General features: G+C 48.2%; 112 protein-coding genes, 2 tRNA genes, 1 pseudogene and 1 riboswitch (2 of these 116 only partly in view). Of the genes and pseudogenes, 63 read left to right on the top strand and 52 right to left on the bottom strand.

Going from position 1 to position 115,343, the window contains the following annotated elements; all coding sequences use genetic code 11:
• The 5 genes and pseudogenes from AQULUS_RS10690 to AQULUS_RS13200 all read left to right on the top strand — a co-directional run.
• Positions 1-58: the final stretch of an MFS transporter gene (locus AQULUS_RS10690; RefSeq protein ID WP_232051886.1), read on the top strand. Its footprint begins 1,211 nt before the window's first position; 58 of the gene's 1,269 nt are visible here — the last part of the coding sequence; its start codon lies off the left edge, out of view; its stop codon occupies positions 56-58.
• Positions 55-825, top strand: a complete 771-nt coding sequence (locus tag AQULUS_RS10685; protein WP_148340129.1) for a glycosyltransferase family 2 protein — start codon at positions 55-57, stop codon at positions 823-825. Before AQULUS_RS10690 ends, AQULUS_RS10685 begins: the two co-directional genes overlap by 4 nt.
• A gap of 66 nt (positions 826-891) precedes the next feature.
• Positions 892-1,218, top strand: coding sequence for a thioredoxin (trxA, locus tag AQULUS_RS10680; protein ID WP_148340128.1), 327 nt, complete (start codon positions 892-894; stop codon positions 1,216-1,218).
• Between the two features lie 406 nt (positions 1,219-1,624).
• The gene (gene rho, locus AQULUS_RS10675) at positions 1,625-2,881 is read left to right on the top strand and encodes a transcription termination factor Rho (RefSeq protein WP_148340127.1); all 1,257 of its coding nucleotides are present in this window, start codon (positions 1,625-1,627) and stop codon (positions 2,879-2,881) included.
• 56 nt (positions 2,882-2,937) lie between these two features.
• Positions 2,938-3,404, top strand: a pseudogene (locus tag AQULUS_RS13200) (EVE domain-containing protein).
• 135 nt (positions 3,405-3,539) lie between these two features.
• Here AQULUS_RS13200 and AQULUS_RS10665 read toward each other — a convergent pair.
• A complete protein-coding gene (locus AQULUS_RS10665) occupies positions 3,540-5,201 on the bottom strand; it encodes a DEAD/DEAH box helicase (protein WP_197737317.1) in 1,662 nt (553 codons plus the stop codon).
• Between the two features lie 436 nt (positions 5,202-5,637).
• Between AQULUS_RS10665 and AQULUS_RS10660 the strand changes: the two genes are divergently transcribed.
• Both AQULUS_RS10660 and AQULUS_RS10655 read left to right on the top strand, forming a co-directional pair.
• Positions 5,638-6,558 carry an acyl-CoA desaturase gene (locus AQULUS_RS10660; RefSeq protein ID WP_148340126.1) on the top strand — a complete coding sequence of 307 codons (921 nt, stop codon included), beginning with the start codon at positions 5,638-5,640 and terminating at the stop codon, positions 6,556-6,558.
• 157 nt (positions 6,559-6,715) lie between these two features.
• Entirely contained in the window at positions 6,716-7,954 is a 1,239-nt protein-coding gene (locus AQULUS_RS10655) for an SAM-dependent methyltransferase (protein ID WP_148340125.1), read from the top strand.
• 9 nt (positions 7,955-7,963) lie between these two features.
• Here the strand turns inward: AQULUS_RS10655 and epmA are convergent, their stop codons facing one another.
• Genes epmA through AQULUS_RS10640 form a run of 3 tightly spaced genes read right to left on the bottom strand, consistent with a single transcriptional unit; the run spans position 7,964 to position 11,025 of the window.
• Entirely contained in the window at positions 7,964-8,959 is a 996-nt protein-coding gene (gene epmA / locus AQULUS_RS10650) for an elongation factor P--(R)-beta-lysine ligase (protein WP_148340124.1), read from the bottom strand.
• Between the two features lie 12 nt (positions 8,960-8,971).
• A complete protein-coding gene (efp, locus tag AQULUS_RS10645) occupies positions 8,972-9,541 on the bottom strand; it encodes an elongation factor P (protein ID WP_148340123.1) in 570 nt (189 codons plus the stop codon).
• A 56-nt stretch (positions 9,542-9,597) separates the two neighbouring features.
• Entirely contained in the window at positions 9,598-11,025 is a 1,428-nt protein-coding gene (locus tag AQULUS_RS10640; protein ID WP_148340122.1) for a peptide MFS transporter, read from the bottom strand.
• A gap of 166 nt (positions 11,026-11,191) precedes the next feature.
• On the opposite strand from AQULUS_RS10640, the gene AQULUS_RS10635 reads away from it, so the two are divergent.
• Entirely contained in the window at positions 11,192-12,190 is a 999-nt protein-coding gene (locus AQULUS_RS10635; protein ID WP_148340121.1) for a hypothetical protein, read from the top strand.
• A gap of 39 nt (positions 12,191-12,229) precedes the next feature.
• Here the strand turns inward: AQULUS_RS10635 and AQULUS_RS10630 are convergent, their stop codons facing one another.
• Complete coding sequence (locus AQULUS_RS10630) at positions 12,230-14,272, bottom strand: M3 family metallopeptidase (RefSeq protein ID WP_148340120.1); 2,043 nt, start codon at positions 14,270-14,272, stop codon at positions 12,230-12,232.
• 204 nt (positions 14,273-14,476) lie between these two features.
• Between AQULUS_RS10630 and glyQ the strand changes: the two genes are divergently transcribed.
• From glyQ to AQULUS_RS10615, 3 genes are all read left to right on the top strand, one after another.
• Entirely contained in the window at positions 14,477-15,412 is a 936-nt protein-coding gene (gene glyQ, locus AQULUS_RS10625) for a glycine--tRNA ligase subunit alpha (protein WP_148340119.1), read from the top strand.
• Positions 15,409-17,493, top strand: a complete 2,085-nt coding sequence (gene glyS, locus AQULUS_RS10620; protein ID WP_148340118.1) for a glycine--tRNA ligase subunit beta — start codon at positions 15,409-15,411, stop codon at positions 17,491-17,493. The genes glyQ and glyS overlap by 4 nt, the downstream gene beginning before the upstream one ends.
• A gap of 65 nt (positions 17,494-17,558) precedes the next feature.
• Entirely contained in the window at positions 17,559-18,161 is a 603-nt protein-coding gene (locus AQULUS_RS10615; protein ID WP_172622838.1) for an outer membrane beta-barrel protein, read from the top strand.
• Between the two features lie 62 nt (positions 18,162-18,223).
• Here AQULUS_RS10615 and AQULUS_RS10610 read toward each other — a convergent pair whose 3' ends face one another.
• On the bottom strand, positions 18,224-18,907 hold the full coding sequence (locus tag AQULUS_RS10610) for an alpha/beta hydrolase (protein ID WP_148340116.1): 684 nt from the start codon (positions 18,905-18,907) through the stop codon (positions 18,224-18,226).
• A 116-nt stretch (positions 18,908-19,023) separates the two neighbouring features.
• Between AQULUS_RS10610 and AQULUS_RS10605 the strand changes: the two genes are divergently transcribed.
• Both AQULUS_RS10605 and AQULUS_RS10600 read left to right on the top strand, forming a co-directional pair.
• On the top strand, positions 19,024-19,497 hold the full coding sequence (locus tag AQULUS_RS10605) for a hypothetical protein (RefSeq protein ID WP_148340115.1): 474 nt from the start codon (positions 19,024-19,026) through the stop codon (positions 19,495-19,497).
• 197 nt (positions 19,498-19,694) lie between these two features.
• Positions 19,695-20,249: a cytochrome b gene (locus AQULUS_RS10600; RefSeq protein ID WP_172622837.1), complete on the top strand. Its 555-nt coding sequence runs from the start codon at positions 19,695-19,697 to the stop codon at positions 20,247-20,249.
• On the opposite strand, the gene AQULUS_RS10595 is transcribed toward AQULUS_RS10600, so the two are convergent.
• The 5 genes from AQULUS_RS10595 to metK all read right to left on the bottom strand — a co-directional run bounded on the left by AQULUS_RS10595 (position 20,214) and on the right by metK (position 27,443).
• Positions 20,214-22,103, bottom strand: a complete 1,890-nt coding sequence (locus tag AQULUS_RS10595) for an AAA family ATPase (RefSeq protein WP_148340113.1) — start codon at positions 22,101-22,103, stop codon at positions 20,214-20,216. The two genes, AQULUS_RS10600 and AQULUS_RS10595, sit on opposite strands and share 36 nt — an antisense overlap.
• 170 nt (positions 22,104-22,273) lie before the next feature.
• Positions 22,274-24,133, bottom strand: coding sequence for a TonB-dependent receptor (locus AQULUS_RS10590; protein WP_172622836.1), 1,860 nt, complete (start codon positions 24,131-24,133; stop codon positions 22,274-22,276).
• 63 nt (positions 24,134-24,196) lie between these two features.
• Positions 24,197-24,396, bottom strand: a riboswitch (cobalamin riboswitch).
• Between the two features lie 89 nt (positions 24,397-24,485).
• Positions 24,486-24,908 carry a DUF3757 domain-containing protein gene (locus tag AQULUS_RS10585; RefSeq protein WP_172622835.1) on the bottom strand — a complete coding sequence of 141 codons (423 nt, stop codon included), beginning with the start codon at positions 24,906-24,908 and terminating at the stop codon, positions 24,486-24,488.
• Between the two features lie 41 nt (positions 24,909-24,949).
• A complete protein-coding gene (gene ahcY / locus AQULUS_RS10580) occupies positions 24,950-26,263 on the bottom strand; it encodes an adenosylhomocysteinase (protein WP_148340110.1) in 1,314 nt (437 codons plus the stop codon).
• A gap of 19 nt (positions 26,264-26,282) precedes the next feature.
• The gene (gene metK / locus AQULUS_RS10575) at positions 26,283-27,443 is read right to left on the bottom strand and encodes a methionine adenosyltransferase (protein WP_148340109.1); all 1,161 of its coding nucleotides are present in this window, start codon (positions 27,441-27,443) and stop codon (positions 26,283-26,285) included.
• A 174-nt stretch (positions 27,444-27,617) separates the two neighbouring features.
• Between metK and AQULUS_RS10570 the strand changes: the two genes are divergently transcribed.
• The 7 genes from AQULUS_RS10570 (at position 27,618) to AQULUS_RS10540 (ending at position 37,325) form a co-directional block, all read left to right on the top strand.
• The gene (locus AQULUS_RS10570; protein ID WP_148340108.1) at positions 27,618-29,807 is read left to right on the top strand and encodes a sulfatase-like hydrolase/transferase; all 2,190 of its coding nucleotides are present in this window, start codon (positions 27,618-27,620) and stop codon (positions 29,805-29,807) included.
• A gap of 44 nt (positions 29,808-29,851) precedes the next feature.
• Entirely contained in the window at positions 29,852-31,900 is a 2,049-nt protein-coding gene (gene tkt / locus AQULUS_RS10565) for a transketolase (protein WP_148340107.1), read from the top strand.
• A gap of 155 nt (positions 31,901-32,055) precedes the next feature.
• A complete protein-coding gene (gene gap, locus AQULUS_RS10560; protein WP_148340106.1) occupies positions 32,056-33,063 on the top strand; it encodes a type I glyceraldehyde-3-phosphate dehydrogenase in 1,008 nt (335 codons plus the stop codon).
• Between the two features lie 46 nt (positions 33,064-33,109).
• Positions 33,110-33,943 carry a purine-nucleoside phosphorylase gene (locus AQULUS_RS10555; protein WP_232051883.1) on the top strand — a complete coding sequence of 278 codons (834 nt, stop codon included), beginning with the start codon at positions 33,110-33,112 and terminating at the stop codon, positions 33,941-33,943.
• Positions 33,930-34,724, top strand: coding sequence for a deoxyribose-phosphate aldolase (deoC, locus tag AQULUS_RS10550; RefSeq protein ID WP_148340105.1), 795 nt, complete (start codon positions 33,930-33,932; stop codon positions 34,722-34,724). The genes AQULUS_RS10555 and deoC overlap by 14 nt, the downstream gene beginning before the upstream one ends.
• 94 nt (positions 34,725-34,818) lie before the next feature.
• Complete coding sequence (locus AQULUS_RS10545) at positions 34,819-36,111, top strand: MFS transporter (protein ID WP_148340104.1); 1,293 nt, start codon at positions 34,819-34,821, stop codon at positions 36,109-36,111.
• Positions 36,108-37,325 (top strand): phosphopentomutase, encoded by a 1,218-nt coding sequence (locus tag AQULUS_RS10540; RefSeq protein ID WP_408608953.1) that lies wholly within the window; start codon positions 36,108-36,110, stop codon positions 37,323-37,325. Before AQULUS_RS10545 ends, AQULUS_RS10540 begins: the two co-directional genes overlap by 4 nt.
• A 58-nt stretch (positions 37,326-37,383) precedes the next feature.
• Here AQULUS_RS10540 and folE read toward each other — a convergent pair whose 3' ends face one another.
• Positions 37,384-37,926, bottom strand: coding sequence for a GTP cyclohydrolase I FolE (folE, locus tag AQULUS_RS10535; protein ID WP_148340102.1), 543 nt, complete (start codon positions 37,924-37,926; stop codon positions 37,384-37,386).
• A gap of 35 nt (positions 37,927-37,961) precedes the next feature.
• Positions 37,962-38,306 carry a histidine triad nucleotide-binding protein gene (locus AQULUS_RS10530; protein ID WP_148340101.1) on the bottom strand — a complete coding sequence of 115 codons (345 nt, stop codon included), beginning with the start codon at positions 38,304-38,306 and terminating at the stop codon, positions 37,962-37,964.
• A gap of 152 nt (positions 38,307-38,458) precedes the next feature.
• Between AQULUS_RS10530 and ppa the strand changes: the two genes are divergently transcribed.
• Positions 38,459-39,001: an inorganic diphosphatase gene (gene ppa, locus AQULUS_RS10525; RefSeq protein ID WP_148340100.1), complete on the top strand. Its 543-nt coding sequence runs from the start codon at positions 38,459-38,461 to the stop codon at positions 38,999-39,001.
• Positions 39,002-39,348: 347 nt separating this feature from the next.
• Here the strand turns inward: ppa and AQULUS_RS10520 are convergent, their stop codons facing one another.
• The 6 genes from AQULUS_RS10520 to AQULUS_RS10495 form a co-directional block, all read right to left on the bottom strand.
• The gene (locus AQULUS_RS10520; protein WP_148340099.1) at positions 39,349-39,648 is read right to left on the bottom strand and encodes a hypothetical protein; all 300 of its coding nucleotides are present in this window, start codon (positions 39,646-39,648) and stop codon (positions 39,349-39,351) included.
• 106 nt (positions 39,649-39,754) lie between these two features.
• The gene (gene asd / locus AQULUS_RS10515; protein WP_148340098.1) at positions 39,755-40,600 is read right to left on the bottom strand and encodes an archaetidylserine decarboxylase; all 846 of its coding nucleotides are present in this window, start codon (positions 40,598-40,600) and stop codon (positions 39,755-39,757) included.
• A 31-nt stretch (positions 40,601-40,631) separates the two neighbouring features.
• A complete protein-coding gene (locus AQULUS_RS10510) occupies positions 40,632-41,279 on the bottom strand; it encodes an SCO family protein (RefSeq protein WP_148340097.1) in 648 nt (215 codons plus the stop codon).
• 4 nt (positions 41,280-41,283) lie between these two features.
• A complete protein-coding gene (gene cyoE, locus AQULUS_RS10505) occupies positions 41,284-42,156 on the bottom strand; it encodes a heme o synthase (RefSeq protein WP_148340096.1) in 873 nt (290 codons plus the stop codon).
• The gene (locus tag AQULUS_RS10500; RefSeq protein WP_148340095.1) at positions 42,137-43,135 is read right to left on the bottom strand and encodes a COX15/CtaA family protein; all 999 of its coding nucleotides are present in this window, start codon (positions 43,133-43,135) and stop codon (positions 42,137-42,139) included. Before AQULUS_RS10500 ends, cyoE begins: the two co-directional genes overlap by 20 nt.
• Before the next feature lie 225 nt (positions 43,136-43,360).
• A complete protein-coding gene (locus AQULUS_RS10495; RefSeq protein WP_172622834.1) occupies positions 43,361-44,089 on the bottom strand; it encodes an SURF1 family protein in 729 nt (242 codons plus the stop codon).
• 105 nt (positions 44,090-44,194) lie between these two features.
• On the opposite strand from AQULUS_RS10495, the gene AQULUS_RS10490 reads away from it, so the two are divergent.
• From AQULUS_RS10490 to AQULUS_RS10470, 5 genes are read left to right on the top strand one after another with little or no spacing between them, the layout of a single operon-like run.
• Positions 44,195-44,407, top strand: coding sequence for a twin transmembrane helix small protein (locus AQULUS_RS10490; RefSeq protein ID WP_148340093.1), 213 nt, complete (start codon positions 44,195-44,197; stop codon positions 44,405-44,407).
• 10 nt (positions 44,408-44,417) lie between these two features.
• Complete coding sequence (locus AQULUS_RS10485; RefSeq protein ID WP_148340092.1) at positions 44,418-44,585, top strand: twin-arginine translocase TatA/TatE family subunit; 168 nt, start codon at positions 44,418-44,420, stop codon at positions 44,583-44,585.
• A complete protein-coding gene (locus AQULUS_RS10480) occupies positions 44,582-44,782 on the top strand; it encodes a twin-arginine translocase TatA/TatE family subunit (protein WP_148340091.1) in 201 nt (66 codons plus the stop codon). The genes AQULUS_RS10485 and AQULUS_RS10480 overlap by 4 nt, the downstream gene beginning before the upstream one ends.
• Positions 44,772-45,509: a twin-arginine translocase subunit TatC gene (tatC, locus tag AQULUS_RS10475; RefSeq protein WP_232051882.1), complete on the top strand. Its 738-nt coding sequence runs from the start codon at positions 44,772-44,774 to the stop codon at positions 45,507-45,509. Before AQULUS_RS10480 ends, tatC begins: the two co-directional genes overlap by 11 nt.
• The gene (locus AQULUS_RS10470) at positions 45,493-46,479 is read left to right on the top strand and encodes a biotin--[acetyl-CoA-carboxylase] ligase (RefSeq protein ID WP_172622833.1); all 987 of its coding nucleotides are present in this window, start codon (positions 45,493-45,495) and stop codon (positions 46,477-46,479) included. Before tatC ends, AQULUS_RS10470 begins: the two co-directional genes overlap by 17 nt.
• A gap of 21 nt (positions 46,480-46,500) precedes the next feature.
• On the opposite strand, the gene bioD is transcribed toward AQULUS_RS10470, so the two are convergent.
• From bioD to bioB, 5 genes are read right to left on the bottom strand one after another with little or no spacing between them, the layout of a single operon-like run.
• Entirely contained in the window at positions 46,501-47,187 is a 687-nt protein-coding gene (bioD, locus tag AQULUS_RS10465) for a dethiobiotin synthase (protein WP_172622832.1), read from the bottom strand.
• The gene (locus AQULUS_RS10460) at positions 47,178-47,918 is read right to left on the bottom strand and encodes a methyltransferase domain-containing protein (protein WP_172622831.1); all 741 of its coding nucleotides are present in this window, start codon (positions 47,916-47,918) and stop codon (positions 47,178-47,180) included. Before AQULUS_RS10460 ends, bioD begins: the two co-directional genes overlap by 10 nt.
• A gap of 1 nt (position 47,919) precedes the next feature.
• On the bottom strand, positions 47,920-48,675 hold the full coding sequence (locus AQULUS_RS10455) for an alpha/beta fold hydrolase (RefSeq protein ID WP_148340086.1): 756 nt from the start codon (positions 48,673-48,675) through the stop codon (positions 47,920-47,922).
• On the bottom strand, positions 48,650-49,858 hold the full coding sequence (locus AQULUS_RS10450; protein ID WP_148340085.1) for an aminotransferase class I/II-fold pyridoxal phosphate-dependent enzyme: 1,209 nt from the start codon (positions 49,856-49,858) through the stop codon (positions 48,650-48,652). The genes AQULUS_RS10455 and AQULUS_RS10450 overlap by 26 nt, the downstream gene beginning before the upstream one ends.
• Positions 49,827-50,783 (bottom strand): biotin synthase BioB, encoded by a 957-nt coding sequence (gene bioB / locus AQULUS_RS10445; RefSeq protein ID WP_148340084.1) that lies wholly within the window; start codon positions 50,781-50,783, stop codon positions 49,827-49,829. The genes AQULUS_RS10450 and bioB overlap by 32 nt, the downstream gene beginning before the upstream one ends.
• Positions 50,784-50,889: 106 nt before the next feature.
• Between bioB and bioA the strand changes: the two genes are divergently transcribed.
• The 10 genes from bioA (at position 50,890) to AQULUS_RS10395 (ending at position 62,501) form a co-directional block, all read left to right on the top strand.
• Positions 50,890-52,194 carry an adenosylmethionine--8-amino-7-oxononanoate transaminase gene (bioA, locus tag AQULUS_RS10440; protein WP_408608952.1) on the top strand — a complete coding sequence of 435 codons (1,305 nt, stop codon included), beginning with the start codon at positions 50,890-50,892 and terminating at the stop codon, positions 52,192-52,194.
• A gap of 282 nt (positions 52,195-52,476) precedes the next feature.
• Positions 52,477-53,082 (top strand): ubiquinol-cytochrome c reductase iron-sulfur subunit, encoded by a 606-nt coding sequence (gene petA / locus AQULUS_RS10435; protein WP_148340082.1) that lies wholly within the window; start codon positions 52,477-52,479, stop codon positions 53,080-53,082.
• A 26-nt stretch (positions 53,083-53,108) separates the two neighbouring features.
• Positions 53,109-54,344, top strand: a complete 1,236-nt coding sequence (locus AQULUS_RS10430; RefSeq protein WP_232051881.1) for a cytochrome b — start codon at positions 53,109-53,111, stop codon at positions 54,342-54,344.
• On the top strand, positions 54,341-55,033 hold the full coding sequence (locus AQULUS_RS10425) for a cytochrome c1 (protein ID WP_197737316.1): 693 nt from the start codon (positions 54,341-54,343) through the stop codon (positions 55,031-55,033). Before AQULUS_RS10430 ends, AQULUS_RS10425 begins: the two co-directional genes overlap by 4 nt.
• Before the next feature lie 247 nt (positions 55,034-55,280).
• Positions 55,281-56,336, top strand: coding sequence for an aromatic acid exporter family protein (locus AQULUS_RS10420; RefSeq protein ID WP_172622830.1), 1,056 nt, complete (start codon positions 55,281-55,283; stop codon positions 56,334-56,336).
• Between the two features lie 52 nt (positions 56,337-56,388).
• The gene (locus AQULUS_RS10415) at positions 56,389-57,483 is read left to right on the top strand and encodes an FUSC family protein (protein ID WP_172622829.1); all 1,095 of its coding nucleotides are present in this window, start codon (positions 56,389-56,391) and stop codon (positions 57,481-57,483) included.
• Positions 57,484-57,572: 89 nt separating this feature from the next.
• Positions 57,573-58,670, top strand: a complete 1,098-nt coding sequence (locus tag AQULUS_RS10410) for a hypothetical protein (RefSeq protein ID WP_148340080.1) — start codon at positions 57,573-57,575, stop codon at positions 58,668-58,670.
• Positions 58,667-59,203, top strand: coding sequence for a hypothetical protein (locus AQULUS_RS10405; protein WP_148340079.1), 537 nt, complete (start codon positions 58,667-58,669; stop codon positions 59,201-59,203). Before AQULUS_RS10410 ends, AQULUS_RS10405 begins: the two co-directional genes overlap by 4 nt.
• 155 nt (positions 59,204-59,358) lie before the next feature.
• Entirely contained in the window at positions 59,359-60,957 is a 1,599-nt protein-coding gene (locus tag AQULUS_RS10400) for a tetratricopeptide repeat protein (RefSeq protein ID WP_148340078.1), read from the top strand.
• A 239-nt stretch (positions 60,958-61,196) separates the two neighbouring features.
• Positions 61,197-62,501: a GIN domain-containing protein gene (locus tag AQULUS_RS10395; protein ID WP_172622828.1), complete on the top strand. Its 1,305-nt coding sequence runs from the start codon at positions 61,197-61,199 to the stop codon at positions 62,499-62,501.
• Between the two features lie 208 nt (positions 62,502-62,709).
• Here the strand turns inward: AQULUS_RS10395 and AQULUS_RS10390 are convergent, their stop codons facing one another.
• Positions 62,710-63,660, bottom strand: a complete 951-nt coding sequence (locus AQULUS_RS10390) for a S49 family peptidase (protein ID WP_148340076.1) — start codon at positions 63,658-63,660, stop codon at positions 62,710-62,712.
• Between the two features lie 96 nt (positions 63,661-63,756).
• Between AQULUS_RS10390 and coxB the strand changes: the two genes are divergently transcribed.
• The 9 genes from coxB (at position 63,757) to AQULUS_RS10345 (ending at position 71,630) form a co-directional block, all read left to right on the top strand.
• A complete protein-coding gene (gene coxB, locus AQULUS_RS10385; protein ID WP_197737315.1) occupies positions 63,757-65,520 on the top strand; it encodes a cytochrome c oxidase subunit II in 1,764 nt (587 codons plus the stop codon).
• Between the two features lie 14 nt (positions 65,521-65,534).
• The gene (gene ctaD, locus AQULUS_RS10380; RefSeq protein WP_148340075.1) at positions 65,535-67,214 is read left to right on the top strand and encodes a cytochrome c oxidase subunit I; all 1,680 of its coding nucleotides are present in this window, start codon (positions 65,535-65,537) and stop codon (positions 67,212-67,214) included.
• Between the two features lie 4 nt (positions 67,215-67,218).
• Positions 67,219-67,779 (top strand): cytochrome c oxidase assembly protein, encoded by a 561-nt coding sequence (locus AQULUS_RS10375; protein ID WP_148340074.1) that lies wholly within the window; start codon positions 67,219-67,221, stop codon positions 67,777-67,779.
• Positions 67,776-68,702, top strand: coding sequence for a cytochrome c oxidase subunit 3 (locus AQULUS_RS10370; protein ID WP_232051880.1), 927 nt, complete (start codon positions 67,776-67,778; stop codon positions 68,700-68,702). The genes AQULUS_RS10375 and AQULUS_RS10370 overlap by 4 nt, the downstream gene beginning before the upstream one ends.
• Positions 68,703-68,803: 101 nt before the next feature.
• Positions 68,804-69,688 carry a sulfurtransferase gene (locus tag AQULUS_RS10365; protein WP_148340073.1) on the top strand — a complete coding sequence of 295 codons (885 nt, stop codon included), beginning with the start codon at positions 68,804-68,806 and terminating at the stop codon, positions 69,686-69,688.
• Between the two features lie 14 nt (positions 69,689-69,702).
• Positions 69,703-69,774 (top strand) — tRNA-Glu (locus AQULUS_RS10360).
• A gap of 167 nt (positions 69,775-69,941) precedes the next feature.
• Positions 69,942-70,688: a TIGR04255 family protein gene (locus AQULUS_RS10355; protein ID WP_148340072.1), complete on the top strand. Its 747-nt coding sequence runs from the start codon at positions 69,942-69,944 to the stop codon at positions 70,686-70,688.
• Positions 70,675-71,025, top strand: a complete 351-nt coding sequence (locus tag AQULUS_RS10350) for a hypothetical protein (RefSeq protein ID WP_148339232.1) — start codon at positions 70,675-70,677, stop codon at positions 71,023-71,025. Before AQULUS_RS10355 ends, AQULUS_RS10350 begins: the two co-directional genes overlap by 14 nt.
• A gap of 8 nt (positions 71,026-71,033) precedes the next feature.
• The gene (locus tag AQULUS_RS10345) at positions 71,034-71,630 is read left to right on the top strand and encodes a hypothetical protein (RefSeq protein ID WP_148340071.1); all 597 of its coding nucleotides are present in this window, start codon (positions 71,034-71,036) and stop codon (positions 71,628-71,630) included.
• A gap of 9 nt (positions 71,631-71,639) precedes the next feature.
• On the opposite strand, the gene AQULUS_RS10340 is transcribed toward AQULUS_RS10345, so the two are convergent.
• From AQULUS_RS10340 to AQULUS_RS10300, 9 genes are all read right to left on the bottom strand, one after another.
• On the bottom strand, positions 71,640-72,083 hold the full coding sequence (locus AQULUS_RS10340; RefSeq protein WP_148340070.1) for a hypothetical protein: 444 nt from the start codon (positions 72,081-72,083) through the stop codon (positions 71,640-71,642).
• A 2-nt stretch (positions 72,084-72,085) separates the two neighbouring features.
• Positions 72,086-72,442, bottom strand: a complete 357-nt coding sequence (locus AQULUS_RS10335) for a hypothetical protein (RefSeq protein ID WP_148340069.1) — start codon at positions 72,440-72,442, stop codon at positions 72,086-72,088.
• A gap of 717 nt (positions 72,443-73,159) precedes the next feature.
• Positions 73,160-74,707, bottom strand: coding sequence for a YfjI family protein (locus tag AQULUS_RS10330; protein ID WP_148340068.1), 1,548 nt, complete (start codon positions 74,705-74,707; stop codon positions 73,160-73,162).
• 325 nt (positions 74,708-75,032) lie between these two features.
• A complete protein-coding gene (locus AQULUS_RS10325) occupies positions 75,033-75,248 on the bottom strand; it encodes a hypothetical protein (protein ID WP_148340067.1) in 216 nt (71 codons plus the stop codon).
• Positions 75,249-75,494: 246 nt separating this feature from the next.
• Entirely contained in the window at positions 75,495-76,799 is a 1,305-nt protein-coding gene (locus AQULUS_RS10320) for a tyrosine-type recombinase/integrase (protein WP_148340066.1), read from the bottom strand.
• A 303-nt stretch (positions 76,800-77,102) separates the two neighbouring features.
• Positions 77,103-77,450, bottom strand: coding sequence for a GNAT family N-acetyltransferase (locus tag AQULUS_RS10315; RefSeq protein WP_148340065.1), 348 nt, complete (start codon positions 77,448-77,450; stop codon positions 77,103-77,105).
• 114 nt (positions 77,451-77,564) lie between these two features.
• Complete coding sequence (locus AQULUS_RS10310) at positions 77,565-78,254, bottom strand: cyclase family protein (RefSeq protein ID WP_148340064.1); 690 nt, start codon at positions 78,252-78,254, stop codon at positions 77,565-77,567.
• A 48-nt stretch (positions 78,255-78,302) separates the two neighbouring features.
• Positions 78,303-79,085 carry an SDR family oxidoreductase gene (locus AQULUS_RS10305; protein WP_148340063.1) on the bottom strand — a complete coding sequence of 261 codons (783 nt, stop codon included), beginning with the start codon at positions 79,083-79,085 and terminating at the stop codon, positions 78,303-78,305.
• A 2-nt stretch (positions 79,086-79,087) separates the two neighbouring features.
• Positions 79,088-79,435, bottom strand: a complete 348-nt coding sequence (locus tag AQULUS_RS10300) for an antibiotic biosynthesis monooxygenase family protein (protein WP_148340062.1) — start codon at positions 79,433-79,435, stop codon at positions 79,088-79,090.
• Positions 79,436-79,636: 201 nt separating this feature from the next.
• Here AQULUS_RS10300 and AQULUS_RS10295 point away from each other — a divergent pair, with 201 nt between their 5' ends.
• The gene (locus tag AQULUS_RS10295; protein ID WP_148340061.1) at positions 79,637-80,428 is read left to right on the top strand and encodes an SDR family oxidoreductase; all 792 of its coding nucleotides are present in this window, start codon (positions 79,637-79,639) and stop codon (positions 80,426-80,428) included.
• A gap of 269 nt (positions 80,429-80,697) precedes the next feature.
• Here the strand turns inward: AQULUS_RS10295 and AQULUS_RS10290 are convergent, their stop codons facing one another.
• Positions 80,698-81,132, bottom strand: a complete 435-nt coding sequence (locus tag AQULUS_RS10290; RefSeq protein WP_148340060.1) for a type II toxin-antitoxin system PemK/MazF family toxin — start codon at positions 81,130-81,132, stop codon at positions 80,698-80,700.
• Between the two features lie 260 nt (positions 81,133-81,392).
• On the opposite strand from AQULUS_RS10290, the gene AQULUS_RS10285 reads away from it, so the two are divergent.
• Both AQULUS_RS10285 and AQULUS_RS10280 read left to right on the top strand, forming a co-directional pair.
• Entirely contained in the window at positions 81,393-81,638 is a 246-nt protein-coding gene (locus AQULUS_RS10285; protein ID WP_148340059.1) for a hypothetical protein, read from the top strand.
• A 91-nt stretch (positions 81,639-81,729) separates the two neighbouring features.
• Positions 81,730-82,077: a DUF1622 domain-containing protein gene (locus AQULUS_RS10280; RefSeq protein ID WP_148340058.1), complete on the top strand. Its 348-nt coding sequence runs from the start codon at positions 81,730-81,732 to the stop codon at positions 82,075-82,077.
• Positions 82,078-82,088: 11 nt separating this feature from the next.
• Here AQULUS_RS10280 and AQULUS_RS10275 read toward each other — a convergent pair whose 3' ends face one another.
• From AQULUS_RS10275 to AQULUS_RS10265, 3 genes are all read right to left on the bottom strand, one after another.
• Positions 82,089-82,247, bottom strand: a complete 159-nt coding sequence (locus AQULUS_RS10275; protein ID WP_172622827.1) for a hypothetical protein — start codon at positions 82,245-82,247, stop codon at positions 82,089-82,091.
• Positions 82,248-82,297: 50 nt separating this feature from the next.
• On the bottom strand, positions 82,298-82,834 hold the full coding sequence (locus AQULUS_RS10270) for a 6-pyruvoyl trahydropterin synthase family protein (RefSeq protein ID WP_232051878.1): 537 nt from the start codon (positions 82,832-82,834) through the stop codon (positions 82,298-82,300).
• A 62-nt stretch (positions 82,835-82,896) separates the two neighbouring features.
• On the bottom strand, positions 82,897-84,087 hold the full coding sequence (locus AQULUS_RS10265; protein WP_148340057.1) for a class I SAM-dependent methyltransferase: 1,191 nt from the start codon (positions 84,085-84,087) through the stop codon (positions 82,897-82,899).
• Positions 84,088-84,141: 54 nt separating this feature from the next.
• Between AQULUS_RS10265 and AQULUS_RS10260 the strand changes: the two genes are divergently transcribed.
• The 3 genes from AQULUS_RS10260 to AQULUS_RS10250 are packed head-to-tail and all read left to right on the top strand — an operon-like array spanning position 84,142 to position 88,002.
• Entirely contained in the window at positions 84,142-84,897 is a 756-nt protein-coding gene (locus AQULUS_RS10260) for a pteridine reductase (RefSeq protein WP_148340056.1), read from the top strand.
• A gap of 49 nt (positions 84,898-84,946) precedes the next feature.
• Entirely contained in the window at positions 84,947-86,695 is a 1,749-nt protein-coding gene (locus tag AQULUS_RS10255; protein ID WP_172622826.1) for an ABC transporter permease, read from the top strand.
• A gap of 5 nt (positions 86,696-86,700) precedes the next feature.
• Positions 86,701-88,002, top strand: a complete 1,302-nt coding sequence (locus AQULUS_RS10250; RefSeq protein WP_148340055.1) for an ABC transporter ATP-binding protein — start codon at positions 86,701-86,703, stop codon at positions 88,000-88,002.
• Between the two features lie 147 nt (positions 88,003-88,149).
• On the opposite strand, the gene AQULUS_RS10245 is transcribed toward AQULUS_RS10250, so the two are convergent.
• On the bottom strand, positions 88,150-88,839 hold the full coding sequence (locus AQULUS_RS10245; RefSeq protein WP_148340054.1) for a DUF3421 domain-containing protein: 690 nt from the start codon (positions 88,837-88,839) through the stop codon (positions 88,150-88,152).
• A 176-nt stretch (positions 88,840-89,015) separates the two neighbouring features.
• Positions 89,016-90,086: an FUSC family protein gene (locus tag AQULUS_RS10240; RefSeq protein ID WP_148340053.1), complete on the bottom strand. Its 1,071-nt coding sequence runs from the start codon at positions 90,084-90,086 to the stop codon at positions 89,016-89,018.
• Between the two features lie 166 nt (positions 90,087-90,252).
• Between AQULUS_RS10240 and AQULUS_RS10235 the strand changes: the two genes are divergently transcribed.
• The 6 genes from AQULUS_RS10235 to truB all read left to right on the top strand — a co-directional run bounded on the left by AQULUS_RS10235 (position 90,253) and on the right by truB (position 96,632).
• Positions 90,253-90,329 (top strand) — tRNA-Met (locus tag AQULUS_RS10235).
• A 30-nt stretch (positions 90,330-90,359) separates the two neighbouring features.
• Positions 90,360-90,887, top strand: coding sequence for a ribosome maturation factor RimP (gene rimP, locus AQULUS_RS10230; RefSeq protein ID WP_232051876.1), 528 nt, complete (start codon positions 90,360-90,362; stop codon positions 90,885-90,887).
• Positions 90,888-91,026: 139 nt separating this feature from the next.
• On the top strand, positions 91,027-92,526 hold the full coding sequence (gene nusA, locus AQULUS_RS10225; RefSeq protein ID WP_148340052.1) for a transcription termination factor NusA: 1,500 nt from the start codon (positions 91,027-91,029) through the stop codon (positions 92,524-92,526).
• 86 nt (positions 92,527-92,612) lie between these two features.
• Positions 92,613-95,240, top strand: a complete 2,628-nt coding sequence (gene infB, locus AQULUS_RS10220; RefSeq protein WP_232051875.1) for a translation initiation factor IF-2 — start codon at positions 92,613-92,615, stop codon at positions 95,238-95,240.
• Between the two features lie 3 nt (positions 95,241-95,243).
• Entirely contained in the window at positions 95,244-95,609 is a 366-nt protein-coding gene (gene rbfA / locus AQULUS_RS10215; protein WP_148340051.1) for a 30S ribosome-binding factor RbfA, read from the top strand.
• Between the two features lie 93 nt (positions 95,610-95,702).
• Positions 95,703-96,632 carry a tRNA pseudouridine(55) synthase TruB gene (truB, locus tag AQULUS_RS10210; protein ID WP_148340050.1) on the top strand — a complete coding sequence of 310 codons (930 nt, stop codon included), beginning with the start codon at positions 95,703-95,705 and terminating at the stop codon, positions 96,630-96,632.
• 170 nt (positions 96,633-96,802) lie between these two features.
• Here the strand turns inward: truB and AQULUS_RS10205 are convergent, their stop codons facing one another.
• The 8 genes from AQULUS_RS10205 to AQULUS_RS10170 form a co-directional block, all read right to left on the bottom strand.
• Positions 96,803-97,645 carry an alpha/beta hydrolase gene (locus tag AQULUS_RS10205; RefSeq protein ID WP_172622825.1) on the bottom strand — a complete coding sequence of 281 codons (843 nt, stop codon included), beginning with the start codon at positions 97,643-97,645 and terminating at the stop codon, positions 96,803-96,805.
• Positions 97,646-97,653: 8 nt separating this feature from the next.
• Positions 97,654-97,968 (bottom strand): hypothetical protein, encoded by a 315-nt coding sequence (locus AQULUS_RS10200; RefSeq protein WP_148340048.1) that lies wholly within the window; start codon positions 97,966-97,968, stop codon positions 97,654-97,656.
• A gap of 45 nt (positions 97,969-98,013) precedes the next feature.
• On the bottom strand, positions 98,014-98,889 hold the full coding sequence (locus tag AQULUS_RS10195; RefSeq protein ID WP_148340047.1) for a Kdo hydroxylase family protein: 876 nt from the start codon (positions 98,887-98,889) through the stop codon (positions 98,014-98,016).
• 195 nt (positions 98,890-99,084) lie between these two features.
• Complete coding sequence (locus AQULUS_RS10190) at positions 99,085-100,338, bottom strand: M20/M25/M40 family metallo-hydrolase (RefSeq protein WP_172622824.1); 1,254 nt, start codon at positions 100,336-100,338, stop codon at positions 99,085-99,087.
• A 52-nt stretch (positions 100,339-100,390) separates the two neighbouring features.
• The gene (locus AQULUS_RS10185) at positions 100,391-101,626 is read right to left on the bottom strand and encodes a M20/M25/M40 family metallo-hydrolase (protein ID WP_148340045.1); all 1,236 of its coding nucleotides are present in this window, start codon (positions 101,624-101,626) and stop codon (positions 100,391-100,393) included.
• Positions 101,627-101,849: 223 nt separating this feature from the next.
• Entirely contained in the window at positions 101,850-102,458 is a 609-nt protein-coding gene (locus AQULUS_RS10180; RefSeq protein WP_148340044.1) for a DsbA family protein, read from the bottom strand.
• Between the two features lie 69 nt (positions 102,459-102,527).
• The gene (locus AQULUS_RS10175; protein WP_148340043.1) at positions 102,528-103,325 is read right to left on the bottom strand and encodes a DsbA family protein; all 798 of its coding nucleotides are present in this window, start codon (positions 103,323-103,325) and stop codon (positions 102,528-102,530) included.
• Between the two features lie 63 nt (positions 103,326-103,388).
• Positions 103,389-104,495 (bottom strand): multifunctional CCA tRNA nucleotidyl transferase/2'3'-cyclic phosphodiesterase/2'nucleotidase/phosphatase, encoded by a 1,107-nt coding sequence (locus AQULUS_RS10170; protein ID WP_148340042.1) that lies wholly within the window; start codon positions 104,493-104,495, stop codon positions 103,389-103,391.
• 41 nt (positions 104,496-104,536) lie between these two features.
• On the opposite strand from AQULUS_RS10170, the gene rsgA reads away from it, so the two are divergent.
• The 4 genes from rsgA to AQULUS_RS10150 all read left to right on the top strand — a co-directional run bounded on the left by rsgA (position 104,537) and on the right by AQULUS_RS10150 (position 107,865).
• Entirely contained in the window at positions 104,537-105,463 is a 927-nt protein-coding gene (gene rsgA, locus AQULUS_RS10165) for a small ribosomal subunit biogenesis GTPase RsgA (protein ID WP_172622823.1), read from the top strand.
• A gap of 3 nt (positions 105,464-105,466) precedes the next feature.
• Entirely contained in the window at positions 105,467-106,165 is a 699-nt protein-coding gene (gene trmB / locus AQULUS_RS10160) for a tRNA (guanosine(46)-N7)-methyltransferase TrmB (protein WP_148340040.1), read from the top strand.
• Positions 106,166-106,293: 128 nt separating this feature from the next.
• Entirely contained in the window at positions 106,294-106,704 is a 411-nt protein-coding gene (locus AQULUS_RS10155; protein ID WP_148340039.1) for a hypothetical protein, read from the top strand.
• Between the two features lie 480 nt (positions 106,705-107,184).
• The gene (locus AQULUS_RS10150) at positions 107,185-107,865 is read left to right on the top strand and encodes an outer membrane beta-barrel protein (protein WP_148340038.1); all 681 of its coding nucleotides are present in this window, start codon (positions 107,185-107,187) and stop codon (positions 107,863-107,865) included.
• A gap of 14 nt (positions 107,866-107,879) precedes the next feature.
• On the opposite strand, the gene hemW is transcribed toward AQULUS_RS10150, so the two are convergent.
• Positions 107,880-109,037 (bottom strand): radical SAM family heme chaperone HemW, encoded by a 1,158-nt coding sequence (gene hemW / locus AQULUS_RS10145; RefSeq protein ID WP_148340037.1) that lies wholly within the window; start codon positions 109,035-109,037, stop codon positions 107,880-107,882.
• Positions 109,038-109,112: 75 nt separating this feature from the next.
• On the opposite strand from hemW, the gene AQULUS_RS10140 reads away from it, so the two are divergent.
• On the top strand, positions 109,113-110,099 hold the full coding sequence (locus AQULUS_RS10140; protein ID WP_148340036.1) for a malate dehydrogenase: 987 nt from the start codon (positions 109,113-109,115) through the stop codon (positions 110,097-110,099).
• 65 nt (positions 110,100-110,164) lie between these two features.
• Here AQULUS_RS10140 and AQULUS_RS10135 read toward each other — a convergent pair whose 3' ends face one another.
• Entirely contained in the window at positions 110,165-110,926 is a 762-nt protein-coding gene (locus AQULUS_RS10135) for a ZIP family metal transporter (protein WP_172622822.1), read from the bottom strand.
• Positions 110,927-111,087: 161 nt separating this feature from the next.
• On the opposite strand from AQULUS_RS10135, the gene AQULUS_RS10130 reads away from it, so the two are divergent.
• The gene (locus AQULUS_RS10130; RefSeq protein WP_148340034.1) at positions 111,088-111,744 is read left to right on the top strand and encodes a site-2 protease family protein; all 657 of its coding nucleotides are present in this window, start codon (positions 111,088-111,090) and stop codon (positions 111,742-111,744) included.
• A gap of 14 nt (positions 111,745-111,758) precedes the next feature.
• Here AQULUS_RS10130 and AQULUS_RS10125 read toward each other — a convergent pair whose 3' ends face one another.
• Together AQULUS_RS10125 and AQULUS_RS10120 are read right to left on the bottom strand one after the other, a co-directional pair.
• Positions 111,759-112,526: a hypothetical protein gene (locus AQULUS_RS10125; protein WP_148340033.1), complete on the bottom strand. Its 768-nt coding sequence runs from the start codon at positions 112,524-112,526 to the stop codon at positions 111,759-111,761.
• Between the two features lie 172 nt (positions 112,527-112,698).
• Positions 112,699-115,343 carry the 3' portion of a RasGEF domain-containing protein gene (locus tag AQULUS_RS10120; RefSeq protein WP_172622821.1) on the bottom strand. 2,518 nt of this gene lie beyond the right edge of the window, so only the last 2,645 of its 5,163 coding nucleotides appear in the window; its start codon lies off the right edge, out of view — the gene reads right to left on this strand; its stop codon occupies positions 112,699-112,701.

The following is a 115,343-nucleotide window of genomic DNA, read 5'->3' as shown; positions in this document are numbered from 1 at the left end:
TGCGGTCGGGGCGTTGTTATTATTACCCATACAAGTAAATAAAAAGGGCCAGGCATGATTCTGAATAAAAAAATCGTCATTGTGCTGCCTGCTTATAATGCTGAATTTACCCTGGAAAAAACGTATAAGGAAATTCCGCTGGATATGGTTGATGAAGTCGTGCTGGTGGATGATGCGAGCAGCGACAGAACTATCATCGAGGCGCAGAGGCTGGGCATCGGGCATATCATTCGTCATGAGCGCAACAAGGGTTATGGAGCCAATCAGAAAACCTGTTATGACAAGGCGCTGTCATTGGGGGCGGACATCGTCATCATGCTGCATCCGGATTATCAATACACTCCCCGTTTGATACCTTCCATGGCCTATCTTGTAGCGCAAAACGTTTATCCTGTGGTGCTGGGTTCCCGCATTTTGGGAAAAGGCGCCCTCAAAGGGGGTATGCCTTTATATAAATATATTTTTAATCGTGGTCTGACCATGATGCAAAACCTGCTTTTGGGGCAAATGCTTTCGGAGTACCATACCGGGTATCGCGCATTTTCGCGGGAAGTGCTGGAGAATATTCCCTATTCCCGCTGTTCGGACGACTATCTGTTTGATAACCAAATGATTTCTCAAATTCTTTACGCGGGATATAATGTGGCCGAAATCACTTGTCCCACCCGATATTTTGCGGAAGCTTCCTCTATCACGCTTGTCAGAAGTCTGGTGTATGGCGTGGGAGTCATACGAACGTCTTTTGGATACGTCTTGAATAAGCTGGGATGGATAAATTCTCCCCTGTTCAGCATAGACAAGGGAATGGGTTCTAAACCGCCTTGATTTCTTTTAAAATGCCTCAATATATATTTTATATCTTAAAATATCTAACTTATAGAAGGTCTTACCATGAGCAGCCATATCCATGCAATCAGCGACGCATCTTTTGAAAACGAAGTGATTGAATCCAATATACCTGTGATTGTAGATTTCTGGGCCCAATGGTGTGGTCCATGCAAGGCGCTGGCGCCTATCATCGAAGATGTGGCTTCCCAGTACACAGATAAAGTAAAATTCGTCAAGCTGGATGTTGACCATAATCCCTCTACCCCGCCCAAATTTGGTGTTCGTGGCATTCCTACCTTGATCCTCTTCAAGGAAGGCCAGGTTGTTGCCACTCAGGTTGGCTTGATTAACAAAGCCGAATTGGCGAAGTTTATTGATAATCACATCTGATATTTGTCTCGATTGCCCCGCCTTGTGAATTAACGGCCGGCTTCGCGCGGTATCTATCCCGCGCGAACGGTTCGGATGCTAATAGTGTTTCAGGAAACTGGATATTCTCATAAATTAGTGATATTTTTAGTGGGTAGATAACCCTCTTACCTGTCGTAAACTCCATAGTTCTTGTTAGCGGTTATCAGGTGTCCAGGCCCTGAGTCTGGCATAACTTTAGGATAGAGATTCAATTGCCTGTCACGAGTGGTTTGCGCTTGTTGTGAAAGGGAATGCGAGTCGTCTTTCGGAAGATCCCTGCTGATACATGAATGAAACTTGCACGGCATATTGGGTAAATTAATTAGAGTGTCTCTTCTGTGTTTACAATCAATCAACGTTTTTTATTTTTAGGGTTTAAATCATTATGAATTTAACTGAGCTTAAGAAAAAAAGTGCAGCTGAATTGGTTACACTGGCTGAACAATATGGGCTGGAAAACATGGCCCGCTCAAGAAAGCAGGATATTATTTTTGCAATCCTGAAGGAGCATGCGAAACGCGGTGAAGATATTTATGGCGACGGCGTGCTGGAAATTCTTCAAGATGGTTTCGGTTTTTTACGCTCAGCTGAAGGTTCATATCTCGCCGGCCCTGATGATATTTATGTTTCTCCCAGCCAAATCCGCCGATTCAATTTACGCACGGGCGATACCATCTCTGGTAAAATTCGTCCTCCCAAAGAAGGCGAGCGTTATTTTGCCCTGTTAAAAGTGGATGAAATCAATTTCGAAGCGCCTGAAAATGCCAAGAACAAGGTTTTGTTTGAAAACCTGACGCCGCTATTTGCGGACAAGCATCTTAAAATGGAGTTGGGAAACGGCAGCACGGAAGATATTACGGCGAGAGTGATTGATCTCATTTCGCCTTTCGGAAAAGGCCAGCGCGGCTTGATTGTTTCTCCGCCTAAAGCGGGTAAGACCATGATGCTGCAAAATATAGCCCATTCCATTGCCCACAATCATCCTGAATGTTATCTGATCGTGCTTTTAATTGACGAGCGCCCTGAAGAAGTCACGGAAATGTCCCGTTCCGTCAAGGGTGAAGTGATAGCGAGCACCTTCGACGAACCGGCAAACCGTCATGTCCAAGTGGCGGAAATGGTGATTGAGAAAGCCAAGCGGCTGGTTGAACATAAGCGTGATGTTGTCATCCTGCTGGATTCCATCACCCGGCTTGCGCGAGCTTATAATACTGTTGTGCCGGCATCCGGCAAAGTGTTGACCGGCGGCGTTGATTCCAATGCATTGCAAAGGCCCAAGCGTTTCTTTGGCGCGGCACGAAATATTGAAGAAGGCGGCAGTCTGACGATTATCGCAACGGCACTGGTGGAAACAGGGTCGAAAATGGATGATGTGATCTACGAGGAATTCAAGGGAACGGGCAATATGGAAATCCATCTGGATCGCCGTATTGCAGAACGCCGCGTCTATCCTGCCATCAACGTAAACCGCAGCGGTACACGCCGTGACGAGAAATTTGTATCAAAAGAAGTTTTACAGCGCATCTGGATTCTGCGCAAACTCTTGCAGCCTATGGAAGAAGGTGCTGTTGAGTTTCTTATCGACAAGATGAAGGATACCAAAACAAACGACGAATTTTTTGATGCCATGAAAAAGTTCTAATATGGTTGCCTGGATATTGTGTCCAGGCCTTCCATTTTGATTTTACGGGAAACAGAATGAATTATTGGTTGTTGAAATCAGAGCCGGAGTGTTTCAGTATCGATGATTTAAGCTGTCGCCCGGGGCAGACAGCGTATTGGGATGGCGTGCGCAATTACCAGGCGCGCAATATGCTGCGTGATGACATGAAGACCGGCGACCTTGGTTTTTTTATCACTCAAGTTGTCATCCCCCTGGAGTGGCCGGGATTGTAGAAGTGGTCAGAAATGGTTATCCGGATTTTACAGCCTGGGACATAAACTCAGATCATTATGATTCTGGCAGCACGCCGGACCAGCCGCGCTGGTATATGGTGGATGTGAAACTGGTAGAGAAATTCCAGGCTTTGGTTACGCTGGAGGAAATGAAGCGGCATCCCAAGCTAAAAGACATGATGATACTGCGCAAAGGCAATCGTTTGTCTATCACCCCTGTCACATCTGAGGAATGGAAGGTAATAACAAGTCTTGCTGCGAAGCGTTAAGTGGTAAAAGACTGACATAGCTCAATGAGCATTTTCTGAAAAATCGCAGAGAAGCTTTCCCTGACCATCGAGGAATATTACCCTCTCCGCATTCAATGCGGAGAGGGTTTAAGGATGATATGTTTAAAACGCCGCTCAAGAGCGCTTCTGATTATTTCCTGCTGCTGAATAATTCGAAGTCCGCCGGGATTTCCCGTGGGGCTTTTTTTTAAATCGTGAGGACGTGTCGTTCTTGCCCTCACGGTTTTTTCTGGAATGAGGCATTTCAGAATTCAAAGGCTTGCGGGTGTCGGCATCATGGGCGTCTTTCTTTCCCGGCGAATACGGTTTTTTATGGCTGTAGCCTTTCCTGGGTTCATATTGTTCATACGGGTCTTTTTTGCTGCCGCCGGCCTTGCTGCGGTTTTTTTCATTTTTGCTGGCGAAAGGTCTGGCTGTTTTGTGGCTTTTACTCTGCTTGTCCTTTTTACTGGTTTTGTAAGTGACACCTGGTTTGTGTTTATGTCCGGAGTGGTATCCCTCATTCTGTCCGTCATCTTGCCGGGCCTGGAAATTCCTGTCCTGACGGTGCTGTTTGGCAGGTGCCATGTGCTTTTCAGCGCGAACCTTGTTATGAGGCAAGGTCAGGATTTCATGTGAATTCACACTATGTTTTTTCGGCGCGGAGGAATCACCGGCATCAATATTCTGCATCAGTTTGATGCGTTGTCCAAGGTAGCGCTCAATGGATTGCAGATGCCGGGCATCTGAAGGCAGTACAAAGGATATCGCGACGCCGGTTTTGCCTGCGCGGCCAGTACGGCCTATGCGGTGTACATAATCCTCGCAAAACCGCGGCAGGTCATAATTGAAAACGTGGGTGATATCACTGACATCAATACCGCGTGCCGCAACGTCAGTGGCGACCAGGAATTGGATTTTGCCGCGGCGCAATTGTTCCAGGGTGCGATTACGTACATTTTGCCGCAAGTCGCCATGAAGGGCGGCAGCCGCGAATCCTTCATCGCGTAATTGATTGGCCAGTTTGTCGGCGTTGATTTTTGTCGCTGAAAAGATGATTGCCTTGAAAATATTGGCGTCATTCAGAAAATGTTTCAAAAGCCGGTTTTTGTGCTGCGGATTATTCGCTTTATACATTTCCTGTCTGATTTGTGGCGCAGCCAGTTTTTCATGGGACAAATCGATGCGCTCAGGATTTTTCAACAAATGTTTCACTGCGTTCATCAGCTTATTATCCAGGGTGGCGCTAAACAGCAGTGTCTGGCGTTTTGCCGGGGTGAGTTTTGCAATATATTGAACGTCATCAATAAAACCCATATCCAGCATGCGGTCTGCTTCGTCGAGCACCAGCATTTCCACCTGAGACAAATCGACACGCTTTTGTTCCAGATGGTCAAGCAGCCGTCCTGGCGTGGCAACCAATATGTCCGCGCCGCGGGCCAGGTCTTTGATTTGATGATGGTAAGGCATGCCGCCGACCAGGCTGACGATATTAAAGCGCATGAACTTGCCATAGAGGCTTGCAGCCTTGGTGATCTGGCTGGCCAACTCGCGTGTCGGGGTCAGGATCAGAACCCGGGTTTTTTTTGACGGACCCTGCTGGCTTAGCCGTTGCAAGGCTGGCAGTACAAAAGAAGCGGTTTTGCCCGTTCCTGTTTGGGCGGAAACAACCACATCCTTGCCTTTCATGACAAAAGGAATGGATTGAGACTGCACCGGGGTGGGGCGGGTATAGCCGCAAATGGAGATGGCTTTGTAAATATCTGAATTAAAATTAAAATCTGAAAAGCTATTCACGTTTTATCCTCGTTATAACGAATAGGCGAGCCATGTAGAGTCGCGTATTTCCCAAGGAAAAAGACCTAGATAGCCGGCGGTTAATGTGTATCATCGCCAATCAGACTAACCAAAAATCATTTCAGGTGAACCCATGAGAGCAAATGCAGGAGGGATACAACTCATTGGTGATGATGTAAAAATCTCAAGAAGGCTATCTGACCATTAATTTTGCAAAAAAGCAAGCCATTTATCCACATGTTCATTGAACTACAGGGTAGAAATGTCAATAGACCCTAGTATAATCCGGCGTGATGACGCCTTCCCGCCGCTTGCTGCGGGGAACTTGGCGATAAGATGTTTCCAAAGGCGAAAAGCGTCACTTGCCCTTGGAACGTTTGCGTGGTTTTATGCCGCATTGGTGAGAGTGTCACGAATGCTCAAAGAGGAAAGCTGGATGAAGAAATTAGGGCAAATTCTATTTAACTGGATAGCAAGTCAGAATCATTATGATCCGAATATGAAGAATGGTGACGAGATTGACTGGTTGCGCACCATGCCGTTTATACTGCTGAACCTGGGCTGTCTGCTGGTTTTTTATTTCGGGTTCAGCTGGGTCGCATTTATTACCGCACTGGTCTTATATGTTGTTCGTGTTTTTTTCATAGGCGCGTTTTACCATCGTTATTTTTCACACAAGACTTATCAAACCAATCGCTTTTGGCAGTTTGTATTCGCCATGATGGCCGGCACCTGTATTCAAAGAGGTCCATTATGGTGGGCGGCGCATCACCGGCAGCATCACATGTGTTCTGACGAACCCTCAGATGCCCATTCTCCTGTTCAACACGGATTCTGGTGGAGCCACATGGGCTGGTTTATGTCCAAACGTCATTACCATTTTAATCCGGAACGTGTGCGTGACCTTGCTCGTTACCCCGAACTGGTATTTCTGGAGCGGTATGATGTGTTAATGCCGACCATCTTGTTTGTCGCTTTATTTTTTTCCGGTATGTTAATGCAGCGCTATGCGCCGCAGCTGGGGACTGGCGCGGGACAAATGGTGGTATGGGGTTTTTGTCTTTCCACCATCGCATTGTTTCATACAACAGTCACCATCAATTCGCTTTCTCATGTGCTGGGAAAAAAACGCTTCCACACCAAGGATAACAGCCGTAATAACGTGTTTCTTGCTTTGCTGACGCTGGGAGAGGGCTGGCATAATAATCATCATCATTATCCCGCGACTGCGAGGCAGGGTTTTGTGTGGTGGGAAGTGGATATTACCTATTATGTGCTCAAGCTAATGGAAAAAATTGGCATAATCTGGGATGTGCGCGGCGTTCCAAAATCTGTCTTGCAGAAAGATTTGGTATAAAGAGACGCACTGCTACCCTGGAATGCTTGTGAATTGGTCGCGGTTCAATCAATGGCATCCGCTGTTCAGCGGATAGTATGTTGTGAGGCTTTTAAATCGTCCTTAAACCGTGTACCTTTTTAGATATGCCCAGACGAAATAAAGGACTATTTTCGATATGGAAGATGAAGCAGGCACCGAAACAGGCACAGATACAGCAGCAAGCAAATCATATTGGCTGTCGCAAAAAATGGTCTTGCGATGGCTTTCGGGTATTCAAAAGGGCAGTCTTGTCATCACGGATCAATCTGGTGTTCATGCATTCGGAAGCCAGGAAGGTCAGGATGTCATCAGAGTCCAAATACAAGTCAAGGATATGCAATTCTATAAAAAAATCCTTTTACAAGGTGTTTTGGGCGCGGCTGAAAGTTACATGGACGGTGACTGGGAGACTGATGATTTAACCAGGTTGATTGAGCTCATGATTATCAACTCTCAAGTGCAGGACAAGATAGAAAATCCCTACATCAGATTCATGAACTGGCTGCAGCGCTTCAGACGAATTTTTCATAAAAATGACATCACCAGCGCAAAGCAGAATATTATCGCCCATTATGATTTGGGAAATGATTTTTTCAAATTATTTCTGGATCCCAACATGATGTATTCCAGTGCGCTCTATGAACCTGAGCGCATCAGTCTTGAGCATGCTTCCCTGAAAAAACTGGAAAACATTTGTCAGCAATTACAGTTAAAGCCCAGTGACCATGTCCTTGAGATAGGCACAGGGTGGGGTGGTTTCGCATTTTATGCCGCGCGCAAGCATGGCTGCAGGGTGACCACTACCACTATTTCAGACAAACAATATGCTTATGTCAAAAATGAAATCGCGCATCTGGGATTGCAAAACCGTATCGAATTATTGAACCAGGATTATCGGAATCTGACCGGGCGATATGACAAGCTGGTATCTATTGAAATGATAGAAGCGGTGGGTGACCAGTATTTTAATGTTTTTTTTCGCCAATGCAATCAACTGCTAAAACCCGGCGGCTTGTTTTTCCTGCAGGCGATCACCATCAATGATCAGAATTATGAAAGTGCAAAAGACCAGATGGATTTTATCAAGAAATATATATTTCCAGGCGGCTGCCTGCCTTCAGTCAATACCATTTCTCAGTGCATTGCTACCCAGACGCGGATGCAGTTATTGCAAATGCGTGACATTGGCAAGCATTACGCCGTCACCTTGCTGGACTGGCTGAAGCGGTTTAATAACCATGTTGATAAGGTCAGAGAGCAGGGATTTCCGGAGCGTTTCATACGCATGTGGCGTTTTTACCTTTGTTATTGTGCGGCAGGTTTCAGGCAGGCTTACATAGGTGATATACAAGGGTTGTGGCGCAAACGTGATTGAGTTTTGCATTCATGCGCGTGAAAAATCGAATGCCAGTACTTCGGAGAGGCTGTCTTTGCCGGCCGCCAGCATGATGAGACGGTCGATTCCCAGCGCTACGCCCGCGCAGTCTGGCAAGCCGTGCTCAAGCGCGGTCAGAAATAATTCATCAATTTCCATTTCGGGCAAGCCTAGCCGTGCGCGTTCCTGGAGGTTTTTTTTGAAGCGGTGCCGTTGTTCTGACGCGTCTTGTAATTCATGAAATCCGTTGGCCAGTTCAATACCCTGGTAATAAACTTCAAAACGTGAGGCTGTCGGAGGATCGCCGGGTTTTATCCGTGCCAGAGCGGCTTGCGAGGCGGGGAAGTCATAAATAAAACATGGCCGGTCCTGGCCTACACGCTTTTCAATGTATTCGGACATCAGCAGTTGCAGCCAGGTGTCTTTGTCATCAATTTCACCGGCGATTTGCAGGCTGTTTTTTACCGCGCATTGTTCAAGGTCCTGGAGCGAGGCATGATGAGGATCGAGGTTCAGATGCTGCAGAAAGACATCGCGATAAGAGCAGCGCTCAGCAGAAGATTTTCCCAGGGTAATCTGGAGTAATTCATCCATTTCATTCATCAGGTCATGATGATCAAATCCGGGTCTATACCACTCCAGCATGCTGAATTCGGGATTATGAAAGCGGCCGGTTTCACCTTGCCTGAATGCCTTGGTCAGTTGGAAAATTGCTCCGCTTCCCGCGGCAAGCAGTCGTTTCATGGCATATTCCGGGGATGTTTGCAGATAATAATATTCTTCCTTTGCTCCCGCGCGGGATTGAAATAATGCCGGAATGCTTTGAATGAAAGGATCGGTTACGGAAGCGCGGCACAACAAGGGAGTTTCCACTTCCATGACCCCGCGCGCGAAAAAAAAATCCCGAATGATTTTCAGGATATGTGCACGCTGCCTCAAGGTTGCGAGCGAGGAGGAGGGTTCCCAGTTTGCGGTGGAATGCAGCGTGTTAATACTTGCGGACATAATCAGGAACCGCTATTCCTTGACACGGGAGACATATTCACCGGTTCGGGTGTCTACCTTGATAATTTCGCCTTCCTGTACAAACAAGGGCACGCGCACCACGGCGCCAGACTCCAGCTTTGCAGGTTTGCCGCCGCTTCCTGCGGTGTCGCCTTTCAACCCGGGGTCTGTTTCCACCACTTTCAGGCTGACGAATGTGGGCGGGATAACGAGAATCGGTGTGCCATTCCACAGGGTGATCTTACATTCAGCCTGCTCCTTGAGCCATATCTTGGCTTCAGAAACTTCGGTTTCATGAACCGCATACTGTTCGAATGTTTCAGTCGCCATGAAGTGCCATTCTGTTCCGTCGCCATATAAAAACTGGGCGTCGACTTCAACGACATCGGCAGAAGGAATGCTGTCTCCGGATTTGTAAGTCCGCTCAATCACACGGCCGGTTTTGAGGTTGCGGTATCTTAAACGGTTAAAAGCCTGGCCTTTGCCTGGCTTGACAAACTCGTTATCCACAACGACGCAGGGATCTCCGTCGATGAGAAGTTTCATTCCGCTTCTTATTTCGTTCAAGCCGTATGAGCTCATAAATTCACTCCTAAAATATTGGGCATATCATAACCTCGCGTTATCCGCAGGGCAAATCATGTCCGCATGATTTTCTTCATGCCTATCTGTACGAAGAAAAGGGCGATTGCAATGAAGAATGCAAGATAAGCGTAATCGTAAAACGCAGCCTGGTAGATGGCCAGTTTCTGGGCGGTGGAGGCGGCGGCATCCGGAATACTGGACAATTTTGCAATCCATCCGGCAAATATACCGCCAAATCCGGTTGCAACAAACCAGATGCCCATCATCATGCCGATCAGGTTGGGCGGTGCAAGCAGCGTAACTGCTGACAAGCCGATGGGTGACAGCAGTAGTTCACCAATAGTAATTAATAGGTAAGCGAAAAAAATCCAGAGCGGATTGATCAAGCCGGCCGCATCTGAAAAATGGGTGCTTATCCCCATCACCAGAAACCCAAGGCCGGCGCAAAAAATACCCAACACGAATTTGGTAATGGGCGAGGGATTTTTATTATTATGGGCCAGCGTTTGCCACGACCAGGCGAAAAATGGACCCAGCAGGATGATGAATACACTTTCAGACGCATAAAATACGGTGGTAGTGAGTTGCAAGCCAAACAGGTTTTTATCAACAAGCCGGTCTATGTAAAGATTTGCGGAATTGAATAATTGCAGGAACAGCATCCAGAAAACGATGGATGAAATGATAAGTGTGTTTAACACAATCATGCGCTTGCGGTATTCCGCGTTTTGCTGGAGGGTGAGAACAATGAGAAAAACCAGCAGAATGATTCCGGTTGCTGGCAGCAGCCAGTTGGCAAGCACATTAATCTTGAATAACAGACTTACCCCGGCTATCGCGAGCAGGCAATAGAATAACAGTTGAAGTTTCAGCCTGAAACTGACGGGTTTTAAGGTTTGGGTGTTTTTGATGAATCGTATGCCATTAAGAAATGTTATCAGGCCGATGACCATGCCCAGGCTTGCCAGGGCGAATGTGATTTGCCAGCCGAACGCATTTTTTACATAGCCCGAGAGTCCGGAGAGTGCCGCGCCTATATTGATGCCAATATAAAAGATGGTGAATCCGGAGTCACGGCGCGGATCATCCGTGGCATATTGTGTTCCAAGCAGGCTGGAGATGTTGGGTTTCAAAAGCCCGTTTCCAATAATGATAGTCGCAAGAGCCGGATAGAACAGGGCTGCGTGAGAAGAAAGCGCCAGCAAGGCATACCCGAAAACAAGAAAAAGACCACCCCAGAGTATCGCAGTTTGATAACCCAGCATCCGGTCTGCGAGGAAGCCGCCTATGAAGGGTGAAATATAAACCAGCCCTGCAAAAATACCCGAAATGGTATAGCTCAGATCATCTGAAAAACCGTAAAAACGGGTCATGTACAAGACAAGCAAACCTTGCGCCACATAAAACCCGAAGCGTTCCCACATTTCGGTCAAAAATAGAAATGGCAGCACCTTCGGATGACGGGACTGAGCAGCATCCATATTGTTTCCTTCGCAATGATGATGAATAAGGGGTGTTATTATGTCGTTCAGAAAGACCAGGGGCAAGTATGGAGAGAGGCGTCAGACGGCGAGAGTGAACAATAATTGACCATCATTACATATGCGGATATAATCCGGCCATAAATAAAAGCAGCGAGGAGCAGGCATGATTGTACGCGGATATCAGGCGTTTCTTGAATTTGAGCAAGCAGTTTATGACGGGGCGGCTCAGGAAGGGATGGTTATCGAATTGTTTCCATCTGACAGGGAAGAGTTTGACCATGAAAACGACTGGGTAGATAACAATCTTAAAATTTATTATTCCGCCATGCGCCAGATCGCAAAACTGATAGAATGCGGCCGCCTGCCTGACAGAACCACTATAAAATTATACATCTCCAATTATGCCAATCAGGATTTTAAATATATAGCGGATGCGCTTAAGTCGGGTAAATGTCCCGCGGATTTTAAATTAATCATTTATTTTGATTTCTCAAGTCGTAAAGCGCGTGACCGCTATGCCAAGGAGGCATTTTTAAAATACTGGATTCCACAGTTGGCGGACGCGCTGGAAAGCGGACAATGTCCGGCGGGGTTAGATATCGAATTGCGTCACCCCGAATTAAGTCATCCTATGAATAACAAAATGCACGCGCGGCTCAATCAGGCGAAGGCGGTATATCACCAGTTGCTAGCGCAGCAACAAACTGTCGCACTGGTGCAGGGTGCGAACCAGCCGGACTCTGATCTGGGCCGATTACCAAAAGAAGTCATCAGCCTGATTTGCTGTTTTCTGATTCGCCCGGCATCCATGCCCTTGAATGTGGTCGCTCAATACCAGGATAAATTAATGGAAATTTCGGCAAGCTGTTTTTTAGATCATTACTGGTCATTTTACTCTTCCAGCCTTTCCCAATTATTCAAGACAGCTTTGCAGCAAATCCTGGGAGCAGACTTGTCTGTCAGGCAAAAGGCAGAAAAAATCCGTCGTTCAGCCGGATTATTTCTGGATTCCAGTTTGAGCGGGCTTGAGAACGCAGAATATAAAAAAACCGAAGCGGTGAAGCTCGCGTGTAAGTATCGTTTGTTCGAGCCGCAGCGTGTGCAGGAAAACCCGGAATCTTCCGGCGAATTCAGGTTGAATCCCGAATTCGGGAGAAGGTAATGCACGGAGCCGGCGCAAGCCAGGGTATTGATATCCGTTCTAAAATCGTGTCTCGGTCATGCCGCTCTGTCTTAACAAGGCGTCGATATGGGGTTTGCGTCCGCGAAATGCGATAAAGGAGTCCAGCGGATCGCGCACTCCGCCAATTTCAAGGATGTTTTCCATAAACGAGCGGCCGGTCTCACGGTCAAAAATGCCTTTTTCTTCGAACAGTGCGTAGGCGTCGGACGAAAGGACTTCTGCCCATTTATAACTGTAATATCCTGCCGCGTAACCGCCGGCGAAAATATGCGCGAAACTGTGCTGAAAGCGGTTGAATTCCGGAGCCCGGACAACGGCGGCCTTGTTTCTCACATCATTCAGGGTGGTTTGAATGAAATTGGCTTTGGCCGGGTCGTATTCAAGATGAATGCGGAAATCAAACAATGAGAATTCAATTTGCCGGACCATCTGTAACCCGGTCTGAAAATGTTTTGCCGCGATCATCTTTTGATACAATTCGTCTGGCAAGGGTGCGCCAGTCTGATAATGGGACGAAATCAGGTTCAGGGATTCTTTTTCCCAGCAATAATTTTCCATGAATTGACTGGGGAATTCTACGGCATCCCAAGGCACGCCGTTAATGCCGGAAACGGAAGGATAATCGACTTTGGTTAGCATGTGGTGCAGGCAATGCCCGAATTCATGAAACAATGTCAGGACATCATCATGCGTGAGCAGTGCAGGCTGGCTGTCCAGGGGCGGCATGAAATTACAGGTCAGATAGGCCACAGGATATTGAATGCCTTTGCCGTTCAAACGTCTGACCCGGCATTCATCCATCCAGGCGCCGTCACGTTTATGCGGCCGCGCATAAAGGTCGATGTAGAATCCGCCGCGCAGTGTCTGTTTGTCATCGTAAATTGAAAAAAATTGCGCTTGTGGATGCCATACATCGATGTTGTTTTCCTTTTTAATGGTGATGCCATAAAGTTTGTTGACCAGTATGAACATGCCGTGCATCACTGTGTCTATGGGAAAATAAACACGTAAGTCTTCCTGGGAATAGTCAAATGTCGACTTCCGCAGTTTTTCCGAATAATATGCCATGTCCCAGGTTTCCAGTGTGGACAAGCCATCTTTTTGCGCAAGCGCCAGAACAGTCTGGTATTCTGACTGGGCAATGGGTTTGCTGCGGTTAAGGAGATCGTGCAAGAAGCTGAGAACTTCATCGGGAGTTTTGGCCATTTTTGTGGCGAGGGAATATTCGGCGAAATTATTAAATCCCACAAGCTGTGCCATTTCATGGCGGATTTTCAGAATTTCATCCATGACCGCGCTATTGTCCCATTTTCCCGCATCCGGGCCCCGGTCTGATGCCCGCGTGACATAAGCTTCGTATAACGTTTTCCGCAGGTCGCGATTGTGCAGAAATTTTAACGCGGTGGAATAAGAGGGATAATCCAGAGTGAAAACGTAGCCCGATAATCCGCGCTGTTTTGCATTATCAGCGGCCAGCTGTAAGGCTTGCTCCGGCAGTCCTGCGAGCAAATCAGTGTCTGTGACGGGCAGGATCCAGCCATGTGTCGCATCTAACAAGTTTTCCGAAAACCGCGTTGTCAGCCGGCTAAGCTGCTGATGTAATTCGGCGACGCGGGATTTTTTATCTGCAGGCAAATGAATGCCGGCCAATTTGAAGTCACGGATATCATTTTCAATGATTTTCCGCTGGGCGGGATTCAGATTGTCAAATTCCGGGCCGGTTTTAATGGAAGCGATAGCGCGATAGAGCGCTTCATTTTGTGATAATTCCGTGTGATAGGCGGTAATCAGAGGCTGTGCTTCATTATACGCCTTGCGCAAATCCTCGGATTCCATGACTGCGTGCAGATGTGAAATCGCGGACCAGATTCGATTTAACTCATCGCTCATTTCTTCCATTGGCTGCATCAGGGTTTCCCAATGAAAAGGGCCTGGCTGAGTGAGTAATCCTGTCAGTTGCCGTCTGTTTGAATCTATGGCCTGCTGAACCAGCGTGATTATATTTTCAGGCCGGATTTCTGAAAATCGCGGCAGCATATCTTGTTTAATGGATTCGATCATTGCTAGATATTCTCTTGTTCGTGAATTTTCGTGATCAGAAATCAAAAAGGTCGCTCTGTGGCAAGGCTAACGACCTGGATAACACCTTGCCGCCTGCCTGTCCCGTTGCTCCAAATGTCCCTATATCCCTATATATAGAATACCATCTCCAAATATCGAACAAGAGTGCTATAATCAGCCGCTATTCAAGAGGGCGGTAAGTACATGGATCAATCTCAAAAAAATCATACATTTGATGTCAAAACGTTTCAGGGCTTGATTGCCGCGTTACAAGCGTATTGGGGCGGACAGGGTTGTGTGATCATGCAGCCGGTGGATATGGAAGTGGGAGCGGGCACTTTTCACACAGCGAGTTTTTTGGGCGCAATTGGCCCCGAACCCTGGCGTGCCGCTTATGTTCAACCCAGTCGCCGGCCTACTGACGGGCGATATGGCGAAAACCCGAACCGCGTCCAGCGCCATCACCAATTTCAGGTTATTTTGAAACCTTCACCTGCGGATATACAGGATTTGTACCTGGACTCATTGCGCATGCTGGGCGTGGATACACTGGTTGATGATATACGCTTTGTGGAAGATAACTGGGAATCTCCCACGCTGGGAGCCTGGGGTTTGGGCTGGGAAGTGTGGCTGAATGGCATGGAAGTGACCCAGTTCACTTATTTTCAGCAGGTTGGCGGCCTGGAGTGCAAACCGGTGACCGGGGAAATTACATATGGACTGGAACGGCTGGCGATGGCATTGCAGGGTATTGATAATATCTATGACTTGATCTGGAGCAGCGGGCCGCAAGGTATCGTGACTTATGGCGATGTATGCCTGCAGTCCGAAGTGGAATTCTCAAAATATAACTTTGAATTTGCCGATGTTGATGCCTTGTTCAAACATTTTCATTTCTATGAAAACGAAAGCCTGCGCTTGATTGAGGCAGGGTTGCCGCTGCCAGCATACGAAATGGTGTTAAAGGCTTCGCATACGTTTAATTTGCTTGACGCGCGCGGCGCGATTTCTGTGACCGAGCGTCAGCACCATATTTTAAAAATACGCCGTCTGGCTAAAGCAGTGGCGGAAAGCTACTACCTGGCGCGGGAAGCATTAGGGTTTCCGCTTTTGAAAGAAAACAAGAGTCCTGCCTCATGAAAAAACATGAAGATTTTCTCATTGAAATTCATACTGAAGAATTACCCTCAAAATCCATTTTGAAGCTGGGTGAGGGCTTTTGCCAGCAGATTTCTGAGCGCTTGCACAAAGCAGGCCTTGAATTCGACGACATTAAGTTTTTTGCGACACCGCGGCGGCTGGCGGTATTTGTGAAAGACTTGGCTGCGACGCAGCCTGACCAGGTGGTTGAGCGCAGAGGCCCCGCGGTCAGCGCGGCATTTACGGCGGATGGCAAGCCAACTCCGGCTTGCGCGGGGTTCGCGCGCTCATGCGGTGTGGCGCCGGAAGAATTGACAAAAACCGTTACTCCGCAGGGCGAGTGGGTTAGTTACACAAAAAAAATGCCAGGCAAATCGGTGGCTGAGCTCATGCCGGAAATTGCGGAGCAGGCTGCGCTGACACTGCCTATCCCCAGGCGCATGCGCTGGGGTGAAAAAGATGCGCAATTTGCCCGGCCTATACACTCAGTGATGATGTTGTACGGCGACAAGGTCATAGAAGGCACGATTTTGGGTTATCCAGCCGGCCGTATGACGCGCGGGCATCGTTTTCACGCGCCTGACTGGTTTACTCTGCTGCATGCGGCGGAATATGAGGCATTAATGCGTGATGAAGCCTATGTGATTGCCGATTTTGAATCCCGCCGCAGCGAAATCCTGAATGCGGCGCGCGCAAGCGTGGAATTGGCGTTTACATTTCATGCCTCGGCATTGATTGATCACGACTTGCTGGATGAAGTGACAGGGCTGGTGGAGTTTCCTGTGGCATTGATTGGAAGTTTCGACAAGGAATTTCTCGCTCTGCCCCCGGAAGTCTTGATTTCATCCATGCAAGACCATCAGCGTTACTTTCCAGTGGCGGGCAGCGACGAAAAATTACTGCCGCACTTTGTCGCCATCAGCAATATCAAAAGTCATGACCCCAAACGCGTTATCCATGGAAATGAACGCGTTTTGCGCGCGCGACTCGCTGATGCGGCGTTCTTTTATTCAACAGATAAAAAGGAGAGTCTGGAGTCACGTATAGAACGCCTTAAAGGCATCGTGTTTCAGGCGAAATTGGGTACGCTGTATGACAAGGCTGAACGCATAAGCAGGCTTGCGGCATTCATAGCGGAAAAAATGCATGCAGATGCTGCCATGGCGGCGCGAGCCGGACTGCTGGCCAAAACAGACCTGACGACAAGCATGGTGGGCGAGTTTCCCGAGCTTCAGGGTGTGATGGGGTATTACTATGCGCGTCACGACGGCTTGCCCGATGCCGTCGCAGAGGCAATGAAGGAACAATACATGCCAAGATTTTCCGGTGATGATTTGCCCGGGACGCCGGGCGGGCAAGCGCTCGCGCTGGCTGACCGCCTGGACAGTCTGGCGGGCGCGTTTGGCATCAATCAGATTCCTACCGGCGATAAGGATCCCTTTGGGTTGCGGCGCGCGGCACTAGGTGTGATCCGCATTCTGGTTGAAAAAAATATCAGACTGGATCTTAGGGAAGCGCTGGAAGTCGCAACGGCCGGATTCGCCATGCCTTTGCCAAACAAGGATACTGTTACTCAGGTGCTGGGTTTTATACAGGAAAGAATGCGTTCCTGGTATCAGGAGCAGGGGATCATGGCGGATGTTTTCGCTTCCGTGGCCGCGCTGGGGATCGCTGACCCGCTCGATATTCACGAGCGCATCAAGGCGGTCCAGGCGTTCAAAAAACTGAGTGAAGCAGAAACCTTGAGTATTGCCAACAAACGCGTGAGCAATATTCTCTCCAAATATGTTGATATGATTGATGCTCAGGCTATTGATCCGCAATATTTCGAGAATTCCGCCGAACAGGAACTGGCGCGGCAATTGGAAGCCAAGAGCAAAGTGGTTGCGCAGCTGTCACAATCAGGCAAATATGATGAAGTCTTGTTGCAGCTGGCCGAACTGCGTAAACCGGTGGATGATTTTTTTGATCAAGTCATGGTGATGACGGAAGACAAGCCTAGGCGTGAAAATCGAATTCTGTTATTGAGTAAACTGCGCGCGCTGTTTTTACAGGTAGCAGATATTGCGCTTTTGCAATAAACTGTTTCCATGAATTGGGGTGTATAGCTATACTAATTCCCATATATGACAAGGGAGGAATGTTCATGCAGGGCAAACGTTTGTTATTGTCACTTTTCAGCGGATTGGCGGCTGTTTCCATTGCCGCGCCGGCTGCAGCCACAGAAATGTCTGCGCCCAATGGCTGGTATCTTGAAGTCAATGGCGGATCTGCTCACTTATCGAATACCAATTATCCCGGTTCATCCAGTTCATCTGGCATAGGTGGAAATGGAAACCTGGGCTATAAATTCATGCCTTACGCCGCGGTTGAAATAGGTTATAGCCGTTATCCCAGCACTAAAATCACTGGTGAAAACAGTACGACGGCAGCTAATGTTGATCATTATTCTTATGACATCGCTGCGCGCGGAATACTGCCAATCGCCGATTCGGGTGTGGAAGCTTTCGCCAAGCTGGGCGCGCAGCGCATCGTTTCACACGTTAATATCTCGGATAACGCGACGGCGGATGCTCTGGGGATAGGCGGAGGATCGCATAGTTCTACTGGTGTTTACATGGGTGTGGGCGGCCAGATCTATTTTACACCCGAACTCGCTGTCGTTGCTCAATGGCAGCGTGCGCAGGGAAGCAGCAGCAGCGGAACTGAAGATTTATACAGCCTGGGTATCTCCTTCCTGTTTGTTTGATGCCGCATGGGCCTGGGATACGGATAGTATGTCGTGTCCCGGGGCGGTGCTTCTCCACTCTTTTAATAGTTAATCGTTTTTTGTAACCACAGGCTGATATCTTCAACTTCCTGTGCGCAGACAGAATGCTGCATGGGATAACTGTGCCACTCAACAATGTATCCCGCCTTGAGCAGCATATCGCGTGTTAATTCGCCCAGCGCATACGGAACAATAGGGTCTTTTGTGCCGTGAGCAAGAAAAATAGGTGTTTGCAGACTGGGTGCGCCGCTTCTTTGATGCAGCCCATCGGCGGAAGGCAGGTAGCCTGACAAGGCGATGATGCCGGCCAGGGGTTGTGCATGGGATAGACCGGTCATTAACGCAATTGCCGCTCCTTGTGAAAACCCTGCAAGATAAATGGCATTGACAGGGATCCCGCGATCCGTTTCTCTGGCGATCAGCTGCTCAATGGATACTATGGATTGCTTTATGCCAGGATGATCAATTTTTGCAGTAAGACTGATGCCGTAAATGTCATACCAGGCCCGCATTTCAAATCCATTATTCAGTGTGACTGGAATGACGGGTGCATGTGGAAAAATAAAGCGCATATTTGCATTGGATGGTAAATTTAATTCGGGAACAAGAGGAACAAAATCATTCCCATCTGCGCCAAGACCATGCAGCCAGATCACGCTTCGGGTTGCGGTTCCAGCCGGATTGATTTCAATACAAGGCAGGGTGTTTTCATTTTTAATAGGCATCTTTGATAAATCCGCTTGCTTAATGGATCTGAAAAATAACATAATAAACACTTAGTTTGAATTAAATTCATCTTCTGTGTATTTCAGGGCTTACATAAAAAGGGAAGGGAGTTATTATGAAAAGATTTTACAAATCGATGCTGGGTGTCACCTTGCTTGAAGTCATGCTGGTATTGGCGATTGCGGCAATGATTATCGTTATGTCAGTCCGGTACTATCAGTCTGCCAGTTCTTCTCAGCAGGCGAATGCCATACTTCAGCAAGTTCAAGGTATCGTTTCTGCCGCAGATAGTCTTGCGCAGGCAAAAGGTTCTTACACCGCTTCCATTATTTCAAACAGTGGTCTTACTCCCTTGCTTCCGGGCGGCGGCTTGACAACTCCGTGGGGTGAAGCCATCACGATCGGCGGTGTTACGGATACAACTTATACAATTGATATCGGCAACGTTCCATCAGGTGTCTGCCCACTCTTGTATTCCAAGCTGGCAACCAACAATCACTTCTCCAATGGAGGAACAACGCCATTTTCTCCGACAGATTGCGGCTCAACTGCAACTGCAACGGTTATTACGTATACTTCTAATCCGTAATCTGGCACAGGTACCATATGCAGAGGCAGGACATACGTCCTGCCTTTTTGCCATATGCGGGAGTCTTTCAGGTATTGATTCAAATCGTGATACCACAGCTTTGCTGATCTTGTGATAAATCACTAGACGTGTGTTTCATGATTGTTTTGGCGCAAGCTCAGGTTGACCGATATCTAAAGTACAAGGATTGGTTTGGTATGGGTGTTAAAAATACAACAACTTACTACGGCAGTATTTCTCAGCTTTTGCACTGGATCATTTTCCTGCTCGTTGCCGGGATGCTCATATTAGGTTTTGTAATGGGTGATGTATCCGATAAGACTCTTCGTGGGGAAATGATTAACATACATAAATTGACAGGCGTACTCATACTGGTTTTGATGCTGTTGAGAGTTCTTTGGGCTTTATATAACGTCAAGCCGGTATTACCGTTTCAGACGCCGGCCTGGCAGCGTCTGGCTGAGCGCAGCATGCATGTATTGTTATATCTGGGATTGATTATTATGCCATTGTCCGGGCTTGTGGGTTCGGTTGCGGGAGGAAAGCCGCCCGTGCTGGATGGGATCAGCATAAGACTTCCTATCGGGTTGAATAAACCATTGGCAAAGATGGCATTTGAATATGTTCATGAGCCGCTGGCGGTGGTACTGATAGTGTTAATCAGCATACATATTATCGCAGCACTCTATCATCACTTTATCAAAAGAGATGATATCTTACGTCGCATGCTGCCTAGCAGGGGCCGTCGATAACCAGTCGCACCGCATGATTTCACCCGTCTCATTCAATTGTAAAAATAATTGATTGGGGCGGTTTTTGTTGTCAGCCTGACTGAGAACGGCTTGCTCAACGGCGAAATATAATTGTTTTAATACGGCATCGATATCCGCGGGCTGGTTATCGGCGGACACTTTTTTCTGTAACTCATTGACGAGATAACGGGTGATTTCTGGCGCATAACCTAATTCAACTCCGTAGCGAATATCCAGTGTTTTGCCTAATTCTTTCAGCTTCAAGCGCATGATTTGTTCTATCGAGGCATCACTCAGGGGAAGGAAGGGAATCACATGCAAGTATTGACACAATGAAGCGGGCAGGTAACTGGCAATGGAGCAGCGGACAGTGTCAGCAATTTCCTGCGGTGAATAATGATGAGATGTCAGGGTTTCATGTTTTTGCTCCCTCATGACCAGCTGCAATAAATCCATGTCGTTGGATTCCGGCTCAGGGGCGAATGTCTTGGCAATTTCATTCAAGAGATTTGTGCCCAGGACAGTGGTTAGAATGATGATGGTCTGGCTAAAGTTATAAGTTTGTCCATTTGTATCCTGAAAACGGCCTGTGCCAAGAATTTCCTGCAATCCGTCAAGTGTTACCGGTGAAGCAGCGTCTATGTTTTCATATAAAACGATGGCGTATGGCGTTTGCCGTACCAGATCTTTCAATTTTAAACTGGTTTTATCCGTGTACTTCTGTAATTTTAATTCCATGATTGACGAGAGACCGCTGGCGCAAGGCTGTGCGATATATAACACATTGGGCTGTCTGAATAACTGGTTGGCGAGTGCGACGGCGGCAGTGTGTTTGCCTGAATGTTCTGATCCTGCGAAAAGAAGGCTGCAAAAGGGTCCGCTGTGTTGCTGCAAGCGAGCCAGTGATTGCTGCAATTCATGGCCTAACAGCGCGATGGCTGCGTCCTGGCCGAATACATTTTGCTGCATTCCCTGGATGAAGTCACTGTATTTGAATTTATGCAGTTGTAAATGACCGGCAGGGATTCGGGTCCATCCTGACAATACCTGAGTCAGGGTAAGCATGGTCATGACGGGTTTTAATGGAGGATTAGAATCAGGCCGTTCCGTGATCGCGGCTCTAGCCGCGCTGCTGTCCAATAATAATAAGGTTTTTTCTAGCGTGTGAGTGGTGCTCAGATAGCGTTCAGCCAGAGAGTAGGCGTAACCAGGCAGTTCTTCGGGTATGACAACATGATGGTAATTTTCAAGTTCCGCGCGTTCCATCTTGAGAATGGCGGTGATATCTGCCGCTGAAGGGCCTTCTACACGAACATAATCGAATGAGGGATCAACATCCGCGCTGATATGTTCATTTTGGGAGTCCAGAAACGCCATGACCCGGCACTTCGGGTGTGCTAACAGAATATCCAGAGCCGGGAGCAACTTAAGTTCAGACCCCTGTTGGTTAGTCTGGAGTAACCGCAGATCGGATAAAACAAGCAATGTGCATTTTTCACAAGTGTCCAGTGTCTGACTGAAACTTTGAAAATCCTGCTCAACGGCTTTTGAATTGTTCTTCATTAACAAAAGGTTTTTGACATCCAGATAAATCAAGTCTGCGCCGCGAAGCGTATGAGGGATAATATCCTGGTTAAGATGAAGGCCCAGCGCGGTAAGAAAATAAACATGCAGATGGGCGGGAAAGTCGGCAGATAAAATCGCATGGTGTGAAGCTTTACGGCTTAAAATATCGACAATCAAGTGAAATTTATCATGTTCCCTGAAAGGAATGGGGGTGTTTTTTTTGATCTTGTTATATGAAATATTATATCCATATTGAGAAAAAATGAGATCCTTGTTAGCCGTAGCCATGCGTGGCGTCCTTTTATTTTGGCTTGATGAAAGAAAATCTACTATACAACCATTGAATAAGCCAGTGGTTATGAAGCTTGAATATCTCTGCAAACATCTTCCAAACGTCGAGTATGATTAATCCATAGTCTGGGTTGAGGGAAATGAATGCCTTCAAGATGAGGCTGTTGTTATTTAAATGTATAACTCATGGTCAAGATCAGGTTCCTGTCAGGCGCGGGATAAAAAAATTCAGTTTGCATCGTGGTCTGATAAATTGTGTACAGATAATAATTTTTGTTGAAAATATTATTGGCATGCAATGCCGCGGCAAATTGCGCGTATTCAAAACGCAGATTGGCGTTTAATAGCGTATATCCGCCAGTTGCGCCAGCCGTGTTGGCATTGTCACTGTCGGCATATTGATTCCCGGTATAAACTGTTTCCAGATAAACACTCCAGTGCGGTGACAGGACTTCATGAACGCCTGTCCGAAAAAAATTTTCAGATACGAGGGGAATCCGTTTGCCTTTATAGAGACCGCTTTGAAAGCGTGCGTTGACATAATGATATTGGGCATCCAGCGTGAGACGGTTATTGAAATGATACTCGCCCGACAGCCTCATCCCGCGTCTCGTGGTGGGATCCAGGTTTGTGTTTGTTCCAAAAGGCTGCTGCGGTGTTTGAAAGGGATCAAACATGATTTCATCTTTTAGCGTCAACAGATAAAATTCCATCTTGCCGGTGTATTTTTCTCTCGTCATTTCCACGCCTGTTTCATATGCTGTGCCGCGTTGCGTTTTCAGGCCTGTGACACCGGGCGGCGTCGATGCGATTTCGTCCGCATTGGGAAATCGAAAACTTTCCGCTCGCCGCAAGTAAAACGCAAGATCACTGGCGGGTTGATAGGTTCCGCCCAGGGTAGTGGCCGCGGCACGGTTGCGAGTGTCCTGATCTGGCAGCGATGAGAGACGGCTTGATTGCATGGCGGCGCGGGCGCCGGCGGAAAAGGCGAACTGCGGGCGCGGAGTGAAATTGACAAGTGAAAACAAGCCATATTTTTGCAAGCGGTCATTTGTTGTTCCGAATTGTGTGTTCAGTTGATAACGGTCTTTCTGCAAGTCCGCTCCAGAGGTGAACGTCACGTTTCCGCGCGTGACCATTGTCTGGGGCTTCAGAAAAAAGAGATCGCGAAATTGTGTGAAAGGCGAAGTCAGGGTGCCGTTTCCATTCATTTGTCTTATTGCGAGATCCGTGGTAAAGAGCCAGTCCGGGGTCAGTGCATATTGCTGCGCGGCATGAACCAGAACATTAGAGTTATTGAAAAAGTCAGTGTCGTTGACGGCTTGTCTGCGGTTTTGTCTGACTTGGGCGGCACTCAGGGCTCCGGGATATTGCATATTGTTCCTGGCCAGATGGAAATTCATATCCAGGCGGCCGCGGGAGTAATCTTCATGAATGCTGCCGCTGAGAATGCGCTGATCGGCGCGGTTGCGCTGCCGGTAGTTATCCGTGTGCATGGATCCCAGGTTCAAACGAAAGGCCTGATAACGAACTGATGCCAAACAGTCGCGCTGGTCATAACTGCCGGCGTTGCACGAAAGCATCATGGCTTGTTCGGCTTGGCCGCGTGTGGCGACGTCGATCACGCCTCCTACCGCCTGGTCGCCATATAGCACGCTCTCGCTGCCAAAAATAATCCTGATGAATTCAATTTCGCTTATTGGGATGAGGTTAAGATCCGGCGGCGCCATGTCAGGATTGTTAATGGGAATTCCATTAATAAGTAACAAGGTATTGTTTCCGGCGTTGGCCCCGAATCCGCGCATGCTCAGCAAAACCTGATTATTGGTCCCGGTAGTGTCATGTAATTGTAATCCACCCAAGCTTTTCAATGCCTGGGAAAGCGTTGTCATACCGGCTGCGGACAGCATCGATCTGGAGATGATTTGCTGCGGCCCTGATGTGGACGTTCCAGATGGTTTTTTTGCCAGTGTGATTCTGGCGTCGGGTATCACAGCCTTTTCGCTGTCAGCATGGACAGCATTCATGGTCAAAACACATAAAAATAAAAAACAGGCGCGCATGCTCAGGTCAGCCCTCCGCTTCGATGAGTATTTGAATTGCAGCAGGCCGGTCTCCGGGCTTACATCTTTGCGCGCGTACGTCGCTCGCCGGTCAGCGCCTTCCCATGCATGGCTTGCACAGTGGCGAATGCTGACCGGTAGTGAAAGAGATGATTACCGTTGCGGGGGCAGCGTCGGATTTGCTGATTGCTCACCGACTTCCCGTCACCTGACAGATTGCAACAGCAATGTATCGAATGTGCGGAAGCCGGTCAATTTGTATATGAAAAGATTATTGAATTCCATCCGCGGGGACGGATGGAATTGACTGGGCATCTTATTTCTTTGCCAGCTGGTGATTGCCAAGCATTTTTGTCTCGAACTCACAGTTTTCTTTCCGGGCGGCGCAATGCATATAACCGCTGACGGAGTACCAGAAACTGCTGGAAGTCTGTTTCGGGACAAAATGATCTTTTGCGAGGTACGCTTCGAGGTTGGAGCCTGAGCTGTCGCGATAATAGCAATGTATGGCTCCGCTTTGACGCTTGCCGTTCGCCCATTCAGCAAGGGCGAATTGCTCGACCATTTTTTTGAACTGTACTTCCCTGGCAGTGGAAAGCGGGGCCCCATCGTCACTATCATAAGCCTTCCAGCCGTTCAGGTGATTGGTTTTAATATCATTGACGTTGGGACAGGTTTCCGCGAAAGAAAGCGAGCACAGCATAGCAAGACATAAGCCCGTCAAGAGTTTTCCAAGCATGTTACGGCCCTCCGTGATATCCATATCATAACCCAAAAAGATCAGTAGCGGTAATGATCCGGCTTAAAGGGGCCGTCCATGGAAATATTAAGGTACCGCGCCTGTTCTTCTGTGAGCCGGGTAATTTTCGCGCCCAGTTTTTGCAAGTGCAGCCGGGCAACCATTTCATCCAGTTTTTTGGGTAAAACGTATACGCCAAGCGGGTATTTTTCATTGTGCTGCCAGAGTTCAATTTGTGCCAGGACCTGGTTGGTAAAAGAAGTGGACATTACAAAACTGGGATGGCCTGTCGCGCAGCCAAGATTGACCAGCCGGCCTTCGGCGAGAACAATCAATCGGTTGCCGCTGGGCAGCGTGACATGATCTACCTGGGGCTTGATGTTTTCCCACGGATAATTGCGCAGGGAGGCAATATCAATTTCCGAATCAAAGTGACCGATATTGCAGATGATAGTTTCATCCTGCATTTTTAACATGTGTTCATGTGTGATGACGCGAAAATTACCCGTTGCGGTCACAAAAATATTTCCCATGGACGCGGCGTCGTCCATCGTGACCACCCGATAACCTTCCATGGCTGCCTGCAGCGCGCATATTGGGTCAATTTCAGTAACCAGCACGGTCGCGCCAAAGGACCGCAAGGCTTGAGCGCAGCCTTTTCCTACTTCCCCATATCCGCAGACTACAGCGATTTTTCCGGCAATCATGACGTCTGTTGCCCGTTTGATGCCGTCTATCAGGGATTCCCTGCATCCGTAGAGGTTGTCAAACTTGGATTTGGTCACCGAATCATTGACATTGATGGCGGGAACTTTCAATTCACCGGTTTTATGCATTTCATAAAGCCGGTGCACGCCTGTGGTGGTTTCTTCAGATATTCCTTTGACCTGCTTAAGCAATTCCGGATATTCATTGTGCATGAGCAAGGACAAGTCGCCCCCGTCATCCAGGATGAGGTTGGGATGCCAGTTACCGGGACCGGAAATAGTCTGTTTTACGCACCACCAGTACTCTTCTTCCGTTTCTCCTTTCCATGCGAACACCGGTACGCCCGCCTGTGCCATGGCCGCGGCGGCATGATCTTGTGTGGAGAAGATATTGCAGGATGACCAGCGAACTTCTGCGCCCAGAGCAATCAGGGTTTCGATTAGCACCGCGGTTTGTACAGTCATGTGCAGACATCCCGCAATGCGTGCGCCCTTGAGCGGATATTTATCTTTGTACATATCCCGTAACGCCATGAGGCCGGGCATTTCTGTTTCCGCGATGCGGATTTCTTTGCGGCCCCATTCGGCTAGGCTTATGTCTGCGATTTTATAATCAGTGCTCTGTTTGTTCATGGCGGTTACCTGCATGATGAAATTCCTCGTGTTTTTAAAGGCCTGCCGCGTCGCGCAGGTCTGCTGCCTTGTTGGTCATTTCCCAGGAAACATTCAAGTCATCCCGGCCGAAATGCCCATAAGCGGCGGTAGGTTTATAAATAGGCTGCAAAAGGTCGAGCATTTTGATGATCCCGTAAGGGCGCAGATCAAAGTGTTTTCGTATCAGTTTGATGATATCTTTTTCAGGGATTTTGCTGGTGCCAAATGTTTCAAGGTGTATCGAAGTGGGCTCGGCCAGTCCTATGGCATAGGAAATCTGGATCTCGCAGCGCTCAGCCAGTCCGGCGGCGACTATGTTTTTTGCCACATAACGGGCTGCGTAGGCAGCAGACCGGTCAACCTTGGAGGGATCTTTTCCAGAAAAGCAGCCGCCGCCATGCCGTGCCATGCCGCCGTAAGAATCAACAATGATTTTACGTCCGGTCAACCCACAGTCACCCTGGGGGCCGCCGATGACGAATCGGCCGGTAGGGTTGACATAATACTGCGTGTGCTTGAGCCATTCTTCAGGCAGTGTGGGTTTGATGATTTCTTCAATTACAGCTTCAACCAGGTTGGCATGGCTGATATCGGGATGATGTTGGGTGGAAAGCACGACATTGGTGATGCTTTCCGGTTTGCCGTCTACATAGCGGAATGTGATCTGTGATTTGGCATCCGGTCTGAGCCATGGCAATACATCTTCCTTGCGCAATTGAGCCTGGCGGCGCATCAGCCGGTGGGCGTAAGTGATAGGAGCCGGCATATAAACATCTGTTTCGTTGCTGGCGTAACCAAACATTAATCCCTGGTCTCCCGCTCCCTGTTCTTCCTTGGATTTTTTATCGACACCCACGGCTATGTCGGGAGACTGTTTGCCTATTGCGGTAATAATGGCGCAGGATTCGGCGTCAAAGCCGATTTCAGAACTGTTATACCCTATGCTGCTGATGACATCGCGGGCAATATGCTCGATGTCGACCCAGGCATTGGTGGAAATTTCACCGCCCACAAAGACCATTCCGGTTTTGACCAGGGTTTCGCACGCGACACGGGCATGTTTATCTTTCTCGATGATGGCATCAAGAATGGCATCTGATATTTGATCCGCTATTTTATCCGGGTGGCCTTCAGAAACGGACTCGGATGTGAACAAGAATTCGTTTTGACGCATAGTTTCCTTACCTTTCTCATGATATAAAATTGGGCAATCATATCATGCTATACGTGGATTTGGTAACCGGCAAAGTGAATAACCGGTCAAGGACTGCCGGGCAGATTCGCTTGATTCATTTTGCGATACTACTATCCTAGTGCCTGTTGGTTCCATGAAACGCGGAGTATCAAAGTGTTCAAATCCATATTTAACCGCAAGCCTTCCAGTCTGCTGGGTATGCTGTGCTGCCTGACTTTTCTTTTTGTCTCGGCGCAACTGTCCCTGTTTATTATTCATTTCAAAGTGACTGAACTCATTGATTCGCTGGTCAACGCTTCCATTGTGCTTCAGCTTCTGCATCCGGTCATACTCCTGCCCATGGCTGCGTACATTCTTTTGCAGGTTGCGGCTTATGTCTTGTTCATAGGGTGGATCTGGTTTATCACGGTTGCGACCGGCAGACTGTTCGGCTTGTCAAAAACGGCAATCCTGTGGCTGGGGGTTGTGCTATGGTGTCTCGCCTGTGTCGACGTACTGGCTTTAAACCTGCATTACTTTCCGGATTCCTTTTTTGCCAGGCTGACGGCCGACCTGGGCGGGTTCAGGGATGATAATGGCAGGTGGGCAATAGTGACCAGTGTGCCCTTGCTCGCCGCCACGTTGAGCGGATTCGTTTCCTATTTCTGGAAAGGCCACTGCCGATTCATGGCCAGGCTTCTTTTGGCTGTCGTGGTCGTGGCCGCAGCTGCCGCAGCGTATGATGCCTGGCTTGCCCGGGCTGTACTAGCGGTGCAAAAGAAATCGCCGCATTCGAAGCCGGATATCATCATTATCGGGCTGGATTCCCTGCGGCCGGATTTTACCGGATACTTTGGCGACAAGACCGCCCGTACCCCGCATATTGATGATTTTCTGAAAAAAGCACAGGTATTTAGCGAGGCTTATACGCCGCTTGCGCGCACGTTTCCTTCCTGGGTCAGCATTTTGACCGCCAAATACCCCAAGCACAGTTTTGCGCGGAATAACCTCGTGGATCCGGGGCGGGTTATTGTGAATGATACACTGCCAAGACGTCTGCGCCAGGCTGGTTATGAAACGATCTATGCTACAGATGAAAAACGCTTTAGCAATATCACGGAGGCATATGGGTTTGATCGGATACTGGGGCCGCAAATGGGGGTCAATGATTTCCTGCTCGGCAGTCTCACGGATTTTCCGCTGGGTAATCTGCTGGTCAATCTGTCTGTGGGCAAGTGGCTGTTTCCTTTCAACTATGGCAACCGTGCGGCTGCGGTGACTTATGAACCGGAAAGTTTTTTGCGTCTGGTCCGTCAGGGCTTGGCCGGCCGGGCAGACAAGCCGCTTTTTCTCTCTATCCATTTGTGTCTTTCCCACTGGCCGTTTACTTGGGCCAAGGACGGGTTGCAGCGCAGAAGTTCGCTGCCGGGCCAATATCGCAACAGTGTGCAAGGGGTTGACAGGCAGTTGGGCGAGTTGATGGGTATTTTAAAAAATAACGGCCTGCTTGAAAACAGTCTGGTGGTGCTGTTATCAGACCACGGCACGGCGTTAGGATTGCCCGGTGATCGCATCATTTCTAAAGAGCGCTATACCGGTGATCCCGGCGGTCTCAGGATCATTCCGGCTCTACGGCTGAGTTCCGCGTCCCAGTACAGCACGAATTATCGGCGTGATTACACGATCAATACAGCGTACGGTCAGGGCACGAATGTGTTAAGCCTGACACAATATCGCGTCCTGTTGGCGTTCAGGCGTTTTGGCTCGGTGCTGCCTGCCGCGCAAAAAGGCGGAATGACTTCTCTTCTGGATGTTGCTCCCACGATTCTTGAGTTTCTCAAACTGCCTTCCCTCGCGCAGGTTGACGGAATTTCCCTGTGGGGCCAATTGACCGGCAGTGTCAAGGCGGAGTCCGGGTCGCGAGCTTTGTTCCTGGAAACGGGCGACAGTATGACGGAAATCGAAACCGATCACATTTATGTGGAAAAAGTCATCAAGCACCAGATAGGCATTTATTCAATCAATCCATTAAGCGGACTGCTGATGATGAGTATTCCGGCTGAACAATCGATCATCCGTAACAAGCAGCTGGCGGTTCTCTGGAATGGGTGGATGCTTGCACACTATCCCGCCCGGGTGGAAACCAAGCTGGTGAGAGAAAAAGTGAAAAACAAATTGCAGTTTGTGCGCAAAAAGAAAATTGTTTCGCCGTATTTCGTGCTGGCGGATTTGACGACGGGCCGCTGGACAACAGATCTGGTTTCGCCGTTTGCCAAAGCCAGCCCCGGGAATGATTTGCGGCGCCGGCTGCAGGAATTCTATGGGGATGAAATGCCTCAGGGTGGGCATGGTGCGGCAGGGTAAATTCAGGTAAGATGCGCAAAATATTTTTTCCAGGGGTAACCTCCATGCCGCAGCCTACGCGTAGAGACAGGGCGGATGCGATCCGCTTTCTCAGTATTGATGCCGTTCAGAAAGCCAATTCAGGCCATCCCGGAATGCCTATGGGGATGGCGGACATCGCCGAAGTCTTATGGCATGATTTTTTGCGTCATAATCCCAACAATCCGGAATGGGTGAACCGCGACCGCTTTGTCCTGTCCAATGGCCATGGTGCCATGCTGCTCTATTCACTCTTGCATCTAACCGGCTACGATTTATCCATGGACGATATCAGGCAGTTTCGGCAGTTGCACTCCAGGACGCCGGGGCATCCGGAATATGGCGATACGCCGGGCGTGGAAACGACCACGGGGCCTTTGGGCCAGGGCTTGGGTAACGCGGTGGGGATGGCGATAGCAGAGCGCCATATGGCCGCGCAGTTTAACCGCCCCGATTTTCCAGTGGTGGATCACTTTACCTATTGCTTTGTTGGTGATGGCTGTCTGATGGAAGGCATTTCGCATGAGGTATGCTCCCTGGCGGGAACGCTGGGATTGGGCAAGCTGATCGTTTTTTATGATGACAATGGCATATCGATTGACGGTGACGTAAGCGGGTGGTTTGGAGATAATACCCCCTTGCGATTCAAGGCTTACGGCTGGCATGTGATTGAGGCGGTCAACGGACATGATAGTGAAGCCTTGCGTGACGCCATCCTCTCCGCGCAGGCTGTTTCGGACAAGCCAACGTTGATTTGCTGCAAAACCACCATAGGCTGGGGTTCGCCTAATCTGGCCGGAACAGCCGGCACCCACGGCGCGGCACTGGGAGAAAAGGAAGTCGCCGCAGTGCGTACCCACCTCAACTGGCCACATGAGCCCTTTGTTATTCCGGAAGAAATTTATGCTTCATGGGACATGCGCAAATCCGGCGAGGTACTGGAAGGCGAGTGGGTCAAGCTGTTTGGCCGTTATCAGGACCGATATCCGGATCTGGCGCAGGAATTTTTGCGCCGTATCCGTTCTTCTCTTCCGCGCGACTGGAAGGAACAGTCAGACGCGTTGCTGAATGCCTTGAATGAAAAAAAACAGACCGTCGCCACTCGTAAGGCATCACAACTTTGTCTGGATCATTTCGCAAACCTGCTGCCGGAAATGATGGGCGGTTCTGCTGATCTGACAGAATCCAACTGCACTAACTGGCAAGGCATGAAACTTTTTACCGCCGATACGCCTGAGGGCAGCTATATTCATTATGGCGTGCGCGAGTTTGGCATGTCAGCCATCATGAATGGCCTGGCGCTTTACAAGGGCATACTGCCGTTTGGCGGAACGTTTTTGACATTTTCTGATTATGCGCGCAATGCCATCCGCCTCGCGGCGATCATGCGCCAGCGCGTTGTGTTTGTATACACGCATGACTCAATCGGACTGGGTGAAGACGGGCCGACACATCAGCCTGTCGAACATATACCCAGCCTGCGGCTTATGCCTAACCTGTCTGCCTGGCGTCCGTGTGACACGGTTGAAACCGCTGCCGCGTGGCGGGCGGCTATTGAATATCAGGGTCCGACTTGCTTGTTGCTGTCGCGCCAGGCCTTGCCGTTTCAGGAGCGGACCGCAGAGCAATTATCACTGATTTCACGTGGCGGATATATCCTGATGGATCATGCGCAAGACCGGCATCCTGACGCGATATTGATTGCGACGGGATCTGAAGTGGCGCTGGCGATGGAAGCAGCCAGGCAGCTGTATGATGAGGAAATTTATGTGCGGGTGATTTCCATGCCGTCAACGGATGTATTCCTCGCTCAGGACGAAGATTACCGCAGTCAGGTTTTGCCGGATACCATATTAGCCAGGGTCGCGGTTGAAGCGGCGGCCACTGGCGGTTGGTACCGGTTTGTTGGACCTCAGGGGAAGATTGTCGGACTGGACAGATTCGGGGCGTCGGCTCCCGCCAAGGATGTCTTCCGCGATTGCGGAATCACGGTTGATCGAGTGGTGGCAATGACAAAAGAAGTTATATATTCTGTTGCCAACGCCGCGCATCGCCTGAAGGAAAAATGTGCTTGAGAAGTGTAAGGGTTGCTTCCCGCGGGTTGCTGCGGGACTGGTGCCTGGGGTGTCTTAAGGGGAAAGCACAAGTCTTCCCCTAAGCGGATTACGAGGATACACACCCCGCGGCCATTACAAGAGGATTATAAAATCATTTTATTGGGAGACACACTATGACGATTCGTATTGCGATTAATGGCTATGGCCGAATTGGTCGCAACATTTTGCGTGCTCACTACGAGAAAAAACTGCACTCTGAAATCCAGATTGTCGCTATCAATGACCTGGGCGATGTTAATACCAATGCCCATCTTACGCGATATGACACGACGCATGGAAAATTTCCCGGTGAAGTGACAGTGTCAGGAAATGAAATCATCGTCAATGGAGATAAAATCCGGGTCGTAGCAGAGCGGGATCCCAAAAGACTGCCCTGGAAAGAATTAAACGTGGATATCGTTTTTGAATGTACCGGCTTGTTTACCACGAAAGAAAAAGCAGCCATGCATCTTGAAGCCGGTGCTAAAAAGGTGATTGTATCAGCGCCTGCTACCGGAGTGGATGCAACCATTGTTTATGGTGTGAACGACCACATTCTCAAGGCGGGCGATACCGTCATCTCCAATGCTTCCTGCACCACCAACTGTCTCGCTACTGTGGTCAAGCCTTTGCATGAAGCGATAGGGATTGTCAGCGGGTTGATGAATACAGTGCACGCTTTTACCAATGATCAAAGCCTGATTGATGTTTATCACAGTGATTTGCGCCGCGCTCGTTCAGCCACACAATCCATCATTCCCACCAAAACCGGGGCGGCTTCCGCGTTGGGACTGGTGTTGCCGGAACTGGATGGAAAACTGGATGGATTTGCCGTGCGTGTCCCGACCATTAATGTGTCGCTGGTGGATTTGACTTTCGAATCCAAGCGGAATACTACAGTGGCGGAAGTCAATGAGATAATCCGCAAGGCAGCAGCGGGCCCCATGAAGGGTGTGCTGGCATTCAATGAAGAGCAGCTGGTTTCTGTTGATTTTAACCATAATCCGGCTTCTGCGATATTTGATACCTTCGGAACCAAGGTGATAGGCAGCCTGGTAAAAATCCTGGCATGGTATGACAATGAGTGGGGCTTCTCTAACCGCATGTTGGATGTGGCGTCCGTCTGGATGAAAGCCAGATAGCAAGCCCGGGTTTATCATAAATAAGCATATTCAGGAGAAATGATCTGTGACTGTAAAAATGGCAGAAGTGATGGAAGTTATCAACCGGTATACCCCAAAGGGGTTTGCTCCCAAAGCGGGGTTGATATTGGGATCAGGCCTGTCTTCTCTTGCTGAACAGATTACCAATCCGGTATCCATCCCTTATCAGGCCATACCCGGGCTGCAAGCGGGTGCGGTGTATGGTCACGCCTCGCTGCTGGTGATGGGGCAATTGAATAATATCCCTGTCGTATGTTTGCGCGGGCGCCTGCATTTGTATGAAGGGGTGTCTTATGAATCCATACGTACCCTGGTACAAATCGTCAAGCGGCTTGGCGCGGGTGTCCTGATGATCACCTGCGCAGCCGGATCCATGCGTCCCGAAGTGGGGCCGGGTGAATTAATGATGATTCAAGATCATATTAATTTTCATCCCGGCAATCCGCTGGTGGGTCCGAATGATGAAACCATAGGGCCGCGGTTTGTCAGCATGGATGACGCATATGATCCCATGCTGCAGGATTTGATGGTGAGTGCCTCCAACCGGATTAATATCCCTTTACACAAGGGCGTTTACATATCGACGTTAGGCCCGTCATTCGAAACCCCTGCCGAAATCCGCGCATTCAAGAGCTGGGGTGCGGATGCGGTGGGCATGTCAGTGGTGCCGGAAGTCATCATCGCGCGGCATTCGGGTATACGCGTGGCATGTGTGGCTGCCATCACTAACCTTGCCGCGGGCATGAGCAAGGAAAAAATATCGCATGAAGGCACATTGCATTTTGGCGAAATCGGCGCGCGAAAACTCATCAAGCTGGTTCCGGAATTCTTGAAAGAGGTGAGTAATGTACTGGGGTGAGGCGGTGAAAGAACGTCTGCAGGCGCTCAGACCGGTCAAAACCAGTCCTGAATTGATTCAACGAATTGTGCCGCTGGTGGATTTGACCAGTCTCAATGCCGCTGACACGGAAGAATCCATAGCTTTGTTTTGTGAAAAAGCCCGGACTGGTCTGGGCAGTGTCGCGGCAGTCTGTGTTTATCCGCGGTTTGTACGACAAGTGGCCGCGCAATTATCAGGTACTACAGTCAGGACGGCGACGGTGGTCAATTTTCCTGAAGGTGAAACCTCCCTGGAATCTGTGCTGGTGGAAATTGGCCGGGCGCTGGAAGATGGAGCGAACGAGATAGATGTTGTTTTTCCTTATCAGCGCTATTTGGCCGGTGAGCGACAGTATGCCCGCCAGTTTGTCACGGCCTGTAAGGCTGCCTGCGGTCAGCATGTTGCGCTCAAGGTGATACTGGAAACCGGCGCATTGCGAGATGCGGCTATTATCGCTGACGCGAGTCTGGACGCGCTGACAGGCGGTGCGGATTTTATCAAGACTTCAACCGGCAAAATTCCGGAAGGCGCGACACTTGAGGCGGCGGCGGTCATGCTGCTGGTTATACGGCATGCGGCTCCGCAGTTGAAACGGTTGCTTGGAGTCAAGATAGCAGGCGGTGTCAGAGACATTGTACAGGCGGGCCAGTACCTGGAGCTCGCGGATCAGATCATGGGTCATGATTGGACGCGGCCGGAGACATTCCGGATAGGCGCGAGCAAGCTGATGGATGAAATGCTGGCGAGCTTGGCGTTGTAAGCGGATTATCCTGGCCAGGGTACAAGGAGTTCTGGCCTAACGGTCTCACTTATGATTAAAATTACCCATCTTTTTTATAACAAGAACTCACACTATGTCTGATAGACACACACACGAAAAAACAGTGCACACCCGCTTGGCCTGGATAGTGACATTGACGGCGTCGCTTTTCTTCTTTTATGAATTTATTCAAATGAATCTTTTCAACGCTATCAATGAGCAGCTAAGAGAAGCTTATCACCTGGACGCGGTACAGCTTGGGCAATTGTTCTCCATGTATTTTTATGCCAATTTCATTTGTCTGTTTCCCGCGGGGAATTTACTGGACCGGTTTTCAACCCGGAAGATTCTGATTTTTGCGATTAGTCTTTGTACGCTGGGAACATTTATTTTCTCTATGGCAAGTACTTACTGGGTAGCGGCCGCAGGGCGCTTTATGGTCGGGGCTGGCGCTTCCTTTTGTTTTCTGAGCTGTATCCGTATTGCATCCCGATGGTTTGCCCCCAGGCGCATGGCTTTTGTAACAGGAGTGGTGGTGACCATGGCCATGCTGGGCGGGCTGGTCGCGCAGACCCCTTTTGAGTGGCTGACGCAGTACCTAGGCAGCTGGCGCCATGCCTTATATGTCAATACCGGACTGGGAGTCGTTATCCTGCTGGTAACGATTCTAATCGTTCAAGACCGTCCGCCCGATGCCCAAGAGGAGGCAAAGACGGATCACCTGCAATTGAAAGAACTGGGATTGTGGCGCTGTATCAAGCTGGCTGCGCTGAACCCGCAAAACTGGCTGGGTGGATTTTATACGGCGTTGATCAATCTGCCGGTATTTGTACTGGGCGGATTATGGGGAATTCTTTATCTGACACAAGTTCATCATGTCAGCCATGAGCAGGCTTCTTATGCCACGACCCTGTTTTTTGTCGGCGTGATCGCGGGTTCCCTGTTGTATGGCTGGATATCGGACCACATTGAAAGGCGGGTGATTCCCATGATTGCGGGCGCGGTGCTGTCACTGGTTGTAATGGGTATCCTCATGTATGCGCCCGGGTTATCCATCTGGTCGCTGGTTTTTCTATTTTTCCTGATTGGTCTCGTCACCAGTTCGCAAGTCCTGACCTACCCCCTGATCGCGGAATTAAATCCTATTTACCTGACAAGCACGTCTGTCAGTATTGATTCGCTATGCATCATGGCCAGCGGTTTTATCATTCCTCCTTTTTTCGGATGGTTAATGGAAAGAAGCGGCACACACGAAATGATCAATGGCGTCTCAATCTATACGGCTGCCGATTTTAATCAGGCCATGTTGATCATGCCGGTGGCATTTGTTGCCGCGCTCATCATCACATTTTTCATGCGGGAAACTTTCTGCAGGTCGCAAGCATAATGGCGCGAGCTTTTATTATCATGCTGGATTCTTTTGGTCTGGGTGCCACGGCCGACGCAGCCCGGTATGGTGATGAGGGCGCCAGTACCTTGCATCATATTGCGGAATATTGCGCGCAAGGCAGAGCCGACAAGGCGGGAATGCGCTCAGGCCCGATTCATTTGCCCAATTTGACTCGGCTGGGGTTGAATGGCGCGGCCGAGATCAGCCAGGGCCGGCCGGTTCCCGGTCTGGATGCCGCAGCGGCCATCCAGGGTGCTTACGGCTGCGCATCAGAACTCAGCCTGGGTAAAGACACCCAGAGCGGACATTGGGAAATGGCGGGTGTGCCAGTCTTGTTCGAGTGGGGGTATTTCCCTCCGGATTATCCCAGCTTTCCGCAAGAACTGATTGACGCATTGATCAAGCAGGCACATTTGCCGGGCGTATTGGGTAACCGGCATGCCTCTGGCACGCAGATTATTGCTGAGTTGGGGAAAGAGCATCAAGATACCGGCCAGCCTATTGTTTATACTTCAGCAGACAGTGTGTTTCAAATAGCTGCCCATGAAGAAACGTTTGGTTTGCAGCGGCTTTATGAAGTGTGCGAAATCGCCCGCCACCTTGTGGATCCCTATAATATCGGGCGTGTCATTGCCAGGCCTTTTCTGGGGTCGCCGGGAAGTTACTACCGTACAGGCAATCGACATGATTACGCAACGCCTCCTCCCAGTCCGACCTTGCTGGATATTTTGGTCCGGGAAGGCGGAACCGTTATCGCGATTGGAAAGGTTGCCGATATTTATGCTCATCATGGCATTAGCAAGGAAGTCAGGGCGGATGGAAACAAAGCATTGTTCTCGGCATTTATAAATGAAGCCAAAACGGCGCCGGATCGAAGCATCACGTTTGTGAATCTGGTAGATTTTGATATGGTCTTTGGTCATAGACGGGATATCACGGGTTATGCCAAGGCTTTGGAGGATTTTGATTCCTGGCTGCCGGCATTCGAGCAGATATTAAAGCCGGGTGACATGGCTGTCATTACAGCAGATCATGGCTGCGATCCGACCTGGAATGGTTCTGACCATACCCGTGAGAATGTTCCTGTGATTGCTTTCGGGCCGGCGATAAAACCCGGACCAATAGGAAAGCGTAAAACCTTTGCTGATATTGGCCAAACCATCGCCGCTCATCTCGGGCTGCCAGCGCTGGAATATGGCACCGTGTTCTGACAAGCGGCTCAGGGTTTCACTCCCGCATCAAGCGCGAAACCGGCAGGCAATTCCGGATTCAGTTTTTCACCAGGCTCAGAAATTCAGCGCGAGTCCGCATGTCATCCCTGAATGCGCCCAGCATGACGGATGTGCTCATGATGGAATTCTGTTTTTCAACGCCGCGCATCATCATGCATAAATGCTGAGCCTCAATAATCACGCCCACCCCTTTGGCTTGTGTGACATCACACATGGTCTGGGCAATTTCCCGTGTGAGATTTTCCTGAACTTGCAGGCGTCTTGAATGCATATCAATGATGCGGGCAACTTTAGACAAGCCCAGGATTTTTCCATTTGGCAAATAGGCAACGTGGCATTTGCCTATGAATGGAAGCATATGATGTTCGCAAAGAGAATATAATTCGATATTTTTGACCAGAACCATTTCTTCATTGTCTGATTGAAACAGGGCGCCATTGATAATTTGATCAATTGACTGATGATAACCCTGGGTCAGGAACTCCATGGCTTTGGCCGCGCGCTTGGGAGTGTCGCGCAACCCTTCGCGATCGGGATTTTCACCTATCGCTTCTATGATTTTTTTAAAGTGGTCTTTCATTGCTTGCCTCGTTCTGATTTGTATGGTGTTTTATCTTAGCCCGGCGGCCAGCTCATGCGGCGCCCGCCCAAGAGGTGAAAGTGGATGTGGAAAACGGTTTGACCGGCGCCGGCATTGCAATTCATGACCAGCCTGTAACCTGGTTCGGCGATATTCAATTGCCTGGCCAGTATAGAGGCAGTATGCGCCATATGACCCACCAGTGTTTCGTCTTCTGCCTGGACATCGTTAAGCGTGGGAATGTGTTTACGCGGGATAATGATTTTATGATGCGGCGCCTGGGGATTGATATCATCAAACGCGACGACATGATCATCCTGGTAAATGATGTTCGCGGGTATGGTTCCACCTGCAATTTTGCAAAATAGACAATCGTTCATGCTGCTCCCTACCATAAAAGTACCCCTGAAATGTAATCCTGTTTTGCTGAATTGTTCTGAGGTGCCTAGTGTAAAAGATTGTACTGCGACTTGCAAAATTGCTAACGGAAAGTACACTAGGCGCATTAACGAACAATGACAAGGGGTTTATTATGGGTTTAGAACATCTCCAGGCTGGTAATAAGGTGCCGGATGAAATCAATGTCGTGATTGAAATACCGTCGCAAAGCAGCCCGATCAAATATGAAGTGGACAAGGATTCCGGAATGGTGATGGTGGACCGTTTCTTGCGCACCGCCATGTTTTATCCCTGCGAATATGGTTTTGTTCCTCATACCTTATCCGAAGACGGTGACCCCGTTGATGTACTGGTTGTTTCGCCGTATTCCCTGATTCCGGCATCGGTAATTCGCTGCCGTCCCATTGGTTTGCTGCGGATGACGGATGAGTCAGGCAAGGATGCGAAGATTCTGGCAGTGCCGGTGGACAAGCTGACGTCGAAATACCAGCACGTCAAAAAGCCCGAAGATCTTGGCAAGGAAACCATTGATGCGATAGAACATTTTTTCATCCATTACAAGGATCTGGATACAGGCAAGTGGGCCAAGGTGGATGGTTGGGAAGGCGCTGAATCAGCGAAACAGGAAATAATGGCCAGCGTGAAACGCTATCAGCAAAAAGAAACAGTCGCTTGAAGCATCATTCTTTCAGAAAGACAAAAGGGGCAGCTTAATCCTTAAACTGCCCCTTTTTGCCTACCCAGGCTTCCTGGCCCATTCTGCCGCTTCCGTGGCGGTGTCATCCGTGTCGATGCGTCAATTCCGTGATGCCTGTCCTTGTGGTCATCCCTGAACAATTTCTAGATTAACAAAACGATTTCAAAAGGCTCAATCTTTTTATTTTGCATAAAATGGAGAGGGCGTAGAGAGATAAAATAAAAATATAATATATACATTATGTTAAATGTAATATGCCAGGTCGAATATGGTTAATATCCCAATGGTTTCATGGCTGATATCGCACAGATGGTAAGGCTAATATCTCAATATGCTTTTTTTTGAGCAATATAAGGTCTTTTAATATTGCGGGAGAGTATGTTTTGTACAGCAGATCCTATATACATACCCAGCATGGCGGATCCGAAAATAACCATTGCTATGTATATTGGCAATAAACCAAGCACTATAAGATGGGATTTGATTTCCAGATGATGTGCCCGGTGGATGATGGAAGAGATGGATGTGTGCAAAAAATTGTCTTGCACCAGCAGATAATAGGAAGTATAGAAGACGACAGTCAGTGAAATTAGAGTAGCCAGATTTGTCGATAGAATTTTCTTCATGTCCGCTGCCACACAATATGAGTTGAGTTGGCCGCAAATCAAATGGACATGCGACCATACGTCTGATTTTATCGTTCTTGTCTTAAGACAGGCTTAATTTGAAGGCTTATCTTAACATATTTCCTAATAATTGACCAAATAACACGGTGGAGTGGGGGTGTAACAAAGGCTCCCAGGCGACCCTGTTTTTCCCAAACAGAAGAATGACGGTGGAGCCCAGCTTGAAATGACCCAGTTCATCGCCGGTCTGGAATTGAATTTCAGATGAGGGGGAAACGATTTGACGATGGCGGGTCCTGACGGGCTGGTTCATCCAGACGGTCTGGATGTTGCCGACAATCATCGCGCCCACCATGATGAGCGCCATGGGGCCGGCGGCAGTATCAAATAACATGACGAGACGTTCGTTGCGGCTGTACAGTTGCGGGATTAGTTCGGATGTCATACGGTTGACGGAAAATAATTTTCCCGGCAGATAAATGGATTGCACCAGCCTGCCTGAAAAAGGCGAATGAACCCGATGATAATCGCGCGGCGCAAGATAAAGTGTCGCAAACGTCCCATCGTAGAACGCACTCGCCAGGCGCGAGTCCTCACCCAGTAACGTTTCAAGATCGAAGTAAAACCCTTTGGCTTGCAGCAGCTGGTTTTTGTGGATTTGGCCGATTTGCGCGATGCATCCGTCAACCGGACAGGCAATTTCTCCGGATCTTGCTGCAATGGGCCGTAACTCGGGTTTTAACCGCCGCGTGAAAAAACTGTTGAAGTCAGGATAAGCATCGGGGTTTTCAATCAGGGCGGTTGTCATGTCGACCTGATATTTGCGGATAAACCGCTTGATCATCCAGTTTTTTAACCACTCTATACGGATGCGCGCAAGCCATCCCATGATGGCTGTGATCAGGTGATGCGGCAGAAGGTATTGGATGTAGACAGAAATTCGTTTGGTCATGATAGGTCTGAAATGTGTTAAAAGGCCGCCATTATAATTGTGTGCCCAGGCTGGCGGATACGCCTTTTACCAGTTCATCCGGTTTCAAGCCGAACTTGAATAAGCCGGCCCATTTTCCTTGAGGATTGATCAGCAGAATGGAAGAAGTATGCTGGATCTGGTAATTATCGCCGTTTGCATCCGGGTCACGCGCGGCATAAATTCCAAGCTGGCTTTGTAATTTGCGAATTTCCTGTATTTTGCCCGTTACACCGATGAAATCGGGATTATAGGATTGAGTATATTTCGCGAGCGACTCGGGTGTGTCGCGTTCGGGGTCGACTGAAATCAGCACCACGCGCAAATCGGGGTATTTTTCGTGCAAACCGGAATAGGCGCGGTTCATAAGATCCAGTGTTGTCGGGCAGACGCTGGCGCAATGCGTGAAACCAAAAAACAGCAGCGTCCAGTGATGATAAAAATCCTTTTCCGTGAAAGGCTGGTTGTTTGCGGTGGCCAGTTCAAAGGATTTGATGTCTCGCGGCGCGGGAAATAACATGCCTATCTCGGGTGAAAGTGCCGGCTGCGCGGGTTTTTGGGAGGCATGATAAACAAAAAGCGAAGTCATGAGCGCGGCGCAGACAAAGACGACAAAGACAATGATTTTACTGTTTGAGATGGTCTGTTGAGTATTGGGCATAGGTTTAATTTACCAATAAGTGATGATCAAGAAGAATAACGAGAAATAACCCTGTCAAATACACCAGGGAGTACTGAAAGGTTTTTAAGGCGATACCTTGATCGTTGGCGGCGAACTGAAGTTTCAGGGCGTAACCGATTAATCCCGCGTCAAGCAGAAGAACGCAGATCAGGTACAGCTGGCCGCTCATGCCGATGGCGAACGGTAATAAGCTGCAGGCAATAGTCAGCAGACTGTAAAGAACGATATTCAGTTTGGTGAAGGAGATGCCATGTGTGATAGGCAGCATGGGAATAGAGGTTTTCTTGTACTCATGGTATCGATGCAGACATAGAGCCCAGAAGTGCGCAGGGGTCCAGGTGAAAATGATCAACACCAAAAGCCAGGCCTGGGGGTCCAGTTTCCCGGTCACCGCTGTCCATCCCAAAAGCGGCGGCATGGCGCCTGAAAGGCCGCCGATGACAATATTTTGTGAGGTTGCGCGTTTGAGGTAGATGGAATAGACCGCGGAATAACCAATGGCAGCCAGCAGTGTCAGTATCGCGGTCAAGGCGTTGACGCCAAAATACAAAATGCAAAAGCCTCCCACGCCTTGCAAAGCCGCGAACTGCCAGGCCGCCTGGATGGTCAGTTTGCCGGATGCAAGCGGGCGGTGCTTGGTTCTATCCATGAGTGCGTCAATGCGATGATCGATGATATGGTTGAGTGTCGCCGCGGAGCCCGACATAAGAGCGATCCCGGCGGTTGCGTTAAGCCATAACCACCAGGGGATAGGATTGCTCGCGCCCAGATACATGCCGGCCCATGCCGTGAGCAGCATCAGTAATACAACGCGTGGCTTGCACAGGATAAGATAGTCACGAAATCCGGCTGTCATGATGATTTCCTTTAACAAGAGAAGCTTTGACCCAGGCTGTGATAATGGTTAACAGCAACAGAATCGCGACAGCCTGGTGAATGAGAGCGACCCAGACGGGTCTTAGCCAGACAATATTGAGTATGCCAAGCGTGATTTGCAGTATGACCAGGGTGATGATTACTGCGCCTGTGACACGAAACGATTTGACGGTCGCGAGATACAGTCCAAGTGCGCCCAGGTATACGCCGGTTACCATGGCGCCCAGGCGGTGCAGCATGTGAATGGTGATAAGATCAGTGTTCAGGCGGTCCCATAGCATGGCTGGCAGCAGCTGCCCATTGCAATAAGGGAAGTCTACGCAGGCGAGGCCTGCGTAATGTGTGCTGACCCAGCCGCCCAGTGTGATTTGCAGGGCAATGATAATGAAGCCCGCGCCTATCCAGGGGGTGATGCGTGTCGGGAGTTGTGTGGCGAACAAGCGGTCATTGCGCAGATACAAGTCAAGATAAGCCCACCAAAGCAGGCTTAGCAAGGACAGCCCGGTCAACAGATGAGATAATACGATGACCGGTTTCAGTTTTTCCGTGACAGTCAGCATCCCCAGCATGACCTGGACAAACAGCAGCCCGATTAATCCGAGTGCAATCCCGGCTGATTTCAAGTCCTTGGCTTTGCGGGCAAAAAGAATGGAAAACGCAAGAATCAGGATGAGTATGCCTTCGGTGCCGGCGAAATAACGATGGGTCATTTCAGTCCAGGCTTTTTTCACATCCACGGGGGCAAGCGGATAATTTTGCGTTGCCATTTGAATCTGGGCGTTTGTATGAGGCGCCGTAATGTAGCCGTAACAATGCGGCCAGTCCGGGCAGGACAAGCCGGCGTCGGTCAGGCGGGTATAAGCGCCCAGCAAAATGACAACAAATGCCAGCAGGAATGTAAAAAGCGCCAGGCGGCCATGCTGCCGGTATTGAGGCGATATGAACCAGTAATTTGCCAAAACCGTATCCTCATCAAGATGTTAGGACTGGATTTCTGACGCGTTCGGATATGCGTATTCCCTGGATGCAGTTTCCGAACACGCCGCCGGATATCCATGGTCCGAGAGTTCGTTGTTTATCATCAAGAGACGTTCAATAAGACGCATCAGAACGCGGAGCGCAAAAGCATATGAAATCCCGGATCAGTGCCCGGTTGAGGCAACGCATGCATTGTCTGATACCCGTTATTGAACCTTCTCATCGTTCCTGCGTTTAGGCGGACGATTTAGAGCGACAGATAATATCAATAAGGTGAGTGCTAAAGCAAACCATTGCACAGCGTAACCCATGTGCCGCTCAGGTCCCATCACGACGACTTGCCATTTAATATCGAACGCGCCGGGGTCAGAAGGAGAGAGGGTCAGCAGATAAGGGTAAACGGGGCTTGCCAGAATGATGGCGAGTTCGGAGAAATTGAGGTATTCAACGCGCAGAGGCCAGCGGATGGAGGGCGAGTCAGTCATGCCGCCAAAAGCAACGTATGTCGGCGGCAGGTTCAACATGCCCAGGATAGTGACTTCTCCTGTGACGGGGCGGACTGCCGGCAGTTCACTGCGGCTTTTACCGATAGGGATGAATCCGCGGTCTACCAGAATAGGCAGCGCGAGCCCTTTTGCGATAAAGGGTGTGTAAACTTCATATCCGATTTTATTCTCATATATCTTGTTGTCTAGCAATAAGGTATGTGTATTGTCGAATCTTCCTTCCAGTTTAACCCGGTAAAATCGCCAGTCGCCCGGCTTGCTGATATCAGCCGCCAGAAGGGGCGGATACTCGGTGCGCAGAGCAAATGATTTTAATAGAATTTTCTTTTGATGGGCTCGGGATACCTGCCATATTCCCAGGCTGGTAAATACACAAATGAATACCAGCGCGAGCAGGGCGAGCTTCCAGTTCCTGAGTTTGATTGGCATTATATGGTGCATTCCTGGTCATATCTGAATATACTATGCGCCGAGTCTGCCTCCTGCACAGCGGAGGCGCAAACAAGAACGGCAGGTTTCAGGATTGTAAGTGCGATGACAATAATTATCAAAGCGATTGTGATCATTCTTTTGGGATTTATCTTTTTCTCCCTGGGCAGCGCGTTATATTTTTTGATGCGCGACCGCGAGAATTCCGAGCGGATAGTGAAAGCGCTCACATGGCGCATCGGGTTGTCTCTGCTGCTCTTTGTAATCCTGATTTTTGCTTATGCGATGGGATGGCTCGTGCCCCATCAAATATCCTGAGGAGGTTTTTATGGGATTTCGTAATTTTGGTTCACTGATACTCATCTTTTTGATACTCATGATGGTTTTTGGCACCCAGCGCTTGCGTGATGTGGGTAATGATCTTGCTGTCGCCATTCGCAGTTTTCGCAAGGGATTACAGGAAGACCAGGATGAAAAGGAAGGAAACAAACAGTGAATTTCAGTATCAGTGAAATCATCGTCATTCTGCTGATCGCGCTGCTGGTCATCAAGCCGGAACAGCTTCCCGAGGTGGCGCATACGCTGGGCAGGTTTGCTCAATCCATCCGGCGCATGTTTTCAAGGGTAAAAAATGAAGTGAATGGTTTCATTGATTCAGTTGATCAGCTGGATGAGAGGAAGCGTGAACAGTAATAGCAGTTCAACCCATGCTGTACACTTTCTGGTGGAACTGCGTTCAAGACTGATTTATTCCCTGATTTTTCTTTTTTTTATTTTTTCTGTTTTATTGTATTTTGCAAATAATCTTTATTCGTGGCTGGCGCTGCCTTTACTGAAGTTTTTGCCTCAGGGTCATTTGATCGCCACGCAAATTGTCTCGCCGTTTTTTGTGCCGTTCAAGCTGGCTTTTCTGGCCGCCATGGTGATGGCCATGCCCTTCTTTTTGTATCAGACCTGGGCTTTTGTCGCGCCTGCCTTATATGGTCATGAGCGCCGGCTGCTCTGGCCGTTTCTTTTTACGAGCGCAATATTGTTTTACTGCGGCATGGCATTTGCCTATTTTGTGATTTTTCCTGCGTTATTTCATTTTTTGGCCGGCGTCGCCCCGCAGGGGGTAATGTTGAGTCCGGATATCGGCGAATACTTGGATTTCACAAGCAAGCTGTTGTTGATGTTTGGCTGTTTGTTTGAAATTCCCATTGTGATGGTGCTGCTGGTTTCAGCCGGCATGGTGACACGCGCGCGCTTTGTCAAAATGCGTTCGTACGCTATCGTGGGGGCGTTCATTATCGGCATGCTGCTGGCCCCGCCGGATGTGCTTTCCCAAACCATGCTTGCAGTTCCCATCTGGTTGCTATATGAAAGTGGGGTGTTATTCGCGCGTTTGGTGGAGAAAAAACAGCATGAACAAGAAAAATAATAAACTCAATGCCAACCTGGTCAGACTGGTTCATATTCTGAGCGATGGTGAATATCACGACGGCACGAGCATGGGCGAGCAGTTGAAGATGACTCGCAGCGCCGTCTGGAAAGCGATAAAAAAGCTGGAAAATTTCGGAGTGAAAATCGAATCAGCCAAGGGCAGAGGTTATGCGCTGCTCGAACCGCTGGCGCTGCTGGACATCAATAAGATCAAAAAGAACATTTCCCGTGCAAAAATTGAATTCATGCTTTTTGAAAGCGTGGATTCAACCAACGAATACCTTAAGACATTCAAAAAAAGCCGATCGATAAAAATCTGCCTGGCAGAGCGGCAGGTTCACGGCAAGGGCAGAATGAACCGCGAATGGTTCTCACCCTTTGGCAAAAATATTTATCTGTCCTGCCTTTATCCGTTTCAGAAGGATATCAGCGAATTGTCGGGATTGAGCCTGGTCATGAGCCTCGCCGTGATCAAGACTTTGAAAAACCTTGGAATCAAAGACCATCTCTTTGTGAAGTGGCCCAATGATATTATTTATGAACATAAAAAACTCTCTGGCAGCCTGATTGAAATCCAGGCGGAAACGCATGGCGCCTGCCAGGCGGTCATCGGGATAGGCATCAATGTCAACATGCAGGATGATGAGGACGGCCGAATATCTCAATCCTGGACATCTTTGCGCAAGATCATTGGCGCCTATGTGGATAGAAATGACTTGTGCGCGAAACTGATCGACAACCTTCTGGATTATTTGCGGCGTTTTGGCAATGAAGGGTTGCTGCCGTTTCTGGAGGAATGGCGGCATGCGGATTATCTCAGGGACAGAATGATCCTGGTCAGGAACGTTAATGAGAGCATAGAAGGGAAGGTCACAGGGATCAATGAACAAGGTCATCTCCTTCTGCAAATGAAAAACGGTGTCGCGCGCGCGTTTTCGTCAGGCGACACCTCGGTCGTGAAGAAGTGAGCGCGAAATCCGCGCGAGCATTCATTCTGTCCGGCGCAACCGGTTCAATATTGTTCCCAGGTCAATCGCATCTTCAGGTCGGGCGCCATGACCGATGACGCCGGCGCAGGGGACTGGCAGGCAGCGCTGTAAATAGGCAATATTTTCTTTGTGGCGAAGCATTTCAGGCGTGACACAATTTGCTATCCAGCCCACTACATTCGCCTGTTCTTGCAACATGCTGCGTACCGTGAGAAGGCTGTGATTGAGGCAGCCCAGGCGAATGCCCACGACCAGAAGTACCGGAAAACGGTTCGCCATCACAAAATCCGCCATGGTTTCGCGGTCATTCAAAGGCGTATGCCAGCCGCCGCAGCCTTCAATGATGCGCGCGGCTGCAGGACAGGCAAGCGTATTTCTTAATTTCCGGTTAATTTGCGTCACGGTGAGCGCGCGCCCATCCAGCATGGCGGCTATATTGGGAGAGACAGGGGGTTCAAACGCAAAAGGTGTGACGGCTTCGTGTGGGAGTTGCAGTGATGAGGCTTGCTGTAGCTGCCGGGTGTCCGGATTGTTCAGTCTGCCGCCTGACCGTGCGCAGCCCGAGGCGACAGGCTTGATGCCAAGGGTAGACCAGCCCATTTTGTTGAATGCCTGGAGCAGACCGCAGCTGACATAGGTTTTTCCGGCTTCCGTGTCCGTGCCGGCGATAAATAGCGTCACTTGCATGCGGGCAGTTCTTTCGCGGCGACAAAGCATCCTATGCGGTAGGTCAAGGCGCGCAAATCAGTGCTGTTCAGGTAGGATTTTCCTCGCAATGCCGCGTGCCGGCGTTTAAAGGCGTAATTTGCCCCTGTCTGCTTGATGGAGCGCAGTGCCTCGATCGTTGAGCTGAATGGATAAACAATGTTGTCCGCGCGGAAATCCGTGAGATGGTAGCCGCATTGCTGCAGTGTATCCATTATTGCCGGCAAGGGGCTGAAATCGTTTACCGCATATTGGTTTTGAAGCTCTGTCAGGCTGCCGGAAAGAGGAATGGAAAAAGCCAGGTATCCCTGATTATTCAGGAGACGGCGCAGCTGGCTCAATGTCGTTGCGAGGCTGTTGCTCCAATGCAGGGCCAGATTTGAAAACAGGATGTCAAATGACGCCGGGATATCAAAAAGATGATCAAAGTCCGCAGGGTATACTTGCGCGCATGGCAGTCTTGTACGCGCCTTGTCAAGCAGCGCGGTCGCATGGTCAATCGCGTGCAGTGTCTTGCACGGGTATTCTGATGCCAGCTGTTGTGTGACGATGCCCGTGCCGCAGCCTAAATCCATGATATGGTCAGCTTGGGGGCGCCGGGATTTGATCATGGAGATCAATTGATTGCCTGTCCGGATTTGCAGGCGGCAATGGTCATCGTATTGATCAGCGGCGCGATTGAAGAGGCGTGATACGAATTTATTATGATCCATTTCAATGCTCCCGTTTGAGAAAAAGACGGAGATGACGGTTGAAGTCGCTGGTATGACTAATAAACGGCGCATGTCCTGCGCCAGTAATCATCGCGGTGTCATGGTGCGGATATTCGATTCTGATCTTGTCCGCGCATGTCCGTGAAATCAGCGGATCGTGACTGCCAAAGAGGTGCAGGACAGGAATGGAGCAATGATGCAGTGCGGCGCGCGCATCGGACATGGCGAGCATCTTGAGATAATACAGGAGTATTTGTTTGTCAGAGGAGCGTATGCAGTGAGGCTGCATGATTTTTTTGATTTCGGGGTGAGGTCCGTGTGTGCCGACCATGCGGTGGAATCTTCGCAGCGTGGAAGCCAGGTCGGATTTTGCATCGGATTGAAAGCGTGACAGACTGTCTTGAGAAATCCCGGGCCAGTCCCGGCCGGCGCTGAAGCGGGGCGTGCTGGCGACCAGAATGAGTTTCGCGTATTTGCCAGGATAGAGACGGCATAAGCTGGCTGCCATGATTCCGCTCATTGACCAGGCTACCAAAATCGAGTGATCCGGAATCTGCTGGTCAATGCGGGAGACGATGTCTGTTAAGGCGCGCCGATGTGTGAGTGGCGGAAGGTCTGTTGCGGGTAAATCTGTCACGATGAATGGATATTCCGTCAGCTGTTTCGCGGCATGCAGCCAAATGGATGCGCGGAATCCCCATCCTGGCAGGAAAACCAGAGTTTTTTCATGCTTAAGATCTTGATTGCGTCTGCTCATATAGATTCTTCAGTTGATCAAGTAGATGAAGGATTTGCGACTCATCATGCGTGCAATTAAGCGTAATGCGGATGCAGGCGGCATTTGCCGGAACAGTGGGCGGTCTTATGCAGGCTGTCAGTAAATCATGCTCCATTAACCGAAGCTGGAACATTCTGGCTGACTGGCTGGAACCGATCAAAAAAGATTTGACGGGCGTCGGATCGGTTGAGCTCAGCGGCAGTTCACGTTGTTTTGACTCCAGGAGGAAAAATTCACAGAGTTTTTGCAATCTGTTGCGCCGCCAGGTTTCATTCTTCACGATTTCGAGCGCCGCGCGGGCGGCATCGCAAAAAGCCGGCGGCAAGGCGGTGCTGTAACGGTATGAGCGCGCAAACTGCAAAATGGTTTCAATGACTTGTTCGTTTCCTGAAACGATGGCGCCAGTGCTTCCCATGGCTTTTCCCAGCGGCGTCACCATGCAGGGAATGTCAGATTGGGACAGATGAAAGTGTTCGCACGCGCCCGCGCCTGTTTCTCCCAGTATTCCGGCTCCGTGCGCGTCATCGACCACAAGCAAAGCGTCATGTGCTGACGCGATTGCGGCAAGGCGCGCCAGCGGAGCAAGATCACCTTGCATGCTGAAGACGCTCTCGGTGGCGATCACGATATGCTTGCCGCTGTGCCGCTGCAATAAAGCGCGCGCGTGCTGCAAATCATTGTGACGAAAACGGCAGTATTTTGCCCGTGACAGCAACGCCGCGTCGTGCAATGAAGCGTGACAGTGTTTGTCCGCGATGATATGGCTGCGGCGCTTCGCAAGAGCGGTGATTACGCCGATATTGGCGTGATATCCCGAATTGAAAAGCAGCGCGCGGTCGCGCCGTAAAAAAGCGGCGTATTCTTCTTCCAGCTGCCGGTGTGAATCGGTATACCCTGAAACTAGCGGAGACGCCGTGCTCCCCAGTCCATGTGAGAGTGCGCCTCGTTTCAAGGCGGATTTGACGTCGGGGTGCGATGACAGGCTGAGATAATCATTGCTGCAGAAATTGATGAGAGTCTTGCCGGTTATGAAGACCAGATTATCATCGCGTTTTTCAATGACATGGCGGGTGCGCCGCAAATGATTCGATTCATTCGCTGTCAGCGCATGTTGTAATCCATGAAAAATATCAGTCATGTTGGTGTTGTGTCTTGAATCCAAGTTTTTGAAGCAGCGCCTGGTCGCGGGAAGGTTCGGAGTTTTTTGCCGTCAACAATTTTTCGCCCAGCCAGATTGAGTTGGCGCCCGCGCAAAAGCATAAGGTTTGCATTTCTTCTGACATGGTTTCCCGGCCGGCGGATAATCGAATGATGGATTCCGGCATCATGATTCTCGCGGCCGCGATGGTGCGTATGAATTCGATATTGTCGATAATTTCGGCGTGCGCGAGCGGCGTTCCCTTCACGGGAATAAGCCGGTTGATGGGAATGCTTTTGGGAGGGGCTGGTAAATTGGCCAGTTGGACCAGCAGTTCGGCGCGGTCACGCCGGGTTTCGCCCATTCCAATGATGCCGCCGCAGCAGACTTGTATCCCGTTCGCGCGTACCCGGCTCAAGGTTTCGAGGCGGTCTGAATAAGTGCGAGTGTGGATGATTTTTTCATAATATTCCGGTGAGGAATCCAGATTATGATTATAGAAATCCAGTCCCGCCGCTTTCAGTTCGCAAGCCTGCTCATCATTAAGCATGCCCAGGGTGACGCAGGTTTCCAGGCCGATTTCCTTTACCGCCTTTATCATTTCAATGATTTTTGGAAAATCTTTTCTTGGAGGATTGCGCCAGGCTGCTCCCATGCAATAGCGTTTGGCTCCTCTGGCCTTGGCCGCTTTGGCGCTTGCGACGACAAAGGAAAGCGGCAGCAGGTTTTCCTTTGCGATGCCGGTCGGGTAATGCCCGCTTTGCGGACAGTATGCGCAATCTTCCGGGCATGCGCCCGTCTTGACGCTGAGCAGGGAGCACAATTCCATTTCGTCCGCAGGGTGAAATTGCAAGTGCGCCGACGAAGCCTTGTGGAGCAGTTCAATGAATGGCATTTCAAAGAACTGCAATACCTGGCTGATGTCCCAGAATGGTTGTGACTGAGTCATGTCAGTGTTGTCCGTGTTGTTGTTAGGCGCAGAAATATATGTTAGGGTGCGCGCACAGTCAACCAGTAAAATAATAAAGGTTTACAAAATGAATGGATTGGGTTCGCTGCTGGATCGTGATATGCGCCACATCTGGCATCCTTGCTCGCAGATGAAAGACTATGAAATTTTGAAACCGCTTGAGGTGGCCGGCGCGCATCAGGCCTGGATTGAGCTCGCGTGCGGACGGCGGGTGATTGATGCGATTTCAAGCTGGTGGTGCAAGTCGCTGGGGCACGGTCATCCTCGTCTTAGGCGTGCGCTTGCAAGGCAGGCGGAGAAATTCGAGCATGTCATATTCGCCAACACCACCAACGAGACCCTGGTCAGTCTTTCAGAGAAATTGACGGCTCTCGCGCCCGGCTTGAACAAGGTTTTTTATGCGGGTGACGGTTCAAGCGCAATAGAAGTCGCGCTGAAAATGAGCCTGCATTCACGACGTATAACGGGAGAGGCGAAGCGAACCCGGTTTGTCGCCCTGGAGAACGGCTATCATGGCGAAACATTGGGCGCGTTAAGCGTCAGTGATGTGGGTTTGTATCGCGCACCCTATGCTGCCATGCTGTTTGAGGCGGATTTTATTTCACCGCTTCCCTATGTCTCTGGCAGCGCAGATCCGTTATGGGAAAATTGTGAAGACGGCTGGCAACGCATTGAACGCGGGCTTGAAGCTTTGGCCGACACCGTCACCGCGGTCATCGTGGAGCCGATTGTCCAGGGGGCGGGCGGTATGAAAATTTACAGCAGGGATTTTCTGGCGCGGCTGCGTGCTTTTACGGGTCGGCACGGCATTCATTTGATTGCTGATGAGATCATGACGGGGCTGGGGCGAACAGGAAAAATGCTTGCGTGTGAGCACGCCGGAATCGCTCCGGATTTTATTTGTTTGTCCAAGGGCTTGACATCCGGCTGGCTGCCGATGAGTGCCGTGCTGACCCGCGAGGGAATTTACGATTTGTTCTATGACGATTTTCAAGCCGGCAAATCCTTTTTGCATTCACACACTTTTTCCGGGAACGCTCTTGCGGCTAGTGTTGCGCTGGAAGTGCTGGATGTCATGGCGGAGGAAGGAATTTGCGCGCGAGCGGAAGAAATGGGCGCAGTCTTGAGAGTGAACATGCAGGAAGTGGCTGAGCAGACCGGATGCCTGCGGAATGTGCGCGGTCTTGGCGCAATCGCCGCCGCTGATCTGATATGCGCGAACCCGGATAGGCGCTATGGGTTTGAAGTATATCAGCATGCGCTCAAACTGGGTGTCTTGCTGCGACCGCTGGGCAATACGATTTATTGGCTTCCGCCGCTGAATATCGATGCGGAGACTTTGACCAGCCTGAAAGAGAAAACCATTGAAGCCATACAATCAGTGAGGTGAGCGGGGGCTTTCGAGCGTGTTCAATAAATATGCGTCAATGGTTCTCTCTCATTCAGTCATGCTCCGGAAAAAGATTGAAATTCAGCGTGCAAATCTGTATAAATCTTCCCCCATTATGAGGGTGTTGGCGGGAGTATTCCCAAAAAAGCGGATTTTGCAATTCAAAATCAAGACGCAGCGGGGTTTTTTATCTGAAAACTCTAGCTATCTTATTTTTGAATGATTAAACTTACGAGCTTTAACTTAATCCTAAAACAATAAAAGTCGAGTAAGGACATAAGCGTGAAGGATGTAATAGATAAAAACCGGCGCTGCTTTTTACGCGCAGCCACGACTGCGGTGGGCGGCATAGGCCTCGCTGCAGCATCGGTTCCATTTTTTTCTTACTGGATGCCCAGTGCGGATACCGAAGCCGCCGCTGCCCCAATGAAAATCGATATCAGTTCGCTCAAGCCGAGAGAACAGTTAACTGTTCCCTGGCGCGGCATGCCGATATGGGTCATCTATCGGGATGATGAAATGTTAAACAGTCTGGACAAGCTGACTGACAAACTGCGTGATCCTCTGAGCGAACAAGACCAGCAGCCAGCCTATTGTAAAAATACCAACCGTTCCATTAAGCCTCAGTACTTTATATCCATTGGAATATGTACTCACTTGGGTTGTGTGCCAACTTATCGTCCTGATGTGGCCAGTGTATCACCTGATTGGCTGGGTGGTTTTTATTGCCCTTGCCATGGCTCCAAGTATGATTTGTCTGGCCGGGTGTACCAAAATGTACCTGCTCCTCTCAACCTCAAGATTCCTCGCCACATGTACGTCAGCGACACCGAGATCATGATTGGCGAAGACCAAGACGGGGTCCAGGGGGCCATTTCCATAAGTTAACGCACGGAAGGAGTTGAGGTAAGATAATGACTGATAAAGATTTGAATAAAAAAAGCAGTTTTATGGAGTGGGTCGACAAACGCTATCCATGGACTGATTTTTGGAAAAAACATTTAAGCGAATATTACGCGCCTCGTAATTTCAATTTCTGGTACTTCTTCGGATCATTTTCATTATTGGTTTTTGTCATGCAGATTCTTTCGGGGATCTGGCTGGTAATGGAATATACACCCACAGCAGAGGGTTCTTTCTCTTCAGTCCAGCATATCATGCGGGAAGTGCGCTACGGCTGGCTGCTGCGGTTTATGCATACGACCGGCGCATCAGCTTTCTTCACCGTGGTTTATTTGCATATGTACAGGGGGCTGATTTACGGGTCATACAAAAAGCCGCGTGAACTGGTCTGGCTGATTGGGATGGTCATCTATTTCTGCCTGCTGATAGAAGCTTTCACGGGATATGTGCTTCCTTGGGGGCAAATGTCTTATTGGGGTGCGGCCGTGATCACTTCTTTCGCCAGCGCCATCCCTTACATAGGCGATCTCATTCTTACCTGGCTGCGAGGCGGTTTCAGTGTCACAGGTGTGTCTCTGCATCGTTTCTTCTCGCTGCACGTGATTGCCATTCCCTTGCTGCTCGCGGTCCTGATTTTTGTCCATCTCGTCGCGCTGCATCATGTTGGTTCCAATAATCCTGATGGAATTGAGATCAAGGATAAGAAAAACAAGGAAGGCATTCCGTTAGACGGCATTCCATTCCATCCCTATTACACAGTGAAAGACCTGGTGGGTGTGGTCGTGTTTCTGTTTATCTTTTCCCTGGTGGTCTTTTTTACTCCCAAGATGGGTGGGTTATTCATAGAACCGGATAATTTCATACCTGCCAATCCGATGGTGACGCCGCCGGAAATCGCACCAGTATGGTATATGACTCCTTTCTACGCCATGTTGCGCGCGATTCCCAACAAATTGTTCGGGTTGATGACCATGGCGGCAGGTATCGCCATCATGTTCGTGCTGCCCTGGCTGGATCGCAGCCGAGTCCGCTCTATACGCTATAAGGGCACGTATTCCAAAATTGCCATCATGGTGTTTGTCGTATGTTTCATTGGTCTGGGTTATCTGGGGCATGAAGGCGTATCTCCCTTGCGCACCTTAATGGCACGTGTGTTCACAGTCGGTTATTTTGGCTTTTTCCTGCTAATGCCATTTTATTCCTCAAGAGAAAAAACTAAACATTTACCGGAACGGGTCACTGGATGATGAAGCGTCATATACTTACCATTTTATTAGTTCTCGGATCCGCATCCCTCTGGGCGGAAGGATCCAATTTCGAAGGGCTGCAGCTATCCAGCGCTCCTGTCAACGTGAATGATATGGCATCTATCAAGCGCGGTGCCAAATTCTTTGCGGGCAATTGCAGCAGTTGTCATACTCTCACCTATCTGCGTTATGACAAGGTGGCCAAAGAGGCTGGGATTCCAACTGATAACAAACCTATCAGTATCAATGGGGTGACCCCGCCAGATTTGTCGCTCGAAGCGGATGCGCGCGGAGTTGACTGGATCTACACTTACCTGCAAAGTTTCTATAAGGATCCATCAACGCCTTCAGGCGTTAACAATCTGATATTCCCTGGCACAGCAATGCCGGCCATTCTTGCTCCCTATCAAGGCGAGCAGGTACTGGTTGAAAAGCCGGTTTACGATTTGTTGCACGAAGTTCAATGGTATGATCTGGTCAAACCAGTCAAGCAAGGCTCCATGAAGCCTGAAGAATTTGAGCAGGCGGTGAATGATCTTGTAAACTTCCTTGCCTATGCGGCTGAGCCTTTCCGAGCGGAACAGGAAAGAATCGGATTCTGGGTGCTGGGCTTTCTGGTAGTGTTGTTTGTCCTCATGTATTTGCTCAAGAAGGAATACTGGAAGGATGTTGAGAAAAATCAGGAATAAGTTTCAGCCCTGATTGCCTGTAGATTTCCGCCGTCGTCAAGAACCTTTGGCATGAGTTCCTGACGACGGCTTTTTCATTTAATGATATGCTGGAATTCAGTTCTGAATCCGGACTCGTCTTGGCGGCCAAACCAGTCTGCGAGACGAAGTTTTAAAACGGGTTCCTGGATGCATGTGAAAACGTTCTCATGTGTCGCAGGACGCAGGAGAGGTGTTCTTTCTATACAAGGAATGTCCTGGCATAGATATGGATTCGATATTCACATCAACAATCAGACGGTTCATATACCTTGTGCTGGTTGCTTTTGCGGCTTGCGTGCTTTGGCGGTTATTTTGTCACCAGGAAGGTTACTGGCTGGTTTGGGCGGTTTTGTTGTGCAGCCTGGTGACGCAGGGGGATTCGTTCAGGCAGCGTCTGATTAATATTATCATCACTGGACTGGCGGCAGCTTTCGTGGTTTTTGGTGCGGGATGTATCCGTGATTTGCCGCTCTTGCCCGGCCTTTATATTCTGATTGTTACGGCAGTCTGTGTTTACATCAGCCAGCAGCATGCCGAGTATTTTCTTCAGGCATTTATTGTTAATTTGTTCGCCGTCCTGGCTTCGGCAATGCCAGCGTCATTTGCCGATAACGCAGCGCGGCTGTTTTTCATTAGCGCGGGCATGGCAGTCGCGCTGGTTTTTCAAATTATTTTTTATCCTTATTTCATTCGCGACGAGTTACGATCTTATGTCATCATCACGCTGCGCAGTCTGGAGCGGTTGAACAGGGAAATTTTTTCCTGCTTTCTGGATGCGGAATATTCAGACAATATTTATCTGTATGAGCGGCGCATACATAATGCTAAAAACCGCTACATGCAATCCATCAATCGTTTACGTGACATCACCGGCCTTGTGGAAAGCCGATCCAGTCAGGGCGCCGTCATTATTTACCAGAATATTCTGCAAACGCTGGATTTGCTTTATGACAACATGCTGGATTATTCACAGTTACGACGGCGCGTGTCAGATTTTACCACGTTGTCACTCTGCTCCCGTGAGTTGAGTGAAATCAGCCAGGAAATCGAAAAATCCATCGCGGGCGTGGCGGCGCACTTTGCCAATAAAAAATATTATCCCGGCATGGACATGCTGAGCCGTGGCATCGGCCGTCTGGAAAGCAACTATTATAATGTCTTGCAGGTGGCGTCACGGGAGCCGCTGCCTTTTCTTTTTTTCATGGATAGTCTGCAAGCTTTTGGAAAAACAATGGAAGTTTTATTTTCCATTAAATGGCCCTCGACCGAGCATTACTCATGATAAACAGAGGAAGTTGCCATGTATATGCGGTAATACGGCGGATGAGACCCACATGACGGTGAACCTGAAAGTAAGATCATACCCTTTTCGTCATGCGTTAAGCGTGGGATTTTCGGTATTTCTCGCATGGGTTGTGAACCGGTATTTTTCTTTTAGCGGTGAATATTGGGTGGTATTGTCTGCTTTGCTGGTATCCCAGGCGACGATGGGCACGCCTGTGCGACAGGGGTATATTTTTTTGACTATCCTGGAGGTCGCCATACTGTTTGCCGCCGCCCTGACGGCTTACGTGCATCAGCCTCTGATCGTGTATTTTGTCATGGCATTGCTGCTTGCGGGCAGCGGATACTGGGTTTACCTCAATCGACCCATGAGCAATAAAAATCTTTATGTCATCCTGCTTTTTTCATTCGTATTGATGATTGCCGTTTTGTCTCCGGGAAGACCGGATGAGAATGTCCAGAACCGGGCTGTTGATGCATTGATAGGTGCGATTATTGGGATTTGGTCTGTGGTCTTGGTGCTTCCTGCGAAGCTGGATAGGGAGTTCGGCGAGGGAATAGTGCCGATTTTGTGTTCTATCAAGGCTTATGCGCGGGCATTGACACACTGTCTGTTGGACGCGGATAGTGATGAAGCCCAGCTTGCCAGGCAAAAGCTGGACGTTGAGCGCGCTTTGCAGATCAGCCATGGAATTTATCCCGAGTGGGTTTATGAAGTGGGATTTAATCGCGGGTTGAGATCCGGGTTCCGTTTTTTTCTGATCCAGCTGGAAAGAATTACAGAGGTGTTGTTTTCCCTGGAGTTTATAGTTCGCCGCGGCGTGGACGGGGGTCTTGTTTCCAGTTTTTCGGAATCCGTCAGGGAAGTCATGCGGAAAAATGATGAATTAATCGATGTCTTGATCGCGTATTTTCTTCACCACAAAATAGCCGTATCCTCTGCGGATTTTTCGGGGGATGTGGCTGATCTGGAAAAGGCACTGCAGCGTTCGGCAGCCTTCAATCTTGAATTGCTGGAAATTTCTCCCGGTCATTTGGCCGCAGCTTCCCTGGTGCGTGATGTAAGAGATTTGCGCGAACTATTGCTGCAGCTGGCGATGGCGTTGCCGGCGCCGGATCGGATCATGCCGCGCGTTGAAAAATGAATAATGCGGCGCCATGGCGCGTGAATTCTATAACAATTTTTTGCATTTCGCCGCCAAGACGAGCTAAATTAAAGTAATAACGAGGTGTCATGATGCTGCCGGCTGACCTGGAAAGTAAGTTTTTCGCGGGATCTTTATTTATTGTCATTGCCTTCATTCTCTTGCTGTTTCTTTCTCATTTTATCTATGTGCGCTATTTTCACCGCATCCGCTTCAGTATCGCCACCGGAAGCGCCGTGCTGGCCCTCAACACATATGCATTAGTCTGCCTGCCCTCGTTTCGGCTTTCTCAGCCTGTTCTGATGCTGGCGGCGCTGGAATTGTTCATTATCTGGATTTATATATCGGTTAGTTTGCTGCAGATATTTCTAAGCGGGGAGAAACTGGTGGCGCATCAGGCTGACCGGCTCTCCACAGGATATTGGGTGGCGGGCACGATACTGATGGCGCTGATGTTTGACAGGGTTGAACAGACATTGCATGGCTTTATAGTATTTCTCAGTCTTTTATCCGCGGTCTGGTATGGAATTTATCTGATTATCTTTATGCGATGGCTGTTTTTATGCCTGCGAAAGCGGTTTCATTTGCATACGGACGGAATGATATTTTTGGCGGCAGTAAGCACCCAGGCAATGGTGTTATTAATGACTGAATTATTTCGGGATGACGTTTCTGCCTGGGCGTATCAGCTTATAATCGGCTGCGGATTCGTTTTCTTTTTTGCCGGGCTGGTCTCCCTGGTTTGGCATAGCCTGGCCGCGCATGCTCGCCATCTCGCGGCGGGCTGGCCAAATGTAAATTCACTGATTCACGGCGCATTGAGCATAACCGGTCTCGCAATGGTGTCTTCGCTGGCGTACCCAGAGTGGAGCATCGTCGGTCTGTGGTGGTGTGCCCTGGTGTTTCTCCTGATTGTTGAAGGGCTTGAGTTTAGCCGTTTGCTTATCCGGCTGCGCAGGAAAGGGTTCTGGAAAGGTCTTTGTGTTTATCATGTTACGCAATGGCCGCGGCTCTTTGCTTTTGGTGTGTTCTACGGATTTGGGCTTTCTTGTTATAATAAAGGATATACTACTGTATTCATGATTTCATTTATTGCAAATTATGGACAATACATACTAACAGCATTGTTAATTGCGCAACTGGCTGTAGTCATGAGGCATGTAGTGAAGCAGGAGACGATATCATGAGAGAATTACTGCTGTGCGCGGGGTTGCTGTTAGTCGCGTCTTCAGCCCAGGCTTATACAGGGTTTGGTGTTTGTAATTATGGAAAGGAAACCATTCCCTCCGTGGTGTGTTATGGTCCTACTGTTTTGAAACAGACAACTGTTACAGGCGACATCAAGGTCACCGGCGCCTTGCAGGCAGAAAATATTTCTGCCAGGGCGCTTTTGATAGAAGGTTCGGTTGATCTTAGAGATTCGCAGATTTCGGGTTCAGTGAATATTACCGGTTCGCTGAACGCTGATCATGTCGAATTTCAAAAAGGCGTCGCGGTGGAATCAGACAGCGTGATTTTAAGTCATACAAAAGTGAACGGCTTGATGACGGTGACATCGACTCAGAAGAATCCCTACCTGCAAGTCCAATGCAGCTCGGTCATCACGGGCTCAGTATTGTTTGACGGCAAGGCGGGGGTGGTCCAGGTGACCGGAGACTCGCTTGTGCAAGGCAAGGTGGTCAATGGGTCGCTGGAATTCGTGAAACGGGAGTGCGATTAAACCGGAAAGACGGACTGCTGCGTAAGACCTTGCGGCAGCCTGAAACAAAGCGCGGCTGCAAGAATAATCAATATGCCTGCCTGTTCTGAATTCATCGTAAAATCGCGGGTCGGTTCCCCTTTTCGCGGGGCCTGGATATCAGGTGGATAAAGATTATGAAAAAAGCAAAACTGACACTTGCGGAAATACAAGAATTGCACAAGGCAGGCCGTCTAGATGAGGCAAAGGCCGGCTATTTCTCATGGCTGGAGGATCATCCGCATGACGCGTCTGTTTTGCATTTGTATGCGCTGGTGTGTGCTGAGCAGGGTGAATGGGATGATGCGCAGCGTTACCTGGAAAAAGCGCTGGCCATAGATCCCGCTGACCGTGCGCTTTATCTGCATCTGGCCAATATCTGCAAGGCCAAGGGCGAATATGATCATGCCATCAGGGTCCTGCATGATTTAATCAGGTTATATCCTCGATTCGCCGCTGGTTTTAATAATTTAGGTACGGTTTATTTCGCGCTGGGAAAGTGGAATGACGCGATCGATGCTTTCAAAACCGCAATTGATCTGCAGACGGATTTCGTGGATGCTTACTATAATCTTGGACTCGCGCTGGGAAAAGCCGGACGCTACGATGAAGCCTTGAGTGCTTATCGGGCCTTGCTGGAAATCTCGCCTGCGCATGCCGGGGGGCGGTTTCAGCTGGCGTGTTTGCTAATGAAGCAAAATGAATACCAGGCTGCTGCCGATCAATTTCTACTTATTGAACAGGAATACCCTTATCATTTTGAAACACAGTCGAATCTGGCAACTTGTTTTTTAAAGCTGGGATGGCTGCAAAAAGCCGGAACGCATTATTTGAAAGCGCTGGAAATCATTCCGGACGATATCCAGATCCTGTATAACCTGGGTGTAATCAGTGTGCAGTTGGGCCGCATGCGGGATGCGGTTGAATATTACTCGCGTTGTATCCAGGAAAACCCTGATTTTTATGAGGCTCGCAATAATCTGGCGGTCGCTTTTCTGGCATTGAAAAAGAAAGACCGGGCGTTGCAGCAATTTCGCGAGGCATTGCGTATGCATCCTGAGAATGCGTCAATACGCCATATTATCAGCGTCTTGTCGCAAGACAGGCAGATATCTGCCTCGCCGGCTGAATATATTCAATCTCTTTTCGATTCCTATGCGGATCACTACGATGCGCATATTACTCAAACGCTGCATTATCAGGTCCCTGAATTCATGCGTGACAGGGTGGGGGTTTATTATGATTTGTCCAAGGTCAAATGGGATGTGCTTGATCTTGGATGCGGAACCGGGTTGTGCGGCGCATTGTTCAGGTCTGCGGCGCGTTCGCTGAAGGGCGTGGATCTGTCAGACAAGATGTTGGCGGAAGCGGCCAGAAAACAGTGTTACGACCAATTGGTTCATTTGGATATTCTTTCATTTCTGGACGAATGCGCGGACACATTCGATCTGGTGCTCGCAGGGGATGTACTGGTGTATTTTGGCAATTTGGAAGAGTTGTTTTCCGCAGTTTACCCCGTGCTGCGCAATGGCGGTTTGTTTGCATTCAACGCGGAAGTGAACCTGAATGAAAGCTTCAGCATGACGGAATCAGGGCGATTTGCCCACAGCAAGGCTTATCTGGACAGGCTGATCGGGCAGCATCACCTGGCCATTCTGGATTACAAGGTTATTCCGCTGCGCACTCAAAACCAGGCGGCGATCCAGGGGCACTTGTATCTATTGAAAAAGGAATAAGGCATTCTTCCTGCCTGTGCTTGCGGCGGGCGAGACCTGCGGGGCGTTCCGCCGAACTCTATGGAACAAGACCGCCTGAAATCGACGGCCGCGCGCCGTCCCTCAGCTTCTTATGATTGGCTGAGGGGAGGGTAAATGGAGAGAATTAAATGTGAATTGGCATTTCTTGGCTTGTCACCCTAGCACTCTTAAGTCGTGTGTGATAGATTTTTCAAATGGATAATGGCAAGAGGACTGTCATGAAACGATATTTATCGATAGGTTTGGCAATTCTTACTTTTCTCACTCTGGCGGGATGTTCTTATAACAACCGCAATCCCATGATCAACGCCGACATGAGCCATGAAACCTGGATGAGAGAAGTCGATACGAACCCGAACAAATGGACACGCGGCGCTGACCACTGGTTTTTAACAGGTGATCCCAATGCCAAGGAAGTGACAATCAGTCAATACCCCTATTCAGCGGCGGTCAGCACCATGAGTGTGCGGGTGCCGGATTTCAGCAATATCAAGGTCAACGGGGATTTTCAGGTCCAGATATTTGGTACTTATGGCAGCAACAGCGTTTATGTGTACGGCCCGAATGAGGCGGTTCGAGGGACGATCATTGAGGTTCGAGGCAATACGCTTTGCGTTGACCAGGCAAGAAAGGTGACTGGCAACATGCGTAACGTCATTGTTCGGATTGGCGTCAACCGGCTGCAAAGCTTGACCCAGCTTGGCAGGGGAACAGTTGAGGGGATTCAGCTGCGCAGTGACAATCTGACAGTTACCTCCATGGGCAGCGGAAATGTCTATCTGGCTGGTAATATGAATCTGCGGTCATTAGTCAATCTGGGTGCGGGCTGTGTCAGTGTGTTTGGCGCAAACACGCCCGAGCTCGATATCAAAACTGCCGGCACGGGTGTGACCAATGTCAGCGGGAATGTTGGTGTCCGATCAATCATGCATCACGGCCGAACAGACGTGAACATTATAGGTGCCAACAGTAACAACCTTAAAATCTATGCTGACGGCAGGGGCAAAGTCGGCATTTATGGAATTGTTAACCTGCGGGAAGTCAAGGCGAAAGATTTTACCCAGGTCTATGCCTATAGATTGAATAGCACCGAAATGTATGCCTATGCTCACGACAAGGCGCGGATTGGTCTGGCTGGCGTAGGGAAAAATATCTATATAGATGCTTTCAAATCGTCTTGTGTCTTGGCTCGTAACCTGTGCGCAGACACGGCGTTTGTGCGTGCCCATCAAAATGCGCATATCAATATCGCTGCCGGGAACAAGATTTTCGCTGCCGCAACGGAAAACAGCAGTGTTTATTTCTTTGGTTCACCGAATATTATGTCCCAGTTTGTAAGCGGAAATGGCACGGTGATACCAGTCTGGTCTGCGAAGGGCTCCATGTGCCCAATTGTTCCTATGGTCAGGCCTGTCGGCGTGGTGCGTGGAACATATAAAGGCGAAAATTATAAAGGTGAGCGCATGTCAGGGTTTCCTTATTCCAGATGGAAGCAAAAGCGTTATCTGAAAGGCGCGGGTTAATTTTCACGAAATATCAAATAATACGGTCATCCCGGTCGAGGGGGTGACCGCATAAGCATGCTCCTGAATGGTATTGGAGTGTTTCTCAATCTCAGGCCATGATTTCCGGGCAGAGGTAAATTCTCTTGATTGGTTTGTGCGTGCAGCCGCGGATGGATTATCCGGTTTTTGGTTTTTGACACCGGATAATCCACATGGATCACGCTGGTTATGCGGAAAGAGATGTGCGAACAAAAAACAGAGAATCAAACGCGCTGTTTAGCTGTCCTGCCAGCATGCGAAAGAAATTTGAAGATCCGCCAAACTCTTTATATTCAGTCGTTTTGAATTCCAGATTCATGACATCCATGAGATTGCCCAGTCCGTCAACCAGTCCGAGATTTACGGCGGATTGACCAGACCAGAAGTCCCCGTTAAACAATGTTTCCGGATCTGCTTTCAGCTTGCCCTTGCGGCCATCCACGACTGCCTTGACAAAATTTTGATGAACTTCACTCATGACAGTATGGATTTTTTTCAAGTCCTCGGGGTTTTGAGGCAGAAAGGGATCCAGCCGGTCTTTGGCGATGCCGGCTGTGTATACGCGACGCTCAACACCGATTTTTTTCATTGCGTCCACAAAGCCGAACCCTTTCATGATGACTCCGATGGAACCCGTGATGGTATTCGGGTTGACATAAATCCTGTCCGCAGAGACTGATATGAAATATGCCCCGGATGTTAAAAGGTCTTCGCCAACGATAATGACTTTCTTGTGGTATTTTTTCTTATAGGCCAGGATGGCGTCATGGATAATTGAAGCTTGCACGGGAGTGCCGCCTGGGGAATTGATATCAATGACAACGCCGCTAGAGTTTTTATCCTTAAAGGCGTCATGCAGAATGGGTACAATTTGTTCAGCAGAAATTTCACTGTCTGGTGAGATCATTCCGTCCATTCGGACCAGTGCAACATATTTATTCGCCGTGGGTGTGACAGGGACGGCAGGGCTGCCGAAATAGCTGAAAATCCCGATAATGGAATAGGCTGAGAGCGCGAACCAGAACAAAAAGCGAATATTTTTCCAGCGGCGTTCTGCTCGTTTTTCTTTCAGCATTTCTGACACCAGGATAGAGGCGGCTTCATTATTGTTCGTTTCAGGCATATTTTTCATTCCCATGGTTTTATTCGTGTAAAAGTGTAGCTATAATTCGCCAATTCAATGAACCTTACTTTTAAATAATTATTAACCGTAACACTCACGGAAGGAGATAGCGTGCGAAGCATACAATCTACCTTGTTTACTTTACTGGTCGCAAGTGGCGCGGCTTGTGCCGATACAACTTTGAATCTGACCCAGGGCGTTTCACCCATCAGCCGGGATGTGTATCAATTACACATGACCATTTTCTGGATTTGCGTAGCAATTGGTCTTGTGGTGTTTGGCGTAATGTTTTATTCCATGATTTATCATCGTAAATCCAGGGGCGCGAAACCGGCAAACTTTCATAGTCATACCTGGCTGGAAATCACCTGGACCATCATACCTGTCATTATTCTTGTCCTGATGGCAATCCCTGCCACCAAGGTATTGATGAATATGAATAATTATGATCAGGAAGACGTGACTATCAAAATCACAGGATATCAGTGGAAGTGGCATTATGAATATATAGAGGATGGCGTCAAATTCTTTAGTAATCTAGCTACACCATATGATCAGATGCAAAACAAGGCGCCCAAGTCAGAGTATTACTTGCGCGAAGTTGACCATCCGTTGGTTGTGCCTGTCCACAAAAAGATACGCTTCCTGATTACTTCCAATGATGTGAATCATGCCTGGTGGGTTCCGGACCTTGCAGTCAAACGTGATGCGATAGGCGGCATCATCAATGAAGCTTGGGCAGTAATAGACAAGCCAGGTGTCTACCGTGGTCAGTGTGCTGAGCTTTGCGGGATTAACCACGCTTTTATGCCTATTGTTGTCGTGGCACTAAGCGAGGAAGGTTACAAGAACTGGGTAGCTCAACAGAAGGGTCAGGCCACCAGCGGCGAAGCGGATATTGCTCGTGAGTGGACTATGAAGGAATTAATGGATAAAGGCGAGAGCGTCTATAATGGTATTTGCGCAGCCTGTCATCAACCTGGCGGCGTAGGTATGCCGCCGACTTTCCCTGCTCTCAAGGGCAGCAAGATTGCCACAGGCCCGGTCGCCGATCACGTGAATATTGTCGTGAATGGCAAGTCAGGCACCGCCATGCAGGCATTCAAGAACCAGCTTTCTGATGTTGATCTGGCGGCAGTCATTACTTACGAACGCAACGCGTTCGGGAATAATACCGGTTCCTTGGTGCAGCCTGTGCAAATCAAGGCGCTGCGTGATGGCAAGAGCATGGATGAAGCATTGGCTGTCAAACCGTCGGCAGCGGGTGCAGCGGCGGTGCCTGCCACGCCACCGACAACTCCGTCTACCACACCAACGGTAGCTCCAGCAGGTGCCGCGCCAACTGCGGCTCCGGCTGGCACCACGCCAACTGCGGCTCCGGCTGGCACCACGCCAACTGCGGCTCCGGCTGGCACCACGCCAACTGCGGCTCCGGCTGGCACTACACCGGCTGCGGCTCCGGCTGGCACTACGCCAACTGCGGCTCCGGCTGGCACTACACCGGCTGCGGCTCCGGCTGGCACTACACCGGCTGCTTCTTCAGCAGATGATCTGAAGGCGGCGATGGTTCGCGGTGAAAAAGTTTATCTAAGCACTTGTGTCGCTTGCCACCAGCAAAATGGTGCGGGTATTCCGCCAACATTTCCTGCACTAAAAGGCGGTGCGATTGCCACCGGTCCTGTAGATGGTCATATTGACCGTGTCTTGAATGGCAAGCAGGGTACCGCTATGGTGGCATTCAAAGATCAACTTAACGATCAAGACCTTGCTGATGTTATTACCTATGAGCGAAACGCATGGGACAATAATACCGGCACACTGGTGACGCCAGACCAGATCAAGGCTGCGCGGCAACAAGGCCAAAACAATAAATAATAGGGAGCGAAATCATGACCCAAGAAGAACATCATCACGCACACGGCCATGATGACGGCCATCATCATGGTCATATTGGACACCTGCCCCCGCCGCACCATTCCTTGAAAAATGGTATTCGTCCCTGGATTTCAGGCTGGTTGTTTACAACCAATCACAAGGATATAGGCACGCTTTATTTATTATTCAGCCTGCTGATGCTGTTCGTCGGCGGTGGTATGGCGCTCCTGATCCGCCTCCAGTTATTCGAACCGGGTGCACGGTTCTTTGACCCGAACTTTTATAATATTCTGGTGACTGTGCACGGTCTGGTGATGGTGTTTGGCGTTATCATGCCCGCGTTTGTCGGACTCGCGAACTGGATGGTTCCCATGATGATAGGCGCTCCGGACATGGCGCTTCCCAGATTGAATAACTGGAGTTTCTGGATTCTACCCTTCGCGTTTTCACTACTGATTGCTTCATTATTCATGGCGGGCGGTGGTCCTAACTTTGGCTGGACTTTGTATGCGCCATTGTCTTCCACTTACGGGCCGCCCAGTACGGATTACCTGATTGTGGGTATCCACATGATGGGGATTTCATCCGTGCTTGGCGCAATTAATATTATTGCCACCATCATCAACCTGCGTGCTCCGGGTATGACCTGGATGAAGGTGCCCTTGTTTGTCTGGACCTGGTTTATCACGGCATTTCTGTTGATAGGAGCGATGCCTGTATTGGCGGGCGTGGTCACCATGATTTTATTTGACCGGCATTTCGGAACCAGCTTCTTTAATGCTGCTGGCGGCGGCGATCCTGTGATGTACCAGCATTTGTTCTGGTTCTTCGGTCATCCTGAAGTCTATATCATGATTCTGCCGGCATTCGGTATTATTTCTGAAGTCATCCCGACTTTCTCCCGCAAAAGACTGTTCGGGTACGAATTCATGGTTGGCGCAGTGGCTGCGATCGCCTTCCTGTCCTATATAGTCTGGGGACATCATATGTTCACGGCTGGTATGGCAGTGGGAACGCAGCTTTACTTCATGTATGTCACCATGTTGATTGCCGTGCCTACCGGCATCAAGGTGTTCAACTGGGTTGGCACAATGTGGCGTGGATCCCTGTCTTTTGAGACTCCCATGTTGTTTGCAATCGCATTTGTCATTCTTTTCACGATAGGCGGCTTTTCCGGATTGATGCTTGCGATTGTGCCCGCAGATTATCAATACCAGGATACTTATTTTGTAGTTGCGCATTTCCATTATGTTTTGGTTGCAGGCGCGCTTTTATCCATCTTTTGCGCTGTTTATTACTGGCTGCCTAAATGGTGCGGGCGTTATTACAATGAAAGCCTGGGCAAATGGCATTTCTGGTTGACGGTCATTGGCGTCAATCTGACCTTTTTCCCTATGCATTTCCTGGGTCTCGCCGGCATGCCCAGACGTATTGCAGACTATGCACCGCAGTTTACTGAATTTAACATGGTATGCACGATTGGCGCGTTTCTGCTCGGATTTGCACAGTTGATTTTTCTCTATAATATCCTCACCACCATGTTCGGCAAGGGTGAGAGAGCTGACGGCAGGGTTTGGGAAGGGTCCCATGGGTTGGAATGGACGCTGGATTCACCACCTCCCTATCATAGTTTTTCCACTCCGCCATTAATCAGCGATGTTTCTCATGAAGTCGAAGAGAAATATGTGAGGTAAGTTTATGTCAGAGCGCAAGTCTCACCGTAAGGTTTTCATGATTGGCGGTATCGCAGCCGCCGTCATGTTTGCCTTTTGTTTTGCCATGGTCCCGTTATACAGTCTGATTTGCAAAAAAACGGGAATCAATACCTCTGCCGCAAACAGTGGTTTGCTGACTTCGGTCAGTGCTGAAACAAAAGAACCCCCTGATCTCTCGCGCACCATTACGGTACAGTTTGTCGCGACCAATCACAATGGTATGCCATGGGAGTTTTTTCCTCGCACCAAATCGATCAAGGTTCATCCGGGAGAAAATAATAAAATCTTTTTTCACGCTAAAAACACCACGGAAAAAACCATGAGTGTCCAGGCGATCCCAAGCATGACGCCTACGGATGCGCTCAGCCATTTTCACAAGATAGAATGTTTTTGTTTTACCCAGCAAAGCCTGAAAGCTCAGGAAAGCAAAGAAATGCCGATGATATTTCGCATAGACAAAGATATTCCCAAAGAAATTCACGTTATTACGCTGGCATACACATTGTTTGACACAACCCCTAAAGAAGCAAGGAAGGGATCATGATGAGCACGCAGACAAAAAAATATAATCCGGTCAAATATTATTTCATAGCCGACCCCTCCTTTTGGCCTATCGTGGGGACAATCGGAATATTTTGCACTGTCATCGGGCTGGTGCAGATATTGCATGGCGGAGCAGCCGGCCCTTATATAATGGCGGGCGGTATCCTTATCCTTCTGACCACCATGTTTGGCTGGTTTGGCGCCGTTATAAAGGAAAGCCTGAGCGGATTGCATAGCCACCAAATGGATAAGACATACCGCTGGGGCATGATGTGGTTTATTGTCTCCGAAGTCGCCTTGTTTGGCGTATTCTTTCTGGCCTTGTTTTATACACGGTTATTTGGCGTCACCGAGTTGAGCGGCGACCCCTTTGAGTTTGTCAAGGCGCTTGATATGTATAAAGGCGGCGCGACACATCAATATTTGTGGCCGAATTTTCAGGGAGTATGGCCGCTTTTGACTAATCCCAACCCGGAATTATTCAAGGGGCCTGAAGCCGTGATTCCAACCTGGGGAATCCCGGCGCTCAATACCCTGATTCTCTTGAGCAGCGCGGTTACAGTCACCTGGGCGCATTGGGGCTTTAAAAAAGGCAATCGGAAACAAATTATTATCGGGCTGATTCTTACCATCTTGCTCGGCGCTATCTTTGAGGGTTTTCAGGCGCATGAGTATATTGAAGCTTATACTGAGTTGGGTCTTAAGCTTTCCAGTGGAATCTATGGCACGACATTTTTTACCCTGACGGGTTTGCACGCAGCACATGTCAGCATCGGTGTCATTATGCTCACAGTAATTTTGTTTCGCTGTCTTAAGGGGCATTTTTTGCCGGAGCATCATTTTGCATTTGAAGCCGTATCTTGGTACTGGCACTTTGTTGATGTGGTGTGGTTGTTCCTGTTTGTGTTTGTGTACTGGTTATAACTTGTATATATAATTACATGGTTCAGGCATTTAGACCCGCAGTCTTTCTGAACAAGGCTGCGGGTGGTATGCTGTCACTAACCGTGTGAATCAGGAAAAATATGGTCTGGTTAATCAATGCGTCTCAATTAGACAAGTTTCGCAAAAGCCAAAAGAATGTCACCATTCTTGATGCCAGCTGGCATTTGCCAGCTGATAACCGTCATGCCAGGGAAGAATTTTTGTCTAGCCATATTTCTGGCGCGCGATTTTTTGATATTGCAGATTTTAACGATCAGGACACTTCTCTTCCCAACATGTTGACGCGCAACGAAAGCGCTATCAGCGAAAAAATTGGCGCGCTGGGTATTACAAATGAGCATAAGGTCATATTTTATGATCGTTCCAGTCTGCATACAAGCTGCCGCGCGCTCTGGATGTTTAAAACCTTCGGCCATAATCCAGGCCAGCTGTATATTCTGGATGGCGGTTATGCCGCCTGGGAAAAATATGGAGGAAAAATTGATTCTGGCGAACCGCGAAATGTTTCAGCCAAGCCTTATGCAGTGAATTTTGAGGCGCACAACATTCGCTCACTGGTTCAGATGAAAAACAATCTGCACCATCCTTCAGAGCAGGTGGTAGATGTGCGTCACCCTGTCAGATACGCGGGAGGACAGGAAATCAGGATAGGTTTGCGCTCCGGCCATATTCCAAATAGCTTCTGTTTCCCCTATTTCACCATGTTTGAAACTGATGGACGCTGGAAGCCGGTAGAAAAAATCCGTAAGCAGCTAACCGGGGTGGGTGTGGATTTGAATTATCCCATTACCACTCTCTGCGGTTCGGGTATTACCGCATCGATATTAAATTTTGCACTTGATCTGATGAATCATGAGCAACACGCGCTTTATGACGGCTCGTGGACAGAATGGGGATGGGACCAGCTCTATTCCGGCGAAACCAGTCTTGAAGAGCGCCCGGTTGAAACCAGTCTTGACACCTGAAATCATCACTTTGTGCTCCCTTCGTCTAGTGGTTAGGACATCGCCCTCTCACGGCGGTAACGCGGATTCGAATTCCGCAGGGAGCGGTTAATAATCAATAGGTTACAATTTGTGATATTAAATTTTAATCAATTTCGGTAAATTTTCGGTAATAAACAAGGTTTGCAAATTTCAAATCGTTTACATGAAAAAATATTATAATTTATTGAGATGGGTATAATGCTTCATAAGCTTAAACGGGAAATTGAATGATATGGCTAAGCCTTTACCTATGAGATTAAAAAAAGAACCTTTAATTGAAGCAGTATTTGAGGTTCGATTTGAGGCATCGACATCTTTACTATCAAACCTATTGCTTGGCCATTTTATGGCTAAGTTTGGCAATATGCCTGTTCAAAAATTGCCTACCGCAGATATTCCTGAACAATTAAGAGAGCATAATCCTGTTTTTAAGTATTCACCACTCTTTCAACTTAAATGGAATAATAATTTAATTCTAATTGGAGATAGAGTATGTGCGGTTACCAGTAATGCTCCATACCAAGGATGGGCTAATTTTAAGAAAAATATATTGGAAATAACAAAACATCTGGAAAACTGTGGTTTTCTAAAGAAAATTGAAAGATATTCACTTAAATATGTTGATCTAATAGAAGCAGAGACAACTGCTAAGCAGTTAGAGTTGATTGATTTAGATCTAAAGCTTGGCGCTCAGCAAATAAAAAAGGATGCGGTTAATATTAGGGTAGAGTTACCACGAGAATCATTTTTGCATGCGGTTCAAATCATGACTAATAGCATTTTAGAAGAGAATGGCAAGCAAACAAAAATGGGAATCTTATTGAGTATAGACTCTATTGCTAATGCTCCTTCAACTGATTTTTGGAAATCTCTGCCAGATAATTTAGAAATTATTCATACAGCAAATAAAGAATTATTTTTTGAATTTCTTAAAGAAAAAACTATTGATTCATTGGAGCCTATTTATGGTAATGAATAAAGCTATTTCGAGCACACAAGAGCCGAGCACTTATAGCGGAATAGCATTATTATCTGTATCGACTGTAGCCGGTATATTGATTGGTGGATTTGTTGTTTCTGTTCCTAAAAATGAAATGCCTGTACCATTTGCTACAAAATATTACTCTGCCATGAAGGATAGTTCTTATGATAGTCATAGTGATATTTTAAAAACAGATTTTTCTTTGGTTTCTGATATTGCATTTGACGAATTAATGGGTTTGTTTTATCAGAAAATGCTTACTTCTCAAGAAAAACTTGAGAGCGATTTTAGTAAAATTTATTTTAAAAATGCTTGGAACTTGTACGAAAGCTAAGAAAAATAATGACTGACACATTTCCAGAAGATATAAAGAATCATCTGCCTGCTTATCTTTCTCCTGAACAGAAAGAAGATTTACTTAATCAAATACGAAATTTCCCTAAGATTAATTATTATATTCACAAGCATGATCAAGAAGTGTTGCAGGGCGATGGTTGGGCAGGGTTCACCATTTTGGATTTTGTAAGCGGTGAAAGGAAAAGTGTAAAAGGAATAGTTTTGTCAAATAGCTGTGATGTAGATATTCAAAACGAACGTGATTTAGATGTTAATGTTGTTTTTGTTCCTCTGGTAAAAATCGATAATTATGAGAAATTACTTCGTGATGCTGGATTGTCTGAAGATAGAATAAGTTCAAAAATAGAATCAATAAAGCAGCAAAGAATTACTTCCATGGTATTTTTTCCAAAAGGCGGTAATTTGAGTGGTGACTACATTGCTAACCTTGATGATATTCATTCTCAGCCATTGAGATGCTTTATATCAGGAGATAAAAGTAAATTGTTTACTTTGAGTCAAGCCGGTTTTTATATGTTTATACTTAAGCTTTCGATTCACTTTTGTCGTTTTCAGGAAGATGTGCTTAGGTATGATTCATGAAAAAAATTCTTAAATTTTTAAAATTAAAAATATAAGATAAATCGAAGCAAATACCAGTATGGAAAATTTTATCGTAAAACATATACTTCCTGGCTTATTCAAGCTGGGTGGTTCAATTAGTTCTGATTCATCTTTTACATCTCCGATCTTTATTTTTTCATAATATTCTTCTGCTTTGTTCTTGTACAAAATGCTCGATATCAGATATTGTGCAGCATCAAATAAGAAAAATAATACCAATAAAATTAAAACCACATTTACCTGAGATGAGATGCACTGGCCATAAGTAAAAGATTTTAATAACCAGCATAAGCCACCTTCGCCCAAAGCCAGCTGTCTACAAGTGCTTGATAAGATTCTTGTGTGTTCGCGATAGATTAATGCGAAATTTTCATAAACAATGTGATAAAGATGTTCCTTTTTCTTGTTTTCATCTTCTGGTTTATCAGTCATGGTTAATTACTCGGTTTGAATGGCGGTCCTATTCTTGGGGCAAGGCTCATGATTGATTCGGAAATTTTCTTCTTTGTTTCACTAGAAAAAATTCCTTTTTTAGCATTCTCAATTTCTGCTGAAGTAAACGTTATTTCTGCCTTGCGCTCTTTGTATGAAATAGTGGCAATTACAGATTCATCATTTATTGGAGAAAAAGTGAGTTGGGCTTCCGGGATGCCTGATTTTGATATTGAAGCATTGATAAGTTGTTTGATGGGAAGTAAGTTTTTATTGTTCATCTCATAATTTCCTAAACCGGCAGCCAAAAGAGGAACGGAAGCAAGTATTGTAAGAGTGATTCTGATTAATCTTTTCATGAATCGCATCATCAAATTCCATTCAGCAGAGGAAGTCCTTTTTTAATATTATATACTGACTATTAGATGCAGTTATGAATTTAATGCTCTAACTTAAGCGTGCAAAGGTGTCTGGCAACGCCTGACCACCCAAGCATGTGCCACCAACTGGTGTGGTTGGGTGGTCAGGCGTTGCCAGACACCGTTTTTTGAAGTTAACCATTTGAAAATTATGCATAAAGCTTCAAAACAGAGTAGCTAATCCGGTCAGTTACCCTATTAGCTACCCTATCAACTACCTTAGTAACCATCGCGGCGGCACGTATTAGGAAAAAATGAACGCTGGGCGCTTTTCTCTTTTTTCACTTTTTCTGGGATGAGGTACTGATTTTCTGGATCTTTCCGTTTTTCAGTCACGCAACAACACATTGATATTTATTGATTTTTATTTAATCAGCCTTGTTTCAGTCAAGCATAAATTACATCTCAGCTAAAACCGCCATCACGTTTGACCACCCAATCATGTTTATCGGTACGATGGGAGTGGGTGGTCAAACGTGATGGCGGAGGCTGAGCTACTGTTAACTTATTGTTAATATTGATTTATTTGCCGGAAAATGTTCGGAATTCATTTCCGGACATTTTCCGGACATTTTCCGGAGATTTTCCGGTTAATGTCGAGAAGATTTATAGGCTCACCACGGAGAAAAAGAGAAAAAAGTGAAACTTGTCATCGTTTCACATTTTCTCTTTTTTCACTTTTTCTGAGGTTGAGAACGATTCATCTGTTTTCTCTTTTAGTTGTGGATTTACATAATAAAGCGTTGTGGGCTTCTTTGTTGGCAACTTGACTGGTGCGCTAACAATATTGCGTTCATGTAATATCATCAGTGCTTTTTGCAATCGCTCTGGTTTGCTCATTTTCTTATTACGCATGGCGAGCACAATTTCGGATTGTGTAAACGATGAAATTCCACGCGATCTTATCCATTGGCTGACGCTTTTAGCATCTTCAATAGATTGATCAATGCCGATAAGATTAAAGGCAGCAAGGGCATGGGTTGTCAGCAAGGTCGCAATTTCAACAGCATTTCTCATGATGGTATCAGGAATATCAGGATGAGATGTGCCTGTTGCAGCTACGTGAAGTAGTGCGCCAATACGCAAAGCGAATCCACTAATTTTTCCTGCCCAACCTTGACAGACAGATAATCGCCCATCTGTCCTTAATTGCTTCTCAATATCAGCTTGAAAGGCTTTCCATAAATGCATAGCGCCATCACTCAAGGTGAGTATTCGCGGCTGTTCGTCTTTTCCAGAGCAGGCGCAAGCATCTAACAAGGATTTTATTTTTGCATGATAATCTTGTGTAATTGTTTCGGATAGGGGCGCAGTATTATGCGTGCGATAACCCAATTTGCTTTTTGGTAACACATACAAAAATCGTTCTAAACAACCATTGCCGAGATACGCTCGCTTCTCTCCCATGTTTTGTATAATGCTATTTTGCACGGTTAAAACAATAGTCAAAAATGGATTTAACATATAACTTCGGTCTTTGCGTTTCACTCTAACATCACCACCATTAATTCCTTTGAGCAAAATATCGATATTCGCAGCTCCATTACTGTAAAGGCCAGCAAGTGTTTCTAGTATTCCGCCTTCATCGGAGAAGATTGCCAGACGTCCATTTTGTTCATGCATCAGATTTGTTAATGATTCTGGTGTTGCATCATTGGTAAATAAAATTGGCAGAACTGGAACATCAATGAGATTGATTTCTTTCTGGGTAATTTCATGGGTAAAGTCATCCCGCTCAAGTTGGCTTTTTGATTTACCTGCTTTTACTCGCAATACCTCAATAATCTTTTCCTGTGTTTTTCGCTCAGACTGTAGACGCTTTATTGTGCTTTCCATTAGTAGTACTTGCTCTTTTTCCCATTCAACTAAAGGTTTGATACAACTATTTAATACTTGTGATTTATTGTTAGCTGGTGGAAGTGCAATGATAGTATATATATTGACTGATTCTTCCCATCCTTCTTTTGGCGATACAACGAATTTTTTGGTAATTGCTGCTGAGATAACCCCGAGTATTGTCATGACACTGAGAGCTTCTGGCGTTTCTGTTGCATGTGCAAGCGCTGCTGCAAAGCCTCCGAGAATTCCTGGCAACAAATCTGCTGAAATCTCAGGTGTCTCAAATTCATCAAATAAAATAGGTGCATCCCAGGCATCTGGTTGTTCGAGTGAGGGAAGGGTAATCATTTTATTATCAGTTGACATAGCTGACCTCCGAGGACGCGTCAGCTATTATCGAAATGATTAATACTTTTTTTGCGCCAGCTAATTGGACATATCTTCCTAATTGTAATGAGCCCGCATAGTAATTCAGTTTGCTATATACGACCCACATCTCACGTTTATAACAGTGACTAAAATCAAATTCTGATAATGGATGTTTTCTGCTGCAATATAAGCATAAGCCACTATGAGATTTAATGTAGTTTAAACATTGCCGGTCTATAGTAATAAAAACAGGGTTAGCTTTTGGTTTTTTTAATAGTTGATCAGCATTAGTTGGAGTAACTTTATTTGAAGAATAAAACATTCACTTTCCCTCCTTAGCTGTCTTTTCCATTTGCGCGCGCCATTCTGCTGCCGCTTCGACAGAGATTAAAGTGCGCTTTCCAACTTTCATGAGACGTGGAGCGAGTTGTTTTTTGACAAGATTATAAAAGGTTGCACGAGAAATTCCGTGGCTATGACAAAAATTCTGAATACTAAATGATTTTGGTTCAAGAATAGGTTTGTTTGTAAAATTCATAACATATTACCTCAAGTATTGAGATTAGTAATATGCTGCGCATGGTTAGGATTACGACACCAAGCGCAGCATGTGTATGCTTTGCTTTTTCCATATGTCCTATTCCTAAAAAGGCTTGATGAGAGCTAAAAATTTCAGTAAACCGCTTTGTCCTTATATCTAAGCAGTTACTTTGTTTTTTATTGAAAATTGTCCTGTTACATTTTCCTGTGTCGCATGCTATCTAAACGCGATTAATATTGTCAATCACTCATTAACAACTTTTTGTTTTATTTTTCGCACATTGGTTTTTTCAGTGCTGCCAAAATTGGGTAAATGTTGACGTATGACATCAGCAATGTATGAAGGCATGAGGTGAGCATAATGCTTATGTGTGATACGTGTATCTGTATGTCCTAATACAGCAGCTATTACTTGTAATGGTACGCCTTTCATTGCAAGGGCGCTGGCATAGGTATGGCGAAGCTCATGAAAAGAGATGGATGGTGTAATTTTTGCAATTCGACACGCTTCTAGCATGGGGCGTGCTTGATGGGATTTTCCCCATTTATGACTATCATTTCGAGTGAATAAAAATTCTTCGTTGTTTCTGCCTGTTGTAATCTGAGTAAAAAAGTTAATTCCTTCTTGATTTAGTGGGATATGGCGAGGCTTTCCACTCTTGCTTTGATGAATATGTATGATATTGCTTTCAAGATTGTAATCAGAGACTTTAAGTGAAACTAACTCCCCATATCTTGCGCCAGTAAGAAGTGCTCCTCTTACAAGTAATCGAAAATCAGAGGTGCAGGCATTGAGTAAACGATTGGCTTCATCTGTATTAAGAAAGCGAATTTTTGCAGCAGAAACATTTTTAAATGGTTTTAATTTAATCCATGCATCATTTGATTCGGCTTGTTCTGTTTTGTATGCGTGATTAAGAATAGCTTTAAAGATGGTGATGATGCGATTGGCTGTGGCGCGGCGTTTGCGTGAGTATTCAGGATCATTGTTGTCGTAAGGTGTATATTTTTGTTCTTGGCATTTCCCGGTTCTCGAACGCTTATCTGATGTTGCAAGTTTGTTCTTCCATTGATCCAGTTGTCTATAAGTCAATGATGATACGAGTCTGTCACCAAAAGCAGGCAAGATATGCGCTTCAATTTGTTTGTCAGTTGAATAAAGCGATTTTTTACCATGAGCTTTGAAATCTTTTAGGTAATCGTCAATTGCCATTTTTACGGTGTAGTTTTTAATTGTGATATGTAGATCATCATGCTTAAAAATTTTTTCGGCAAATTTGTGAGCTAAAATTTGTGCTTGAGCAAAGGTTAATACAGTTTTGCCATCTGCTTCATGATAATCATCAGCTTTGCCTAAGACTTCTTTTTTATATCGTTTGCCATCAGGTGTGCGTACACGAGCATGCCACATGCCTGCTTTTTTGCTGCCTTTATAATATCCGATATGAATTCCTTTGCTTATCAGCCGCCAATAAGGTTCTTTGCTGATTTTTTGTTTGAGTCTAGCGTCGCGTGTATCAATACGAGAATCTTTTACTGCTCTTCCCATAAGTGCCTCAAGATAAATTTCGGTAAATTTTCGGTAATAAACCGGCGTGGATATATATGTACAGTGATGGGGTATAATAAGCTGATATTTATATTAATCAATAGCTTGATTTGTCTTTGATTGTACACTAAAGTCTATTTTGCTTCCCTCTCACGGCGGTAACACGAGTTCGAATCTCGTAGGGAGCGCTATAATAATCAATGAATTATATAGTGAGTTGTGTAAGCCTAGAACAGTTTCCGTAATATTTCCGTTATATCCAGTCTTAAATCTTCGTGTTGTCTAATGGCAGTTATCTATCAACTACTGCGCAGTTTTAGAAGAGATATTATGTTTGATGGAAATGGCTTCCGTCGCAAGTGACGTTTGTTTTAGCAATGCAGAAAAATGAAGATGTCCTATCTCGATCACACCATGTTCTGGATTCATGCGTAAATATCCAGACATGCCAATAAGGTCTTGTGTCTTGACATCCAAAATAGCGTAGAGCAAAGTGCCGTTATCTGACATTGTTTTTGCTAGCCAATCTTTAAATTCATTGAACGTTTCAAAAGGGTCATAAGGTAAATAAATCCAAGATTCACCTTGATTATCAATACCAAGCACGTCAAATAATTTGAAGGCATGCTTATTGACTTCGATAGGTTCCAAAATGCAGCATCTTCCTTGCAAGATGGCTTTTGACAAGGGGTCCAATTTTCTACCAGATGGCCTAATAACTGCCCGAATTGATTTTTTGCTGCAGCGTACACTCTCTTAATAAAATTATTTATGCTTTATTCCAACTAATCGAACAGGTGCTTCCGTGCCATCCTGTATTTTAATGGGTAAAGCAATAATCTGTGCAATGGGCCCTAATTGTTTGGCGTTATAAATATTTTCGATGATATATTTCCCAGCGTCTAATATTAGTTGATGCACAGGAAAACCTGAGTCACCCGCATCCGGTGATAAAGTATCAATACCAATTCCTACAATATTGCGCGTTAATAGCAATGCTGCCGCTTCTTTTGAAACGCTCGGAAAAATCAATTCATTTCGATATTTCTCAGGTTGAAGCCACCACTTGTCCCAGCCCGTATAGAAAATAACAAAGGTATTTTTAGAGATCATACCGTGTTCGTTTTCAAATCGACTGATATCATCAGGCGAAATACAATAACGTTCATTTGCTCTATCAGAAACATCAATAACTCTGCACGGTACAATTAATGATTGCAGCGGAATATCTGCAATTGATGCTCCATCAGGAATGCAATGAAGCGGCGCATCCATGTGTGTGCCAATACCGGCAGACATTTGAAGACTTTGCACACGAAATTTAACATTCGATGTGCAATTTGAATAGTCAAGCTCAACTTTATGTTGAAATCCACAACCATTACCCCAATGCGGGATATCTGATGTCAACGAATGTGTAAGGTCTATAAAGCTAAATTGACTGAAATCAAACATAAAAAATACTCGTTTAAACTCAAATTATTTAATTTCAAAAAATGCATCTCAAGAATGATTCGCAAAACCATTTGCTAAAAAACCACCGTCTACTGCTACACATTGACCTGTGATATAAGAGGCCGCTGGCATGCAAAGAAAAGCTGCAAGGGTTGCTACCTCATGCGGTTTGCCGACACGACGCATGGGTGTACGAGCAACAATGGCGCTAAATTTTTCTTGATTTGATAGCGCAGGCTTAGTTAATTCTGTTTCAATATACCAAGGTGCGATGGTATTAATTCTGATGTTATCTCGTGCCCATTCTACAGCAAGATGTTTTCCCAATTGGATTATCGCCGCCTTACTCATTCCGTAAGGCGCACCAGACGCATCATCGATTAGTCCTGAAATGGAGGCAATATTCACTACATTACCTTGAGATGATTTTTTTAATAGTGGATAGGTTAATTGGCATAATTTAAAAGTAGAGGTTAGGTTGGTTTGCATAATCTCATCATACTCGTAAGAATCATAATCTTGAGCAGATTTTCTAATGTTGGTACCAGCATTATTAATGAGAATGTCTAACACATCCCATCTTTTGGTCATTTCGTTAATTACTTCGGAATAGGCTTCATTTTTGCTGAGATCAGCTGCAAAACCATGCACTACATGGCCTGCATCACGCCAAATTTTGATTGCCTCATCAAGGCTATTTTTATTTTTAGATACAATAAATATTTCCGCACCCAACTGTAGAAATTCTTCGACAATTGCACGTCCAATTCCTCGCGTGCCGCCAGTAATGAGTGCTTTCTTACCTTGTAAATTCCAGTATGTCTGATTCATATTTAAGCCTGTTGAAGTTGGTTGGTATGCAATAAATCATCCACCACTTCCATACAAATGTCGGGTAGTTTTTGTGTTTGATCAATGCAGTTTTGAATGATAACAATGGCTTTTTTGATTTCATCCGGCAAAACATCTGATGGTGTATTCTCTCCTGACCAAGAAGCATCTCGCGTGGCTTTGTCAGGCCAACGAGAATAAGCAACCCACATACCTTCACTAGTCTTATGAAGACAAGAACCTATTGCACCTCGACTTTTCACAAAATAAGAGGCAACTTGACGCCAGGCTTCTTGGTAATCTAAATCAAGTCCAGGTTTAATAAAAGCTCGATAAATGACAGCAAACATAGTTAATTCCTTGAGACTGAGTGTGTTCAAATTCTACTGTAAAGCCACAGAAAATCTAGGTTTTACAACCATTAGAATTGGCCAAATATTATTCAATTATGGCCAGACTATCGGTTATTCTATAAGGATTTTCCTTGTTCACGCTATGGGGTTTCATTACCATAGCGCGCTGGAAGAAGTCCTGTTATCAGGAGAAGGATAATGAGTCGCAATAAAGCTGCTTTAGTGACAGGGGCAAGTAATGGGATTGGTCTCGAACTTGCTAAAAATCTATTAAATAACGGTTGGATCGTCTTTGGAACCGGAAGAAATACCAGCAGCCTTGAAAAAACGAAAGCAATTTTCCCTCAATTTGTTCCTATATCAGCGGATTTCACACAAAATGATGATATTGAGCGGGTTGTAAAAACTATCAAAGACTATGGGTTGCCTCTTTATCTTTCCGTTCAAAATGCAGGCATGAAAAGTCCGCCACGTCCACTCACGCAGTACAATTGTGAGAGTATTGACGAAGTTTTTCAGGTAAATTTGTTGGCACCGATGAAATTAAGCGCTTTGCTTGCAGATGAGATGCCAGAAAAATCTCGTATTCTTTTTGTTACATCACGTGCCGCAACGCTTAAACTTAAAGAAAGCTCAACATACTGTGCTAGTAAAGCTGGTTTGGATGAAGTCACCGCCATTCTTAGACAGGAATTAGAAGAGAAAAACATCGGTGTATCTTGCGTGATTCCTGGTGAAGTTGATACAAAAATTCAAAAAATTTTACGAGAAACAACTTCATTTCATTTACATAAACTATTTGATGAAGCTTATGGGCGAGGCCAACTCATTAGTCCAAAAACATGCGCTGAATTTCTTAAATGGCTTCTTTGCGATTTATCTTTTGATGAATTTAAACAAAGCAACATGCCAGTTTCAATTTATGATGAGTGGCATCATTCATTCTGGCTTAAAGATAAAAATCAACTACCGCCATTTCCCTTTGATTAGAGTCATTACCAATGACTCACGAAGACATATTATAGCAAGGCAGGAAATTAGCAGCATTTGATTTTTAGTGTTCATCCTCCATATGCATCCGCTCAAAAACGACAAAGGCTTCATAAGAGGCCTGAACTCAGCACCAACGCGGATTGTCGTCTCCACATTGGGCTGGCTGTACTGGGCGGACCTTTGTACAGTCTCGAATGCCTGATGCCTAGCAGAGCAGGTTACATGTTAGTTATAATGCTTTTTAAGGTAAATACAACGCATTATTTTTATACATAATTTGCCAACTTACTAAGATTTAGTCCATGTAAAATGCACTGGTAAATTTGCTTCATTTGCTCAATACCTAATCTATTTTTGAAATATAGCCTTTTTCCATCCGGTCCTTTTTTTCCGAGGCGAATTAAGTTAAGTCTATGAAAACCAACAGTATAAATCATATCGCCTTTTAACCAGCTGTCATTAGTCTGGAATATCTCCACCATTGGCATTGACTGCTTAGGGATTCTGTAATGGTAAGGCTGGACAGGATTTGGTTCCACTGTACTCAAAGGTGCTATTGTTACCAGATTAGCTCTACCTTTTATTGCGCCAGTCAAAACTATCACTGGCCGTTCACTCTTCACCATTTCAGGCTCTTTAAAGTCTTGGGAGAAGTCACATACCAGAATTTGTCCAGGCTTTGGATGAATGGTTATTGCCACTGATGCAGATAAAAGACGCCTTATTTATAATCTCAGATATTTTTGACCTTGCTGCTTATCCTGCGATTACTCAAGATTATGAGCGCCTGTTTAAAGTATTAAGGTTTTTACCTTGCGATATTTTTTGGCCTCCACGAAATGAGTATTATTTTGATGCGTCTGCTCTCGAATATGCCGGATTATTCCTGTTGCACGCTTAATAATCGCGGCGGGTCTTGAGAGTATAATTTGATTAAATCAGACAGAAAACGAGGTGCGCCATGAATATGATAAAAACCAATGGTGTCATGTTTCTGTTGCTGTTCCTTCCGTGCATGGGATTTTGTCTGGAGCGCAACTACAATAACGCTGCCACAGCAAACTTATATGCTCACGTCGCGCAAAGTGCCAAGAGCGCTGCCTTGCATGACTTTGCATCAAATCAAAAGGCGAGGTATCAGGTAGAGCAGGGGCAGCCGCCGGGTTTTTATCTGGCCGGCATAGGGACGTCGCCTTCAAGGCAATGATAATGTAGCGTCATGTCTTGTGGAGTGCGAGCGGGTTTTAAGACGCGGTCAGGATGTGTTAGGATGAGGCCATCTGAATGCGGAGCGCGCCATGGACTGGTTAAACTTGCACGACATACTGGTGTTCATACAACACGGAGTCTCGCTGATTGGCATATTGATTATTATTTCGGGTGTGCTGTTGGCATTGTTTCAATATATGAATTCCATCGTGAGCGGTCATGTCGTATCGCAAACATCCAACATTAATGCCATACGTCTTAATCTGGGACGTGTCCTGATACTGGGCCTAGAGTTCATTGTGGCGGCGGATCTCATTGGCACCACGACTACGCCGGATTATTATGCAGTGGGGCTGCTGGCGATTATCGTTCTTGTCAGGACGATATTAAGCTTTTCCATAAACCGCGAACTCATGTCTATCAGCAAAGAGCCTTAGCCTCGCGGGTTTTATCTGGTTACGCTGCGCGCAGGCATTCCTAGGGGTTTTTCATGAATCAGTTTCGCGGCTTGTTCCTGGTCAAACGGACGGACTGAATCAATGGGTGAGCAAGCGGTCAGCCATGCGACGAAGGTTAGTATGATCAGAAGAGAGAGTGATTTTTCCATTTTCAATATCCTTTGAATATGAATGCAGAGCGGATTTTTTCGGGGCGGCCTTAATTTTCTCCCCAGGCGGCGCCGCCGGATTGTCCGGGCCCATTGTAAACTTTTACTATGATGCCGCGAATTCCATGATTTTTGACTTCCTGCGCGTCTTCGAGAATTTTCTGTAAAAACCAGTGTGAGAGTTCTTCGATGGTAATATTTGATAACGGCAGTATTACCACATCTTCTTTCAGAAACGGAATTTTTTTGTTGTTAAAATGCGCAAGCCAGTAATCTCCCTCTTCTTCGAGACGCAAATATTGCGATTGTCCCGGCAAGAGAAAATGTCTGTCCAGCTGCGCGCACAGAGCGTGAATTTTTTTCTTATAAACGCGGTAATCAAAAGATAAGCCGTTATTTTGTATGACTTTTTTAAACGCGATGCTGACATGGTAATTATGGCCGTGAAGTTGCTCGCGTTCGGTTGCGGAAAAAATGGTGAAATGGCCTGCCGAAAAGGAAAATTCTTCTTTGTGTATTTCTAGGCTCGCAACACGCACCACACACCTCTCTCGTTTGTTTAACATGAGGACAAGGATGTATTCCATGCCGGCGGCTTGGCGGATCCCGGGCCGGCTGGAATGGTTTCCTGTCCATGACAGGCGGGGGATTATACACAAACCTGTAATTCACGTCTCCTGTCCTGTAAATCAAACCCCGACAGACGCAGATCCAATTCTTTGCCCAAGGCCATGATTTTGACGAGCTCGCCCATTTCGGTAGGCAGGGTCAAGACCTTGATCGCATGATGAAGCTGGAATTCTTCTGCGGGCGTGAGGCGTTTTTCTTCCGCGGCAGCGAGGTCAAGCAATCCATTTGCCATCAGGAATGCGGCTTGAGAAGTGTAACCAAAAAGACGACAGCCATGATCAGACGCGCATTCTATGACGCTGGTGAAATCGACATGAGCGGTCAAGTCCTGCAAGCCGGGCAGAATCAGGGGATTGTCCAGACGATGGTGCTGGTAAAAGCAGGTCAGGGTGCCCTGACGGCGCTCAGGGTGATAGTATTCACGTTGTCCATAACCATAATCCGCGAGCAGGATCACTCCCTGTTCCAGCGCATCGGCGAGCGAGCCGATAAATGACAGCATACGCAAATTGATTTCTGACGTATAACCCTCAGTCAGCGAGCAGGTGTCACGTAAACTCCGGGCTTTTTCTGCGAGCAATCTGGACGATGGTTCGGTTTGACGCCAGACAAAAGCATTTTTCTCCCACCCCACGCATCGCTCCTGAATATTGTTTTTATCCACATAAAAACAGTGTACCGGCAAGGCGTCCAGCACTTCATTGGCAATCATGATTCCCTTGAATTTGAGAGGAAGCGTGTCGAGCCAGGTGACGCGCCGTGCCAGATCAGGGCAGGTTTTTTGCAGGCAGGCACGCTGCTTTTCCCGCAGCGGCAAACTGAGTTCGTAAATATAATAATGTTCCGGAAGGCAGTCTAGCCGCTCCAGCTCGAGCAGCAGATTGCAGGCGAAGCGTCCCGTCCCTGCTCCCGCTTCCAGCAGCGAGAGGCTGCCCATGGAAGCAGTGATTTGCCGGATCTGCCGCGCAAAGCATTTTGCGAATAACGGCGAGATTTCTGGCGCGGTTGTGAAGTCTCCGTGCCGGCCCAGGCGGAAGGATTCGGAATTGTAATAGCCTAATACAGGATGATACAGCGCGAGACTCATAAATGTTTCAAAAGAAATCTTGCCGTTTTGAACATCTATTTCTTGCCGTATGCGCTCGCTTAATGCTTTACTTCGCTCTAAATCAGCTTTCCCGGGCGTGGGAAGATCGTAAATTGTATTCATAAAGGTCTATAATATTACTTCTATTCAAGAGGGCTTATCATAAGGAATTATGCCATGCAAAAAAACCCATTGGCCTCTAAAGTCGCTCTGGTAACCGGTTCGGCCAGACGTATTGGCGCGGAAATCGCCCGTACCCTCCATCAGGCAGGCATGAATATTGTGCTGCATTATAACCTTTCCGAAGAAGGGGCGCTTGGCCTTTGCCAGCAGTTAAACCATATCCGGGAACACTCGGCGGTCACCTTGCGCGCGGACCTGCTGGAAGCGGAAAGTGAAAAAATACTGATTCAGCAAGCCTTGGATGCCTGGGGACGTCTCGATGCGCTGGTTAACAATGCTTCACGCTTTTACAGTACGCCAATTGGCGAAGTGACGGAATATGCCTGGGACGATTTGATGAACAGTAATCTCAAGGCGCCTTTTTTTCTGTGCCAGGCGGCGGCGTCAGCTCTTGCGGCTGTTCAGGGCTGCATAGTGAATATCACCGATATTCATGCAGAACGCCCATTAAGAAATTATTCAGTCTATTGTATATCAAAAAGCGGCTTACTTATGATGACACGGCTGCTGGCCAAGGAGCTGGGTCCCAGAGTGCGTGTTAACGCCGTGGCGCCAGGCGCCATTTTATGGCCGGAAGGAAAAAACACCTTGTCTGAAGAAGAAAAGGCGAAAATTGTAGACCAGACTGCCTTGCAAAGAGCGGGTTCGCCGGAAGATATCGCGAAAGCCGTATTATTTTTCATCCGTGACGCGGGGTATGTGACCGGACAGGTTCTGGATGTGGACGGCGGGCGCGGAACATGCAATTGATAAACTGGTTGAAACCAAACTCTTCACCGGTTAAAGGCGGGTTGTGAGCATGAGTTTTTTACGGACAACGTTTATGACCGCGTATCGTGCGAGGATGTATCCCAATTATTGGGACATGCTTGCACTGCTGGTTGTGCTCGCTGTTATTTCGTTTTTCGCCTGGACAGCAAAACAGATGGCAACGCCTTATCATCTGGGGCAGGTGATTCCCATCTCCCTGAATCCTTCCAACCTGCCGTTTTACGCTTCTCGCACAGTTGTGCGCATGCTGATCGCGTTATGTGTGTCTATCCTGTTTACATTTACTTTCGCGACATGGGCGGCAAAAAGCCGCCGGGCTGAAAAAATTATCATTCCGGTGATCGATGTCCTGCAGTCTGTTCCCATTCTCGGATTTTTGTCAGTGACGGTAGCCGGATTCATAGGCTTGTTTCCCGGCAGTTTGTTAGGGCCGGAATGTGCCGCGATCTTTGTTATTTTTACTTCCCAGGCATGGAACATGGCGCTGGGTTTTTATCAGACCGTGCGCTCCGTGCCGGCCGAAGTGCAGGAGGCGGCGCGAATGTTTCACTTGTCTGCCTGGCAGCGTTTCTGGCGGATTGACGTGCCTTTTTCCATGCCGGGATTATTATGGAATACCATGGCTTCAATGTCAGCGGGCTGGTTTTTTGTTGTCGCTACGGAAGCGATCACAGTGTCCAATCAGAAAATCCTTTTACCGGGAATCGGTTCGTATATTGCCGTGGCCATTCAGGCGGCTAATTTGCGCGCCATCAGTTATGCGATTCTCGCGATGTTAATCGTCATCCTGATTTATGACCAGCTTTTGTTCAGACCGCTGGTGGCGTGGGCGGAAAGATTTAAAGCGGAGCGCGAAAGCGCGAATACCGATGCGGCCGCCGAGTCATGGGTGATTGACTTGTTCCGGCGCACGCGTATGGTGAGAAATCTTGGCGGCAAAGTGGCTCAGTTATTCGATATGTTTGTCAATATCAGGATTTTCCGCAGCTCTGTAGGACAGTCTGGCGTGCTTTCAGGGCGTCCGCTGAATGAGCGCTGGATAGCGCTGATATACAATGTTTCCACATTTATCATCGGCGCCGGGGCCCTGGTTTTTTTATCCAGTTATATTTTCAATAACATCTCGCTGCCTGAAATCAGGCATGTCTTTCTCCTGGGACTGGTGACGGCGTTTCGGGTGGTGGTGCTGATTGTGCTTTGTTCCCTGTTCTGGGTTCCGGTAGGAGTGTGGATTGGTTTAAGACCGAAAGCGGCGCGGTTTGTTCAGCCGGTCGCGCAAATTCTGGCGGCATTTCCCGCGAATCTGTTATATCCGTTTATTGTTGTTTTTATCGTAACCTATCATCTGAGCCCCAATATCTGGCTGACGCCGCTCATGATCCTGGGTTCGCAATGGTATATTTTGTTTAACGTGATTGCCGGCGCTTCCGGCATGCCCAAAGATCTTTTGCAAGTTGCGGATAATTTTGGGGTGACAGGGTGGCAGCGCTGGCGCCGCCTGTTATTGCCCAGCGTGTTTCCGTTTTATATTACCGGCGCGATTACGGCTGCCGGAGGAGCCTGGAACGCGAGCATTGTGGCTGAAGTGGCCAGCTGGGGAGATGAAACACTGGTTGCAACCGGATTGGGAGCTTACATTACTCAATATACGGCCGCGGGGAATTTTCCCAGAATTGCGCTGGGGATTGGTATGATGTGTCTGTTGGTGCTGGTGTTTAATCGCCTGGTGTGGCGGCCGCTTTATAGCTATTCAGTCAATCGATTTTTATTGGAGTAGGGTTTATGTCCGGGCCCATTATTGAAATTACTGGCGTGGAAAAATCATTCAAGAAGGGTGACCGCCAGGAATTACTGGTCTTGCATGATATTAATCTCAAGGTTTATGAAGGTGAGATCATCGCTATTCTGGGAAAATCGGGATCAGGAAAATCCACCTTGTTGCGCATTATTGCCGGATTGATCAACGCCAGCAACGGCAGGGTTAGTTATCGTGGACGGTCAGTCCTGGGCCCGGTGCGCGGGATCTCCATGGTGTTTCAGACTTTCGCGCTGCTTCCCTGGCTCACTGTGCTGCAAAATGTGGAATTAGGACTGGAGGCTCTGGGTGTGGACCGCGATGAGCGGCGTGATCGGGCAATCAAGGCGATCGATATGATTGGTCTGGATGGCTTTGAATCAGCCTTGCCCAAGGAATTGTCCGGCGGCATGCGCCAGCGTGTGGGGTTCGCCCGGGCACTAGTCGTGAATCCGGATGTGCTGCTAATGGACGAGCCATTTTCTGCCCTGGATGTCTTGACGGCGGATAATTTGAAAAGTGATCTCATTGATTTGTGGCAAAGCAAGAAGACGGGATTAAATTCAATTGTGTTTGTCACCCACAGTATTGAAGAAGCTATTACCATTGCTGACCGCATTATTGTTTTTAACAGCAACCCGGGAACTATTCGATCAGACCTGAAAGTGACGCTGCCTTTCCCGCGCAACGATCTTGACCCGCGTTTTCGGAACCAGGTCGATAGAGTCTATACCTTGATGACAACCCAGCCCCAGGACGAAAAAGCCCAGGAAGGCGCTGCAAAATACACGGCCATCGATATTGGTTACCGGCTGCCCGAGGCCAGTATCGCGGAAGTGACCGGTCTGCTGGAATTGCTTAATTCTCCCGAACATCAGGGCAAAATGGATTTGCCAGATGTTGCGGATACCTTGACATTGGATATCGACGATTTGTTTCCCCTGACGGAATTGTTGGAAATCCTGCGGTTCGCCAGGGTTTCTAAGGGTGATATCACCATCACGGACGAAGGTAAGGCCTTTGTTGATGCAGACATTCTGGAGCGTAAAAAAATATTTTCTATCCACCTCAAAAAATATGTCCCGCTGGCGCGCTATATTTATGATCAGCTGATTCGCCACCCCCGGCACCGCGCGCTGGAAGAAAACTATCTTTCGCTGCTGGAGGATTACTTGTCCGAAAGCGAGGCGGAGCGTGTGTTGAGGACGGTGATTGAGTGGGGGCGCTATGCGGAATTGTTTGCGTATGATTACAATTCCGGGGTGTTGAGTCTGGAGAATCCGCACTAAGTTCCGGGGTCCAAGCCTGGCGTGCTTTATTGAGATGAGAGATGCCATATTTTATACCTTGGCTCCGGACCTGCCGTCCATGGCAGGTTGATTGCCTTCCGCAATCCGGCCGCTATAAGGTCAAAACCTGGCGTCCCTCATTAATGATTAGCCTACCAATACATTGTAGTAAGGGATGGTGATTTCCCTTCCGCCCCAGCCAAAATTGCAATTTTGGCCGACCACTTTTCCAATATGCGTGCCGCCATGATAATCAGCCTGGCAAACAAACAATGGGCCGTCGTGCTGATAGCCGCCCTGAATTGCACCGGCCGGAATTCTTCCGAAGCTGGCGGATACCCAGGTCAACGGCCGCCGGCTGGTCAATACCTCGTAGTGAGACAGTACGATTTCGTTGCCGCCCCATCCGATGTTGCATCTCCCCTTGTAGAGTTTTCCCGGATGGACGCCGCCGCGATAATTGCCGCGGCAGACAAACAGCGATGCGGGCGGAAAAGATTGTCCACCGCCTACAACCGCGTGGCTGGGCAGCGGCAAGCCAGAATACATTCCTACCCATTCCGGGCCGCGGTAGTGATGAGGACGGCCATGCTTGCTGACAATGTAAGTGTCCTGGCGGAAGGGAAGATTGACCGAGATGGAAACCTTGTCTCGTTCTTTTTTGTATTCTTTATGGTGATCGGAAGAGCTGCTGTAATAGCCTGAAGAGGCGGATGCTGAGGATGTATATCCTCCGCCCGGATTCTGGCTGCTGTAATAATCTTCAGCTTGAGCGGTGCCGGCGACTCCGGCGATACATAAACTGCTCAATGCAAGGTAAATCACTCTGGCTTTCATTTTGCCTCCGAAAATCTGAAATGAATAGGACTATATCAGCTTCCAGGCTGGGGTATGGTGAATGAGGGCGGCGCCTTAAATCCTTGCGTTGCCCCGACAAGCATGCGGGTACATGCGGGTAAATTCTGATCGATTTTTAGCAAATAAGCAAGAATTCCACGAAATATCAATAGCCCCTAGGCGGGAGCCTGATTCCCGGCTTCGTAGATGTTGACATGGTAAAGCGCGGCTAGCCTGGCCAGGCTGTTTAATAAGACTTCTGCGCAAAACAACAGGCCGTCAACGTAAATCAATTCCTCCCGGGTCGGGGCTTCGATATGTTTTTGTAATTCCTCTTTCAGCGGTTCTAGGGAGGGGATATGGATGTGGTCTTGCGGCGCTTCTTCCGCGGCGATAACGGCTATCAGGGTATTCAATGACTGGATAATGGTTTCATTAAACTGGTGGGAGCCAGGCATCTGATGAAATATCACAGCGGCTTTTTTCACGTGGCTGATGGCATTATGCATGAAGGTGATGGCGCGCGGCATTTCACGCTCACAATAAAGTGACTGCATGAAATGAGTGGGATCAAAGTCGGATCCCAGGGGTTCGGATCTGGATTCCTTGGCTAGTTGGCGCTGCTTGAGCAGTGATTTGACTATGTTTTCATCCAGTTCCTGGTAGTCCTGGTCTTGTTCTCCTGGCTGATGGTTGATCATCGACCGGATGTAGTAATCTCGCAGCTGTTCCAGTGTTTTTGCCTGCGCGCGCCGCAAATGGGTGCTTGCGTGAATAGGTAAAATGAATTGCGAAACGATTGCTGCGATCAGGATGCCGGCGCTGATCTCCAGGAAGCGTTGGGTTGCCACGAACAAGGTGGGTTGTACGTTCAGCATGATGATGGCGGTGGTAACCGCTCCCAGCGTTCCTGTATAAGTCAGATTTTCGCGCCCTGTTGCTATATAACTGAAAACGAAGCTGGACAGAGTGACTGTCACCATGATGGCAAGTTTGCTGCTGCCCGCGACAGTCAGGGTGAAGGCGGCGAACAGGCAGCCAATCAGTGTTCCCAGAAACCGCAGATAGGACTTTTGCATGACGCTTCCTACATAGATTTGCGCGCACATGACGACAATGACGGTAATGACTATCCACTGGGCGGCTGGGATTCCGATCAGATTAAATAAAAAAATGCCAATCACGCATGCGATTGCGGTCTTGGTGCTATGTATGAGTCGCTCAATATCGATGAATCTGTTCAGCACGGATTAAACTCGCCAGCCAGGAGTGTTTGTATCAAAATATCATATTTGTCGGGGGGTGACATATGCTAATGCCAGGTTTTTGGGCGCTTAAAGCGCGCAAATATCGGGATTGAGATGATATTTGCTTGCCCGAAATGTAAAAGTTTAATAGAATAGCGACCGTTACTGCGGGGTGGAGCAGTCTGGTAGCTCGTCGGGCTCATAACCCGAAGGTCGTAGGTTCAAATCCTGCCCCCGCTACCAAATTAAAAGCAAAAAACACAGGAACCCCTTATGGGGTTTTTTGTTTATGGCGGGTCAAAAACCCGTTTTTGTATCGGGAAACGAGTCATGAGAAAGATTGATCCCGTACTGCATGAGCGGTTGGCTACACTGATAGGTTCCATGGGCTATGAACTGGTGGGGTGCGAACTGTTACCGCAAGGCCGGCAGATGGTTTTTCGCATTTATATTGACGGTAAAAACGGAGTGACGCTGGACGATTGCTCGCAAGTCAGTTATCAGGTCAGCGCCATGCTGGATGTTGAAGATCCCATTCAGGGGCGGTATTCCCTGGAAATCTCTTCGCCCGGTATAGACAGGCCGTTATTTGAACTTGAGCACTTTCGCAAGTTTGTTGGCAAGCTCGTGAAGATCAGGCTGCATTCGCCGGTCAACCAGCGCAAACAGTATAAAGGCGTCTTGCAGAGAGTTGAGGGGGAAGATATTTATCTCCTTGTCCAGGAGACCGGGCAGGAAGTTGTGTTGCCTTTTTCTGCCATAGACAAGGCGAATTTGATTGGTGATGTCCATTTTAAATGATTGAAGAAACAGGACAAGTTCCTTTTCCGGGCGCTTTTGCCTGATCGGCAAAGAAGCGGTGCGGGACGGGAGAGGGAGGGCTGGGAGCGTATTTCTCAGTATATTTAAAGTAGTGTTGGATGATGTGCGGGGTCGCTCTATGAACAAAGAAATCTTATTAGTCGTTGAGGCTGTGTCCAACGAAAAAGGTGTGGATAGAGAAGTTATTTTTCAGGCGATTGAAGCCGCCCTGGAAACCGCAACGAAAAAGAAAGCGGATGAAGAAATTGATGTCAAAGTCGAGATCAACCGCAAAACGGGCGACTATTCCACCTTCCGTCGCTGGTTGGTGATTGATGATGCAATGGAAGATGAAGAAGGCGACGGGGGACTGTCCAAGCTCGCGTTAAGCGAAGCCCGGAAAATGAATGTGCATGCCCAGGTTGGCGAACAGATACTCGAGCCGATGGAATCCATAGAATTCGGCCGTATCGCCGCGCAAAAAGCCAAGCAGGTGATTATCCAGAAGGTGCTCGAAGCCGAGCGCGCCCAGATTGTGAATGCCTACAAGGAAAAACTGGGCCAGCTTATCATGGGCACAGTTAAGAAAGTGACCCGTGACTTTATCGTGCTGGACCTTGGCAACAACGCCGAGGCATTGCTGCCGCGCTCTGAAATGATTCCGCATGAAGCTGTGCGTATGGGTGACCGCGTGCGCTCCTATCTGTATGACATCCATTCGGATGGAACAAAAAACCCGCAGATCATGGTGAGCCGCACACGTCCGGAAATGTTGATTGAATTGTTTAAAATTGAAGTGCCTGAAATTGGCGAGGAACTTATTGAAATCAAGGCGGCGGCACGGGATCCTGGATCGCGCGCCAAGATCGCGGTCAAAACCAATGATGGCCGTATCGATCCTATCGGTGCCTGCGTCGGTATGCGCGGCTCCCGTGTACAAGCTGTATCCGGTGAGCTGGGCGGCGAGCGCATCGATATCGTATTATGGGATGATAATCCGGCGCAGCTGGTCATTAATGCCATGGCGCCTGCTGAAGTGGCATCTATCGTTGTTGATGAAGATACCCATACAATGGATATCGCGGTGAAAGCGGACCAGCTGTCCCAGGCGATTGGCCGGCACGGCCAGAATGTCAAGCTGGCCAGCGAGTTGACAGGTTGGACACTGAATGTGATGACCGAGGAAGAGGCGCACGCCAAATCAGCGGCGGAGGGAGAAAAGGTATTAAAACTGTTTCAGGAAAAACTGGGTGTGGATGAAGGTGTGGCTGAAGTGCTGACAAGTGAAGGGTTTTCTTCGCTGGAAGAAATTGCCTATGTGCCAGTGCAGGAACTTCTGGAAATTGATGGTTTTGATCAATCCATGGTGAATGCGTTACGTGAGCGCGCGAAAGCAGCCTTGTTGACCCAGGCGATTGCCGAAGAACAGGCGTTGGAAGTTGAGCCTGCGCAAGACCTTCTTGAAATGGAAGGCATGGATAAACATACGGCTTATATCCTGGCAAGCCACGGCGTCGTGACACGGGAAGATCTGGCTGAACAGTCTGTTGATGATTTGCTGGAAATAGGAGAGTTTAATGAAGAAAATGCAGCAAAACTGATTATGACAGCTCGTAAAATATGGTTTGATGATGTTTAGGAAGAGGGAAGGAGAGAGACTGGAACGGGATATATTCAATGTTCTGTCTTTTATCCTCGTACCTCTGACGTTGGAGGCAGGCTCGCGTGGTGAAAAAAGTAGCACAAGATACCGAAAAAGATGGCGTGTCAGTAAAGCAATTTGCTGATGAGATTGGCGTCAAGCCTGACCGCCTGCTGGGTCAATTTAAAGATGCAGGCATCAATTTTGCGAGCATTAACGATTCCGTCAGTGAAGATGAAAAGCAAAAGCTGCTTCGATATCTTCAGCAGCACCATGGCGCAAAACAAGACAATGCCCCTGAAAAAATAGTATTGAGACGGGCTAAAACCAGTGAAATCAAACTGGGCGGGTCGCATGGTCCGGGCAAGACCGTCAGTATTCAGGTGCGGAAAAAACGTACCTATGTCAAGCGCACCCTGACAGAAGATGAATTAAAGGCCAAACCGGAAGAAGGCGTTGAAAAGCCCGAAGCACTGACAGTGGTGGAAGTTGAAAATGCCGCTGCGCCTGTTTCGCCGCAAGCTGTGGAATCCAGGTCTGATAATAACGTTTCGGTCCAGGGTGTAAGTGAAGAAACACCGGCGGCGCCCGCTTTAGTCGAAACCGTTGCTACTTATACCGAAGAAACTCCACCCGCAGCGGCAGCCGCGGATGAGGCCGCAGAAGACAAATCCAAGCTGGGCGCGGTCAAGCGCAAGGAAAAACACCGTGCTCTTGATGAAATGGATGAAACGGAAAGTGAAAAAGTTAAAAAGAAAAAGAAATCACGCGATACATCGCGCGACAGCGAGCGAAATTTTGAATCACTCCTGGCGCGAGGCGCTGATTTAAGCCGTGTGCTCAAAGTTGAGGATGAGGATGCGTTTGACACGGCTTTCAGAAAATCTGGCAAATCCCGTTCCGGCACCCACATCAAGGTTAAAGTCCAGGCATTCACCAAACCAACGGCGCCTGTCGTACGCGAAGTGGAAGTTCCGGAATCTATTAATCTGGGCGAGCTGGCCCAGAGAATGTCTGTCAAGGCTGCGGAAGTCATCAAGGTTATGATGAAAATGGGGATCATCGCCACCATTAATCAGATTATTGACCAGGATACCGCCATTCTTGTGGTTGAAGAAATGGGACATAAAGCCAAGGCGGTCAGTTCGGATGCGTTGGAAGAAGCACTGGCCAAGTCAGTGGAAGTCCAGGGTGAAGCCAGGCCGAGGCCTCCCGTCATTACCATCATGGGACACGTGGACCACGGTAAAACGACGCTGCTTGACTATATCCGCCGAACTAAAGTGGCGGCTTCCGAAGCGGGCGGCATCACCCAGCATATCGGTGCCTATCATGTGCAGACTCCCAAAGGTACGATTACCTTTCTGGATACCCCCGGCCATGCTGCGTTTACTGCCATGCGCGCCCGCGGCGCAAAGTTAACCGATATCGTGATTCTGGTGGTGGCAGCGGACGATGGTGTCATGCCGCAAACCATTGAGGCTATTCAACATGCGAAAGCCGCAAACGTACCCATAGTGGTTGCCGTCAACAAGATGGATAAACACGGAGCAGACCCGGATCGCGTCAAGAATGAACTGGTCAAACACGGCCTGGTGCCTGAAGAATGGGGCGGCGATGCCATGTTTGTGCCTATCTCCGCCAAAACCGGAATGGGTGTGGATAATCTCCTGGATTCGGTACTGGTACAGGCTGAAGTATTGGAACTCAAGGCGGTTGTGGATTGTCCGGCCCGGGGTGTCGTGATTGAATCACGGCTTGATCGCGGCCGCGGCGCGGTGATGAGTGTGCTGGTGCAGCAGGGCACGCTGCGCAAGGGTGACATCATACTGGCTGGCTTGGAATATGGACGCATTCGCGCGTTATTTGATGAAAACGGCATGCAGATTGACAGTGCCGGGCCATCCATTCCTGTTGAAACTCTGGGTCTCTCCGGTGTTCCTCAGGCTGGAGATGATTTTATTATTGTTCCGGATGAAAAGCGCGCGCGTGAAGTGGCATTGTTCCGTCAGACCAAGGCCCGCGAGACCAAGCTGGCCAGGCACGCTCCCAAGCTCGAAGATTTATTGCAGCGTATCGAAGATGAAAAAACCGTTACCACAACGCTTAACATTGTATTGAAAGCAGACGTGCTGGGATCTATCGAAGCCTTGAAGCAAGCTCTGACAGAATTGTCCGGCGCGGAAGTCAAAGTCAATATTCTTTCCAGCGGCATAGGCGGCATCAATGAAAGCGATGTGAACCTTGCCATTGCTTCCAAGGCGATCATTATCGCATTTAACGTGCGCGCGAATGCGGAAGCCCGCAAATTAATGGAAACTAACAGTGTAGACGTGCATTACCATAACATCATCTATGATGTGATTAATCAGGTCAAAAAAGCCATTAGCGGCGCGCTGGCTCCCGAAATTCATGAAAAGATTCTCGGTCTTGCCCAGGTGCGTGAGGTGTTCAGGTCTTCCAAGACGGGCGCGGTTGCCGGATGTATGGTGACGGAAGGCGTGATCAAACGTAATTATCCCATTCGTGTATTGCGTGATAATGTTGTGATTTTTGAAGGCTCGCTGGAATCACTGCGGCGCTTCAAAGATGATGTCGGGGAAGTTCGTCATGGCATGGAGTGCGGTATCGCGGTGAAAAACTACAATGACATCAAGGCGGGCGACCAAATAGAAGTATTTGAAAAAATCGAAGTCAGGCGGGAAATCTAAAAGATGAAGCGAGGCTTTGATCGTACTCAGCGTGTGGCGGACCTGCTTCAGAAAGCCCTGGCACAATTATTGCTGCAAGACATGACTGATGACCGATTTAGGCTGGTCACAGTGACAGGCGTCAGCGTGACTCGCGATCTCTCTTACGCCAAAGTGTATGTCAGCGTGTTAATGGATGAAAATGCCAAAATCAAGGACACAGTGCTGGCCCTGAATCGCGCTGCAAAATCCCTGCGCTATCATCTGGCCCGCGAAGTGGATTTGAGAGTCGTACCGGAATTGAAATTTGTTTATGACGAATCAACAGCGCATGGGTTCCGGATTTCACAATTGATTGATTCGGCAGTCAAAAAAGAAAAAAAATCATAATAGCACCCGTCATTGTGCGACGATTTTCAACTTATCAGAAACGGGAAGCCAGGAGCTGATCTGGCATTATTCACAAAACAGGACAGACCACGCATGCGTAGGCAGATACACGGTATTCTTTTGCTGGATAAGCCCTCCGGCATGACTTCAAATGGCGCTTTGCAGCGAATCAAACGGTTGTTTTGCGCCAAAAAGGCTGGGCACACGGGAAGTTTGGATCCCATCGCAACAGGCATGCTCCCTCTATGCTTTGGCGAAGCGACTAAATTTTCACAATTTCTTCTGGATTCGGACAAGGCATATTATGTCGTTGCCAAGCTGGGGATTCGCACCACGACAGGTGATACCGAGGGTGAAATTGTGGAAACCAGGCCGGTATTGAATGTGACAAGACAGGCAATTGAAGAAGCGATGTCGCAGTTTCTAGGTGAAATTGAACAGATCCCCCCCATGTTTTCCGCGATTAAAGTTCAGGGTAAGCCGTTATACGAACTCGCGCGCCGCGGGATTGAAGTTGAACGCAAGCCCCGATGCGTCAAGATTTTTTCCCTGATTCTGGACAATTTTGAAAGCGGCGAAATCATTTTTCGCGTGCACTGCAGCAAGGGGACTTATATTCGCACGCTGGTGGAAGACCTTGGCGCTGTTTTAGGCTGTGGTGCGCATGTGACGGCCTTGCGTCGAGCGGCAGTCTCACCTTATGGTCATTCTCTTATGTATACCATGCCGGCGCTCGAATCCATCGCGGAAAATGGCGGCATTAATGCATTGTTGTCATGCCTGTTACCGGTTGAGACGGCCGTGCAATCATTTCCAGCAGTGCAGTTATCTACTTCAGCGGCATTTTATTTACGCATGGGACAGCCTGTCAGGGCGAATTTCCCGCTTAACAGTACTATGGTTAGACTGATATCAGAAGACGCCCGCTTTCTTGGCATGGGTGAAGTTATGCCAGACGGGCGCGTCAAACCACATCGCCTGCTTGCGGTTCAGGATATCGCCATGGATAGTACCGGGACCTGACATTCTGATGGATTCCCGCACCTTCTCGTCATTCCTGCGCAAGCGGGAGCCCATAACCAGAGTTCATGGTTCGAGACGCCGCTAACGCGGCTCCTCACCACGAACGGGATTTTCACCACCGTTCACCCTGAGGAGGCACGTAGAAGCGGGAACAGTGAGGGAGTGCATTTTTACTGCGCATGCAGGTAGGCAGCGAAAAAATCCTGTATAGCCTGGTCATTGCTTTGTGTATGTTTTCCATGTCCGCCGCTGTCGTTGATCAGCAGTTTCGCGTGAGGGTTGTCTCGTAAAGCATTTTGCAGCAATAAGGCATGTTTAAACGGAATCACATCATCGTCTCTGGAATGAATGAGAAGGACAGGGACATGAATTTTTTCCGCATAAAGCGCCGGTGAGATTTTTTTAATGTCAAAACCTAAAAATATCCATCCCCAGAGACGCATGAGTTCGCCCAGAACATGATTCAATACCGGAATGCGGTAAAAATCATTGGCTATCCAGTCCAGCCGCGCATAACTGGATTCTGCCACTATGGCTTTGATTTCCGGAGTGGAGGGAGCGGCCATCAGGGCGACAGCGCCGCCCAGTGAGAATCCCCAGATACCGATGGTGTGAATGTTTCGAGTCACTAAAAACCGGATGGCTGCCTGCAAATCCATTACTTCATTTTTACCCAGAGTGGAATGACTGCCGCCGCTATTTCCCAGGTAACGAAAATCGAAGTAAAGCAAATGATATTTTTGATGGAGAAAGTGCGTGAGAGCCAGGATATCGCCTTTATCAGCGGGATAACCGTGCATGAGTATGATGGCTGGCGCTTTGGGATTGGGGTTGGGAACAAACCATCCCCGGATTAAAACATTATCTTTTGTTTTGAATGAAACATCTTCATAGCTCAGGCCAAATTTTTTTGGCGTGAGAGTGCTGGTGAGTTTGAATGGATAAATTGCGGTATAAAATCCCCATAAAGAGAGGATCAGCAGGATGGAAATAATGGTAATGAGAATACTCAATGAATATTTCATCGTCCGTGAGTCGAATTTTTCCCGCCGAGTTTTATTCCGGTCAGGATTCCTAATGTAAATATCATCACAGCCAGGGCTGTCAGGGGGAGAAATGTCCCCGGCAAAAACAGAATATCGAGAGTGTGTATTTGCATCATGGAAGGCATGTCCCTAATGCCGTAAATACACATTTCACCTGTTGGAAAAGCGCAAAATTTTTCTTTTGGACACCAGGTCAGGATTTGTTGTTTGGCGCCGCTGCCGCACTGGATTTTCGCGTCTTTCAGGATCTTGAGCGCGGTATCCGGATATTTTGTCAACATTTCAGGCAAGATAACCTCCTTGTGAGCATATTGGCATGATAATTGTTACACTTCTCATACCAATTTTTGATTCAGCATTTTCTCCAGTATTCGCAAGGGTGATTTCGATTCATCCTGCATGGCTTTCACTGGCAAATAAAAAGTCTGCTCCAAAACATATTGTCCTTGCATTGCCGCGTGGGACACATCATCCGTCTGCACTATCCATGTTGCGCCAGGCGGAAAACGTACTTCGCGCTGATCTGCGTTTTTTTGGTAATCATTGTCTGCTTTCATGCGGTCATGAATTTGCAGCATATAATGATCATAAAGCGTGCGATAACTTTTAGTGATTTTGAGTAAGCGCAGCAGTGTCGCGCTGCCGCGGATGGGTTTTTGTATTTGCGGAATGAACCGATTTGCCACTTTGTCAAAAGATTCCCCGGTGCGCCATACCCGGTCTTGCTCATGAGGATTGATATTGCAAAAAATGCGTAAAATACGTTTGCCTTGATTGGGAGCTGAGGGAAATGCATCAATGTGCAAACGCTTGTCGTCTTTTCGATAGGATGTTACCCGCCCGGAAATTTGTACCGGGCGATAACTGGTTCTTGCAAGTATCAGTTGTCTTGCATAATGCGGGAGTATTTCCTTGATCAGACTAAAAGCATTCTGCGAAAAACGGTTCAGCATGGATTTTAATTGTTGATGCTGACTGTCGGTTAAATTCCGTACCCCCCATAGTTTATTGGACTCGGACTGATAACTGATGTTTTTGGCATGCGGGTCCGCGAATTCGGGAGAAAGGAATTGCTGTTCTTCGGGCGATAAAGGAAAAGCGAGTTTGGGGAAAAATAAAAGCCGGCCATTTTCCAGAGACTGGATCGCAAGCTGTTGTGCTGAATCAGGAAAGTGTTCATTCCATTGTTGCGTTGAAAATGTTTGTAACATACGTGGGCTCTATTCAATTTATCATTGAAACAGAATATTCTACCCTTCTTGAGTGGCTGATAACAATTCAAACAGAAAGAAAGAAGCCCGATGTGATCAAAATATGATCTTCCATTATGCCAGGCACAGACAGTATGGTGTGGAATAAAAAACCGGCTCACTGTTTAGGTGAGCCGGTTTATATATCAAGCGGGTTTAAGCTACAGGCTCTGCCAATTCAACCGCAAATGCCACGCCTAATTTCGCGAAGTCGGTGATATGGCTGAGAGACAATACATCCATGGTGTCTTGAGCGGTATGGATATAAGGATCATCGTTGCCAAATGAGGATTCAAATGGAAATGCCGCTGTGAATCCTGCCTGGCTCCATGAGGCATGATCACTGCACGCATATCCGCAGCGTGTGCGGCCGACTGGTTTTTTGACATAGGTTTTGATCAGTGTTTCAAGGTAATTGGTCAGATTGGTATTGATATTGTCAGTGATCAGCCACATGGTCGGATCATTTTTGTAAGCATATCCCGTCATGTCGAATTGCAGGACGGCTTCAACCGGAATGTTTTTCTGTTTGAAGTCCTTGACCACGTAACCGGAGCCGACCAGACCCATTTCTTCAGCAGAATACCAGATAATGTAAATGGGTTTTTTGAAATGCATGCCGCTGGAAATCAAGGTCCGCGCCACGCCCATGACAGTCATGGAGCCGGAACCGTCATCGTCGGCTCCTGGTTTTAATTCCCAGGAACTTGACAGTGTATCCATGTGTCCGCCAATGACTATGCCTGGCGCAGTGGATTCGCCGATTTTGACCACGACGGAAGGTTGCTTGTAGCGGGTGCCGGTTGCTACAGTATAAACACTGATGTCACTGCGGTTATTGTCTCTGGCCAGGGTTTCGATTTTATTTTTCAGCCATTCCGCTGCTTTCACGCCTGTATCAGAGTTTGCATAACGGTCCGGAAACTGGGTTTTGCTGGTATCGGAAAACGCGGTGAGGTCTGTCCACATTTCTTGTGCATTGATCTGACTGATAAGCTGGTTCACCTGATCCGGATATTGTATGGCGTAATTTGTGCTTGTTTGGGTTAACGATTTTTTCTGCGGCTTGTCATATTGATTCAGGAAGGATTTTGCGCGGCTGCCTGCGGTAATGTTTTTGGGATGGTATGCATTCCAGGACTCTGTCACGTCCATGAATCCACCGCAGGGTGTGGCGGTTTTTATGTGTTTCGCTTCAATGAAAGCGTCAATACCGGCGCTGTCAGTTTGTATCAAACCCAGGGTGGCAGTAGATGAAAGTGTCTTGTATGAGGCATTGACATTCTTGATGAGACATTGTGGAGCGACGATAACATGTTGTTCTTCGGTAGTCCCTGCATGCACAGCGAGAGAAATTGAAGAGAGCAGTCCTAGCGAAAACAATGCTATTTTTTTAGCGGATTTCAACATTACATTCTCCTTAAGTAACATAATTAACATCGATCTAGTGGTGGAACTCAAATTACGTCACGGGTTCCGCCGCTTCTACGGCGAAAGCTGTAGCCAGTTTCAAATAATCAGTCATGTGAGAAACGGATAATTTGTCCATGGTGTCACGCGTGGTATGAATATCAGGATTGGAGTTTTCATAGGCAGCTTCAGCAGGGATGGCTGCGGCATATCCATTTTGTGTCCAGCTCGCGTGGTCGCTGCAGGCATATCCGCATCGGGTATGCTTGACAGGTTGTTTCACATAGTTGGAAATTAAATTACCGAGAAAATCTACCAGGGTCTTGTTGACATAATCATCAATCAGCCACATGGTGGGTTCATTTCTGTATGCATAACCAGTCAGGTCAAAATGCAGGACGGCTTCCACGGGGATATTGTTTTTTTTGAACTCAGCGACAACGAAATCGGAGCCGACCAGTCCTTCTTCTTCCGCCGCGTACCAGATGAAATAGAGGGGTTTTTTAAACCGCATGCCGCTGGATAAGAGAGTGCGCACTGTTTCAAGCACAGTGGCGCTGCCGCTTCCGTCGTCATCAGCTCCTGGTTTCTTGCTGAAGCTGCCGTTCAGTGTGTCCATGTGCGCGCCTATGACTACCCCTGGCCCGGTTGAGGTGCCTACTTTCGCGATGACGGAAGGCTGTTTGTAACGGGTGCCGGTTGCGATGGTATAGACGTTGACATCATCACGATGGTTTTCTTCCGCTATTGTTTCGACTTGGGATTTGATCCAGCCGGCCGCTTTCACGCCATGTTCCGAATTGGCATACCGATCCTGAAAGCCGGTAAGCGTGGTTAGGTAATCCAGCATGTTTTGCGGATTGATTTGTTTGAATAATTGCTGGACTTGTTCCTCATGCTGGATTGTGTAATTCACGTTTTTTGCCGCAAGTGTTGAATGCGTTGTGCCGGAATAAGTTTTTAAAAAAGCCGCCGCGGTACTTGCCGCTGACAAGCCTTTTATTTTATGCGTCTGCCAGGCACGTGTGACGTCCATGAAGCCGCCGCATAATTTTTTTTGCTGGTGTTTTGCCCGGATTAACTGATTTATACCGGCCTCATCCACGGCGAGGAGTGATAGTGAATCCTGGGAAGACAGAGTTTTATAATCGCCTTGCATGGTTTGCAGCAGGCACTGGGGGGCAACAATGATGTGCTGGCTGCCTGTCTGTGCATGCGCGGGGATTGACAGCGCCGAACATAAGGTTAACGCAAAAGTACAAATAAAGAATTTGCCTGATCGACGCATGTGCTCTCCTTGTCATGAAAGATGAAATTCATTAATCAAAGTTTTATAACATTATTTATTCTGAATGGATATGGGAGGAAAGAGGAAAATGAGCGGAGCTGAGTAATTAATTGTTTGTGCGAGCCGCAATGCGGGCGGATTTGCAAAAGCAAGGGGCGCGGGCAGGAAATAATATTTGCCGGAAACCTGGAGTCAGTTTCCGGCAAATTTGCGGGAATAAAAATCAGATGGCGTGATTGATGGCGTCTTGTAGTTCGGTCTGTGACATTTCACCCAGCGTAAAGTTCAGGTTTTTGCTGTCTTTCGCATTGGTTTTGCCCACGAAGAACGCAGGTGTGCCGGTCAGGTTTAATTCTCTTGCCAGCGCATAATTCGCCTGGATTACATTGGTGACTGTGCTGCTGTTCATGTCTTTTTTCAGCTTCTTCACATTCAAGCCCATGGATTTGGCGATGTCGAGAATATTGTTTTCATTCATGGCAAGACTGGTCGTCATCAGCGCATGATTGAATTCATAATATTTTCCCTGCATGTTGGCGGCGAGAGCGGCGCGGGCAGCGATTTCTGACATGGGGCCGCGAATGGGATATTCCTTGAAGACAATGCGTACTTTCGGGTTGGCTTTGATGATGGCGGAAATCACCGGGGCCATATTAATGCAATGGGAACATTGATAATCAAAAAATTCGACTACAGTCACGCTGCCTTTGGGATTGCCGGCGACAGGATCCTGCTCGTGATGAAACAATGATTTCACCACGTCCGCGCTGGCATTGAGTGAAAAGAGTAAGCCAAACGCAAACATCAGGTACTTCAGGCATTTTGTTATCATGGGGTGCTCCTTTGGGATGAATGAAGGGCGGGAGAGCTGGAATGAGACGGCTGCTCGCCCGCCTGTTGGTTATTTCACCTGATCAATCATGCTTTGTAATTGTTTTTGATCAGTTGAACCGGGAACATAACTGATGGTGTCGCTGCCTTTGGCGTTGGTTTTTCCAATGAAGAGAGCGGGTGTGCCAAACAATTTCAGATCCTGAGCGAGTTTGATATTTGCCTTCAGCTGGTCCTTGATGCTCTGGTCTTCCATGTCTTTTTTCAGTTTGTCCACGTTCAAGCCGATGGTTTTTGCAGTCTGCAGGACGGAATCCTGGGTCAGCGGTTGTCCGGAGGTAAGCAGGGCGTGAGAGAAGGCGTCATATTTGCCTTGCTTGTTCGCTGCCAGCGCGGCGCGCGCGGCAAATTCAGAAACCGGCCCGCGTATGGGGAAATCCTTGAAAACCACACGCAAATCAGGATTGGCTTTGATAATGGAACTCATGACGGGAGCCATATCAACACAATGCGGGCATTGGTAGTCAAAGAATTCCACAACAGTCACTTTGCCGTCGGGGTTGCCGGCGACAGGATCATTCGCCTGATGGAATAAGGATTTTGCGAAAGAAGAAGCAGTTTGCTGGGTCTGCTTGACGGTTTGCTGGGCTTGTTCATATTGTTTTTGCTGCAGGACTTGCATGGCTTCAACCAGGACTTCAGGATGGCTGACCAGATATTGATGTACGACTTCTTCAATCTTGGCTTTTTCAGCCGGGCTTACGGCCGGGGCGTTTGTTTTATTCTGGGTGGCAGCGGCGGCATTGAAAGACAGCGCGGCGAGGCCCATCAGGCACACGGCGAGCTTGGTTTTGACAAAAGACTTCATTGCTAAATCTCCATATATTATTCAGAAGGATTGACAGTCTTGCGATCATAACAAACCGTTTGCTTAGGTGGCTAGCCATTTTTCCAGTCTTTCCAGGCGTTTTTTTCTGAGTTCTGCCGCCAGCTTTTCACCGTTGAAACCTTCATTGATTAGTGTTTGCACAGGAACGCTTTTTGCCGCTAGGGCGGCCGCCTCCAGCCATGAGAGGTCAAAATCTATTTTTCTCGCGGCCGCGATGGCCTGACACGTTTGCAAAAACAAATGGTAGCGTTTTTCACGGCGAAAAATATCGAGTGCGCCCAACAGGCCAAGCAATGATTCCGCGGTCATTGATCGGGCATTTAGTGCTGCCGGGTAATACTGCGCGGTCAGACCAGCCAGTTCCCGGTATTCATTGGGCGCGCGGTAACGGCGGCATATGGCCGTGATGTTTTGTTTCGCGTCCGGCAAATCATGAAGCAGTGCAGCGAAGCGTACTACGGGGGGTGCGGAGAGCTGTGCCGCTGAAAACAAGGCATTCATTCCGTGTCCGCTGATATTCAGGCCCTGGAAAAGAATGGGTAGAGCGCCGCATTCGGACAGCACCGCAAAAAATTTTTCAGGGTTTTTTTCGCCCAGGGCGCGTTCCAGTTCTTTCCAGACCCGTTCCGCGACTAACGCATTGACTTCACCCGCGTTAACCATCCCGCGCATCAACTCCATGGTTTCATTTGCCACGCTAAAACCCAGTTCCGCATATCGGGCGAGAAACCGGCCTACACGCAAGATGCGCACCGGATCTTCTGCGAAAGCCGGCGAGACATGACGCAGCAGTTTATTTTTCAGGTCTTGCCGGCCGCCGTAGGGATCAATGAGTGTGCCGTCCTCGGACTCTGCCATTGCGTTAATGGTGAGATCACGCCTGAGCAAATCGGCTTCCAGGCTCACATCCGGCGAGGTGTCAAAGGTGAATCCCTTGTATCCGGGCAAAACTTTGCGTTCCATGCGCGCGAGAGCGTATTCTTCATTGGTTTTGGGGTGAAGAAATACCGGAAACTCCTTGCCTACCTGGCGATAGCCCAGGGCCAGCATGTCGTTGCTGGTGGCGCCTACCACCACCCAGTCCCGCTCTTTTATCGGCAGGCCCAGTAATTTATCTCGTACTGCCCCTCCGACCAAATAAATTTTCATGTATGATGTATCCCTCAATAAAACCTGTAAATAACGTGCAAATGACAAAACCAGTTGAACAACAGCAGATGTCCGGACAAAAAGGTCTCGTGATTTCCTATTTCGGGAATAGTGTGGCAGTGGAAGCTGAAGATGGGCAAGTTTTTCAGTGTCATTTGCGCCGTAATCAGGAGCTTCCTGTCGTAGGCGACAGAGTGGTCTGGCAGCTTGAAACCGAAGAATCCGGCGTGATCATGGGGATTGAGCCGCGCCGTTCACTGTTGGCCCGGGGGGATGCGCGCGGCAAAAGCAAGCCTGTCGCCGCCAATGTTGACATTATCGTGCTGGTCATGGCGCCCCCGCCGATTTTTTCCGAATACCTGCTGGACCGTTATCTGGTGGCTGCGGAATTATTGGATATTCAACCGGTACTGGTCCTCAACAAGGTGGATCTGCTGGATCCGGAGCGGCGGGAAGAGGCGGCGGCACGCCTGGAGCCTTACCGAAAAATCCCATACAAATCAATATTATCTAGCACTTATACCCGTGAAGGCCTGTCTGATCTGGAATGGTGCCTGAAGGGCAAGACAGCTGTTCTGGTGGGGCCGTCGGGGGTGGGGAAGTCTTCTATCATATCCGTGCTGGCCGGCGGTCACGCGATCCGGACTAGTGAAGTGTCTCCCAAAGGCGCGGGCAAGCACACAACAACGGCTACACGGCTTTATCACCTGCCTCAGGGCGGCCAGCTGATTGATTCACCCGGGGTGCGAGAATTCAATCTGTGGGCGGTATCCCGGCAAGAGGTGTTGCGGGGATTCAGGGAATTCCAGGCATTTCTCAAGGGCTGTAAATTTCGCGACTGCCTGCATGTGGTCGAGCCTGGATGTGCGGTGCAGGAAGCAGTGAAGAATGGTAATATCAGCCCCGGACGATATGCCAGTTATCAACAGCTGATGAAAGAAGCTGAAAAACAAAACAAGTATTCATGATATATGCCTGATAAGCCATCCAAAATTTTTCGAATCCGCAGTTATGTCCCGCGCGGGCGGCGCACGGATGCCCAGGAACGCGCGTTTGCAGAATGCTGGCCCCGCTATGGGTTGAGACCGGATGCCGGTCTGATTGACTATAAAGACATTTTTGGCCGCAGCGCACCTTGTTTTCTCGAAATCGGATTTGGTTCGGGGCAATCGCTGCTAGCCCTGGCAAAAGCACACCCTGAGGTGGACTACATAGGTGTGGAAACCCATCAGCCGGGTATTGGCGCCGTGTTTCAGGGGATACAGGCCAACGGATTGACCAATCTTCGTCTGTATTACAGCGATGTGATTGACGTGCTGGAAAAATGCATACCCCCAGGCAGTCTGGACGGGGTGCAAATATTTTTCCCTGATCCTTGGCCCAAGCGCAGGCATCATCAGCGCCGGCTGATCCAGCCGGACTTTGTCAAACTGGTCGCGGCCAGGCTCAAGGCAGGCGCGGTTTTGCATCTGGCGACAGATTGGGAAGATTATGCCCGGCATATGATGCGAGTGCTTTCGCTGGAGCCGCAGTTAATCAATCTGGCCGGGCCGGGTGAGTTCGCAATGCGTTCCACTCAGCGGCCTGTTATCACGCGCTTCGAGGCAAGAGCGATACGCGAAGGGCGGGAAATCCGGGACTTGCGGTTTGCAAAATGTCAGGATGAATGATCCCTTCAGGTGAATTTCAACTGTGTTGACGGAATGGCTGGATTTCAGACGACTTGCTGGACTATTCATTCGGGTCAGTATAGAATTTGCGCACTTTATTTTACACGCATGAGTGAGGACAGGAAAAAATGAAATATGTTTTTGCACTATTATCCATTTTCGCATTAATCGGTATTTTGGCTGCGTGCGGACCGGTTTACAAAAGAGAGTATGCCTACGTGCCGCCCAAATCCAGTGTAGGCAAGATGTGTACGGCGCAATGTATACAAGGCCGCAATGCCTGTGAACAAATGTGCCGGATGAATAATGAAACGTGCCGGGCGCGCGCAAGAGAAGACGCGGTTTATGAATACGAACAATACAAACATGAAAGAAGGAAACAAGGCAAGGAAGTAAAGAAAACGGTCAGTGATTTTGATCGCAGCTATTCCTGCAACAGTTCCTGTGATTGCGGTCCGACTTACAATGCCTGTTACTCAGCCTGCGGCGGCCAGGTTTTACAGCGGGACGTCTGTGTGGCGTTCTGTGACAAGCAATAAGCCAGACGGTATGTCCGTGGTTTAATTCTTCTGATACTGTCTGCGTTAAAAATATTAGCGCAGACAGATTGCTGAACATCGGTGACTTGGTTAGAATTTTCAAACTTACACAGGAAGGTGGTCACCATGCTCCGCTTATACTCCATAGTATCCCTGCTCATTTTGATAGTGCTGCTCTCAGGGTGTCATAAGCTGTTTCAAAAGGAATATTCTTATGTGCCGCCTCATTCTGCCGCGGATAAAAAATGCATAGCCAAGTGCATGTACGGCCGAAAATATTGTCAGCGTATCTGTGAGTTAAAAAACTCCCGATCCTGTGATTGTACAACGTCCTTCAATACCTGTTATTCTGCCTGCGGCGGGCAGGTCATTGAGCGTTAATGTCAAACCAGTCCATGGCCGGTTGCGGCGACAATAACTAGACTTTGGTTACCTGCTCACTTAAGCTGATAACCAATCAGCATTCTCGGGGAAGATAAAATGAGAAAAGGAATTTATAAACAGATTCTGATATCCGCCGTCTCTTGCGGACTGGCTCTAAACACTTATGCGATTGGCAATGGTTTTTACATGGGCTTGATGATGGGCCCCGCGACCAATAGCGGCGGAGACCAGATGGTGCAGGTTGACAATCCCAACGCATTACAGACCACGCCAGCTTCACCCCGCTCTACCCAGTTTGGTACCCGTGTTTTTATGGGAAACCAATTCAGCAGATTTGCAGCCATTGAAGGCGGTTTGACTTTTTTTTCCCAGATCAAGTATGACTCGAAAGGGGTGGACACTTGTTCGGGCAATTCCTTGCGTGTTCGAGACGTTGATATTGTGGCCAAGGGTATTATTCCTTTTGGAAACTACTTTGATATCTATGGCAAGGCGGGCATGGCTCTTTCTTATATCACCACATCCGGCGGTCTGAATCCCACGTTTGATCTGACAGCCAATCCGCCGCAGACTTGCGGTGTGAATACTTACAAAAACAAATTCTCGCCCACGGTGAGCATAGGCGCGTCATATAACATTAATCAAAGCTGGGTGGCAGATCTTTCCTATAACACCGTGCAGATCAGCACGCGGGTCAGCACCGTCAGTCTGATCGCGCTGGGTATTTCGTACCACTTTACTGATAAATATTGCGGTCAGTTTTTGTGCGATGATTGATGCGTGTCAGCTTGTCATGAAGCGGTTAAAAACATTTCAGTCAAGTTATTGAGAAATTTTTTGCCTAGCTCCGTAGGGCATAAATTCTCCGTATCTTCAATCAGGAGTTCCCGCTGTCTCGCGGCTGTCAGCAGAGGTTCAATTCGCTGCAAGGGCAGACCGGTATGGCGGGTGAACAAGTCCGCAGGCACGCCCTGGGTGAGCCGCAAGGCATTCAGCATGAATTCGAAAATAATATCTGGCTCCCGGAGTTCGGAGGTATTCAGGTTCAGGCGTTTGCGCGCATCCAGATAATCCTTGGGGTGGCGGACTTGCGAGAAACGTCTGATGATCCCGGATTCATGGTCTGTGATTTTGCTGTGCGCGCCGGCGCCTATGCCCAGGTAATCGCCAAATTCCCAATAATTCCGGTTATGCGCGCATTCCTGCCGCGGCAGGGAGTAAGCTGAAACCTCATACTGCCGGAAACCGGCTTCGCTCAGAATCTGCTGTCCGGCCAGCTGCATTTCCCAGGCGGCGTCATCGGATGGCAACGGCGGCGGTTGCCGGTAAAACGCGGTATTGGGTTCCAGGGTCAGCTGATACCACGAAAAGTGCGTTGGCGCGAGATCCAGGGCGGTTTGAATATCTTGCCGGGCATCTTCAAGAGATTGATCCGGCAGGCCGTACATGATGTCGAGGTTGAAATGGCGGAATCCCGCCTCTTTGGCGCGGGCAACGGCTTGTATGGCGCTGGCGCGGTCGTGAATGCGGCCGAGAATCCTGAGTTTTTCATCCTGCAGGCTTTGAATGCCCAGGGACAGGCGGTTGATGCCGGCAGCGCGAAAACCGCGGAAGCGGGGTTGATCTATGGTTCCGGGATTGGCTTCCAGGGTGACTTCCAGGTTGCCGGAAACCGCGATCCGCTTGGCAACCCCCTCCAGTATCCCTCCTATTGCTTGCGCGGAAAACAGGCTGGGCGTGCCGCCGCCAAAAAAGATGCTTTTCAGGGGCCGGTTTTGTATCAGGGGCAAGCGGCTGTCCAGCTCCTGCAAAAGGGCGGCGACATACAAATCCTCAGGCAGGGAGGATTGGGCCTGATGGGAGTTAAAATCACAATACGGGCATTTGCGCACGCACCAGGGAATATGGATATAGAGGCTGAGAGGAAGCGGTCTGGAAAAAATTAGCATATACAACCAGGATTTTCACGTTAGAATAGCCGGCATTATAGCATTGTTGTTTATTTAATGATTAAGGAGCCTCTCATGTCGAAACGAGTCAAAGTAGCCATATCCGGCGCGGCCGGGCAGATTGGTTATGCGCTGATATTCCGTGTCGCTTCAGGCCAGATGTTCGGCCCGGAAACCGAAGTTGAATTGAATCTTCTGGAGGTTCCGCCCGTGCTCCCGTCGCTGCAAGGCGTGCAGATGGAGCTGGAAGACTGTGCTTTCCCGCTGCTTAAAAAAGTCACTACCACCGCCGATGTCAATGAAGCCATGAAAGACGTGAACTGGGCGGTACTGGTCGGTTCCATGCCGCGCAAGGATGGAATGGAACGCTCGGATCTGCTGAATATCAATGGGAAAATTTTCACTAGCCAGGGCCGTGCAATTAATGATCATGCTGCGGCAGATGTGCGTGTGTTTGTCGTGGGCAATCCTTGTAATACCAACTGCCTGGTCGCGATGAATAATGCGCCGGACGTGCCGCGCGACCGTTTTTATGCCATGACCATGCTGGATGAGTTTCGCGCGCGTACCCAACTCGCCATCAAGGCGGGAGTGGATGTCACGGCCGTGACGCAAATGGCGATCTGGGGCAATCATTCTTCTACTCAATACCCTGATTTTTATCATGCAAAAATCAATGACAAGCCGGCCCCGGAAGTCATCACCGATTTGAACTGGCTGCAAAACGATTTCATTCCCATGATACAAAAACGCGGCGCGGCTGTGATCAAGGCGCGGGGTGCATCATCCGCCGCCTCAGCAGCTAACGCCGCATTAATGTCGGTTTATCACCTGACACATGATACCGTGCAGGGTGAAACATTCTCTGTTGCCCGCTGCTCCCAGGGTGAATACGACATTGATGAAGGCTTGATTTTTTCCGTGCCCTGCCGCACCGAGGGTGGAAAGCTCAAGGTTATTACCGGTTTGGCGCAAAACGATTTTGGACAAGAGAAAATCCGGATTACCTTGGACGAATTACGCAAGGAGCGCGACGCAGTCAAGGAATTGGGATTGATTTAACACCTTTTTCTGATCCGGGGTGAGGCTGCCGCAGGAATCTGTCTCTGTCTCCTGCGGTTCCGTGATCATGTCCACAAGGCTATCAAGCCCATGGCGGCAACGCCGGCGGCCAGGCTCAGGTATTCCAGCAAGCCCTGGGTGTCCCTGGAATGCTGATGAAAGTGAATATGATGAAGAGTGGATATATATAAAAACGTTCCTGCCGCAAACGCGTTGAACACCGCGGCGGCCCATTCTCCGCTTCTGGAAAAAGTAAATTGATGAATGGCCGCGCCCAGGCTGATTCCAACGGGTGTCATGAGTGAAAAGAAGATGACTACCAGAAAAATTCGTCGGTAAGGCAGCTGGTGTCTCAACAGCGTGACGCATAACGCGAAGCTTTCTGAACCTTTGTGCGCAATGATGGCAATGAATAACATCAGGGTTTCCGGCAAGGTGGATCCTATGCCGAGAGCGGCGCCTTCTGTCAGGGCGTGGATAATCAGCACAATGGCCAGCACATAAGGAACGGCGTTTCGGGAAGAGGTGATCATGGATCCGCTGGAAAAGCGTTCAAGCAGCAACATGAGTAAATAACCCAGCACAGCAATGGCTTCAGGCAAGGGGTAAGTCAGGTTGTCATAAAGACGGCCAAACAGTTCAATCGCATCAGGCAGCATGTGAAACAGCGCCGCGCCCAGAAAAATCCCGCTCGCGAGGGCTTCTCCCAGTTCAACGGATTCCGTGTGCCGGGGCGCGCGCTTTTTCTTTAATGGATACAGCGCAAAGGCTGCGCTCAATAAAAAAATGATCAGAGCGGCAATAATTTTATAATCAAACAGTGTCACAACATATCCTGACGGGATCATCATTCAAGTGGTGCTAATCGTAAAGGGAAATTGAAGTTTGCGCCACTTTTACGAAGACGGAACATTCTATCGCAAAATATCTGTTTTTTACTCATCTCTTGCTTGAGAACGGTCATAAGATAATGGATACTTTGCATACTATGACCGATTTAACCGTTGTACAGAAAATTGCAGTATGGGTGTTGCCTCTGATTTTTGCCATTACTCTTCATGAAGTGGCGCACGGCTATGTGGCTTCCCTGTTTGGCGACCAGACCGCCAGGCTGTCCGGTCGGCTCACGTTGAACCCGGCCAAGCATATTGACCCCATTGGAACCATTGCCATTCCTTTTTTAATGCTCATGGTCAGCAACTTTATTTTTGGCTGGGCCAAACCGGTGCCGGTAGATCCTCGCAACATGCGCCATCCCAAACGGGACATGGCTTTTGTCGCCCTGGCGGGCCCCTTGTCCAACTTGCTGATGGCGCTTTTCTGGGGATTGGTGGCGAAATTGGGAGAAATGGCCGATCTGGGCGGAAGCGAGTGGCTGGGTGTGCCATTGGTTTACATGGGTGGTGCCGGTATCATGATCAATGTGGTCCTAGGAGTGTTGAATCTTATTCCGCTCCCGCCTCTGGATGGCGGCAAGGTGCTGGAAGCGGTATTGCCCCGCCGCGCGGCTTACACGCTGAGCCTGATTGAGCCATACGGCTTTTTTATTCTTGTCCTGCTGATGTTTACCGGCTTGCTTTCAGTGGTCATGTCGCCCTTTGTTTATTTCCTGATTGGCGCTATAGGCAATCTCTACGGGCTATAAACGATATCCATTTCTTAGTGAAAACTTTTACGATCAATAACAAATCCCTGGGTAACCCCCTCGTTTGCTGTGACTGCTTTTGGCGCAAAAAACTGCACAGACTGTAACAGGCTTGAAGTGTGTTCCAGCTGTTGGTGGATGCTGCCCAGTGTGAGTATGAGCGAATCCAGCGCCATAACTGTGCTCCTCAGAATTTCTTCCTGGGAGCGTTCCCGGAGGGGAGTCTCCTGCAGTTGTTGCTGGAGAGGAGGGTAAGAGCCCGAGCGTTCGTGCGCAAAAAAACTCTGCGTGAGCAGAGGAGAGGTGTGTGTGTGCAAAGAAGAGGTGAATGCAGGAAGAAGGGTGGCAGTGCTCGATGGTTCTGGAATGGATTCGGACATAGGAATGAAGCTGGCGGAAGCTTGCACCGTGCTGCCCTTGGGAATGTCCATCGTTTGTCTCTCAGACAGTTCTAGCCCGGTCGCTTTTTGCAGGGCGGTATGCAATGCTTTCAGAAGCCTGACGATTTTTGCGTCGCCGCTTCGGAGGTGTGTGCCTTGGCGTTCATGTAACCGGGGTTCGGCTTCATGTTTTTCTCTGAGATAGCGTATCATTTTTTCTAGCGAATCCATTCCGGACAAGGCGGAAAGAATGTCATTGATTTGATTTTTTCGGTATACATCCATTTCGCTGTCGGTATTTTTCTCCGTCGCGTATTTCGCCAGCTCGCGTATGGCGTCGCGAATGGCAGGAATCTGGCTCGGGTCGCGCGCCTTCAGTGTCTCCAGCTTGTCCAGAATCAAACGTTCGGATTGAAGGATGGAATCGTTTTGGCCGGCATTGACTTTGTCTTGCAGGGATCGATATATGTTGTCGCTATTCTGGGTGCCGACACTGCTGGTTTTTGTCGAGACATATTCCTGTGACTCTGTTGCGACCTGATCCGCGAGAGATTGAATGGCCTGGATGGCATCTCTATCGCTTTGCCGGGGCGTATTTGTTCAATTCCCGGCTCAATAATCCAATTCTTGGCATGCGCTGCACGGGCATGATGGGAAAGTCAGCCGTGGGAAGGAAAGCATTGGTTTGCACATAGTCGGCATCGGCTTCGCGGTTGCCGCTGCGTACGAAAGGAACCGGCTTGAAAGCATCTTTGGAAATGTGAGTGATCAAGGCTTGAAATACAAGCTGATTGGCCGCAGCGGCAATGAAAGCCTGATTACGCTCCGGGTTTTCCGCGAGCATTTTTGAAAAATTTCGTATAGCTTCGGAATTGTTTGCCGGTTGCTGGCCTAGCGTATCGCGCGCGAGTATCTTGTAGGGTTCAAGAAAGTATGCCAGCAAGGCACGTTCCTTGGCGCTCAGCTTGCGCTCGTGTGCAGCCAAAAATTCGGAATCCGGCTTGAGGTTGCCGCTGGCGTCACAAAAGTGATTAACAAAAGCCTGCATCTGGCGGATAAAATCATGTTCGGTTTGATAGGTTTCACTGACAGTCCGGGCGAGCATGATATCGCGTTGATATTGGTTGCCCAGCGGTTCTTTGACGGTTTCAGGCAGGCTGTCGAATAATGTTCTTGTCGGTTTCCTGTCTTGACTGGGTTCGCCGATTGGTGCGTCTGGCAGCGGCGATTGCAGCCAGTCCCTGAGTATTTGCAAATCGCTTTCATCCAGGCGGGTCAGCATTTTTTCCATGGCATCGCACCGGCTCTTTTTTTCCAGTCTGGTCTTACCGTCATCAGCGATCGTATTTTCACCGGCTATCGATGGCGTGAACAAGTCTGGCTGTGTCAGCGCAAGATAAAGCATGGCGATGGCTTTTTTCAAAGGATCATCGTCCGTGAGATTTTGCGTATCCAGCAGGTAATGCTGGGTATTATTGACAACAGCCCGGGCGTATTCTTCGATATCGATGATGTTGCGCTGCGGGACCTTGAGCTGTTCCTGCAGATACAGAGCAGTGAAATGTTTCTCAAGCAGCGGCTTCGCCTGTTCAAAGTAGGTATCAACAAATGTGCCTTCCTTGATTGTGCGTTCAATTCTCTCTCTGGCAGCGGGTGAAATTCTGTCAAGGTCAATCGTGCGCTCGTCGCCATACACCACCAGCGAATACAATTTGATTTTTTCTTCTTGTGATGCGGAGTACGACTGCCTTTTTTCATCCAAAAGGGTATCCAGTGATTTGCCGTCCAGGATGATGCCGCTACGTGCGACTTGTCTGGGATTGCCTGGCAGACCCGGATGCGGCAAGTCGCTGGCTAGCACAAACTCGCAGCCGGGCAGGAATGCCAGCCGGGAAAGTTGTTGATGATTCTCTTCGTGGAGGATGATAATCAGTTTGTCTGGCCGGGATCGAGGTGCCTGGGGTGGTTGAACGAGGGTGGCTGCCGTTGTCGCTTCGGACTTCATACGGGACTGGGGAAAGAGATTAAATTCAGTCAATAATGTGCTGTGAGACTGCAACTCTTCGCTGGCTTGCAGTCTTGAGGCTTTTTCCGCCTGCTCGGATCCGGTGTGATGAGAAGCATGAATGGACTGTATGAGTAGTGGATCAGGCGCAAACTTCCATTTTTCCTGTCTCTGATGGATTTCAGAGACTCTTGCTTTGAGTTTTTCCACATAATTTTGCGTATCATGAAAGATCTGCGGATGGATATCCTGATTGCCTTGCGCGAAAAACTCCATATCAGTGAAAACAAGACTCATGCTGGGACAAGCGTGAGGATGGCTTGTCAAAAAGCTTCTCGCATTTTTAAAGCTGCCAAAAGGGGAGGTGATTGCATCAATGTCATTCAGCATTTCCCTGGCTTGCGGAGACAATCCCAGCATGGCGGTTTTCAAGCGCGAGATGCCAGCGTTTGAAAACGTCGTTGAAAAGCAAAACGCCAGATGCATGTCGGGAATATTGGAGTGATGAAGACATTTATATGCAATTCTTATCCAGTGTTCCAGTGCCAGGGTGCGCTCATTGAGCGAGGTTCGGCTTTGTATATCGTCTATCACATACCCGCTCAATCTGTTAAGCAAGTCCACGCAAGGCTGTACGGTGGGCTGCGCATCTTTGGCGGGATTTCGGTAAAGTTCATGGGTGTTCAATTGTGAAAACAATTGTGCGTCGTATGCGACCAGCGAATCTGCCATCATATCGGCAGATTGTTCATAAAGCCGCTGGAAGCGGGTAAACATTTGGTGGTCTTGTTTCAATTGTTTTCTGACAGAAGCCGCATAAGGTTCTTCAGAGAGTAATTTTTGCAATTCCTCACAACAAGGGTTGTGGTCGTCATACATCATTCTTTCTATGTTTTTCAGCCTGCCATCAAGATACTGTTTGATGTCCAGTGTAGCCAGATGGCTTTCTCTTCGAGGAAAAAATCTTGATTTTTTTCTCTTCGCCAGGGGTATGGTGGTCGCTGCAGCGGTTGAAACAGCTTTTTTCTCACCGGCGGATTTTTCTTGTGCTTCAGCATATGCCCGTGTCAATTCTCCGGACAGGGATTGGTTATCAGGATGCCTTAAAAATTCCTGTACAGCGGGATATGCAAACGCTGTTTCAATCATTTTTACACGCAAAGAAGGAGGCCATTCCGGGTGGCCTTGAATGAGTTCACGAATATAGGCTTCGT

The organism is Aquicella siphonis, assembly GCF_902459485.1.
In the GTDB taxonomy this organism is placed as follows: Bacteria; Pseudomonadota; Gammaproteobacteria; order DSM-16500; family DSM-16500; genus Aquicella; species Aquicella siphonis.
This window is presented reverse-complemented; position numbering and strand designations above follow the sequence as displayed.

Bases quoted from the DNA above. Each gene is read 5' to 3' on its own strand.
- AQULUS_RS10685 (WP_148340129.1), top strand. From the start codon at position 55: ATGATTCTGAATAAAAAAATCGTCATTGTGCTGCCTGCTTATAATGCT.
- trxA (WP_148340128.1), top strand. From the start codon at position 892: ATGAGCAGCCATATCCATGCAATCAGCGACGCATCTTTTGAAAACGAA.
- rho (WP_148340127.1), top strand. From the start codon at position 1,625: ATGAATTTAACTGAGCTTAAGAAAAAAAGTGCAGCTGAATTGGTTACA.
- AQULUS_RS10660 (WP_148340126.1), top strand. From the start codon at position 5,638: ATGAAGAAATTAGGGCAAATTCTATTTAACTGGATAGCAAGTCAGAAT.
- AQULUS_RS10655 (WP_148340125.1), top strand. From the start codon at position 6,716: ATGGAAGATGAAGCAGGCACCGAAACAGGCACAGATACAGCAGCAAGC.
- epmA (WP_148340124.1), bottom strand. From the start codon at position 8,959: ATGTCCGCAAGTATTAACACGCTGCATTCCACCGCAAACTGGGAACCC.
- efp (WP_148340123.1), bottom strand. From the start codon at position 9,541: ATGAGCTCATACGGCTTGAACGAAATAAGAAGCGGAATGAAACTTCTC.
- AQULUS_RS10640 (WP_148340122.1), bottom strand. From the start codon at position 11,025: ATGGATGCTGCTCAGTCCCGTCATCCGAAGGTGCTGCCATTTCTATTT.
- AQULUS_RS10635 (WP_148340121.1), top strand. From the start codon at position 11,192: ATGATTGTACGCGGATATCAGGCGTTTCTTGAATTTGAGCAAGCAGTT.
- AQULUS_RS10630 (WP_148340120.1), bottom strand. From the start codon at position 14,272: ATGATCGAATCCATTAAACAAGATATGCTGCCGCGATTTTCAGAAATC.
- glyQ (WP_148340119.1), top strand. From the start codon at position 14,477: ATGGATCAATCTCAAAAAAATCATACATTTGATGTCAAAACGTTTCAG.
- glyS (WP_148340118.1), top strand. From the start codon at position 15,409: ATGAAAAAACATGAAGATTTTCTCATTGAAATTCATACTGAAGAATTA.
- AQULUS_RS10615 (WP_172622838.1), top strand. From the start codon at position 17,559: ATGCAGGGCAAACGTTTGTTATTGTCACTTTTCAGCGGATTGGCGGCT.
- AQULUS_RS10610 (WP_148340116.1), bottom strand. From the start codon at position 18,907: ATGCCTATTAAAAATGAAAACACCCTGCCTTGTATTGAAATCAATCCG.
- AQULUS_RS10605 (WP_148340115.1), top strand. From the start codon at position 19,024: ATGAAAAGATTTTACAAATCGATGCTGGGTGTCACCTTGCTTGAAGTC.
- AQULUS_RS10600 (WP_172622837.1), top strand. From the start codon at position 19,695: ATGGGTGTTAAAAATACAACAACTTACTACGGCAGTATTTCTCAGCTT.
- AQULUS_RS10595 (WP_148340113.1), bottom strand. From the start codon at position 22,103: ATGGCTACGGCTAACAAGGATCTCATTTTTTCTCAATATGGATATAAT.
- AQULUS_RS10590 (WP_172622836.1), bottom strand. From the start codon at position 24,133: ATGAATGCTGTCCATGCTGACAGCGAAAAGGCTGTGATACCCGACGCC.
- AQULUS_RS10585 (WP_172622835.1), bottom strand. From the start codon at position 24,908: ATGCTTGGAAAACTCTTGACGGGCTTATGTCTTGCTATGCTGTGCTCG.
- ahcY (WP_148340110.1), bottom strand. From the start codon at position 26,263: ATGCAGGTAACCGCCATGAACAAACAGAGCACTGATTATAAAATCGCA.
- metK (WP_148340109.1), bottom strand. From the start codon at position 27,443: ATGCGTCAAAACGAATTCTTGTTCACATCCGAGTCCGTTTCTGAAGGC.
- tkt (WP_148340107.1), top strand. From the start codon at position 29,852: ATGCCGCAGCCTACGCGTAGAGACAGGGCGGATGCGATCCGCTTTCTC.
- gap (WP_148340106.1), top strand. From the start codon at position 32,056: ATGACGATTCGTATTGCGATTAATGGCTATGGCCGAATTGGTCGCAAC.
- deoC (WP_148340105.1), top strand. From the start codon at position 33,930: ATGTACTGGGGTGAGGCGGTGAAAGAACGTCTGCAGGCGCTCAGACCG.
- AQULUS_RS10545 (WP_148340104.1), top strand. From the start codon at position 34,819: ATGTCTGATAGACACACACACGAAAAAACAGTGCACACCCGCTTGGCC.
- folE (WP_148340102.1), bottom strand. From the start codon at position 37,926: ATGAAAGACCACTTTAAAAAAATCATAGAAGCGATAGGTGAAAATCCC.
- AQULUS_RS10530 (WP_148340101.1), bottom strand. From the start codon at position 38,306: ATGAACGATTGTCTATTTTGCAAAATTGCAGGTGGAACCATACCCGCG.
- ppa (WP_148340100.1), top strand. From the start codon at position 38,459: ATGGGTTTAGAACATCTCCAGGCTGGTAATAAGGTGCCGGATGAAATC.
- AQULUS_RS10520 (WP_148340099.1), bottom strand. From the start codon at position 39,648: ATGAAGAAAATTCTATCGACAAATCTGGCTACTCTAATTTCACTGACT.
- asd (WP_148340098.1), bottom strand. From the start codon at position 40,600: ATGACCAAACGAATTTCTGTCTACATCCAATACCTTCTGCCGCATCAC.
- AQULUS_RS10510 (WP_148340097.1), bottom strand. From the start codon at position 41,279: ATGCCCAATACTCAACAGACCATCTCAAACAGTAAAATCATTGTCTTT.
- cyoE (WP_148340096.1), bottom strand. From the start codon at position 42,156: ATGACAGCCGGATTTCGTGACTATCTTATCCTGTGCAAGCCACGCGTT.
- AQULUS_RS10495 (WP_172622834.1), bottom strand. From the start codon at position 44,089: ATGCCAATCAAACTCAGGAACTGGAAGCTCGCCCTGCTCGCGCTGGTA.
- AQULUS_RS10490 (WP_148340093.1), top strand. From the start codon at position 44,195: ATGACAATAATTATCAAAGCGATTGTGATCATTCTTTTGGGATTTATC.
- AQULUS_RS10485 (WP_148340092.1), top strand. From the start codon at position 44,418: ATGGGATTTCGTAATTTTGGTTCACTGATACTCATCTTTTTGATACTC.
- AQULUS_RS10470 (WP_172622833.1), top strand. From the start codon at position 45,493: ATGAACAAGAAAAATAATAAACTCAATGCCAACCTGGTCAGACTGGTT.
- bioD (WP_172622832.1), bottom strand. From the start codon at position 47,187: ATGCAAGTGACGCTATTTATCGCCGGCACGGACACGGAAGCCGGAAAA.
- AQULUS_RS10460 (WP_172622831.1), bottom strand. From the start codon at position 47,918: ATGGATCATAATAAATTCGTATCACGCCTCTTCAATCGCGCCGCTGAT.
- AQULUS_RS10455 (WP_148340086.1), bottom strand. From the start codon at position 48,675: ATGAGCAGACGCAATCAAGATCTTAAGCATGAAAAAACTCTGGTTTTC.
- bioB (WP_148340084.1), bottom strand. From the start codon at position 50,783: ATGACTCAGTCACAACCATTCTGGGACATCAGCCAGGTATTGCAGTTC.
- AQULUS_RS10430 (WP_232051881.1), top strand. From the start codon at position 53,109: ATGACTGATAAAGATTTGAATAAAAAAAGCAGTTTTATGGAGTGGGTC.
- AQULUS_RS10425 (WP_197737316.1), top strand. From the start codon at position 54,341: ATGATGAAGCGTCATATACTTACCATTTTATTAGTTCTCGGATCCGCA.
- AQULUS_RS10420 (WP_172622830.1), top strand. From the start codon at position 55,281: ATGGATTCGATATTCACATCAACAATCAGACGGTTCATATACCTTGTG.
- AQULUS_RS10415 (WP_172622829.1), top strand. From the start codon at position 56,389: ATGACGGTGAACCTGAAAGTAAGATCATACCCTTTTCGTCATGCGTTA.
- AQULUS_RS10410 (WP_148340080.1), top strand. From the start codon at position 57,573: ATGATGCTGCCGGCTGACCTGGAAAGTAAGTTTTTCGCGGGATCTTTA.
- AQULUS_RS10405 (WP_148340079.1), top strand. From the start codon at position 58,667: ATGAGAGAATTACTGCTGTGCGCGGGGTTGCTGTTAGTCGCGTCTTCA.
- AQULUS_RS10400 (WP_148340078.1), top strand. From the start codon at position 59,359: ATGAAAAAAGCAAAACTGACACTTGCGGAAATACAAGAATTGCACAAG.
- AQULUS_RS10395 (WP_172622828.1), top strand. From the start codon at position 61,197: ATGAAACGATATTTATCGATAGGTTTGGCAATTCTTACTTTTCTCACT.
- AQULUS_RS10390 (WP_148340076.1), bottom strand. From the start codon at position 63,660: ATGGGAATGAAAAATATGCCTGAAACGAACAATAATGAAGCCGCCTCT.
- ctaD (WP_148340075.1), top strand. From the start codon at position 65,535: ATGACCCAAGAAGAACATCATCACGCACACGGCCATGATGACGGCCAT.
- AQULUS_RS10375 (WP_148340074.1), top strand. From the start codon at position 67,219: ATGTCAGAGCGCAAGTCTCACCGTAAGGTTTTCATGATTGGCGGTATC.
- AQULUS_RS10370 (WP_232051880.1), top strand. From the start codon at position 67,776: ATGATGAGCACGCAGACAAAAAAATATAATCCGGTCAAATATTATTTC.
- AQULUS_RS10365 (WP_148340073.1), top strand. From the start codon at position 68,804: ATGGTCTGGTTAATCAATGCGTCTCAATTAGACAAGTTTCGCAAAAGC.
- AQULUS_RS10355 (WP_148340072.1), top strand. From the start codon at position 69,942: ATGGCTAAGCCTTTACCTATGAGATTAAAAAAAGAACCTTTAATTGAA.
- AQULUS_RS10350 (WP_148339232.1), top strand. From the start codon at position 70,675: ATGGTAATGAATAAAGCTATTTCGAGCACACAAGAGCCGAGCACTTAT.
- AQULUS_RS10345 (WP_148340071.1), top strand. From the start codon at position 71,034: ATGACTGACACATTTCCAGAAGATATAAAGAATCATCTGCCTGCTTAT.
- AQULUS_RS10340 (WP_148340070.1), bottom strand. From the start codon at position 72,083: ATGACTGATAAACCAGAAGATGAAAACAAGAAAAAGGAACATCTTTAT.
- AQULUS_RS10335 (WP_148340069.1), bottom strand. From the start codon at position 72,442: ATGAAAAGATTAATCAGAATCACTCTTACAATACTTGCTTCCGTTCCT.
- AQULUS_RS10330 (WP_148340068.1), bottom strand. From the start codon at position 74,707: ATGTCAACTGATAATAAAATGATTACCCTTCCCTCACTCGAACAACCA.
- AQULUS_RS10325 (WP_148340067.1), bottom strand. From the start codon at position 75,248: ATGAATTTTACAAACAAACCTATTCTTGAACCAAAATCATTTAGTATT.
- AQULUS_RS10320 (WP_148340066.1), bottom strand. From the start codon at position 76,799: ATGGGAAGAGCAGTAAAAGATTCTCGTATTGATACACGCGACGCTAGA.
- AQULUS_RS10310 (WP_148340064.1), bottom strand. From the start codon at position 78,254: ATGTTTGATTTCAGTCAATTTAGCTTTATAGACCTTACACATTCGTTG.
- AQULUS_RS10305 (WP_148340063.1), bottom strand. From the start codon at position 79,085: ATGAATCAGACATACTGGAATTTACAAGGTAAGAAAGCACTCATTACT.
- AQULUS_RS10300 (WP_148340062.1), bottom strand. From the start codon at position 79,435: ATGTTTGCTGTCATTTATCGAGCTTTTATTAAACCTGGACTTGATTTA.
- AQULUS_RS10295 (WP_148340061.1), top strand. From the start codon at position 79,637: ATGAGTCGCAATAAAGCTGCTTTAGTGACAGGGGCAAGTAATGGGATT.
- AQULUS_RS10285 (WP_148340059.1), top strand. From the start codon at position 81,393: ATGAATATGATAAAAACCAATGGTGTCATGTTTCTGTTGCTGTTCCTT.
- AQULUS_RS10280 (WP_148340058.1), top strand. From the start codon at position 81,730: ATGGACTGGTTAAACTTGCACGACATACTGGTGTTCATACAACACGGA.
- AQULUS_RS10275 (WP_172622827.1), bottom strand. From the start codon at position 82,247: ATGGAAAAATCACTCTCTCTTCTGATCATACTAACCTTCGTCGCATGG.
- AQULUS_RS10270 (WP_232051878.1), bottom strand. From the start codon at position 82,834: ATGGAATACATCCTTGTCCTCATGTTAAACAAACGAGAGAGGTGTGTG.
- AQULUS_RS10265 (WP_148340057.1), bottom strand. From the start codon at position 84,087: ATGAATACAATTTACGATCTTCCCACGCCCGGGAAAGCTGATTTAGAG.
- AQULUS_RS10260 (WP_148340056.1), top strand. From the start codon at position 84,142: ATGCAAAAAAACCCATTGGCCTCTAAAGTCGCTCTGGTAACCGGTTCG.
- AQULUS_RS10255 (WP_172622826.1), top strand. From the start codon at position 84,947: ATGAGTTTTTTACGGACAACGTTTATGACCGCGTATCGTGCGAGGATG.
- AQULUS_RS10250 (WP_148340055.1), top strand. From the start codon at position 86,701: ATGTCCGGGCCCATTATTGAAATTACTGGCGTGGAAAAATCATTCAAG.
- AQULUS_RS10245 (WP_148340054.1), bottom strand. From the start codon at position 88,839: ATGAAAGCCAGAGTGATTTACCTTGCATTGAGCAGTTTATGTATCGCC.
- rimP (WP_232051876.1), top strand. From the start codon at position 90,360: ATGGGGTTTTTTGTTTATGGCGGGTCAAAAACCCGTTTTTGTATCGGG.
- nusA (WP_148340052.1), top strand. From the start codon at position 91,027: ATGAACAAAGAAATCTTATTAGTCGTTGAGGCTGTGTCCAACGAAAAA.
- rbfA (WP_148340051.1), top strand. From the start codon at position 95,244: ATGAAGCGAGGCTTTGATCGTACTCAGCGTGTGGCGGACCTGCTTCAG.
- truB (WP_148340050.1), top strand. From the start codon at position 95,703: ATGCGTAGGCAGATACACGGTATTCTTTTGCTGGATAAGCCCTCCGGC.
- AQULUS_RS10195 (WP_148340047.1), bottom strand. From the start codon at position 98,889: ATGTTACAAACATTTTCAACGCAACAATGGAATGAACACTTTCCTGAT.
- AQULUS_RS10190 (WP_172622824.1), bottom strand. From the start codon at position 100,338: ATGTTGAAATCCGCTAAAAAAATAGCATTGTTTTCGCTAGGACTGCTC.
- AQULUS_RS10185 (WP_148340045.1), bottom strand. From the start codon at position 101,626: ATGCGTCGATCAGGCAAATTCTTTATTTGTACTTTTGCGTTAACCTTA.
- AQULUS_RS10180 (WP_148340044.1), bottom strand. From the start codon at position 102,458: ATGATAACAAAATGCCTGAAGTACCTGATGTTTGCGTTTGGCTTACTC.
- AQULUS_RS10175 (WP_148340043.1), bottom strand. From the start codon at position 103,325: ATGAAGTCTTTTGTCAAAACCAAGCTCGCCGTGTGCCTGATGGGCCTC.
- AQULUS_RS10170 (WP_148340042.1), bottom strand. From the start codon at position 104,495: ATGAAAATTTATTTGGTCGGAGGGGCAGTACGAGATAAATTACTGGGC.
- rsgA (WP_172622823.1), top strand. From the start codon at position 104,537: ATGACAAAACCAGTTGAACAACAGCAGATGTCCGGACAAAAAGGTCTC.
- trmB (WP_148340040.1), top strand. From the start codon at position 105,467: ATGCCTGATAAGCCATCCAAAATTTTTCGAATCCGCAGTTATGTCCCG.
- AQULUS_RS10155 (WP_148340039.1), top strand. From the start codon at position 106,294: ATGAAATATGTTTTTGCACTATTATCCATTTTCGCATTAATCGGTATT.
- AQULUS_RS10150 (WP_148340038.1), top strand. From the start codon at position 107,185: ATGAGAAAAGGAATTTATAAACAGATTCTGATATCCGCCGTCTCTTGC.
- hemW (WP_148340037.1), bottom strand. From the start codon at position 109,037: ATGCTAATTTTTTCCAGACCGCTTCCTCTCAGCCTCTATATCCATATT.
- AQULUS_RS10140 (WP_148340036.1), top strand. From the start codon at position 109,113: ATGTCGAAACGAGTCAAAGTAGCCATATCCGGCGCGGCCGGGCAGATT.
- AQULUS_RS10130 (WP_148340034.1), top strand. From the start codon at position 111,088: ATGACCGATTTAACCGTTGTACAGAAAATTGCAGTATGGGTGTTGCCT.